General features: G+C 42.5%; 103 protein-coding genes, 1 tRNA gene and 1 pseudogene (2 of these 105 cut by a window edge). 63 read left to right on the forward strand and 42 right to left on the reverse strand.

Annotation, left to right across the window (positions count from 1 at the left end; translation table 11 throughout):
- Nucleotides 1–182, forward strand: partial view of an OB-fold nucleic acid binding domain-containing protein gene (locus tag V7K40_RS02615; RefSeq protein WP_334956441.1) — the final stretch only. It extends 1,168 nt beyond the left edge of the window; the window shows 182 of its 1,350 coding nt (coding positions 1,169–1,350); the start codon falls outside the window, past its left edge; it ends in the stop codon at nucleotides 180–182.
- A 202-nt stretch (nucleotides 183–384) separates the two neighbouring features.
- A complete protein-coding gene (locus tag V7K40_RS02620) occupies nucleotides 385–966 on the forward strand; it encodes a hypothetical protein (protein WP_298908071.1) in 582 nt (193 codons plus the stop codon).
- 856 nt (nucleotides 967–1,822) lie between these two features.
- Here the strand turns inward: V7K40_RS02620 and V7K40_RS02625 are convergent.
- Nucleotides 1,823–2,914, reverse strand: coding sequence for a 2OG-Fe(II) oxygenase (locus tag V7K40_RS02625; protein ID WP_334956443.1), 1,092 nt, complete (start codon nucleotides 2,912–2,914; stop codon nucleotides 1,823–1,825).
- Nucleotides 2,915–3,473: 559 nt separating this feature from the next.
- On the opposite strand from V7K40_RS02625, the gene V7K40_RS02630 reads away from it, so the two are divergent.
- The 3 genes from V7K40_RS02630 to V7K40_RS02640 all read left to right on the forward strand — a co-directional run bounded on the left by V7K40_RS02630 (nucleotide 3,474) and on the right by V7K40_RS02640 (nucleotide 4,880).
- Complete coding sequence (locus tag V7K40_RS02630) at nucleotides 3,474–4,004, forward strand: hypothetical protein (RefSeq protein WP_334956445.1); 531 nt, start codon at nucleotides 3,474–3,476, stop codon at nucleotides 4,002–4,004.
- A gap of 203 nt (nucleotides 4,005–4,207) precedes the next feature.
- Nucleotides 4,208–4,522: a hypothetical protein gene (locus V7K40_RS02635; protein ID WP_334956447.1), complete on the forward strand. Its 315-nt coding sequence runs from the start codon at nucleotides 4,208–4,210 to the stop codon at nucleotides 4,520–4,522.
- The gene (locus V7K40_RS02640; RefSeq protein ID WP_334956449.1) at nucleotides 4,512–4,880 is read left to right on the forward strand and encodes a pentapeptide repeat-containing protein; all 369 of its coding nucleotides are present in this window, start codon (nucleotides 4,512–4,514) and stop codon (nucleotides 4,878–4,880) included. The genes V7K40_RS02635 and V7K40_RS02640 overlap by 11 nt, the downstream gene beginning before the upstream one ends.
- A 183-nt stretch (nucleotides 4,881–5,063) precedes the next feature.
- On the opposite strand, the gene V7K40_RS02645 is transcribed toward V7K40_RS02640, so the two are convergent.
- The gene (locus V7K40_RS02645) at nucleotides 5,064–6,035 is read right to left on the reverse strand and encodes a LysR substrate-binding domain-containing protein (RefSeq protein ID WP_334956451.1); all 972 of its coding nucleotides are present in this window, start codon (nucleotides 6,033–6,035) and stop codon (nucleotides 5,064–5,066) included.
- Nucleotides 6,036–6,356: 321 nt separating this feature from the next.
- On the opposite strand from V7K40_RS02645, the gene V7K40_RS02650 reads away from it, so the two are divergent.
- The 3 genes from V7K40_RS02650 to V7K40_RS02660 all read left to right on the forward strand — a co-directional run bounded on the left by V7K40_RS02650 (nucleotide 6,357) and on the right by V7K40_RS02660 (nucleotide 8,825).
- Nucleotides 6,357–7,052, forward strand: a complete 696-nt coding sequence (locus V7K40_RS02650; RefSeq protein ID WP_334956453.1) for a cadmium resistance transporter — start codon at nucleotides 6,357–6,359, stop codon at nucleotides 7,050–7,052.
- A 271-nt stretch (nucleotides 7,053–7,323) separates the two neighbouring features.
- On the forward strand, nucleotides 7,324–7,986 hold the full coding sequence (locus V7K40_RS02655; RefSeq protein ID WP_334956455.1) for a hypothetical protein: 663 nt from the start codon (nucleotides 7,324–7,326) through the stop codon (nucleotides 7,984–7,986).
- Nucleotides 7,987–8,396: 410 nt separating this feature from the next.
- On the forward strand, nucleotides 8,397–8,825 hold the full coding sequence (locus V7K40_RS02660; RefSeq protein ID WP_334956457.1) for a DUF202 domain-containing protein: 429 nt from the start codon (nucleotides 8,397–8,399) through the stop codon (nucleotides 8,823–8,825).
- Between the two features lie 8 nt (nucleotides 8,826–8,833).
- On the opposite strand, the gene V7K40_RS02665 is transcribed toward V7K40_RS02660, so the two are convergent.
- The 4 genes from V7K40_RS02665 to V7K40_RS02680 form a co-directional block, all read right to left on the reverse strand.
- Nucleotides 8,834–9,556: a class I SAM-dependent methyltransferase gene (locus tag V7K40_RS02665; protein ID WP_334956459.1), complete on the reverse strand. Its 723-nt coding sequence runs from the start codon at nucleotides 9,554–9,556 to the stop codon at nucleotides 8,834–8,836.
- A 587-nt stretch (nucleotides 9,557–10,143) separates the two neighbouring features.
- Nucleotides 10,144–10,860 (reverse strand): pirin family protein, encoded by a 717-nt coding sequence (locus tag V7K40_RS02670; protein ID WP_334956461.1) that lies wholly within the window; start codon nucleotides 10,858–10,860, stop codon nucleotides 10,144–10,146.
- Between the two features lie 524 nt (nucleotides 10,861–11,384).
- Entirely contained in the window at nucleotides 11,385–11,957 is a 573-nt protein-coding gene (gene dps, locus V7K40_RS02675; RefSeq protein WP_334956463.1) for a DNA starvation/stationary phase protection protein Dps, read from the reverse strand.
- Nucleotides 11,958–12,071: 114 nt separating this feature from the next.
- Nucleotides 12,072–13,121 carry an aldo/keto reductase gene (locus V7K40_RS02680; RefSeq protein ID WP_334956465.1) on the reverse strand — a complete coding sequence of 350 codons (1,050 nt, stop codon included), beginning with the start codon at nucleotides 13,119–13,121 and terminating at the stop codon, nucleotides 12,072–12,074.
- Nucleotides 13,122–13,197: 76 nt separating this feature from the next.
- Here V7K40_RS02680 and V7K40_RS02685 point away from each other — a divergent pair, with 76 nt between their 5' ends.
- The 4 genes from V7K40_RS02685 (at nucleotide 13,198) to treZ (ending at nucleotide 17,004) form a co-directional block, all read left to right on the forward strand.
- Nucleotides 13,198–13,452: a hypothetical protein gene (locus tag V7K40_RS02685; protein ID WP_334956467.1), complete on the forward strand. Its 255-nt coding sequence runs from the start codon at nucleotides 13,198–13,200 to the stop codon at nucleotides 13,450–13,452.
- 95 nt (nucleotides 13,453–13,547) lie between these two features.
- Nucleotides 13,548–14,153, forward strand: a complete 606-nt coding sequence (locus V7K40_RS02690; RefSeq protein ID WP_334956469.1) for a Uma2 family endonuclease — start codon at nucleotides 13,548–13,550, stop codon at nucleotides 14,151–14,153.
- Nucleotides 14,154–14,303: 150 nt separating this feature from the next.
- Nucleotides 14,304–14,708 (forward strand): DCC1-like thiol-disulfide oxidoreductase family protein, encoded by a 405-nt coding sequence (locus V7K40_RS02695; protein ID WP_334956471.1) that lies wholly within the window; start codon nucleotides 14,304–14,306, stop codon nucleotides 14,706–14,708.
- Between the two features lie 448 nt (nucleotides 14,709–15,156).
- Nucleotides 15,157–17,004: a malto-oligosyltrehalose trehalohydrolase gene (gene treZ, locus V7K40_RS02700; protein ID WP_334956664.1), complete on the forward strand. Its 1,848-nt coding sequence runs from the start codon at nucleotides 15,157–15,159 to the stop codon at nucleotides 17,002–17,004.
- 365 nt (nucleotides 17,005–17,369) lie between these two features.
- Here the strand turns inward: treZ and V7K40_RS02705 are convergent, their stop codons facing one another.
- A complete protein-coding gene (locus V7K40_RS02705; RefSeq protein WP_334956473.1) occupies nucleotides 17,370–17,756 on the reverse strand; it encodes a hypothetical protein in 387 nt (128 codons plus the stop codon).
- A gap of 6 nt (nucleotides 17,757–17,762) precedes the next feature.
- On the opposite strand from V7K40_RS02705, the gene treY reads away from it, so the two are divergent.
- The 6 genes and pseudogenes from treY to V7K40_RS02735 form a co-directional block, all read left to right on the forward strand.
- The gene (gene treY, locus V7K40_RS02710) at nucleotides 17,763–20,585 is read left to right on the forward strand and encodes a malto-oligosyltrehalose synthase (RefSeq protein WP_334956475.1); all 2,823 of its coding nucleotides are present in this window, start codon (nucleotides 17,763–17,765) and stop codon (nucleotides 20,583–20,585) included.
- Between the two features lie 61 nt (nucleotides 20,586–20,646).
- On the forward strand, nucleotides 20,647–20,829 hold the full coding sequence (locus tag V7K40_RS02715) for a hypothetical protein (RefSeq protein ID WP_334956477.1): 183 nt from the start codon (nucleotides 20,647–20,649) through the stop codon (nucleotides 20,827–20,829).
- 465 nt (nucleotides 20,830–21,294) lie between these two features.
- Nucleotides 21,295–22,827, forward strand: a complete 1,533-nt coding sequence (locus V7K40_RS02720) for a trehalase family glycosidase (RefSeq protein ID WP_334956479.1) — start codon at nucleotides 21,295–21,297, stop codon at nucleotides 22,825–22,827.
- 78 nt (nucleotides 22,828–22,905) lie between these two features.
- A complete protein-coding gene (locus V7K40_RS02725; RefSeq protein ID WP_334956482.1) occupies nucleotides 22,906–23,190 on the forward strand; it encodes a BrnT family toxin in 285 nt (94 codons plus the stop codon).
- Entirely contained in the window at nucleotides 23,165–23,410 is a 246-nt protein-coding gene (locus V7K40_RS02730; RefSeq protein ID WP_334956484.1) for a BrnA antitoxin family protein, read from the forward strand. Before V7K40_RS02725 ends, V7K40_RS02730 begins: the two co-directional genes overlap by 26 nt.
- A gap of 782 nt (nucleotides 23,411–24,192) precedes the next feature.
- Nucleotides 24,193–24,693, forward strand: a pseudogene (locus V7K40_RS02735) (group II intron maturase-specific domain-containing protein); the annotation flags it as partial.
- 80 nt (nucleotides 24,694–24,773) lie between these two features.
- Here V7K40_RS02735 and V7K40_RS02740 read toward each other — a convergent pair.
- Entirely contained in the window at nucleotides 24,774–25,172 is a 399-nt protein-coding gene (locus V7K40_RS02740) for a hypothetical protein (protein ID WP_334956486.1), read from the reverse strand.
- A 32-nt stretch (nucleotides 25,173–25,204) separates the two neighbouring features.
- Entirely contained in the window at nucleotides 25,205–25,354 is a 150-nt protein-coding gene (locus V7K40_RS02745; protein WP_334721861.1) for a nicotinate phosphoribosyltransferase, read from the reverse strand.
- Between the two features lie 453 nt (nucleotides 25,355–25,807).
- Between V7K40_RS02745 and V7K40_RS02750 the strand changes: the two genes are divergently transcribed.
- From V7K40_RS02750 to V7K40_RS02785, 8 genes are all read left to right on the forward strand, one after another.
- Nucleotides 25,808–27,244, forward strand: a complete 1,437-nt coding sequence (locus V7K40_RS02750) for a nicotinate phosphoribosyltransferase (RefSeq protein WP_334956488.1) — start codon at nucleotides 25,808–25,810, stop codon at nucleotides 27,242–27,244.
- A 4-nt stretch (nucleotides 27,245–27,248) separates the two neighbouring features.
- Nucleotides 27,249–27,848: a nicotinate-nucleotide adenylyltransferase gene (locus tag V7K40_RS02755; protein ID WP_334956666.1), complete on the forward strand. Its 600-nt coding sequence runs from the start codon at nucleotides 27,249–27,251 to the stop codon at nucleotides 27,846–27,848.
- Entirely contained in the window at nucleotides 27,809–28,555 is a 747-nt protein-coding gene (locus tag V7K40_RS02760; RefSeq protein WP_334956490.1) for an NUDIX domain-containing protein, read from the forward strand. Before V7K40_RS02755 ends, V7K40_RS02760 begins: the two co-directional genes overlap by 40 nt.
- Nucleotides 28,556–28,659: 104 nt before the next feature.
- Nucleotides 28,660–28,809 (forward strand): hypothetical protein, encoded by a 150-nt coding sequence (locus tag V7K40_RS02765; protein WP_334956491.1) that lies wholly within the window; start codon nucleotides 28,660–28,662, stop codon nucleotides 28,807–28,809.
- A complete protein-coding gene (locus V7K40_RS02770) occupies nucleotides 28,806–30,524 on the forward strand; it encodes an NAD+ synthase (RefSeq protein ID WP_334956493.1) in 1,719 nt (572 codons plus the stop codon). Before V7K40_RS02765 ends, V7K40_RS02770 begins: the two co-directional genes overlap by 4 nt.
- A gap of 8 nt (nucleotides 30,525–30,532) precedes the next feature.
- On the forward strand, nucleotides 30,533–30,817 hold the full coding sequence (locus tag V7K40_RS02775; protein ID WP_334956495.1) for a transferase hexapeptide repeat containing protein: 285 nt from the start codon (nucleotides 30,533–30,535) through the stop codon (nucleotides 30,815–30,817).
- Complete coding sequence (locus V7K40_RS02780) at nucleotides 30,814–30,987, forward strand: hypothetical protein (protein ID WP_334956497.1); 174 nt, start codon at nucleotides 30,814–30,816, stop codon at nucleotides 30,985–30,987. Before V7K40_RS02775 ends, V7K40_RS02780 begins: the two co-directional genes overlap by 4 nt.
- Before the next feature lie 36 nt (nucleotides 30,988–31,023).
- On the forward strand, nucleotides 31,024–31,242 hold the full coding sequence (locus tag V7K40_RS02785) for a type II toxin-antitoxin system VapC family toxin (protein WP_334956499.1): 219 nt from the start codon (nucleotides 31,024–31,026) through the stop codon (nucleotides 31,240–31,242).
- A 96-nt stretch (nucleotides 31,243–31,338) separates the two neighbouring features.
- Here the strand turns inward: V7K40_RS02785 and V7K40_RS02790 are convergent, their stop codons facing one another.
- Nucleotides 31,339–31,557, reverse strand: coding sequence for a hypothetical protein (locus V7K40_RS02790; RefSeq protein ID WP_334956501.1), 219 nt, complete (start codon nucleotides 31,555–31,557; stop codon nucleotides 31,339–31,341).
- Nucleotides 31,558–31,864: 307 nt separating this feature from the next.
- Between V7K40_RS02790 and V7K40_RS02795 the strand changes: the two genes are divergently transcribed.
- A complete protein-coding gene (locus V7K40_RS02795) occupies nucleotides 31,865–32,083 on the forward strand; it encodes a hypothetical protein (RefSeq protein ID WP_334956503.1) in 219 nt (72 codons plus the stop codon).
- Nucleotides 32,076–32,492 (forward strand): retroviral-like aspartic protease, encoded by a 417-nt coding sequence (locus tag V7K40_RS02800; protein ID WP_334956505.1) that lies wholly within the window; start codon nucleotides 32,076–32,078, stop codon nucleotides 32,490–32,492. Before V7K40_RS02795 ends, V7K40_RS02800 begins: the two co-directional genes overlap by 8 nt.
- A gap of 398 nt (nucleotides 32,493–32,890) precedes the next feature.
- Here the strand turns inward: V7K40_RS02800 and V7K40_RS02805 are convergent, their stop codons facing one another.
- Nucleotides 32,891–33,964 carry a TIR domain-containing protein gene (locus V7K40_RS02805; RefSeq protein WP_334956507.1) on the reverse strand — a complete coding sequence of 358 codons (1,074 nt, stop codon included), beginning with the start codon at nucleotides 33,962–33,964 and terminating at the stop codon, nucleotides 32,891–32,893.
- Nucleotides 33,912–36,080 (reverse strand): COR domain-containing protein, encoded by a 2,169-nt coding sequence (locus V7K40_RS02810; protein WP_334956509.1) that lies wholly within the window; start codon nucleotides 36,078–36,080, stop codon nucleotides 33,912–33,914. The genes V7K40_RS02805 and V7K40_RS02810 overlap by 53 nt, the downstream gene beginning before the upstream one ends.
- Nucleotides 36,081–36,209: 129 nt before the next feature.
- Here V7K40_RS02810 and V7K40_RS02815 point away from each other — a divergent pair, with 129 nt between their 5' ends.
- Entirely contained in the window at nucleotides 36,210–37,118 is a 909-nt protein-coding gene (locus V7K40_RS02815) for a peptidoglycan-binding protein (protein WP_334956511.1), read from the forward strand.
- A gap of 182 nt (nucleotides 37,119–37,300) precedes the next feature.
- Here V7K40_RS02815 and hemJ read toward each other — a convergent pair whose 3' ends face one another.
- The 7 genes from hemJ to V7K40_RS02850 form a co-directional block, all read right to left on the reverse strand.
- Nucleotides 37,301–37,882: a protoporphyrinogen oxidase HemJ gene (gene hemJ / locus V7K40_RS02820; RefSeq protein WP_334956513.1), complete on the reverse strand. Its 582-nt coding sequence runs from the start codon at nucleotides 37,880–37,882 to the stop codon at nucleotides 37,301–37,303.
- A 198-nt stretch (nucleotides 37,883–38,080) separates the two neighbouring features.
- Nucleotides 38,081–38,932 (reverse strand): alpha/beta fold hydrolase, encoded by an 852-nt coding sequence (locus V7K40_RS02825; protein WP_334956515.1) that lies wholly within the window; start codon nucleotides 38,930–38,932, stop codon nucleotides 38,081–38,083.
- A gap of 346 nt (nucleotides 38,933–39,278) precedes the next feature.
- Nucleotides 39,279–40,412, reverse strand: a complete 1,134-nt coding sequence (locus tag V7K40_RS02830) for an FAD-dependent oxidoreductase (protein ID WP_334956517.1) — start codon at nucleotides 40,410–40,412, stop codon at nucleotides 39,279–39,281.
- Between the two features lie 74 nt (nucleotides 40,413–40,486).
- Entirely contained in the window at nucleotides 40,487–40,942 is a 456-nt protein-coding gene (psbQ, locus tag V7K40_RS02835) for a photosystem II protein PsbQ (protein ID WP_334956519.1), read from the reverse strand.
- A gap of 80 nt (nucleotides 40,943–41,022) precedes the next feature.
- Nucleotides 41,023–41,268, reverse strand: a complete 246-nt coding sequence (locus V7K40_RS02840) for a hypothetical protein (RefSeq protein WP_334956521.1) — start codon at nucleotides 41,266–41,268, stop codon at nucleotides 41,023–41,025.
- A gap of 299 nt (nucleotides 41,269–41,567) precedes the next feature.
- Entirely contained in the window at nucleotides 41,568–41,771 is a 204-nt protein-coding gene (locus V7K40_RS02845; protein ID WP_334956523.1) for a hypothetical protein, read from the reverse strand.
- Nucleotides 41,772–41,796: 25 nt separating this feature from the next.
- Nucleotides 41,797–41,970, reverse strand: coding sequence for a hypothetical protein (locus V7K40_RS02850; protein ID WP_334956525.1), 174 nt, complete (start codon nucleotides 41,968–41,970; stop codon nucleotides 41,797–41,799).
- Between the two features lie 349 nt (nucleotides 41,971–42,319).
- Between V7K40_RS02850 and V7K40_RS02855 the strand changes: the two genes are divergently transcribed.
- Complete coding sequence (locus V7K40_RS02855; RefSeq protein ID WP_334956527.1) at nucleotides 42,320–42,763, forward strand: hypothetical protein; 444 nt, start codon at nucleotides 42,320–42,322, stop codon at nucleotides 42,761–42,763.
- 104 nt (nucleotides 42,764–42,867) lie between these two features.
- Here the strand turns inward: V7K40_RS02855 and V7K40_RS02860 are convergent, their stop codons facing one another.
- Together V7K40_RS02860 and V7K40_RS02865 are read right to left on the reverse strand one after the other, a co-directional pair.
- A complete protein-coding gene (locus V7K40_RS02860) occupies nucleotides 42,868–44,559 on the reverse strand; it encodes an NAD-binding protein (protein WP_334956529.1) in 1,692 nt (563 codons plus the stop codon).
- A gap of 384 nt (nucleotides 44,560–44,943) precedes the next feature.
- Nucleotides 44,944–45,165 (reverse strand): hypothetical protein, encoded by a 222-nt coding sequence (locus V7K40_RS02865; protein ID WP_334956531.1) that lies wholly within the window; start codon nucleotides 45,163–45,165, stop codon nucleotides 44,944–44,946.
- A 121-nt stretch (nucleotides 45,166–45,286) separates the two neighbouring features.
- Here V7K40_RS02865 and V7K40_RS02870 point away from each other — a divergent pair, with 121 nt between their 5' ends.
- The 3 genes from V7K40_RS02870 to V7K40_RS02880 all read left to right on the forward strand — a co-directional run bounded on the left by V7K40_RS02870 (nucleotide 45,287) and on the right by V7K40_RS02880 (nucleotide 47,782).
- Complete coding sequence (locus tag V7K40_RS02870) at nucleotides 45,287–46,387, forward strand: D-alanine--D-alanine ligase family protein (RefSeq protein ID WP_334956533.1); 1,101 nt, start codon at nucleotides 45,287–45,289, stop codon at nucleotides 46,385–46,387.
- Between the two features lie 201 nt (nucleotides 46,388–46,588).
- Nucleotides 46,589–47,239 (forward strand): hypothetical protein, encoded by a 651-nt coding sequence (locus V7K40_RS02875; protein WP_334956535.1) that lies wholly within the window; start codon nucleotides 46,589–46,591, stop codon nucleotides 47,237–47,239.
- A 135-nt stretch (nucleotides 47,240–47,374) separates the two neighbouring features.
- On the forward strand, nucleotides 47,375–47,782 hold the full coding sequence (locus V7K40_RS02880) for a hypothetical protein (RefSeq protein ID WP_334956668.1): 408 nt from the start codon (nucleotides 47,375–47,377) through the stop codon (nucleotides 47,780–47,782).
- Between the two features lie 40 nt (nucleotides 47,783–47,822).
- Here V7K40_RS02880 and V7K40_RS02885 read toward each other — a convergent pair whose 3' ends face one another.
- Nucleotides 47,823–48,170 (reverse strand): hypothetical protein, encoded by a 348-nt coding sequence (locus V7K40_RS02885; RefSeq protein WP_334956537.1) that lies wholly within the window; start codon nucleotides 48,168–48,170, stop codon nucleotides 47,823–47,825.
- Nucleotides 48,171–48,536: 366 nt separating this feature from the next.
- On the opposite strand from V7K40_RS02885, the gene V7K40_RS02890 reads away from it, so the two are divergent.
- Nucleotides 48,537–49,310: a hypothetical protein gene (locus V7K40_RS02890; RefSeq protein WP_334956538.1), complete on the forward strand. Its 774-nt coding sequence runs from the start codon at nucleotides 48,537–48,539 to the stop codon at nucleotides 49,308–49,310.
- A gap of 1,230 nt (nucleotides 49,311–50,540) precedes the next feature.
- Here the strand turns inward: V7K40_RS02890 and V7K40_RS02895 are convergent.
- The 3 genes from V7K40_RS02895 to V7K40_RS02905 all read right to left on the reverse strand — a co-directional run bounded on the left by V7K40_RS02895 (nucleotide 50,541) and on the right by V7K40_RS02905 (nucleotide 53,917).
- Nucleotides 50,541–51,425, reverse strand: coding sequence for a hypothetical protein (locus V7K40_RS02895; RefSeq protein WP_334956541.1), 885 nt, complete (start codon nucleotides 51,423–51,425; stop codon nucleotides 50,541–50,543).
- 70 nt (nucleotides 51,426–51,495) lie between these two features.
- Nucleotides 51,496–52,089, reverse strand: coding sequence for a DUF1517 domain-containing protein (locus V7K40_RS02900; protein ID WP_334956543.1), 594 nt, complete (start codon nucleotides 52,087–52,089; stop codon nucleotides 51,496–51,498).
- A 280-nt stretch (nucleotides 52,090–52,369) separates the two neighbouring features.
- Nucleotides 52,370–53,917 (reverse strand): pentapeptide repeat-containing protein, encoded by a 1,548-nt coding sequence (locus tag V7K40_RS02905; RefSeq protein ID WP_334956670.1) that lies wholly within the window; start codon nucleotides 53,915–53,917, stop codon nucleotides 52,370–52,372.
- Nucleotides 53,918–53,984: 67 nt separating this feature from the next.
- Between V7K40_RS02905 and V7K40_RS02910 the strand changes: the two genes are divergently transcribed.
- Entirely contained in the window at nucleotides 53,985–54,824 is an 840-nt protein-coding gene (locus tag V7K40_RS02910; protein ID WP_334956672.1) for a prephenate/arogenate dehydrogenase, read from the forward strand.
- 238 nt (nucleotides 54,825–55,062) lie between these two features.
- Nucleotides 55,063–55,356: a hypothetical protein gene (locus tag V7K40_RS02915; protein WP_334956545.1), complete on the forward strand. Its 294-nt coding sequence runs from the start codon at nucleotides 55,063–55,065 to the stop codon at nucleotides 55,354–55,356.
- 150 nt (nucleotides 55,357–55,506) lie between these two features.
- On the opposite strand, the gene V7K40_RS02920 is transcribed toward V7K40_RS02915, so the two are convergent.
- The 5 genes from V7K40_RS02920 to V7K40_RS02940 all read right to left on the reverse strand — a co-directional run bounded on the left by V7K40_RS02920 (nucleotide 55,507) and on the right by V7K40_RS02940 (nucleotide 63,227).
- Nucleotides 55,507–56,019, reverse strand: a complete 513-nt coding sequence (locus V7K40_RS02920) for a DUF3122 domain-containing protein (protein WP_334956547.1) — start codon at nucleotides 56,017–56,019, stop codon at nucleotides 55,507–55,509.
- A gap of 47 nt (nucleotides 56,020–56,066) precedes the next feature.
- A complete protein-coding gene (locus tag V7K40_RS02925) occupies nucleotides 56,067–56,231 on the reverse strand; it encodes a hypothetical protein (RefSeq protein WP_334956549.1) in 165 nt (54 codons plus the stop codon).
- Between the two features lie 150 nt (nucleotides 56,232–56,381).
- A complete protein-coding gene (locus tag V7K40_RS02930) occupies nucleotides 56,382–62,000 on the reverse strand; it encodes a translocation/assembly module TamB domain-containing protein (RefSeq protein ID WP_334956551.1) in 5,619 nt (1,872 codons plus the stop codon).
- Nucleotides 62,001–62,593: 593 nt separating this feature from the next.
- Nucleotides 62,594–62,812, reverse strand: a complete 219-nt coding sequence (locus tag V7K40_RS02935) for a hypothetical protein (protein WP_334956553.1) — start codon at nucleotides 62,810–62,812, stop codon at nucleotides 62,594–62,596.
- A 271-nt stretch (nucleotides 62,813–63,083) separates the two neighbouring features.
- On the reverse strand, nucleotides 63,084–63,227 hold the full coding sequence (locus V7K40_RS02940) for a hypothetical protein (RefSeq protein ID WP_334956554.1): 144 nt from the start codon (nucleotides 63,225–63,227) through the stop codon (nucleotides 63,084–63,086).
- Between the two features lie 103 nt (nucleotides 63,228–63,330).
- Here V7K40_RS02940 and cobN point away from each other — a divergent pair, with 103 nt between their 5' ends.
- Both cobN and V7K40_RS02950 read left to right on the forward strand, forming a co-directional pair.
- Entirely contained in the window at nucleotides 63,331–67,698 is a 4,368-nt protein-coding gene (gene cobN, locus V7K40_RS02945) for a cobaltochelatase subunit CobN (RefSeq protein ID WP_334956556.1), read from the forward strand.
- A gap of 9 nt (nucleotides 67,699–67,707) precedes the next feature.
- Complete coding sequence (locus V7K40_RS02950) at nucleotides 67,708–68,820, forward strand: peptidoglycan-binding protein (RefSeq protein ID WP_334956558.1); 1,113 nt, start codon at nucleotides 67,708–67,710, stop codon at nucleotides 68,818–68,820.
- A 132-nt stretch (nucleotides 68,821–68,952) separates the two neighbouring features.
- Here the strand turns inward: V7K40_RS02950 and V7K40_RS02955 are convergent, their stop codons facing one another.
- The 4 genes from V7K40_RS02955 to lipA all read right to left on the reverse strand — a co-directional run bounded on the left by V7K40_RS02955 (nucleotide 68,953) and on the right by lipA (nucleotide 74,112).
- A complete protein-coding gene (locus V7K40_RS02955; RefSeq protein ID WP_104906331.1) occupies nucleotides 68,953–69,408 on the reverse strand; it encodes a transcriptional repressor in 456 nt (151 codons plus the stop codon).
- 900 nt (nucleotides 69,409–70,308) lie between these two features.
- Nucleotides 70,309–71,559, reverse strand: a complete 1,251-nt coding sequence (sigC, locus tag V7K40_RS02960) for an RNA polymerase sigma factor SigC (protein WP_334956560.1) — start codon at nucleotides 71,557–71,559, stop codon at nucleotides 70,309–70,311.
- A gap of 689 nt (nucleotides 71,560–72,248) precedes the next feature.
- Nucleotides 72,249–73,175 carry an NAD(P)H-dependent glycerol-3-phosphate dehydrogenase gene (locus tag V7K40_RS02965; protein WP_334956562.1) on the reverse strand — a complete coding sequence of 309 codons (927 nt, stop codon included), beginning with the start codon at nucleotides 73,173–73,175 and terminating at the stop codon, nucleotides 72,249–72,251.
- 58 nt (nucleotides 73,176–73,233) lie between these two features.
- Nucleotides 73,234–74,112 (reverse strand): lipoyl synthase, encoded by an 879-nt coding sequence (gene lipA, locus V7K40_RS02970; protein ID WP_334956564.1) that lies wholly within the window; start codon nucleotides 74,110–74,112, stop codon nucleotides 73,234–73,236.
- A gap of 136 nt (nucleotides 74,113–74,248) precedes the next feature.
- Here lipA and V7K40_RS02975 point away from each other — a divergent pair.
- Nucleotides 74,249–74,322: transfer RNA gene (locus V7K40_RS02975), tRNA-Pro, on the forward strand.
- A 578-nt stretch (nucleotides 74,323–74,900) separates the two neighbouring features.
- Here V7K40_RS02975 and cas12k (V7K40_RS02980) read toward each other — a convergent pair.
- Nucleotides 74,901–75,611: a type V CRISPR-associated protein Cas12k gene (cas12k, locus tag V7K40_RS02980; protein WP_334956566.1), complete on the reverse strand. Its 711-nt coding sequence runs from the start codon at nucleotides 75,609–75,611 to the stop codon at nucleotides 74,901–74,903.
- A 221-nt stretch (nucleotides 75,612–75,832) separates the two neighbouring features.
- A complete protein-coding gene (gene cas12k, locus V7K40_RS02985) occupies nucleotides 75,833–76,900 on the reverse strand; it encodes a type V CRISPR-associated protein Cas12k (RefSeq protein ID WP_334956568.1) in 1,068 nt (355 codons plus the stop codon).
- A gap of 120 nt (nucleotides 76,901–77,020) precedes the next feature.
- Between cas12k (V7K40_RS02985) and V7K40_RS02990 the strand changes: the two genes are divergently transcribed.
- From V7K40_RS02990 to V7K40_RS03030, 9 genes are all read left to right on the forward strand, one after another.
- Nucleotides 77,021–77,182 carry a hypothetical protein gene (locus V7K40_RS02990; RefSeq protein WP_298907570.1) on the forward strand — a complete coding sequence of 54 codons (162 nt, stop codon included), beginning with the start codon at nucleotides 77,021–77,023 and terminating at the stop codon, nucleotides 77,180–77,182.
- A gap of 570 nt (nucleotides 77,183–77,752) precedes the next feature.
- Nucleotides 77,753–81,007, forward strand: coding sequence for a DISARM system SNF2-like helicase DrmD (drmD, locus tag V7K40_RS02995; RefSeq protein ID WP_334956571.1), 3,255 nt, complete (start codon nucleotides 77,753–77,755; stop codon nucleotides 81,005–81,007).
- Between the two features lie 5 nt (nucleotides 81,008–81,012).
- Nucleotides 81,013–81,414, forward strand: coding sequence for a hypothetical protein (locus tag V7K40_RS03000; protein ID WP_334956573.1), 402 nt, complete (start codon nucleotides 81,013–81,015; stop codon nucleotides 81,412–81,414).
- The gene (locus V7K40_RS03005; RefSeq protein WP_334956575.1) at nucleotides 81,392–81,634 is read left to right on the forward strand and encodes a hypothetical protein; all 243 of its coding nucleotides are present in this window, start codon (nucleotides 81,392–81,394) and stop codon (nucleotides 81,632–81,634) included. Before V7K40_RS03000 ends, V7K40_RS03005 begins: the two co-directional genes overlap by 23 nt.
- 71 nt (nucleotides 81,635–81,705) lie before the next feature.
- Nucleotides 81,706–82,110, forward strand: a complete 405-nt coding sequence (tnpA, locus tag V7K40_RS03010; RefSeq protein ID WP_334956577.1) for an IS200/IS605 family transposase — start codon at nucleotides 81,706–81,708, stop codon at nucleotides 82,108–82,110.
- A gap of 179 nt (nucleotides 82,111–82,289) precedes the next feature.
- Nucleotides 82,290–85,829 carry a DISARM system helicase DrmA gene (drmA, locus tag V7K40_RS03015; RefSeq protein ID WP_334956578.1) on the forward strand — a complete coding sequence of 1,180 codons (3,540 nt, stop codon included), beginning with the start codon at nucleotides 82,290–82,292 and terminating at the stop codon, nucleotides 85,827–85,829.
- Nucleotides 85,826–87,688, forward strand: coding sequence for a DUF1998 domain-containing protein (locus V7K40_RS03020; RefSeq protein WP_334956581.1), 1,863 nt, complete (start codon nucleotides 85,826–85,828; stop codon nucleotides 87,686–87,688). The genes drmA and V7K40_RS03020 overlap by 4 nt, the downstream gene beginning before the upstream one ends.
- A 175-nt stretch (nucleotides 87,689–87,863) precedes the next feature.
- Entirely contained in the window at nucleotides 87,864–88,316 is a 453-nt protein-coding gene (locus V7K40_RS03025) for a hypothetical protein (RefSeq protein WP_334956583.1), read from the forward strand.
- A gap of 45 nt (nucleotides 88,317–88,361) precedes the next feature.
- Complete coding sequence (locus V7K40_RS03030; protein WP_334956674.1) at nucleotides 88,362–88,517, forward strand: hypothetical protein; 156 nt, start codon at nucleotides 88,362–88,364, stop codon at nucleotides 88,515–88,517.
- A 246-nt stretch (nucleotides 88,518–88,763) separates the two neighbouring features.
- Here V7K40_RS03030 and V7K40_RS03035 read toward each other — a convergent pair whose 3' ends face one another.
- Entirely contained in the window at nucleotides 88,764–89,591 is an 828-nt protein-coding gene (locus V7K40_RS03035) for a YheC/YheD family protein (protein ID WP_334956585.1), read from the reverse strand.
- A 50-nt stretch (nucleotides 89,592–89,641) separates the two neighbouring features.
- Nucleotides 89,642–90,520, reverse strand: a complete 879-nt coding sequence (locus tag V7K40_RS03040) for a hypothetical protein (RefSeq protein WP_334956587.1) — start codon at nucleotides 90,518–90,520, stop codon at nucleotides 89,642–89,644.
- 135 nt (nucleotides 90,521–90,655) lie between these two features.
- Here V7K40_RS03040 and V7K40_RS03045 point away from each other — a divergent pair, with 135 nt between their 5' ends.
- The 11 genes from V7K40_RS03045 (at nucleotide 90,656) to V7K40_RS03095 (ending at nucleotide 104,804) form a co-directional block, all read left to right on the forward strand.
- A complete protein-coding gene (locus V7K40_RS03045) occupies nucleotides 90,656–91,573 on the forward strand; it encodes a metallophosphoesterase (RefSeq protein ID WP_334956589.1) in 918 nt (305 codons plus the stop codon).
- Nucleotides 91,574–91,810: 237 nt separating this feature from the next.
- Nucleotides 91,811–91,960, forward strand: a complete 150-nt coding sequence (locus V7K40_RS03050) for a helix-turn-helix domain-containing protein (protein ID WP_334956591.1) — start codon at nucleotides 91,811–91,813, stop codon at nucleotides 91,958–91,960.
- Between the two features lie 69 nt (nucleotides 91,961–92,029).
- Entirely contained in the window at nucleotides 92,030–94,861 is a 2,832-nt protein-coding gene (locus tag V7K40_RS03055) for a TonB-dependent siderophore receptor (RefSeq protein WP_334956593.1), read from the forward strand.
- A gap of 279 nt (nucleotides 94,862–95,140) precedes the next feature.
- The gene (locus tag V7K40_RS03060) at nucleotides 95,141–95,824 is read left to right on the forward strand and encodes a 2OG-Fe(II) oxygenase (protein ID WP_334956595.1); all 684 of its coding nucleotides are present in this window, start codon (nucleotides 95,141–95,143) and stop codon (nucleotides 95,822–95,824) included.
- A 128-nt stretch (nucleotides 95,825–95,952) separates the two neighbouring features.
- A complete protein-coding gene (locus V7K40_RS03065) occupies nucleotides 95,953–96,942 on the forward strand; it encodes an iron-siderophore ABC transporter substrate-binding protein (protein ID WP_334956597.1) in 990 nt (329 codons plus the stop codon).
- A 32-nt stretch (nucleotides 96,943–96,974) separates the two neighbouring features.
- Nucleotides 96,975–97,676, forward strand: a complete 702-nt coding sequence (locus V7K40_RS03070) for a 2OG-Fe(II) oxygenase family protein (protein WP_334956599.1) — start codon at nucleotides 96,975–96,977, stop codon at nucleotides 97,674–97,676.
- A 669-nt stretch (nucleotides 97,677–98,345) separates the two neighbouring features.
- Nucleotides 98,346–99,020, forward strand: a complete 675-nt coding sequence (locus V7K40_RS03075; RefSeq protein WP_334956601.1) for an AraC family transcriptional regulator — start codon at nucleotides 98,346–98,348, stop codon at nucleotides 99,018–99,020.
- A gap of 365 nt (nucleotides 99,021–99,385) precedes the next feature.
- The gene (locus V7K40_RS03080) at nucleotides 99,386–100,354 is read left to right on the forward strand and encodes an AraC family transcriptional regulator (protein WP_334956603.1); all 969 of its coding nucleotides are present in this window, start codon (nucleotides 99,386–99,388) and stop codon (nucleotides 100,352–100,354) included.
- 150 nt (nucleotides 100,355–100,504) lie between these two features.
- Nucleotides 100,505–103,102, forward strand: a complete 2,598-nt coding sequence (locus tag V7K40_RS03085; protein WP_334956605.1) for a TonB-dependent siderophore receptor — start codon at nucleotides 100,505–100,507, stop codon at nucleotides 103,100–103,102.
- 77 nt (nucleotides 103,103–103,179) lie between these two features.
- Complete coding sequence (locus V7K40_RS03090; RefSeq protein ID WP_334956607.1) at nucleotides 103,180–104,124, forward strand: iron-siderophore ABC transporter substrate-binding protein; 945 nt, start codon at nucleotides 103,180–103,182, stop codon at nucleotides 104,122–104,124.
- 35 nt (nucleotides 104,125–104,159) lie between these two features.
- Nucleotides 104,160–104,804: a 2OG-Fe(II) oxygenase family protein gene (locus tag V7K40_RS03095; RefSeq protein ID WP_334956609.1), complete on the forward strand. Its 645-nt coding sequence runs from the start codon at nucleotides 104,160–104,162 to the stop codon at nucleotides 104,802–104,804.
- Between the two features lie 156 nt (nucleotides 104,805–104,960).
- Here the strand turns inward: V7K40_RS03095 and pcrA are convergent, their stop codons facing one another.
- Nucleotides 104,961–107,285: a DNA helicase PcrA gene (gene pcrA, locus V7K40_RS03100; protein WP_334956611.1), complete on the reverse strand. Its 2,325-nt coding sequence runs from the start codon at nucleotides 107,283–107,285 to the stop codon at nucleotides 104,961–104,963.
- Nucleotides 107,286–107,556: 271 nt separating this feature from the next.
- Nucleotides 107,557–108,561, reverse strand: a complete 1,005-nt coding sequence (locus tag V7K40_RS03105) for a zinc-binding alcohol dehydrogenase family protein (protein ID WP_334956613.1) — start codon at nucleotides 108,559–108,561, stop codon at nucleotides 107,557–107,559.
- A gap of 731 nt (nucleotides 108,562–109,292) precedes the next feature.
- Between V7K40_RS03105 and V7K40_RS03110 the strand changes: the two genes are divergently transcribed.
- Genes V7K40_RS03110 through V7K40_RS03120 form a run of 3 tightly spaced genes read left to right on the forward strand, consistent with a single transcriptional unit; the run spans nucleotide 109,293 to nucleotide 111,307 of the window.
- Nucleotides 109,293–110,261, forward strand: a complete 969-nt coding sequence (locus tag V7K40_RS03110; protein ID WP_334956615.1) for a sodium-dependent bicarbonate transport family permease — start codon at nucleotides 109,293–109,295, stop codon at nucleotides 110,259–110,261.
- A gap of 4 nt (nucleotides 110,262–110,265) precedes the next feature.
- A complete protein-coding gene (locus V7K40_RS03115; protein ID WP_334852028.1) occupies nucleotides 110,266–110,577 on the forward strand; it encodes a P-II family nitrogen regulator in 312 nt (103 codons plus the stop codon).
- 28 nt (nucleotides 110,578–110,605) lie between these two features.
- Nucleotides 110,606–111,307 (forward strand): carbonic anhydrase, encoded by a 702-nt coding sequence (locus V7K40_RS03120; RefSeq protein WP_334956676.1) that lies wholly within the window; start codon nucleotides 110,606–110,608, stop codon nucleotides 111,305–111,307.
- Nucleotides 111,308–111,445: 138 nt separating this feature from the next.
- On the opposite strand, the gene V7K40_RS03125 is transcribed toward V7K40_RS03120, so the two are convergent.
- On the reverse strand, nucleotides 111,446–113,119 hold the full coding sequence (locus tag V7K40_RS03125) for an ATP-binding protein (RefSeq protein ID WP_334956618.1): 1,674 nt from the start codon (nucleotides 113,117–113,119) through the stop codon (nucleotides 111,446–111,448).
- Between the two features lie 1,119 nt (nucleotides 113,120–114,238).
- On the opposite strand from V7K40_RS03125, the gene V7K40_RS03130 reads away from it, so the two are divergent.
- Nucleotides 114,239–114,676: a CAAD domain-containing protein gene (locus V7K40_RS03130; RefSeq protein WP_334956620.1), complete on the forward strand. Its 438-nt coding sequence runs from the start codon at nucleotides 114,239–114,241 to the stop codon at nucleotides 114,674–114,676.
- 316 nt (nucleotides 114,677–114,992) lie between these two features.
- Here V7K40_RS03130 and V7K40_RS03135 read toward each other — a convergent pair whose 3' ends face one another.
- Nucleotides 114,993–115,343, reverse strand: the 3' end of a protein-coding gene (locus V7K40_RS03135) for an S-layer homology domain-containing protein (RefSeq protein WP_334956622.1). Its footprint extends 822 nt past the window's final position; the window shows 351 of its 1,173 coding nt (coding positions 823–1,173); the start codon falls outside the window, past its right edge — the gene reads right to left on this strand; its stop codon occupies nucleotides 114,993–114,995.

A 115,343-nucleotide genomic window follows, 5' to 3' on the forward strand; every position in this document is an offset into this window, starting at 1 on the left:
AAGAACAGTCAGGAGACAAAGAAAAGGCAAAAATGCCAGTGATTGGAATTATCCAAACTGAAAATTCTCGTAAACTTGTTCGCTTGGGTTGGCAATTTTGCGTACAAGATTCTAGAATAACTGTTCAAGCTTTGCAAAACGCCAGTTTTCCTGCTCATATAAAATCGTTAACTGGTAGCTGACGCCAAAAGTGAAAAGTTCACTAATACTGAAAAGCAGCTAAAAAATCAGTTTTACTGAACTGTCAACAGTAAATAAACTTAAATACATAGGATTCTGAGCAGTTTTTTAGTTACTTCTGCGGATGATGATTTCCGGCAGAAAATAGTATCTTTTTATGCCAAGGGACTTGAGGCTGCGATCGGGGGAAGGAGTTAGAACTTGATGATTGTCAACGAGCTAGATAAATTTGTTTCATACTGTAAAAGAATTCAACCCCAAACTCAGGAGGACATTCAAAAGTTTTTTGAAGGAGTGATCTTGTTTCCTTATGATAAGGAACTTCTATTGCAAGCTTATTTATTTCTGAATATCAAAGACTTGTTTCCTTCATGCGCCCAATTGCTGTTATTTGAAAAATCTCCAATTTCAGATTATACAGATTTAGGGAAGTGTGATTTTGTCTACCTGACCTTTAAGGGTAGTCTGTTTTTAATTGAAACTAAGTTTATTGATACAGAAGCAACAGGAGCGACAGAAAGAAAAAGAAGAAATAAGCATAGAAACAAGGTATTTGAGCAAGTTATTACTTTAAAAGGTCGATTTAGTGAATATTGGAATATGAGGCTAGATCAATTAGAGTGCGGGGTTTTCACAACAGATGCAGAAGTTGCTTGGCGAGGAAATGGTGTAAATGTTGTGTCTAAATCAATATCTATAGATCATCTCGAAAAATGGCGAAGAAGTTATCACACTAGTGAAAAAGGTTATCAGGTAAGCAAAATGGGAGTACAAAAACCGAATTAGTCTTCGTAATGCAAGTCAGTTAGTTACAGTTTCTGTTTTTAATTTTTGCTAAAACTGAATCCCTATCACTTTAGTCTAATTTTTAGCAATTTTTAATTTGACAAGCATAATTCTACCTGACCATGCTTTCATCTTCGGAGATAGTATGATGTATGTAAATAATTGTTACGATATTACAATACGGTTCAGTTAGTCCTAAAAATCTTAAGCTGCGTAGGTTGGGTTGTAGCAAGATACCCGTAGGGTATGAAGTAAAACCCAACAATTAACGTTTAATATTGAGTTTCGTTCTTCAATGCAACCTATGATTATCTTTAACTGAGCCGTATTGTACGATATTATTAATATTAATGTCAAACTTTTAAGAACAAGCTAATCTTAAAACTTTAGTGGTATATTCTTAACCTTAACTTAATTTTATTAGCGTAATTTTCCTATTATCAATCACAAAATTGGTAGCAATCAAGCTGAACTTCAAATAGCAAATTTCCAAGATAAATAATTCCTTAAACACGGATAAGTCTGATAAAGTAATTTCAACTTTAACGATTTAGTAACCAAATACCTTTGTCACCAAGTATCTATATAGTTTGAGCTTCGTTGGTTCAGTTCTCCAACTATTAATTCTATTGAATCATAATGACAAACATCCTGCCTATGACCTTGCCTATGGGTCTTCAGGTAAGGGAATTGATAAGTTTTACGCTCCAGAAATGAATGCTAAAGTTGCCTTGAAAATGGCAAATTAGTGGATCAATCAACTGCAATAGAGAGGAGTATTCAGCGATCGCTCGTTTTTTGCCAATCTCACAAAATCGCATTGCTCCTATCTATCAGTAACACTGGAATTTTTGCGCTATTCCTTGGTTGACTCTTCCTTTAAAGCAGACCCAAGAAGATGCTGATTTGCCTGCCGAACCTTAGCTCTTGCCTCATCATAGAGGAAGGGTAAATAGGCATACCGCCGTCCTTGAGTTATAGGTGTCGCTTCGTGCAACAGGGAGCAGGAAAAGACGATAGCTCCACCCAAAGGCGGTTGATAGGTTTGCTGACCAAATTCTGGAAATCGCAAACATCCACCTTCGTATTCACTCGTATTCAGATTCAATGACACCGCAAAGCAGCGATGAGCAGTCCCTTTCGTGGTATTGTCCCGGTGGGGTCTAAAGTGTCCACCGATTTGGCTGTCATAGCAAGCAACAATGTGACGCTCCATTCGGCTTGCTTGAAACTGAAAGGCTTTGAAAATTTCGGGAACAAGGCGATCATGAATTCGATGCATCGCCGCATTCCGCAGTTCCTCGTCGGTAATCTCCTGATCCCGTCGCCGTTTATGACCGTAATCGTAGACTGGGACTGTACGGCCATCGATTTCTCGCATAAAGCCGGAGTCTCCACCACCATGCAATTCATAGAACTGAATCAGCGCCTGACACAGTTTTAGTTCAAATACCCTGGGTACAATCAAGACAGGTGCCTGAACTGCCGCCGGTGCTTCTGACGGAATGGGTGGCAATTGAGCGAGGAATGCCATCAACTGCGGCACATGGGTTTCGGGTGACTCATTAAACGGCAGCACCGCCAGCACCCGCAGACTATAATCGAGTACCAGCGTAAATTGTCTGTAATCCCCTGTGGCGGTAACGGCACCGTATTTTTGGCTAATGGCTTGATCAAAATCCCAGAAGAACCGGATGCCCGGAAGATGCTGTTGAACTCGGTGCTGCTTCTCATCCTCTGGATCGACGCTCACGCCAAAGAAACAGAAGTTTTGGTCATCAAAGACTGCCCGTTGGCTCCAGATGTCTTCAAGAATGCGCTGGCTAGTTTTCATTCCCGCTGAACTGAAGAAGCAGAGTACAATGTAACGACCCGCGATTGTCTCGAAGTGAAAATTAGCACTGTTTGTAGAACGGGCTGTGAACCAGGGGGCTGGCTCACCGATCATCAGGAGTCTCTGGCGCACGGGCATAGGCTTCTTCCAATTCCTACTCAGCCTGGTTTTCGGATGCAGCGTTTTTTGAAGAAAGTGGCATTACTAAAATATTATCGGGGTATAACAACGATTCATAAAAAATTTCGCCATTTGGTGTGAAATGCTTTACTTAGACAAAAACAAATGAGAGATGTTTTCTGTACTTAAACCCTTGACTATCTTATTGGTATCTAATAACGAATTTGAAAGCTTGAACCCCACCATAATCGTTAAGGAATAGACGCAAATATACTGATTAGACAGTCAGGGACTCCAACTCCAAATGAACTGATAGCAAACAATTTCGCTGATAGACAAAATCCAAATAGGTATATCAGGAGCCACATAGCCAACCAAAAACGCACTTTTAATAATTGGTACTCGTGATCAAGCCTTATTTAGAGCCGCTGTCATCAGAAAGTGCTTTTTCTTCTTCAGTAAAAATCGCGTCCAACCATAAGCAACCTTTACCCGAAAAACATGTCAGATTAGTTGAACAAGTAACCAAAAGTCTGACAGGAAAACCATACTAATGAGAATTTGGGCTACTATTGCTGTGCTAGCTTCTTCTTGGCTAATATTTGGGATCATAGCTTCTGAGCCGATCGCCGCTAATTCTATTGTAGTACAAAATGTAATACCTTTTCCTTTGCCAACAAATGCTAAACAGATTACTGTCAGTAGCGCTCTGTTTGGGTTGAAGAGAGTTGACACCAAAGGTAATGTTACCATTTTCCAGACAACAAGAGTGCCACTTCAGGAAGGAAACGCCTACGGATGGCGAATTAAACTCAAAGATTATCAAGGTGAAGTGAAATGGCGCGAAGTTTTGCATTTACCGAAACCTCCAGAAAGTTGGGGTACAGATAATGGTGAAGACTTCTCAATATCAGCAGACGGCACTACATCTGTGACACGGCGCACACAGTCGGCTCCAGAGGGTGTGATTGAGAATTTTTGGACGATCGCTCCTGGGGATCCAGTTGGTAAGCATAGAATAGAGGTCTATATTGATGACCGTTTGATCAGTACTTTCGAGTTTGAAATTATTCCAGTCAAGTAGATATGAGAGGATGTTTAGAAAGTGAGGGATATTGTAAGAAAGGTCACAAAGCTTAGAGGATGTTTGGAAAGTTATAAAAAGCTTTAGTCTTTGCCCCCCTGCAACGCCAGCTCCCTCATCCTCCCCTGCAACGCCAGCTCCCCTTAACCTTAAGTTGAGGAGTATCTTAGATATAGAAGTCTAATTCTTGTTGGGTGGCGATCATGAATACAGAGGAATTCCTGCGATTAATCGAAAAGCAGCCCCTATGTCCTCAGACACTGCCAATAGGGCTGCAAGCAATGTGGTATGACAAAAAAGGTGATTGGAGCAAAGCTCATGAAATACTTGGAAATGCCAGCGATGCCGATAGTGCTTGGGTTCATGCTTACCTGCACCGCAAAGAAGGCGATTTGAACAATGCCCATTACTGGTATCAGCGCAGTGGTCAGCCAGAGTTTCCAGGAGAACTAAGCCAGGAATGGGAACAAATAACTTCTGTATTGCTAAGGAAGGTCAACGTGACGCATGAATGTTGAAGAATTAAAACGGCGTTTTGCCGCAGGAGAAAGATATTTTCCAGCCGTCAACTTGAGTCGGGACAAGCTGATTGGAGCCTATTTGCCTGGAATCAATTTATGGGGATCTGACTTGAGTGGAGCTAACCTAGCTAAAGCTAAACTCTGGGGAGCAGATTTGAGTAGAGCTAACTTAGCCAAAGCGAACTTGACCAGAGCTAATTTGAGCGGTGTCAAACTGAATGAAGCAAATCTCCGGGGAGCCAAACTCAGCTATGCCAAGTTGTATGGAGCGAATCTGACTGGCGCTTACTACGATGAAAGCACGCGGTTTTCTAGAGGTTTTGACCCCATCAGTAGAAATATGCAGAAGGTGTGAAGGGGATTGGGGAACTCGGAGTCCCCTCTAGGGATAAGGGGCAATGGGGACTGGGGACTTGCCTGCAAGCGGATTTAAGATTACAGCATTTTTCAATTCATCCGCTAGTCGTAGAGAATTCAGCATGAGTTCTCTATGATTAACTCCTTGATTATTTCTAATTAAATTGGCGAAAATGTTGCTTTAAATAACTGATTTTGATCCGTGTTGATGTGAGCCATCTAACATAGACGATATCAACATTTGTTCAAAGACTTTAGAAAGAGCAGTTTGAAAACGTTGACGATGTTTGAGTTTGAAAAAAGGTCGAACTATTTCTGCGATCGCACCCTTGCCCTCTCTGTTATCAATAACTCGAATTGTCCGCAGAGTTCCCAACTGTATTTCTTTTTTTACCATCAACTCAGAAATTCCAATTGCACCGACACCATCTTCGATTGCTGCTTTTGTCATCTCTCCACTGTTGAACACTAAAATTACATTCAGTTCACTGAGATTGATTCCCCAATTTTGTAAGGCTTCCTCAAACCTTTGCTGGGTTCCAGAACCTGTTTCTCGCATCACCCAAAGGGTTTTAGTCAATTGGGTTAAATCAATTTCTCCCCACTCAAACCAAGGGTGTTTTTGACCTACCACAATTTGCAAGCGATCGCTCCCCACTATTTCATACTCTAGAGTACTCTGGAGCGCTGGCTTCACATCTCCTTCCACCAAACCCAAATCAAACTGTCCTGTCGCTGTTCCGACACAAATCTCTTCTGTATTGGCAAGGCTACAGTCAATCTGGATACCGGGATATCGGCTCTTAAACTCACTAATCTTGCTTGGTAGCCAGTAGTTACCAATTGTCAGACTCGACCCTAATTTCAATTCACCCCGTTGCAGATTGTTCAATTCTCGCAATCCCCTTTCAGTCAAGGAAACTTGATCGAGAATTTTCTGCGCTTCCACTTGCAGCAATTTACCAGCCTCAGCAATCTCGATATGGCGACCAATCCGATGGAACAGTTTCACTCCGTATTCTTGCTCTAAGTTGTGGATCGCTGCACTGACGGCAGGTTGTGTAATATAAAGCTCCTCAGCTGCGCGAGTAAAGTGTAACTGCTGCGCCACAGCCAGAAAGATTTTTAGCTGCTCAAGCGTCATTCCTGCCATTTATGGTATCCCTACAACTTGGTGTCAAATTTTTAATCACTTTCATTTATCATTTTGACAAACAAAAGCATTTGATTCTATCGGTTAGTTTGACTAAAGTATAAATCAAGGCTTCGGCACAGACCCAAACAGCCAAAGTACAGTTTAAAAATTTCAGCAGAGCGAAACACATGACGCATCAGTGACAACGACACAGATCATAATTTAGTATTCCTACTCAATATAAGATTTTTGATACCAGTATTTTGGATATCGTAAATCCAATCCAAAATCTAAAATCCAAAATTGAATGACCAAGTATGAAAATAAGGACTTCCACAAATGAGCGGTTTAGTAACTGCAATTACCACAGGGATCACAGCATTTAGTGCCACCAACATCGATGATATTGTCATTCTGACGTTGCTTTTTTCACAAATAAATAAAACGTTCCGCAGTCGTCACATCCTTGCTGGTCAGTATCTCGGTTTTGCTGCATTGATCATTGCTAGCCTTCCTGGTTTTTTCGGTGGACTAATCATACCGCAGGACTGGATTAGACTACTTGGTTTAATGCCAATAATCATTGGTATGAGTAGTTTACTAAAACGCGAAGAGGATTCATCAGAGGAAGCCGAAGAAGAAACCGAGCCGTATTGTCCCTCTATAATTGCCAGTTTTTTCTCTCCGCAAACATGCAATGTAGCTGCGATCGCCTTTGCAAATGGTAGTGATAATATTAGCGTCTATGTACCTCTGTTTGCCAATTCTGAATTAGAGAGTCTACTGGTAATACTAAGTGTATTCTTTTCATTAGTAGGTGTGTGGTGTTATACCGCTTATAAGTTAACCTACTTACCTGCGATTGCACAATTTTTAACTGAGAATGGCAATACTTTTGTGCCTTCTATATTGATTGGACTGGGTATATTTATTGTTACAGAAAATGTTACTTTGACTCTTGTATCTGTAGTTTCTAGTTATATATTTTCATTGATTTTAAGTTTCAATACTCAGCCGTCGAGTGAAGAACATTGAAGAAAGAGACTTGGGGACAAGGGGAGTCTTGCAGATGCGGATTGGAACACCACCTGAAGATCAGCCACCAAAAAGTGGTGCTTTTGTATTAAATCCAAGGGTGTAGCCTTACTTGAGGACTCTTAGATAATTTCCCCAAGTCTCCAAATCTGGCCATACCTTGAGTCCTCTTGACAAAAATTTACTATCTAAAAATAGGTACATCATCAATTTTCTACTCAAAATGAATTCTAAACTGCAAATTATATTATCCATCACCAGGAGTCAAAACATGAAAATCTGGAAATTTCTGCTAATTGTCTTGATGATTTTCGCAAATCTCGCCTTTGCTCAACCTTCTTTTGCTGATAGACCAAAATTTAGCAAAAACCCTGACTATATCGAAGTCACTAAAACTCTTAACGAACTCTCTCAGACAAAAGATGCCCAAACTGACGTTGAAGGTCTCACACCAAAAGAAATTCAGAAGAGAATCGAGGAATTAACACTGCAAAAATATGCTTTAGAGACGGGAATCAACTGGGGTCAATGTAACAACCAAACAGGTAATACTATAGCAGTATACGGCAAAAGACCAAATGATGAAGATAATGAAGATGCTGTATATGACAATAATCTGTATTTTCTAGCTAATGGTCAGTCCACTAAAAAGAACTGGGATTGCGATGGGATCTATCTAGGGAATGATATCAAGGTAGCAAATTTTACTTCTAGTTTTAATGGGCAAGGTCAAAAATTAACAGGCCCGGCTGCTCTCAAGATCCTTGATGGAACTCAGTTAGTGATTAAGACAGATCCAGATACTGCTGCGATTGAATTAAATGTTCCGACTGTGAAAGTTCTTAACAGCAATGAGGCTAACTGGTTTATCCCAGATATATCGCAGGCTCTCATAAATACACGAGTTCCTAATGCGCCTAGCAATCAGTCTTGAAATAGAACTGCATAGTCTATTTTGAACGATTGTTCTCAATTTAAATAGAGTAATACCGATTAGCTGTGAGGTTGCATAGTCAGAAGGGGCTTAAGCCCCTTCTGACTATGCCTGATTTTGTGCAGCCTTTTAGAGAATTGGTATAACAGCCAAAATCAGAGAAAAACCTGACTTGCACTAGTGAAAAATCTCTCTGATCTGGGCTGTTCTCTTGAATTTATCTATCCTCAATCTCAGGCTTGTTTTATTTATATATCCGCATTAAAATAAATTTTGAAAAAATGTACAATCACAAGAGGTATATTTCATTAGCGCAAGTATTGTGCTGGGTGCAAGTCATCTGGAAGGAGATTTGCTATTACCTCGGCATTTTTTTAATAAGAGCCGCTTTGGGGATAAGGGTGTTATTCATGCAGTTAAAATTGGAATCTACAGAAGAAGATAAAGATAAAAAAAAGCCAGGACGACTAAATCCGTCCCGAATCCGAGATCACTTGGCAAATGAGCGTACCTACCTCGCTTGGATGCGGACAGGGATCGCTCTTTTAGGTTTTGGTGTCGTCATCGTGCGTTTGCGTGCTTTCCAAGTACCTTTGATACCCCGTCCCGGCAATGGCTGGAAGTTAGGTTTAGTCTTCTCGCTGGTGGGTTTAATCACAGTGTGGCTCTCAACAGGACACTATTTCGCAGTCCGTCGTGATATCGAAGAAGATACTTATGAACCAACAGACCGTTGGGTGCTGCTGTTTAGTCTCGCCGTGATGATTCTCGGAACTGGGGTAATCTATTTTGTTTTTACAACTTCTTTAGATCCATCAAGTCCACTTATGCCTGAGTAACAGTATTTTTAAAACCGTACCTTATACAACTCGAATAATTCCCCTGATTTGTGCGTTGCTATTTTACCACCAGCCGCCTTAATCGTTTTTTCCCACTTAGCCAAAGGTTCTAAAAACACCTCAGCCCCCAAATAGGTTTCCAGAACTGCCCAATCTTCCGCCAAAGGCTGTTCTGGATTGAGAACGTCAAACACAAAATGTCCACCTGGTTTTAACACCCGCTTGACTTCTATCAGTACAGCATCCCAGTATTCGAGTGTAAAATAGCAGCTGAATCCTGTTGCGATCGCTAGGTCAAACTGCTCTGATGAGTAGCTTAACTGATGAGCTGCTCCCAACTCAACACCTTTGAATAGCTTGGAATTCAACTGCGGCCCACGGGAATTAAGGGTATCACGCGCCACATTACTAATTTCTTGCCCATGAAAATATGCTTGCCAATCCCGCCAAGGATAGATTAAAAAGCTGATACCACAGCCGATATCTAAACAGTGCTGGTTTTTTTGAGGTTTAGCAATTTCCCAAAAAGGAGAAGCAATTCTTCCTGAGAAACTACCTGCAATCCACTCGCCAAATATCGGCATCGCCTGGACTTCGGTTGGGAGTTCAAAGGTTTCACCTTGATACTCTCGGTTAAAGCGATAGGCGATTTGGGCTAATCTTTCGTCCCAATTAGTTGATTTGGGTGAAGCAAAGAGATTTTGGAACTGCGAATCGGACTTTTTGGACATTATATTTCTGCTGCTCTTTCTAAGGATTGTATTCAAATTCGCTTTGCGATGGCGTAACCGCCCGCCAGAGGCGATCGCACCCCTATCTAATCATCTGCTGAGGTTTGTCCGACTTTGTAGGTATAGCCAACATCCGAAAAACTGATACTGTAGTAAGTGCGCTTATCCAAACACTGGTTGATAAACTGGCTGAGTTTACGGCTATTGTAGCGACCATCAGCATATTTAATTGTTCGCTTCTGGAATCAAACCATAGTTGCTGCTTACAGTACCAGTTGAATTGCAGTTGTTTTAGTTTTGACTAATGCACCCACAATTTGATGTTGATAAGTGTAATTGTATCCACCGTGCTAATAGCCGTAGTTGGTAATTGGGGTGAGATTGTCAAGCAGAATTTGAATTTCAGTTATCAGAGTTTGAGTTGCTTCCCTTGGTGATTCTTTGTAGACAATTTGTGTTTTTTCAATTTGTTGCTATGCTTAAAAACCGACTAGCAATTCTAAATCAAACGCGCAGAAACAAGATCCCCGACTTCTCAAAGAAGTCGGGGATCTGGGGCTTACAATGCTCACCTTACAGACTTAAGATTAACCCAAATCGAAAAGCAAGATTTCACCGCCGATGTTGGTGCTAATTTCTAGCTGTTCTTCGCCATTTATTTGCACACCATCGCCTGCTCTAAGTTCCTCACCATTCAAGTTAACTATGCCTTGGGCTATTTGTAACCAAGCATAACGGCCAGGTTTGACTTGATAATTAACAACATCACCATCCTCTAAAACAGATGTGTATAAATCAACATCTTGGTAAATTGTCACAGCACCATCGCGCCCATCCCTAGCAGCAATTAAGCGGAGTTTGCCACGCTTTTCTTCTAGAGGAAAAGTTTTTTGTTCATATCTTGGTGTCAATCCTTGTTGCTCAGGAAGAATCCAGATTTGCAGCAAGTGTAGTGGTTCAGTTGGCGAAGGATTAAATTCGCTGTGGCTGATTCCAGTACCAGCACTCATAATCTGTACATCACCGGGATGAATTATCGAGCCAGTACCCAAGCTGTCTTTATGCTCTACTGCACCTTCTAAGACGTATGTGAGGATTTCCATGTCGCGATGACCGTGGGTAGGGAATCCAGCACCAGGGGCCCCACGATCGTCGTTAATCACCCGCAGAGAGCGAAATCCCATACGGTTAGGATCGTAAAAACTACCGAAGGAAAATGTGTGATAACTATCGAGCCAGCCTGTTTGAACGTGACCACGGGCATTGCGATCGTGAATTAAGTGGGTAATTGTATTTTGAGACATAAATTTACCTCGTTGTTAATGAATATTTAGTTAGGAGTCAGTCAATTTTTGATTTTAGATTTTTCCTTCAATTGCCGAAGATATTTTTTAATTCTTCAACCTTGTTTTGAACTATTTCAATAGTAAAGCATGTATATATAAAATGAAAAGTACGCACTTAAAAGTGGCGTACTTACCAAAAAGATACTGTGAGATTTTGATTTAAATCAGTCGTGCTAGTAGGGTGTGTTATGCCGTAGGCTAAGGCATTTTTAATGGTCGCTCGTGCTGTACTTTTAGCAATCACACATTATATATAGCAATCCTATCTGAGTTGTGGAAAATTATTTTATTTAATGAACCAGGACGCATTCGCGCAGCGTCTCGTAGAGAAGGACGCAAAGTGTAGAAAGAGAAAATTTTACAAATGATTTGGGACTGCTATATCAATTCTCGATCAAGATGTCCTATGAAATGGTGCGTTAGGCTAAAGCCGTAACGCACCTTACTACTAATGAGTTAGAAAGCGTATCTCTCAGAAGTGCTTATATTACACCAGCAGGTATCTTTTGAGTTGTAGTAGTATCCGCTTTGCCATTCTCTGCCTTAATTTCTGCTACTTGCAGATGAGCTTCTAAGAACCAGAGTCGTTTGTCAATGGTGCGGGAAATTTCAGTGTAAAGGTCGGCGGTATCAGCATCACCTAAGTCATTAGTTTTAGCGATCGCCTCTCTAATATGTTTAGCATAGGGTGCAAAGCGATCTGCTAAGGCTGTCACATGGTCTTTACCATCCAAAATATCAAAGGGATATTCTGGCAAAATTGAATCACTAGCAGCAGAACGGACTGTTCCTAAGGCATATCCGCCTAAAGCAGTGACGCGTTCCGCAACTAGATCGATGTACTCTTCCAATTCACCAGCAAGTTCATCAAATAATTCATGTAGCTGGTAGAAGTCAGTTCCTTTAACATTCCAGTGCGCTTGCTTTGTCTGGGTTTTCAGATCCAAAGTAGCTGCCAAAGTTTGGTTGAGAATTACTACGATTTGCACTCGCGCTTCCGCGGGAATGTCAATGCGGGTGGGGTACAAACGTGATGAAAGGGTGTTGTCGCTCATGATTCTACTTAATGCCTTTTATATCTAACTTTACAGATAGTGGTTGGCTGTGCAAAACTCTCTGACGATAGATTGAATTAATGCCTGAATGTATCAAGATTTATGACTATTGCCTTAACTGCGATGGTTTTCTATGCTGTGGAATGTACCACCGAAAAGGCGCTCGCGAATTATATCACTCTGCAAAAAGTCATGGGGAAAACCCAGTTCAATTTGACTCACTTCATCTAACCGTTGCAAATGTTCTGGTGAGAGGCTGACATCTAAAGAAGCTAAGTTATCTTGAAACTGAGTTAACTTACGTGCGCCAATAATCGGAATAATCACACCACTTTGAGCGCGTAACCAGGCTAATGCTACCTGTGAGGGTGTGTGTCCAATTTTTTCTGCAACTTCACTGACAACTTGAGCGATCGCTAAATTCTTTTCAGAAACCTCTCCCCCCAAACTCGCAACTCGCCCCTGTTCGTCGCCTTCTTGACTGGGTTTATTGTACTTCCCTGTTAGCACACCACCACCCAAGGGCGACCACGGCGTTACTGCCAAATCAAAGGCTTTAGCCATCGGTAGTAAGTCACGTTCTGGTGTTCGCTGAATTAAACTATACTCAATTTGCAGGGCGACAAACTGCGTCCATCCTTGATATTGGGCGATGGTATTTGCTTGGGAAATGATCCAAGCAGGGGCGTCAGAAATGCCGATGTAATGTACCTTACCTTGACGGACTACATCATCAAGCGATCGCAAAACTTCCTGAATGGGCGTTGTGAAATCCCAAGCGTGCAACCAGAATAAGTCAATGTAATCAGTATTCAGCCGTTTTAGGCTAGCTTCTAGAGACTGGATTAAGTTCTTGCGATGGTTTCCACTGGCGTTAGGGTCGCCCTTGTTGTCACCCATCTGCAAGGGAAAGGAATATTTTGTAGCAACTACAAAGCGTTCCCGTTCTTTAGCAATTAACTCACCGACAATTTTTTCACTGCTACCATCGGTATAACCGTTGGCGGTGTCAATGAAATTACCTCCTGCTTCTACATAGGCATCAAAGATTTTACGACTTTCGTCAGCAGATGCACCCCAACCCCAATCTTCACCAAAGGTCATGGTTCCCAAGGAGAGTTCAGATACTCTTAACCCGCTTTTGCCCAAGAGTTTGTATTTCATGAATATTTTCTCATTAATGAAAAAAACTATCGAATACCATCCCAAAAGCATGATAACTGCAAACCGGGGGTGATGTTTGAGGACAAGTTTTTTAATCTATCTAAATGCAACCTCTTACATTGTGAATGCGACGACTTACATTGTGAATGTGACGCCTTACATTGTGAATGTGATGGCTTACATTGTAAATGCGATGGCTTACATTGTGAATGCGACGACTTACATTGTGAATGTGACGATTTACATTGTGAATGTGACGACTTACATTATGAATGCGACAACCGCCTTGTTAAAAGTAGGCAAACTTTCGCCGTGCTGTACTAATGTATGAGACTGACGCACTAATTCTCTGAAACTCTTATTCCTTGCTGTACTTTGCAACGGCAGTCGCTAGAATAAGCCAAAGTCCAAGTCAAAACAAGACCTATGACCTATACCTCACCTAAACTACTTACCTTTGAGGAATTTATAGCCCAATATGGTGATAATACACGCTACGAACTAATAGACGGACAACTAAGAGACATGGAACCTACAGGGCCACACGAAGCTGTTGCTGGTAGTATTGCTGGTAGAATCTATGTGGAAATTTTTAGTTCTAATTTCAACTGGCTAATACCAAAAACTTGTCTGATAAAATTACCTGCTGCTGAAGCCACAGCGCTGCGTACTGATGTAATTGTTTTAGATAAAGCCGAACTTAGTAAAGAACCGCTCTGGCAAAAAGAACCTATTATTTGTAACGGCAGTACAGTCAAGCTTGTTGCTGAAGTTGTAAGCACAAATTGGCAAGATGATTATGCAATAAAAGTGGAAGAATACGCTTTTCTTAATATTCCAGAATATTGGATTGTGGACTTTCGTGGCTTGGGTGGTTTGCAATTTATCGGTAATCCCAAACAACCCACATTCACCGTTTGTCAGTTAGTTAACGGTGTGTACCAGCAGGAACAATATCGCTTAGGGGATACTATTTCTTCTGATATCTTGCCAAATTTACAACTGAAACTCGACGATATTATGCATATTTAACAAATCAAATTTTGTTTTGGCTGAGGTGAATCGGATTACTTAGCACTGCTTCGGTGAGGACAGAGCGATCGCCACGGTTTTCTAAGCTAGAATACCAAAGTTGTATTGAAATACATTTGACAAGTCAATTGCCAAAGACCCGTTATTTTTATGAATTACTACGTAATCTACGACGGAAATTGTAATCTCTGCGTTACCTTAGTGCGATCGCTAGAATCTTTAGACCAAGGAAAGCTGTTTCGCTACGCTCCTATGCAAGATGAGCAGACACTTTTACGATGGGGAATAACAGCCCAAGACTGTGAACAGGGGATGATTTTAATTGATGCCAATGAACCTCAAAGACGTTGGCAAGGTAGTAACGCCGCAGAAGAAATTGGGCGGTTATTGCCAGCAGGAAGTATATTTGTAGACGCTTATCGAGCATTACCGGGGATAAAGTGGGCAGGCGATCGCTTTTACGAACAAATCCGCGATAACCGCTATGCACTCTTCGGTAAGCGTTCTAATACCTATGAATCGTCATACTGTGTTGATGGTAGCTGCAAGCCGTAAGGACGTATAGGTGTCATTGGTGTCAATCAACTTAAGCCAAAACCCCTTTAAAACCTCGTTTCTAGCTTCTAGCTAGAAATGCTATTCATTGCAGTGCCGCGAATTTGGGAGGCAGCAGCCCCATGAAAAGCATTCCCAGTCGGAGACTCTTAACGAGGGGGCTTCTAACTAAATTTGTCATTAGACAGAATTCGTTTTGGTAAAAAATCCGCCTTCAGGTGCTAGCAAAAAGTCTGCAAGACCAACCATTATGCTATCTGGCGTGTTTGTAAACATTGTACAATCAATGACATTTGCGATAGCCGTTCGCGCTAGCGTCTCCATTGGCCTAGCCTCTCCCTTTGGGAGAAGGAGAAGGCTTAAGCTTCGCTTATCGCTACCGGAAAGGGCGGGTACGCCATCGCGCCACAATTCGGCACAACAAACTGAACTGATGGGAGGATACTGCGTGAGAATTGGTGCTAACTACTTGGGTAACGGAGAGTGTGAGTTTACAGTTTGGTCTCCGCTACTAGATAGCGTCACTGTAAAAATTTTGACGCCAGAACCGCAGTTAATTCCTCTCAAGCCTCAGTCTGAGGGATACTGGCAGATAAAAGTCAACGATGTCTATCCAGGCACGCTTTATCAGTATGTCTTGAATGGTCAAGATACCTTTGCTGATCCAGCGTCGCAGTATCAACCTGAAGGGGTACATGGACCGTCTCAAATTGTCGATCAACACTTTGAGTGGACTGATGAAGGGTGGACTGGCATTCCTGTGGAGTCGCTGATTTTTTATGAACTTCACGTTGGGACATTCACGCCTGAAGGAACTTTCACCGCCATCATTTCCCGCTTACCGGAACTGAGGGAACTGGGAATTAACGCCATTGAAATCATGCCCATCTCCCAGTTTCCGGGAGATACCCATATTGAAGCTTCTTTGACATATCGCAACTGGGGCTATGATGGCGTTTACCCTTATGCTGTCCAAAATTCCTACGGTAGCCCAGCTGACCTGAAGCAACTGGTAAATGCTTGCCACCAACACGATATCGCCGTAGTGCTGGATGTCGTGTATAACCACTTTGGCCCAGAAGGTAATTATATGGCGCAGTTCGCGCCCTACTTTACTAAAACCTATAAAACGCCGTGGGGCGATGCGCTAAATTTTGACGATGCCTATAGTCAGGGTGTGCGAAACTATTTTATTCAAAATGCGCTGTACTGGTTGCGCGAGTTTCACATTGATGCATTGCGGCTAGATGCCGTTCAAGCAATTTACGACTTAGGGGCAAAGCATTTTTTATGGGAACTGGGAGAAGCAATTCATCATTTCTCACAACAAGGGCAAAAATGGAAACGCCATTTAATTGCTGAAAGTGACCAGAATAATCCGCAAATAATTCGTCCGGCAGAATTGGGGGGATATGGAATTGACGCCCAGTGGAGTGATGATTTCCACCATGCATTACACACACTGTTGACAGGCGATCGCCAAGGATATTATGAAGATTTTGGGCAAACTGCTCAGTTGGCGAAAGCTTATGAAGATACTTTTGTCTACGATTGGAAGTACGCACCACATCGTAAGCGGTTTCATGGCGTATCTTGCCGCGATCGCCCTTTATCACAGTTTACAATCTGCATTCAGAATCACGATCAAATCGGCAATCAAATGAAAGGAGAACGCCTTACCCAGCGGATCTCTTTTGAAGGATTAAAGTTAGCCGCCGCCGCTGTGCTGCTGTCGCCCAACTTACCCCTATTGTTCATGGGAGAGGAATACGGAGAAACAGCACCCTTCATTTACTTTGTCAGTCACTCCGATCCTGATTTAATTCAATTAGTTCGAGCCGGACGCAAAGAAGAATTTGAAGCATTTCACTACGCAGATGATCCCCCAGATCCGGAATCGGCAGAAACTTTCCTAAAGTCTAAACTCAATTGGCAGTTACGCAATGAAGGTAAGCACAAAGTTCTGTGGGATTGGTATCGCCAGTTAATTAATTTACGCAAGACGCATCCAGCCCTTTTGAATCAAGACCGCAATTTCATCCAAGCGACTAGCGATAAAGAGAAGGAGTTGGTCATTGTGCGTCGTTGGTGCGAATCAACTGAACTAATATTTGTGATGAATTTCAATTCGTCTCCAATGACAGTGAATTTGCCAATTGGGCATAATGCTCATAAGCTATTAGACTCAGCAGATACCTCATGGTCTGGGCCAGGTTCTGAAGCCGCTGAACATCTGTCTGTGGGCCAAGAAGTGAAAATAAAAGCTACCAGTATAGTCCTGTATGAAAGGGAATGAAGGGAAAAGTTAGAACTTGAACTTTCAAGCCTTACAGAAGTTTTCAGCTAAATGAAGCACAAAAGCTAAATATAACCCCCCACCCCCTTCCCTAGTAGGGAAGGGGAGATTCAAAGCCTATCTCCTTGTAGCAGCTACCGTGTACACACAAGTCATCGAATTACCCAAAACAAAAGAAAAACCTCACCCTGTCTTATCGGACATCCCTCTCCTTAGTAAGGAGAGGGAAGGTTTTGCGTAGCAAGACCAGGGTGAGGTTTCTCAGGAGTGTATGAGACTTAACCAAAAATTGCGTTCAGAAAGGACTTGTGTGTACACCGTAGCCTTGTAGCAGAGAAGAATAGAAGTGAGGTTATCTTATTGGTCTATTCATTTTTAAATCGCTGTAAAGGCTCAACTTCCGACCTCAAAGGCTCAACTGTCAGCTTCAAAGGCTCGACTTCCAGCTTCAAAGGCTTAACTTCCGACCTCAAAGGCTCAACTGTCAGCCTCAAAGGCTCAACTTCCGACCTCAAAGGCTCAACTTCCGACCTCAAAGGCTCAACTTCCGACCTCAAAGGCTCAACTTCCGACCTCAAAGGCTCAACTGTCAGCCTCAAAGGCTCAACTTCCGACCTCAAAGGCTCAACTGTCAGCCTCAAAGGCTCAACTGTCAGCCTCAAAGGCTCAACTTCCAACCTCAAAGGCTCGACTTCCGACCTCAAAGGCTCAAACTCTCCACTTGCTACTTCCCTACCTCTCACTAGAAACAAAAAAATATGCGAATTCCTACCGCAACTTATCGAATTCAGTTTACACCTGAGTTTGGCTTTGACAACGCTAAAGCGATCGCAGCTTATCTAGCAGATTTAGGCATTTCCGATTTATATGCCTCTCCCATTTTCAAGGCACGATCCGGGAGTACGCATGGCTACGATATAGTAGATGCCAATCAACTTAATCCAGAACTGGGAACTAATGAGTCCTTTGATGCATTAGTTGGCGAAGTCCAATCCCTTGGTATGGGCTGGTTACAAGATATTGTGCCAAACCACATGGCCTATACCAGCGAAAACCCTTACTTGATAGATATTTTAGAATACGGGCCAGATTCCAGCTATACCGACTACTTCGACCTTTCTTGGAATGCTCCCTTTGGCGATCGCCAAGAGCGAATCCTAGCACCGCTACTGGGAGATTTCTACGGTGTGTCCTTGGAAAATGGAGATATTCAACTGCAATATGAACAAAACGGTTTAACTGTAAACTATTACAGCTTGAAACTGCCGTTGCGGTTAGAGTCTTACACAAAAGTTATCACTCAGAATCTGGGTAAACTCACGCGCACACTGGGACGCAATCACCCCGATTTTATTAAGCTATTGGGGATTCTATATATTCTCAAAAGTGTGCCCTCAGAGGTTGGGGGAAAACAGCGACAAGACCAAATTGCATTTATTAAAGGATTGGTTTGGGAACTCTACACCACAAACGATGTTATCCGTGAGTTCATTGACGAAAATATCCAAACTTTCAACGGAGAACCAGGCAATTCAGAAAGCTTTAACCTCCTAGATGATTTACTGAATGACCAGTTTTACCGTCTTTCCTATTGGAAAGTTGGGGCGGAGGAAATGAATTACCGCCGTTTCTTTACTGTCAATGAACTGATTTCCGTTAAAGTTGAAGAAGTGCGAGTTTTTAATAACACCCATAACTTAATTCAAAAGCTGGTTGAAGAAGGCACATTTACAGGTTTAAGAGTTGACCATATTGATGGACTTTATAACCCAATCCAGTACCTCGAAAGGCTGCGGGAAAAGACAGGTGATGTTTATATCACGGTGGAGAAGATTTTAGAACTCACCGAAGATTTACCGGAAAATTGGGCAATTGAAGGGACATCTGGATATGACTTTTTGAACTATGTAAATGGCATATTTTGTCAAACAGAAAATAAATCGAAGTTCGATAAAATATACCAGAACTTTATCGGTTCCAGAGTAGATTATGCATCGGTGGTGAAAGATAAAAAGTACCTGATACTGGAAAAGAATTTAGCAGGAGATATCGACAATCTGGCTCTTTTGTTAAAGAATATTTCCAGCAAATATCGCTATGGCAATGATTTTACACTGAATGGACTCAAAAGAGCGATCGCTGAAGTTTTAACACAGTTCCCGATTTATCGGACATACATTACGCCCGATGGAATTGGAGATAGCGATCGCGCTACTATTCAAGAAGTAATTGACCAAGCCAAAGAACAAACGCCCCTGTTATATCATGAATTGAACTTTATTGAAAAGTTAATGCTGCTAGAGTTTGATAATTCTCTTACTCAAACAGAACGCGAACAATGGGTATATTTTGTCTTGCGGATGCAACAATACAGCGGGCCTTTGATGGCAAAAGGCGTAGAAGACACCACATTATATGTTTACAATCGCTTGCTTTCGCTGAATGAAGTTGGAGGTAATCCTGGTCATTTTGGGATTTCAGCAGCCAAATTTCATGCCTTTAACCAACAGCACCAAGCAACCTGGCCTCATACAATGAACACCACAGCCACCCACGACACCAAACGCGGCGAAGATGTGCGCGCCAGGTTGAATGTCCTGTCAGAAATCCCCGATGAGTGGGAACAGCAGGTAAATACTTGGAGCGCCATGAATCAAGGATATCGTAGCGAGGGCTTCACCAACCCCTACGGTGTACGCCACGGGTTTGCTATGCCGGATCGCAACGATGAGTATTTTATCTATCAAACTCTAGTAGGGGCATTTCCCTTTGCAGAAGATGAATATGCATCCTTCATGGAACGGGTGAAAGATTATATAATTAAGGCAATTAGAGAAGCGAAAGTCCACACAGCTTGGTTGCGACCTGATAGCAGGTATGAAGAGGCTTGTACCTCCTTTATTGACAAGGTACTCGACCCTTCGATCTCCGGGGAATTTCTAGAAGCCTTTCGTCCCTTTCAACAGCGAATTGCAGACTATGGTATATTCAATTCCCTTTCCCAAACTCTGCTGAAGATTACCGTACCCGGCGTACCCGACTTTTACCAGGGAACGGAACTTTGGGAACTAAGCCTAGTCGATCCAGACAATCGCCGTCCCGTGGATTTTGAACAGCGACGTACTTACTTAAGCGCCATCCGCGAACAAGTAAAAACAGACATTATCGGACTAATTCAGGAGTTGCTGAACGACAAAACAGACGGCAGAATCAAACTATTTTTAACGGCTCAATTACTCCAAGCCAGAACAAACTATGTCTCATTATTCCAGGACGGTGACTATCTGCCACTAGAAGTTCAGGGAACCTACGCCAATCATATTATCGCCTTTGCGCGGCGGGAAGGGAATCAAACAGCGATCGCGATCGCGCCTCGCTTTTTAACTAGCCTCATCCAGCCTGGAGACAACCCCTTGGGCGAATCAGTTTGGCAAGATACGCACCTGCAATTACCCCCTGGAACTCCCTTCACCTTGAAAAACGTCCTAACTCAGCAACCTTTGGAGGTTACAGAAACATTATCTATCGCAGCAGCCCTCACCCATTTTCCAGTTGCTCTGTTAGTTAGTAGTGCCGAGTAAAACAGGACTTACGCACTGAAAACCTGAAGCCTCGATTCCTCACTCCCCACGCCAGTCGCTCATGGGGAGTCACTGCGTTGGGGAGTGGGCGCGGTCTTCTCCCTACAGCCCTTCCCTAGCGGGACGCCTTGCGGCGAACAGGCATCCTACGGCAGGCGCTAGCCTAGAAGAGGAAACGCCACTCTTGTTAGCAACTGGCATGGAAACCCTCAGACCGCGAACTCGTTGGCAAAGCCTCTGGTAGAGTTGAGGCTGCGCTATGGCGGTATCGTCTCACGCCACTTGACGCTAGTTCGCTCAAGTCGCCACCACCTATACGGCTAGCTCCTCTACTTGGGGAAACCCCAGTTAAGGCAGAGTGGCTCCCCTTCTCACATTAGCCACAGCCTAACGCCTGCCGTAGGATGCCCGAACGCGAACAGCGTCTCCTGTCTTGAGTAAGGGCTGTAGGGAGAAGACTGCGCCCGCTCCCCTTAAAAGGCGGGGATCTATTCTGCCTAAGTCCGATAAAAAAAGAAATCTGTCTCGCCCAGAGAAAACGCCGTAAAACCTCTGCGTTACAACCATTCGCGCAGTGTGTCGCTTAGGATAAGTTCAGATGTCTGACGAGAAACCGCTTCGCATCAACGGCAAAAGCCGCCGTTCATACTTCTCTCTGCGTTAAAAAAATCCGAACTCTTCAACACCCTGTCAAATTGAAAATGATACTATGACCACTCCATCTTCTATCCAAACTCCAGCGTTTACCACCACGCAGATTGATACCCTGCGGGCCCATATCAAAAAAACGTGGAAAACCTTAACGCGATCGCATGAACACTTATTACAATCTGCAAGGGATACCAAACTAGAGCACAAAAAAGATACTTGTTGGATTGTCTACATTTCCCCCTTAGAAGATTCTCCCAAGGTTCAAAGTGTGTTGGAGCGATCGCTATCTCCCAAGGATATGGAATGCCTGGAAATTCGCACTTTGCCACCTGAAGTAGAGGCGATTAAAGATCACGGATTGTTGTACCTACCAGGGTCTTATGTCGTACCAGGTGGTCGCTTTAATGAAATGTATGGCTGGGACAGCTACTTTATATTACTGGGACTTCTGCACGATGGGGAATTAGAGTTAGCGCAAAGCCAAGTAGACCAACTGCTGTACCAGGTGCAGAATTACGGGATCATCCTCAATTCCAACCGGACCTACATGCTGTCGCGATCGCAGCCTCCTGTCCTCAGCATGATGGTTTTGGCATTATTCGAGCACACCCAGGATGAAGAGTGGTTAAAGTCAATTGTACCGCTGCTAGAGCAATTTTACTATTACTGGGTAGTACCGCCCCACCTAAATTCCGCAACAGGCTTATCTAGATTCTATGCTCTTGGGGAAGGACCCGCGCCAGAAGTTGTGTTCTCCGAGCGGGATGAGCAGGGGAAAAGCCACTATGATCGCGTCAAGGAGTACTTTAAAACTTTTGAAGTTGAGGATTATGACGTTAGTCTTTATTACAACCAGGAAACTGACGAACTGACCAGACTATTTTATAAGAGCGATCGCACCATGCGCGAGTCTGGTTTTGATATCACCAACCGATTTGGCCCTTTCAGTGCTGATATCCTCCACTACGCTCCTGTGTGCCTCAACAGTTTGCTGTATCAGGTTGAACAAGACATGGCGCAAATTAAGCATATTCTGGGGAACGAACAATTGGAACAAAAATGGAGCGATCGCGCAGATATCCGCCGCGATCGCATCGATCAATTTCTCTGGGATGAAGAACAGGGACTTTATCTGGACTATCACTTCCAGAGTGGAAAACGCCGCCGCTACGAATTTGCTACCACGTTCTATCCTCTCTGGTTGGGAATTGCTTCTCCAACTCAAGCCAAACGCGTCGTGGGAAATCTCTCTTTGTTTGAAGCCCCAGGTGGAATTTTTACCAGTACTCGTGTCACTGGCAACCAGTGGGATGCTCCCTTTGGCTGGGCACCATTGACGTTAATTGCCGTCCAGGGACTTCACCGCTATGGGTATCATACAGAAGGCGATCGCATTGCCAATAAATTCCTAGCTATGGTAATTAAAGAATTCGGGCGTCACAACACCCTAGTCGAGAAATATGATGTTGAACGCTGTTCTGCCAACGTTTCCGACGAAATCTGCTTTGGATATAGTTCTAACGAAGTTGGCTTCGGCTGGACAAATGGAGTCATTCTAGAACTTTTAGCAGCCTGTGGTAAAAAGGTTTAAATAAAAAAGCGTGAGGAAAAAACTCACGCCCTTATCTTATTTATTACACTTGACTCTATATGGATTATGTATAGTTGAATGAAATTTGAATGGGACAAAAATAAAAACCAACAAAATATCCAGAAACATGGCATTAGTTTTGAAGAAGCTACACAAATATTTGACGGTGTTGTTTTCACCTCAATTGATGAACGCTACGACTATGAAGAAATTCGAGAAATTAGTATTGGCTCAATCCAAGGTGTTGTAATTATTACCGTTGCTCATACAGACAGAAACGGCAAAATTCGATTAATCTCTGCCCGAAAAGCCACCCCCAAAGAAAGGAGAACCTACTATGAGTATCTCGCCCAATCGACTTAAAGAACTCCAAAATATCGCTGATACAGCGATTGATACTTCAGATATTCCTGAATTAGATCAGCAATTTTGGGAAACAGCCAAAATAGTAAAACCTGTTAGCCAAGAAGCCACATTCATTCAACTAGATCAAGATATTTTGGATTGGTTTAAAAGCAAAGGAAAAAGCTACGAATCTCTAATCAACTCTGCTCTCCGCTCTTATATTGAGCATAATTCATAGGCGGTTAGGGGGTTAGGTTTTTCCTGGGCTTTCAGATGAGGTAAGAAGTCACAAAATTGCTGGGTTTGGGCTGGTGAAATATTAAAGGGGAAAGGATAAAACACCTTTCCCCGCATTCCTTCTTTTGGCAAACTACTGGCCTAAATAACTATTCACGCCATCAATTTTATCTTGACAGATGTTAATCCGCTGTTGAAATGCTCAAAGCCTGTATTTGGTTTCAACTGTGAAAACATTGAGTGCGATTCGTTGATTAGTGAATCTCGGTAGCCAGTCCGTAAATAACTAATCCAGCCCGACAGCAGATTACTGTCACCAAGGCTGAACTCTCGGTCAGATGCAGGTGAAAGCCCTGCCAATCAGACTCAGATTTGACTCCTTATCTGCGGACACCGAACAAGCTTGGTTTCTTGTAGAGTGAAGCTGGGAACAGGGGCAACCAGATGACCGTTGCGGGTTGACACTGGCGCTAACAGGGAGTTCCTACGGTGAAATCGAGCCTAGAAAAGCAACCTATTTCAGAGCAGGACGCAACGTCTAAAAACCTGACTCCACAGGAGCTAATTCCCGCGGCGTTTTTTTAATGGACAGCGGTAAGAGTCCAAGGAATCCAGTGGTTGAATTGGCTACACCTAACGGAACAACGCCACATGCTACAACGGGGGGAACCCCCGCAACGCAGTGGCTCATCAATCTCTCCGAGGGAACGAATAAAAACGAACTGTGGGTCTTGGGGCAGTCGAACCCCAGGTAGGCTAGACAAGCAGCGGAAATCCCTCAGTGTCAACAACTCGAATTATGGTACTACCACAAAGGCTATGAAACTAGCTCCGGTAGTCAGAGGATGGAGAAATTACCATAAGTTCTGCAAAATGGACGGTTCCAGGAACTCCCTGCATCACATCCAAAAAAGAGCCTATAAGGTATTTAACAAGGAAAGCAAACAGAACCGCTATTCTACCAAACAATTGGTAGATAAAGCGTTTCCAGCAGTTCCTTACTCCGAAAATAAACACGTCCTTGTCAAAGGAGAAAAATCACCTTTCAACGGAGACATCACTTACTGGAGCGAACGTAACAGCAAGCTCTATGGCGGCAAAACCTCTAAAGCTCTTAAGAAGCAAAACCATAAATGTGCATCCTGCGGCTTAAAGTTCATCGATGAAGAACGAGTTCACTTGCATCACATCGACGGAAATCACGCCAACTGGGAGAAAAATAATCTTGAAGCAATTCATGAGAGTTGCCACCATTACAAGCACATCAGCAAAAGCGCAAGCTAAGAACATCGGGAGCCGGATGCACAGAAATGGGCACGTCCGGATCTAATTGAGAGGTGCGGGAGATAATACTCCCCATCAACTCAACCATTGTAGCAGGTTACATAATCAATAGCTGCCAGACCCTCGCGATAAGTAGTCCAACTAACCAAACACGTTTTTCTTGACGAATAACCCTCAAGAAGTAAATCAGTAACTTCTTTGTACAAAGCATTATCCTTCCACAAACATATCGTAGCTTCAACAGTTGGTAATCCAGGGTTCATTTGAATACATACACCCCTTCCTACTACCACAGGATTTAGATGATATTCCCTAATTGTACCAGTTGCACCTTCCGTTCCGTACCCTGCGGTAACGCTGCGGGAATAGAATGACATTCCTGATTTTTTGACTTTTGCAAAAGGTTTATTAATGAACAACGAGATCCCCGACTTCTCTAAGAAGTCGGGGATCTTAATCTTACGATTTTCAAAAATCATTATTCAAGTTTGATTCCTATATTCAGCACCTATTAAGTATCATCTGTCCGCTTATCGTAAGGCTCACCTGTAAAAGGTTGTACGCCAATAGAAGGATAAGCATCATCTGTAGGGCCAAAAATCCGCATTGCAGCTTCAGAAATATACTGGGTTATGTTCGCAATTATTTTGGAAATAGCCATAATATTGGACTCCTTTTTTCGAGTCGCTTTAATTGTGATACCTATACTCTAATGCTGATATTTTCGACTGGCTCCAATTCTCAATATATTGAGAATATATGCAATGTTTATTCAGATAACTTCGCAATACTTTAGTTAGTCAAAAAGTTTAACTTTTCTTTTTCATTCTAATTGAAACTTATCTATTTCTCCAAATCCTGTCTGGGAAGGAGGCTGGCAAACTTGCCTTGCCTTGGCAAGATATTATTTTCTTTCATTAGCCGGCCGTTAAGATAACATTATTGCTAGCTTTTACTATTAAGAAGGATTAAATATTGTATGAAGCTAGGATTAATGTTACCTATAAACCTACCGTTACACAGCAATCTCTGAAATATACCTGCTAGGAGTTGACATTATTTATGGTAAATATTACCATAATATAGAAGAAGCATCTTGTAAGGAAACTCTTGCATGACAACTTTCTTAGATTTGGACTATGTACATAAACAGCAAAGCCAGCAGAACCAGGAACTAAACTTCTGTGCGGATGACTACAGCTTGCTGACCGATCTTTATCAGTTGACGATGGCAGCTTGTTACACAGGCGAAGGTATAGAACAACAACGGGCAAGCTTTGAATTGTCTGTAAGACGTTTGCCAGAGGGTTTTGGTTATTTAATTGCAATGGGGCTGACGCAGGCATTGGAATATTTAGCCAAATTCCGCTTTAATCCGTCGCAAATTGTGGCATTACAGGCGACGGAAATTTTTGCTCATGCTAGCGATCGCTTTTGGTCACTTTTAGCTGAGGGAAAGTTTACGGGTGATGTTTGGGCAGTACCGGAAGGGACAGCCGTCTTTGCCAATCAGCCACTGTTGCGGGTGGAAGCACCCCTTTGGCAAGCGCAACTAGTGGAAACTTACCTCCTGAATACGATTAATTACCAGACTTTGATTGCCACAAAGGCAGCACGGGTGCGGGATGTAGCGGGGGAGTCAGCAACACTTTTAGAATTTGGGACAAGACGAGCATTTAGTCCGCAAGGGTCTTTGTGGGCGGCGCGGGCGGCGTTGGCAGGTGGCTTAGATTCCACTTCCAATGTGTTAGCAGCGCTACAACTGGGACAACAGCCAAGTGGTACGATGGCACACGCCCTGGTGATGGCGTTGTCAGCAATAGAAGGCACTGAAGAACAAGCTTTTAGTGCATTTCATCGATATTTTCCGGGTGCGCCATTGCTGATTGATACCTACGATACCGTTGCTGCTGCCCAGCGCTTGGCCCAAAAAGTAAATTCTGGGGAAATGCAATTAACAGGAGTGAGATTGGACTCAGGAGATTTAGTTACCTTATCAAAAGAGGTGCGATCGCTCCTTCCTGGTGTGCCAATTTTTGCTAGTGGTGACTTGGACGAGTGGGAAATTGCCAGGTTAAAAGCCGCTGGGACCCAAATTGATGGTTACGGACTGGGAACGCGACTAGTTACAGGTTCGCCTGTAAATGGAGTCTATAAACTTGTAGACATTGATGGTATCCCAGTGATGAAGCAGTCGAGTGGTAAGGTTACTTATCCAGGGCGCAAGCAGATTTTTCGCTCGTTTACGGGAGGTAAGGTAAAAGCAGATAGGTTGGGACTCTTAGGTGAAAGTCCTCTGGACGAAGAATCTTTGTTGCAGTTGGTAGTGCAAGAAGGTGAACGGGTGCAACCACTGGAATCTTTGGCAACAATTCGTCAGCGTACCGCCGCCTCAGTTGCTAGTTTGCCACAACAGACACGGCGTTTGGATCATCCTATGGCGGTGCAGGTGGAGATTTCTGAAGGGTTACGGGTGTTGACTGAAGAAACTAAGAAACGAACCGCCAAGGACGCATTCGCGCAGCGTCTCGTAGAGAAGGACGCAAAGTAAGATGATGAGAATTGCTTTGTTTGGAACGAGTGCCGATCCACCAACTGCTGGACATGAAGAAATTCTAAGTTGGTTGTCTAAGCGTTATGATTGGGTAGCGGTTTGGGCAGCAGATAATCCATTTAAGTCCCATCAAACACCCTTAGAACATCGGGCGGCAATGCTGCAATTGTTGATTGCGAATATAGACGCACCACGGCACAATATTGCTTTGGAACAAGAATTGAGTAGCTTCAGAACACTGGAAACAGTGGAAAAAGCAAAGGTCACTTGGGGTGAAGACGTTGAATTGACGTTGATCATTGGTTCAGATTTACTCAGTCAGCTACCACGTTGGTATCGGGTTGAAGATTTGTTACAGGAAGTGCAACTACTGATCGTGCCGCGACCGGGATATGCAATAGATGAGTCTAGTTCAGAGGTAGTGCAAAAGCTGGGAGGGAAAATTGCGATCGCTAGTCTGACCGGTCTAGATGTTTCCTCAACAGCGTACCGCGAACATGGAGATTCTAAAGCCCTCACAGCCCCTGTAGTTGCCTATATTAATCGAGAGCATTTGTACGAATGCCAGGACGTTCCCAAAAAAAGATACCAACTCCGCTAAACCAACAACCTTTGGCCGATTTCAAGGTTGGTGTTGATAATGTAATTTTTTCTGTAGATACTGTACAAAATCGGCTGTTAGTTTTACTAGTAATGCGACAGCAAGAACCATTTTTAAATCATTGGAGTCTTCCCGGTACTTTAGTACGTCGAGGAGAGTCTTTAGAAGATGCCGCCTATCGCATTATGGCGGAGAAAATTAAGGTAAACAATCTCTACTTAGAACAACTGTATACATTTGGAGGCCCAAATCGCGATCCACGGGAAGCAACCGATAGTTATGATGTGCGTTATCTATCAGTTAGTTACTTTGCCCTAGTGCGATTTGAGGAAGCCGAATTGATTGCCGATCGCGTAACTGGCATAGCTTGGTATCCAGTAAAACAAGTGCCGCAATTAGCTTTTGACCATAATGAAATTCTGGCCTATGGGCATGGGCGGTTGCGTAATAAATTAGAGTATAGCCCGGTGGCTTTTGAAGTCTTGCCAGAAATGTTCACCTTGAATGATTTATATCAGTTATACGCCACAGTTTTAGGTGACAACTTTTCCGATTATTCTAATTTTCGGGCGCGTCTACTCAAATTAGGTTTTTTATGTGATACCGGAATTAAGGTATCACGAGGTGCTGGTCGTCCAGCTAGTTTGTATAAGTTTGACGCCGAAGCTTTTGCTCCCTTAAAAGATAAACCTCTGGTGTTTATTTAACCAATCTCTACCCAAAGTCCAAAGTAATTAATTTTGACTCTGCCTATTTTGGATTTTAGATTTTAAATTTCTCCTTCAATCCCTTCGCTTTGGTGCAGTCGCTCATGGGGGAAACCCCCTACAGCCCTTCCCTAACGGGACGCCTTACGGCGAACGGGCATCCTACGGCAGGCGCTAGCCTCTCACGAATGGGAGAAGAACGCGCTGCTTCACCAAAATCCAAAATTGAACAACTCTTAACTAACCAAAAATGAAGATTGCGATCGCTCAAATTAATCCGACAATTGGTGATTTGCTTTTGAATGCCCAAAAAATCCTGGAGGCGGCACAACGAGCAGCATCTAGCGGTGTGCGTTTGTTGTTGACACCAGAACTTTCTTTGTGTGGCTATCCACCAAGGGATTTATTGCTAAATCCTAGTTTTGTGGAAGCGATGGGCATCACTTTGCAAAACTTGGCCCAGGATTTACCACCAAATTTAGCTGTATTGGTAGGAACTGTTGAACAGAACCTAAAAGCGTCTATTACTGGCGGTAAAACTTTATTTAACAGCATGGCTTTGTTAGAGAATGGCAAGGTCAAGCAAGTTTTTCACAAGCGACTTTTGCCTACTTACGATGTATTTGACGAACGTCGCTATTTTGAAGCAGGGTTGCAAGCTAATTATTTCACTCTAGATAATATCCATATTGGCGTAACTATTTGCGAAGATTTATGGAACGATGAAGAATTTTGGGGTAAACGGAGTTATGCAGTAAATCCAATTGCTGACTTAGCAATTCTGGGTGTAGATTTGATTGTAAATTTATCTGCTTCCCCCTACACTGTCGGCAAGCAGCAGTTTCGCGAAACAATGCTTAGGTATAGTGCAGTCCGTTTTCAACAACCGATTATTTATGCTAATCAGGTTGGGGGAAATGATGACCTAATTTTTGATGGGCGCAGTTTTGCCTTGAATCGTCAAGGTGAAATTATGTGTCGCACCCGTGGCTTTGACACTGATTTAGTGGTAGTCGAATTTGACGAGGCGCAACGGGATTTGCAGTTGGGTTCTGTAGCACCTGCATATGAATCGGAAGATGAAGAAATTTGGCAAGCTTTGGTTTTGGGAGTGCGAGATTATGCTCGCAAGTGTCGCTTTTCTAAAGTAGTGTTGGGTTTAAGTGGCGGGATTGACTCTGCAATAGTAGCAGCGCTCGCAACTGCTGCACTTGGTAAAGAAAATGTCCTTGGTGTTCTCATGCCTTCCCCTTATAGTTCGGAGCATTCCATTAGTGATGCTGTGGCATTAGCCGAAAATTTGGGGATTAAGACTAATCTTTTACCAATTGGGGAGTTAATGCAAGGCTTTGATCAAACATTAGGTGATTTGTTTGCAGGTACTGAGTTTGGACTGGCAGAAGAGAATATACAGTCCCGAATTCGGGGTAATTTATTAATGGCGATCGCTAACAAATTTGGCTATCTCCTCCTATCTACCGGTAACAAGTCAGAAATGGCAGTCGGTTACTGTACCCTCTACGGCGATATGAATGGCGGGTTAGCAGTAATTGCAGATGTTCCTAAAACCCGTGTATATTCACTTTGCAATTGGTTAAATCGCAATAATGAAATCATCCCGCAAAACGTGTTGACTAAACCACCCAGCGCTGAACTCAAACCAGGTCAAGTGGATCAAGACTCTCTACCGTCCTACGAAATTTTGGACGATATTTTGCAACGCCTGATTCACAACCACCAATCAGCAGCGCAAATTGTTACAGCAGGTCACGATCCGGTAATTGTAGACCGAGTAATCCAAATGGTGGCGCGGGCTGAATTTAAACGGCGACAAGCACCCCCCGGATTGAAAATCACCGATCGCGCTTTTGGAACCGGTTGGCGAATGCCAATTGCTAGTAACTGGGTTGGTGTCAAAAATGCTTACCAGACTAAAACCACAGCTACACCTAACCTTAGTTTGTTGTGATGGACAAAATGCTCATCCGCGTTGTCCAGGCGCGGATAAGCATTACCATTGAAACTAAAGTCTCAAAGAAAATTATGTTAGATGAAGCAAATTTTGAACAACGTTTAGCGACTCTTGAACAAACAGTTGCAGATATCAAACATCGAGTCATTGATGCGCCTACGTCTAATAATTGGCTGGAAAAGGTTATTGGCTCAATCTCTGATGAACCAGCATTTTTGGAAGCTTTAGAGTATGGTCGGTCATTACGCCACGCTGACATATTTACAGAAGAGACTGGCGAGCAACTGTGAGATATCTACTGGACACAGACCATATCAGTTTTCTTCAAAGACGTTCAGGAACAGAGTTTTTAGTATTAGCTGCTCATATTGCCCAGCATCAGGCTACAGATTTCGCTTTTTCTATTGTTAGTTTCCATGAGCAAGTAATTGGTGCTCATACCTTTATTACTCGTTCCTAAACACCTGGTGATGTAGTTCGGGGATATACTCTGCTAATGGAAATAATTCGGGGGTTTTCGGCAGCACCAATTTTACCATTTGATGCTGGAGCAGTAGCCATATTTGAAGGGTTACGATCGCAAAGAGTTCGCATCGCCACGATGGATTTAAGAATAGCTTCGATTGCACTTTCACGGAGCTTAGTATTATTGACTTGCAATACTAGCGACTTTAGCAAAGTTCCAAACTTAATAACACAGGATTGGACTGTGTAAGCTCCAAAGTGAATTAAAGAGCCAAAGATTTACTTTCAACCTTCACCATTCCACCTCTGAACTCGGAGATTGCACCTTTTAACACCAATTGTCGAGTTAAAAGAGCGTTGGCGCAGCCCGCCGCAGGCATCGCTCGACCTCAAAACCTGATTGTTCCACCTCTGAACACGAAGCTTCCACTTTGGAACAAGAATTGTCGAGTAAAAAGGGCGATCGCTTCACCTGTGAACACGAATTGTCGAGTAAAAAGGGCGATCGCTTCACCTGTGAACACGAATTGTCGAGTAAAAAGGCGATCGCTTTACTTGTGAACATGAATTGTCGAGTAAAAAGAGCGACCGCTTAACCTTTTATCCTCGAAATTGCGGCTTTAATCCTCACGATTCGAGTTCTAAACTCGGAAGTTGCACCTTTGAACATCTAATTGTCGAGTTCAAAACGCAAAGGCGTGTCCCGTCACAGACATCGCTTTGTTTGTTTTGATAATTGGTTAATAGCGATGCCTGCGGCGAGCTGCGTGCGCCAACGCCTTTTGTTGATGATGCGATGCCACAAACTTTGTAACCACCTTATAGTAGTTGTAAAAATATAAAAAGTATTTAGTCGTTATCTTCAACTTGATATGAACGCAGCAGATTTATTCCCAACCTTGCACAAGCTATCTCGTGCAGATAAACTCAAGGTCATGCAGTTTTTAGTTCAAGAACTAGCGACTGAAGAAGAAACATTGTCGTTACAGCCAGGAGTCACTTATCATGTGTGGTCTCCCTATAATTCCCATGAAGCTGCTAATAAACTAGGCGCACTCCTAGAAGAAGACAGACAGGTAAACGATGCTTAATTCACAAAGATTTCCCTTTGTTGAAAGTCGTGATTTGTTCGGGGATATCGATGCAGTACCAATATTACCTTTGACGTTAAGCTATAAAAATTCTGTCGTCAACGTTTCAGGTTTATTGGATACTGGAGCTAGTATTAATGTTTTACCTTACAGTCTAGGTATTGAGTTAGGGGTGTCTTGGGAAGAATTAACAACCTCAGTGCAACTGGCTGGAAACCTTGCACCAGTTGAAGCAAAAGGGTTAATTCTATCTGCTCAAATAGCCAGCTTTGCACCAGTTCGATTGGTATTTGCTTGGAGTCTCACGGATGATGTGCCGTTACTTTTAGGACGCATGAATTTTTTCTTAGAATTTGATGTCTGTTTTTATCGTTCGCAGATGGCGTTTGAACTGTCTTCTAAGTCGTAAATCCGATCACTCGACCTCAAAGCTTCACCATTCCACCTCTGAACTCGAAGATTGCACCTTTTAACACCAATTGTCGAGTTAAAAGAGCGTTGGCGCAGCCCGCCGCAGGCATCGCTTAACCTTTAAGCCTCGAAATTGCACCTTTTATCCTCGAAGTTGCACCTTTTATCCTCGAAGTTGCACCTTTAAGCCTCGAAGTTGCGCCTTTTATCCTCGAAGTTGCGCCTTTAAGCCTCGAAGTTGCGCCTTTTATCCTCGAAGTTGCGCCTTTAACCCCGATTATTCTACTTTTGAACTTAAAGCTTGCACCTCACAACACAAATTGTCGAGTTAAAAGGGTCTAAGTCTAGATTGTCAGAGACATTGCTCAACCTCTGAGCTTAATCAATAGGTTATTTTTACTCATCTAAACGGTGTGCAATCGCGTTCACCAATCTCTCAAATTCTGATTCGCTGTGAATATCTTCAGTCTGAGTATTCATGTCTCTCAGCAGGTCGGTAAGTTTGGCGATCGTGCTACGTATCTCTCTGTATTGGTCAATATCTTCTCGAAATCCTTGCAAATTATCTGCATCTACTTTTTTCAACGCTGCGTTTAACTCTTTGATTTTCTCTTCCCAGTACTCAATATATTTAATTCTTTCAATAGGGTTAAAAATATTGGCATCTGTTAAAAGAATAGGAAAGATTCGCTGATATAAATTCCCATTTTTAGAAATTTCAACCAGTTCATACATACAATTTTCGGACTTCAAATACTGGTCGCTGATTACTAAAATTACGCATCTGCCACGGCTCAAACGCTGCATGAATTCTTTAAATCTTTCTTTATAGCCAATTGCATTGGTATCACGAATAATTTTGATATCTTTGGCTTCAAATGCTTGCTCTATCTTTGCTACAAGTTGTTTGCTTTCTTTATCCCGCCAAGTGTAGGAGATAAATACTTGCTTTTGATTGCTATCTTGTAATCGATGCGTCAATGATTCATCTCGCTTTCGTTCCAGTTCGTTTTGCAACTGTGCAACCTGGGGGTTGAGTTCCCTATCTGGTCTATCGAGTTGGAGCATGACATCATCAATTAACCTACGGACATTTACCATTTGAAAGCTTTTCCTGCATTGAATCAGGTAAGCACTATGATCTAGGAAATCACGCAGTTCGTTCAGAGGATAACTATAAGGAGTTTGGCTTCCTTCACATTTTTCGCAGTTACAAGGAACTAGGGTTTGATATTGCAAACGTTCATAAGAGTTGTGGATTTTTTCGAGTTCATGGGTGATCACAGCCATCAATTCTTTTGTACGGTTTCCGGCTACACGGATTTTAATTTCCCGTTGATTGTAGTTTTCAATGATTTCAGCACGAGTTTGGTCTTTGTTGAGAACAACACCGTTTTTCCAAACGAGTTTTTGCTGTTCAATCCAAGGATGCGTCTCGACAATAAAGCGGGTGAGGATGCCTTTGGGCATGAATGTATAGGTGTAGCGCAGGATTATTGCGATCGTCCCAGGTATAATCAGCTTTTTCAATGGAAAGTAATTGAGGCGCAATATAAATGTCATGGCGACCCGGAATTTCGTAGCAAAGCTTGAACCGCATCATTAATTGCAGGAGTTCATCTCGCATATCAGCATATTCGCCGCTTTTCCAAATATCTTTGAGGTTTTCCTTGGTAAAACAACCTAGCTCTTGCTTGACAGTTTGACTGTCCAAAACTCTGTAAACGGCAGTTGTCCCCCATTCCGGTTTGAGAATGACATAGTGTTTGAGTGTAGAATCGTCTTGAAAGTGCAGGCAAACGCCGAGGTCGTGGAGATAGCTGCTCAAGCGCAGCATGTCTTTCTTGTCAATTAAATTATTGACTCGGCAAAGGGTAAAGTATTCTTCAACGCTGATGTAATTTCGGGAATCGTTCTCTAAGGCTGCTCTGACTCTTACCCAGAGTTTTGGTAAAGGTGTACCAACATGGTCAAGATTACTGATGTAAAGCTGAATAGCTTTTTTAATCTCTGCTAAACCTCGATTAGTATTTAAATTGGTTGCCAGAATTTCCTTGAGGTTGTCAAATTCTCCTCGTAACTGCCCACCATCGACTTCGCACTGACGGTCTTGTTTTTCGTTTTTGATGATGAAAACTGGGCTTTTGTCGCTCAAGAGTTCAACAACCTTCAACCACCAGTAAAAACCAGTGTTTTCTTTGCGAGTGTCGGCAACTAAAGCATAGAGAGAACGCTTGCTAAGGAAAAACTGATGGGTTTGATGGTAGATTTCCTGACCGCCAAAATCCCAGATGTTAACGCGAAAATCTTTGCCATTGGGCAGTGTAAAGTGCCACCGGATCACCTCAATGCCTTCAGTTGATTTTTCATTCGCCTGGAGTTTATAGTTTTCGTCTTTTATTTTCTTGGCTAAAGAGGTTTTACCGGCTTCTCCTTCGCCAATAATCAAGAGTTTTGCTTCGTAGAAAGGTTCGGTTTCGGCTGGATCTTGCACCCGAAAATAGAAATTGAGAATTTTATTTACATCACCTGGATCTTCGGATAAATCTTTTGTCCCCAAAATTTCTGGTGGAATGGGGAGTGGATTTCTACGAAGATCCAGCTTTTTTAGGTTTGCCAGTTCCCTGATTTCCTTTGGCAGACTGCTCAGTTGATTACTGCTGAGGTAGAGGGATTGCAGGTTGGTGAGTTGGACTATTTCGGGTGGCAGACTGCTCAGTTGATTACTGCGGAGGTCGAGGGTTTGCAGGTTGGTGAGTTGGCCAAATTCCGGTGGCAGACTGCTCAGTTGATTACTGCGGAGGTCGAGGGTTTGCAGGTTGGTGAGTTGGACAATTTCCGGTGGCAGACTGCTCAGTTGATTAAAGCTGAGGTCGAGGGATTGCAGGTTGGTGAGTTGGCCAATTTCCGGTGACAGACTGCTCAATTGATTAAACCAGAGGTTGAGGGATTGCAGGTTGGTGAGTTGGCCAATTTCCGGTGACAGACTGCTCAATTGATTAAACCAGAGGTTAAGGGATTGCAGGTTGGTGAGTTGGACAATTTCCGGTGGCAGACTGCTCAATTGATTAAAGCTGAGGTCGAGGATTTGCAAGTTGGTGAGTTGGACAATTTCCGGTGGCAGACTGCTCAGTTGATTACTGCTGAGATTGAGCGTTTGCAAGTTGGTGAGTTGGACAATTTCCGGTGGCAGACTGCTCAGTTGATTACTGATGAGATTGAGCGTTTGCAGGTTGGTGAGTTGGACAATTTCCGGTGGCAGACTGCTCAGTTGATTACTGCTGAGGTCGAGGATTTGCAGGTTGGTGAGTTGGACAATTTCCGGTGGCAGACTGCTCAGTTGATTACTGATGAGATTGAGCGATCGCAGGTTAGTGAGTTGCCCAATTTCCGATGGCAGCGTTGTTAAGTCTTTGTTAGAAAGGTCTAATTTTGTCACATTGTCTCTGACAGCTTGTTCAATAATTTCCAGCAGTTCTTCGTTAGTCATTTGGTACAGAGGCGATGCCTGATGACAAGTTGCTGCTTGAACGAGCAGCAGAGAAATTGAGCTAATTAACAATGTAGCTTGTATCAACGATCGCATTCAGGCAATGTGCGTGCGATCGCAGACTCCAGATGACATCATATTTGAGCTTAGAGTATAGTTTTAGACGACATCAGTTTTAAAAATGATGTTTATACTTAGAAATCAGTAAATGAAAGCAGGTGCATAATGAAACTACAAGATTTCTTGGGAAAAGATGAGAAATGGTCATTTGATGCGATCGCTGAAGATGCAGAGTTGGCTCGTCAGATTCAGATATTGTTAATCGGCTTAGGTTTGCTAGAACCTCCAGCTGATGGGAAATTTGGCCCTGTTTCTGTGATATCTCTCAAAAAATTTCAAGAATTAACAAAGACTGAAGAGAGTGGCTTTTTAGGAGCAGTCACAGCCAAAAAACTAATTGAAACCAAAATAGATGATCTTCCTAAACCCCCGTTAAAACTAGGCAATGACATCGCTAGTAAGATTGTGAAATATATGCTATCCAAAGGTTATCAGGTATTTACCAATCCAAAAGAATACAACATTGTTTATGTAGAGGGTATAGATGCAAACTGGACTCTTAACAGTGATACACCCAATCAATTTAATGATCGGCGGATTGTGATTGAAGTAGTAAATGGCGTTCCCAAAATCGTAGATAACTGGGAAGCTACTACAGAACCAGGGAAGTACTACACTTATAATCCGATGAATCCCAAAGGAGCAGCTAGGATTCAGTTTGGACAATATAAAGCTTGGGCCGTTGGTACCCACGGCACAGCAGAGCCTCATGAAGCATTAGTGCAAGTTGGAGATATAACTGTTTGTAGAGATTTTAATAAAGATTTTAAACGGACTAGCGACAAACTTGATACAGGTGATGATTTTTATGTGAATCAACACTACGGCTTTGATTTCCCCCGGAATGATATTCGCCTTGCTAGTGCGGGTTGTTTAGTGGGACGTACTCGTGAGGGACATAGAGAGTTTATGGGGATTATTAAACAAGACCGACGTTATGTCGCTAATCGTAAATATACTTTTTACACTACCGTGATTCCTGGGGATGATTTACTCAAAAAGTTTCCAAAATGAGGTAAGCTGTTCCACATTTAATTTACACAATTTAGAGGCTGAAACTCATACCCAGAGGACGTCCAGTTAGAAAACTAGATATGCATTAGCTTAATAGGTAATTGGTAGTAGTTGTTGTGATGCAACGTTTGGTAGGGATACACAGATGTGCATCCCTACTTTATGTGAGGCAGCAACTTTGTCTAACCTTGTTCTTGTGGTTGCCCTATCTGTGCCGTCAGTTTCTCTTTATCTTGCCTGCGTTTTTTGGCGTAAAGCTGAATAGTGACTGCCATCAAAATAATCATGGCAAAAATAGCCCAGGCAGCGATATCTGTAGGTAGATTATTCTTAAATACAGCCAGTAGGACGATCGCTACTAACATAACTGTAGGTGCTTCATTTAAAGCACGTAATTGCTGACTATTCCAACCACATTCATCTACTGCTAATTTCTTCATCAGCCGAGCGCAGTAATGATGATAGCCAATTAAAATGGCAACAAACAACAGTTTTATATGCAACCAGCCCTCTTTTAAAACGTCTGGTTCAGTGGTTAGTAAACCGATGGCCATTGCGATCGTCACGAACATTCCTGGGTTAGTAATAATAGAGTAGAGGCGCTTTTCCATAATTTGATACTGATTTTTCAGTATCGTTCGTGCTGGTTCAGGTTCTTGATTAGCTTCAACGTGATAGATAAAAAGACGTACTAGGTAGAACAAACCAGCGAACCAGACTACAAATCCGACAATATGAAAGGCTTTAAACCATGAATAAGCCATGACTCTTAATCTCCTTTATTTGTAGTTGTGATGTATTTTTAATGGTAATAAAAAGTTCACAAATGCAGGCGGGATAACATTTATAAATCTAGCAAAGATCCAGAACTTATTTCTTTACCACAGATAAATCCCGATGAATTATCTGTGTTTATCTGTGGTTTCATTTTTATAATATCGATTTTTGCCAAAGAGATATTGTCAATGTGTATCTTTACGACGCACAAAGGGTAAAAGGTCTTCCAAAATCGCCTCATGGTAGTGTTCTTGAGGATAATGTCCGACGTTATTAAGTTTTATTAATTCGGCATTTGGTGCAGAATCTGTAAAATTTTGGGCAATGTCTACAGATAACCAAGGGTCAATCATCCCCCATTGAATCAGAATTGGCTGTTGCCATTCTTTAAAGCCAGATTCGATTTCTGTCATTGCTGAATCAAGTTGTAAATTGCGAATACTTGATAAGAGACTTCGACCAGATGCAGAAGCTTTCAAAAATGGTTTGCGATAAATATCTAAATCCTTATCTCCGATGCGATAACGGCTACCACCTTCTAGCGTCCGGTCAACTAATAGGGGGTCTTGGGTCATGACTTCACCTACCAAAGGTAAACCCATTTGTTTAATTTTCCAGGGTAATTTAGCAGCAGTTGAAATTGGTGTATTTAAGATAGCTAAATTAGCAATTTGTTCTGGGTGACGCAAGGCATATTGTAGTCCTACAGAACCTAAAAAGCCTTGTACAACTAAAGAAAAATGTTCAATTTCTAAAGCTTTGATAAATCCTTCTAAAGCTGTGATGAAAGCATCGGGAGTGTAAGCAAAATCTCGTTTTTCTGGTTTTAAAGAATTGCCATAACCAATCCAATCTGGAGCGATCGCTCTTGTACCCTGATTCGCTAAAGCAGGTATAATATTACGCCAACTATAACTTTGTGAAACTAAGCCGTGTAGCAACAACACAGGCGCTAAGTCAGTTCTACCGATTGGTAAAGATTCGCGATAAAACCATTCCAGTGAATCTACATTGATTTTATGTTCTGTTATTGACACGCTATTTTCCTATGGATTGGGCATTAGGCACTTGTACTGAGCGAAGTCGAAGTATTGGGCATGGGGCATCGGGCATTGGCCAAACAGGGCACTTGTACTGAGCTTGTCCTAAGCGGACCTGTACTGAGCGCAGCCGAAGTATTGCCTTGAGCGAACGCAAGAGCGTCTCTAAGAGTTGGCGAAAGGAGCCGACTTGTGCCGAGTGTTCGCGCTGCGTCTCTAAGAGTTGCCCAGGTAAGGGCGGCGTCGTAAAGCCTGCGGCATAGCTACGCTTAAGGCGCAGCCTTTCGTAGAGAAGTTATTGGGTATTAGTTATTTTCTTTCTTCCCCTGCTCCCCCTGCTCCCTCATCCCCCTGCTCCCACTCCCTGAGGAATAATCATCTCACGAATTGCATAAGCTGTGGCGGGTGCAAGTAAAACGCCGTTGCGGTAGTGTCCGGTAGCTAGGAGGACATTATTAAACCCTGATAACTTACCAATAACTGGGGCTGGGCGTCCTTCAGGACGAGGACGTAACCCCGACCAAGTGCGGATAATAGTTGCTGTGGCTAACTCTGGGCAAAATGCGATCGCTTGTTCTCTAGCAGATTCCAGCAGTTCTTGATTTGGCGGTATTTCATTTTCATTGCTGGGAAATTCCACTGTTGCACCCACCCAATAATCTTCACCCCCCACAGGAATAATATGGACATCGTTACCTGTAATCGCTGGCTGGAAGTCAGGATTGCCTAATGGATGCCTTACACGTACTTGCAATGCTTGCCCAAGCACAGGACGGATATCAATTATCTGATTTAATTTTGCTGTCAATGGTGTTGAACCTAGCCCTGCTGCGACTACAAACCAATCAGCGACTATTTTTCCCTCTGTAGTCTCAAGTTGAACGCAAAATTGGGGGGAAGACTCAGGTGGTGAGGTTTGGGCATCCAAAACAGTCACGCCAAATTTGAAAGTTACACCATTTTGCTGGGCAGCCTCAACTAAAGCTAATGTGAGGGCAGTTGGATCAAGTTGACGGTCTTGAGGAGAATAGACAGCGTTAGTAATTTTTTCGTGATCAACTTGAGGACACATATTCTGGAGTTTAGCAGTGTCCCAAATTTCTAAATGCCAGCCTTGAGAGTGGCGAATTTCTACTAGTTTTTTCCATGCTGAGATTCCCTCAACCCCCGTATTCAAGGGGGGAGCAGACAAAAGCATGAGAATTCCCTGGCGATTAAAAGGGATTTTGCGACCTGTTAAAGCTTCTAGTTCAGGAATCAAAGTTTCATAGCGTTGGATGCTAGTTTGTCGCATCTGCCAAGCTTTGCCCTTAATTTTTTGACTGATTGCGCCCATCAAAACGCCAAGTGCAGCGCCCGTGGAAGCTTGTGCTGGTGGTTGTTGATCGCAAACCGTGATTTTTAGCCCTTTTACTTGACTTAGTTCATAGGCGATCAGAGCCCCAACTACACCACAACCGATAATAACTACATTCATGACTTGTGCTTAGAGTTAGAAGTGAGAAGTTAGGAGTTAAAAATTTAAAATTCCTAACTCCTAACTCTTAACTTCTAACTCTCTTCTGCTTTAGGAAGCAGATCAAGGAATTTGTCAATATCTGCAAAAGCAGCTTGGGAGTTACTTGAGGCAGTTTGAGGATTGCCAGCACTAGTAGCTTTATCAAGTTTAACCAGGTCGTTAAACAAATCTCGCGTTATTTGACGTGCTGTGGGTTGGTCTTTAGGTAGAAGGTTGGAAGTGACATAAGTCAGGTTCAGCCTTGCTTCTGTTATCGGGCCATGTATAAAGTTACGCACGTTGATCCAATCACCTCTTTGGATCAGGGTTTTCAACTCTTGTGAGCGATCGCGCACAGCCTGAATTTCAGGAACATATGCCTGAATTCTTTCAAGTTGTGTTGCCGTGTAAGTTGGAGGTGCCACCGCGACACCAGGACCGCCACAACTAATGAGGAATGTGGCCAATAATACTAGAACAAATGAAAAAATCGAGCGTTGACGCGCCATACACTGAATTTAATTGCTTTTATGTTTACCGATTAACAGTGTCATTTTAGATCGCTAGCGCAATTTATCGTTCACTCTAGTCAACTTTTAACCAAACCGCGCTGCCTGGCTGCAACTTTCATCCTCACCAATTTAAGCAGGCGGCCGGAGCCTTTCTCAGTATCTAGCAGTTCGCCCAACTCGTGTACTATGTAATCACTAAGGCGTAATTGTTTGGGTTCAATTATAGTAAAAACCCATTGCCACAAGGCTTTACGACATAAGTCGCTACCTCCAATTACCTTATTTTTATGTTTATCGCCCGATGATTCCAGTGACCAAACCATAGCCAAAGCTTTCTGAAACTTCCTCAACGAAAGGTGTCGCTTAGTACAGTTTTGTGTAAAAACGTAGCGTTTTTAATGCAGGAGAACGCATTGACATTCCTTTGGAATGCATTGGCATTGCGTCGGGATGCATTAACAATGCGACCGAAGCATTAACAATGCAAGCCGGTGCATTAACAAGGCGGCTGATGCATTAACAATGCAAGCCGATGTATTAACAAGGCGGCTGATGCATTGGCATTGCAGAATATTGCCAAATTAAATTCGCTACGAATATAACGTGCGAATACAGCGCGGTATTATTGAAAGCGTGAATCATTGAGCAGTTGGTGTAACTCCTCCTCGATGCTGAATTCCTCCCACTGGAGATTGCACAAGCGCTCGGCATGGTGGCAAACAGTGGCTCTCAAGCCCAATCCAATGGTCAGCTTGTACAGTAAATCGTATTTCTTGCTTTGGCGATCGCAAATCGCAGTTACGGATAGTAAGACGCGAAAAGTCAATTAGCAGAAAGTTTAAAAACAGAACCTAACGTGCAACTGAGTCCCGACAGATTAAGACGGGTACTGCTGTGACTTCTAATCTTGATAAAGCCAGAGTCCGAACTGGGAAACCATCACCTTCGGTGGCAGCGATTTCGGCAGGTTTTTCCCGGCTGGTAAGCAGCACACAGCTTTGATGTCCAGTTTTCCCAATCACCACAAAAGTTCGCCGGAAGATTCATTGCCTTCAGTTTTCTGAAGTAGAACTCATTGGGGATTCTTGTCAGCCAAGGATTTTGCAGAAAATTTTGATATTTTTTACAAAGGGCAGAGTTTCATCTGCTTTTAAGGAATTTTTAAGTATAATTACTTAATAGGTGTTAGCCAGTCCCAACAAGAAGCGATTTTTGGCATCTGTTAGTAACAATGATTGTTAGAGAAGTATGATTTAGAGTTGCTAAATTTCAAAGGTCTTGATAAGCTGAAACACCTAATAATATAAGCCTTCTGGCGGTTTTTATGTCTTCACATCCCTGAAGATGCCGATGTCAATATAGGAGTGTTTTTTAGTGAATGCAGCTGAACAGGCAACGAACCTTGAACTCGCCAGCAACATTGCTACAGTGGTTAATTTGTTCAAATTCGAGTTTCCTGATGCCAAATCTGATCTCAAACCCTGGAAAAATGACCCGGAAACCAGGCAGTTAGTCGATCCAGACTCTATAGACATTGGCTTTCACTTTCCTGGTATTAGCAAATCTTGGCGAAGTCGCAGTATTTTAATTCAAATTCGATTTTATCAAGATCCGATCAATAACTCATACCGGGCGATCGGCGTGCAGGTAGCTGGATTTGATCATCGCGGCGAGGCGTGGCGACTTTCTACGGTAGAAAATTGGAGTATTGTCGGCGCGTCTTTGCCTTCTGGTGAAATTGGGGATAAGCTCAAACAGATTTGCCGACAGATTTTAGAAGTTTTTAATAAACCAACTGATTTAACTAACACATTATAGGGGCACAGCATTGCTCATCGGTGTCAAGTCGCTTCGCAAAATTCAAAAGCTGTACCCCTACTCTCAAAGCGTCTTGTAGAAAAGATGTTGGCGCTGCGATCACCTTAAGTGTGTGATTCGCAAACTCGCTCGTCCCGCCACAATTGATATAGCCGCGTCGCTGGCATCGTCATATACAAAACATCCCCAACACCGAGATTATTTTCTAATAAATCCCAGCCATGATGGATTTGGTGATTTTTTTCTAAGTATAAAGGTACACAATCAGTAGACATGGCTACATCTTTCACCCACCGACCATAAAAGATGTGTGAAGGTGTAATCACAGTCGCAAAAGCCACCCAAAGACTATCGGCTGTGATGCCATTACCGAGGATGCGTCCTCCTAGTGCAGCAGCGGCAAAAGCTGGGGCCGCTAGTTCAGCCGGACTCAGTACAGCCTCGAAGCCAAATAGCTGTTGCGCTATGCCGGCAAAATCGGGATCGGCATAATTAACAATCACCGGAATCTTGGGTGTCAAGCCTTTGGCTTTGAGGGCAATTTCCAGATTGGTAGCATCATTGTTAGTGACAGCAAGCACTGCGGCGGCAGACTCTATATTGCTGGCTTTGAGTATTGTGCGAAAGCTGGCATCACCCTGAATGACGGGGATACCGAGTTCGCGGGCGGTGTTGATATATTTGTTGTTGGAGTCGGGTTCAACTACTACAACTTCATATCCGCTGGCGTGGAGTTGCTGGACAATTCTCACCCCAATACCACTCAAGCCACAGACAATGTAGTGATATCGCTGGGGAATTCGGGCTGCATCCCAAAATTGCTTAAAGCGGCTTCCCAAGACAAAATCGGTGAGCATTGCATACCAAATACCAATTACCACTGCTCCAACCATCATCATCACAACGGTAAATAGCTTAATACTGTTAGGAGCATTTTCTACTACTTTGTCATTACCACCGGCTCCGGTAATCATGCCTACAGAAAAATATAGAGCATCGACAGGAGACAAACTCAACTCAGCCGACATATAGGTGAATGTAGCAATCGCAATAACTGCCAATAATGCAATAGCACCCAGTAGTACTGATCGCCCATGTTGCTGAAACAGCCTAATATTAGTCAAGACTTTCAGCAGTTTTTTAATCAATGATCTCCGAGGAGAACGGATACGGGGTTGAGTGCCAATAATTAAGCGATCGCCTACTTGTATCTCTTGTCCAGATATTACAGCTGATACCAAATCCATCTCACCTTTTACTGGCAAGTAATAAATCAGCATCCGCGATCGGTCTTCCCACAATTCACTCAGCTTTCGACCCTTCCATAAGTGGTTTTCATCAATGTATTCTTCGTGAATCGGCCAAGTTTGCTGAAATAATTTGATTTGTCCGATCGCTTGGCTTCCCAGTGCTGCAAACGTGAATACGGGTGCTACTAATCCCACAACACTCATACTCAAGTGGTCTGGCAAACTTTGATCTAGGCGCTCCCCCAAATTTGTATTATAAAAACGGTTGATAATCCGAATTTGGGGATTCAGCACTCGCGCTTGCATCATAATAGACAAATTCAGAGCATCTTTAGATCCAGTGATTATTAAAGTGTCTGCCTGTTGAATTCCGGCTGCTGTTAGGGTAGAAGCTGCTTGTAAATCACCAACAATCACATCTGGTGCTGTTTCGCCAGGGATGGATTGGTGATGAATACCAACAACGAAGGCTCCCTGCTGTCTCAGCAACCGAAAGGTTTTATATCCGGTAAGTCCTAAGCCACAAACAATAATTCGAGGTTTCATGAAACGGCAGCATCTTTTATAGGTAGGGCTGCATTTCTAGTTATTTATCAATATTGTTGCCCACTTTCCTGGAATATAACTGTAGCTGACAACACGATTGTTTCAATTGGAGGCAAGAGGCAGGAGGCAGGAGGCAGAGACACCAATAGGACTTACGCAAAAACCCTCTCAAACTCTCATTCCTCCGTGACCTCTGTGCCCTCTGTGGTTCGTTTTCCGTTACGCGTGCGTAAGTCCTAACCAAGTAGAAAGAGAATTATAAATTTGATGATTGAGGGTAAAAGGTTTTATAACACTTCTCGTGTTGAGTTTAATAGAGACCTAACAATAACAGCCCCTTCCCTGCAACGAAAGGGCAGTAAGATTTCATTCCTCTCTCCTCTTTTAAGCTAAGGTGTACACACAAGTATTTTGTACCTGCAATGCGATTGTATCGGCTGACAATGCGATTGTATCGACAGACAATGCGATTGTATCGGCTGACAATACGATTGTATCGACTGACAATGTGATTGTATCAACAGACAATGTGATTGTATCAACAGACAATGCCAATGCACACCCTACGTTACCTAGCAACTTTAAAAGCTGACTATAATTTGACACCTCAAATAGGAGAGTTTTTTCTAGCCAGGGTTTGAACAGGCAATAAAATAATATAGAAAAATATGGCAACTTTTGTAGGTTGTGATACGCTATCTGCTTGAGGAGTGTCGAGGAACCGAAAATGACTAAGCTGCGCGTGGGGTTACTATTTGGCGGTCGTTCGGGAGAACATGAAGTTTCGATCAAATCAGCACGGGCGATCGCTAATGCTTTGAGTGCAGAGCAAAATGCTAATAAGTACGAAATACTGCCTTTTTACATCCAAAAAGATGGACGTTGGCTAGCAGGAGAAACACCCCAAAAGGTTTTAGCAACCGGCAGTCCGCTACTGGAATCTGAAGAATCAACATCTGTTGGACATTTGACATCTAACCCTCAAGCCCAAACCCTCAACAAGTGGCAATCTCCCTCTCAAGTTGCCCAAGTAGATGTTTGGTTTCCTATTCTCCACGGCCCCAACGGTGAAGACGGGACAATTCAAGGGTTACTCACCTTGATGCAAGTCCCCTTTGTTGGTTCTGGGGTGTTAGGTTCGGCAATGGGGATGGATAAAATTGCCATGAAAATGGCCTTTGAGCAAGCGGGACTAGCACAGGTAAAATACAAGGCGATAACTAGAACGCAGGTTTGGTCTAATCCTTGCGTATTTCCGAAATTGTGTGATGAAATTGAGGCAGCATTAGGTTATCCCGCTTTTGTCAAGCCTGCTAATTTAGGTTCATCAGTGGGTATCGCCAAAGTGCGATCGCGCCAAGAATTAGAAGCCGCCTTAGATAATGCTGCTAGTTATGACCGAAGGCTGGTTGTGGAAGCTGGTGTCGTCGCGAGAGAAGTCGAGTGTGCCGTTTTAGGTAATGATCAACCCCAAGCCTCTGTCATTGGAGAGATTACATATGACAGCGATTTTTATGATTATGAAACTAAATATACTGAAGGTAGAGCATATTTACTGATACCTGCACAGATTCCAGATGCGATCGCTCGTCAAATCCAGGATATGGCTTTGCAAGCTTTTGCCGCTGTTGACGCTGCGGGGTTAGCAAGGGTAGATTTTTTCTATGTGGAAGCGACACAAGAAGTTTTGATTAACGAAATCAACACCTTGCCAGGCTTCACTGCAACGAGTATGTATCCCCAACTCTGGGCCCATAGTGGAGTCTCCTTTCCAGAATTAGTTGATCGGTTAATTCAACTTGCGATCGCTAGGCATTCTCCTAGCTGAGGGAGAAAATAAGCAAACTGATTTCAGATTATTACGGCAAAAAGTCATAAGAAATACAGAATTTTGGCAAAAGTTAGCCGGATTTGGTAGCGTATGTTTTACAAAAAAGCTACTTGAATCTAAAATTTTGTTACGGATACCTGATGCTTGACTCCTCCAGTACAATTTATTGACTAGAGGGGTACAAATCTGAAAGTAATCATGGAAAAAAGTCAGAGTGTACAGCGCGAGCGAACCCAACGAAGAGGGGCTACTCCAGAGCTGACAAAAAGGAAATCGAGACTAAAACAAAGCTCGAATGTTCTGATATATCTGGTTGCACATCATCCTTGGCTATTGTTTACTGGGTTTTTAGCCATGTTTATCGGAGGTGGTGGCTTTGCCCTGTATAGCTTAGGTAATGCTGGACAGGTAGCACAAGAAGAACCAGAAAAAATCCCAGTTATAGTTGAACAACCAATCAATGCGCCCTCTGAGAATAGTAATCCTACACCTTTATGGATGGTGGCTGCGATCGCCCTCAGTTGTGGTAGTGGTTGCTTGCTCATTTTCCGAATGCTCAACCGGAAAGCACAACCGCAAAAAGTTCAAAAACAGATTAACCGCCATCAGGCACGCTTGGCACAAAGCCATTACCAAAGATTGGAACCACGCCTTCCCAAAAACCAGCCAATTTTTGTGCCACAGCCACGACTGATGCCCGTTATGCAGATGCAACCTAAACCAAAACACCTGGTGACGGTTCTGCCAGCAGAACACAAGCACCACTTGGATACGCGTACAGAATCTTTGGCAGACTTGATGGATCTTCGTAAAGATAGTTCATTATCTGCAATTTTACGCCAGTCTTAATAGTACTGTAAAGCAAAAACTTGTCAAAATAATACTTTTTGCGAATTAAGGCACGGTTATACCGTGTCTTTACTAGTTTTTACACGTCCGGTTAAACTGATAAGGAAGAAAATAGCAGATCAAGCAGTGAATAACATAGTGCGGTTAGTTTTGACAGCAATATTGCTGGTGCTAGTGACAGCTTGTGGCAGTATTGGACTGCTACCGACTAGCGAGTTAGTGCAAAAAGCGATCGCACTTGGACTAGAACAAACTCAACAAAAACTTAGCCAACAGTTGGATCTAGATTTTCAAGGATTTGAAATCAAGCGGCTATCAATTACCCAGGAACAACCCCTGACGATTGAAAATTTACCAGCTTTCCGCGTTCGGGGAACCTATGACTTGATTATTAAGTTACCAAAACGACGCTTGACCCAACAACAACAACCCTTTGAGGTTTACCTGCAAATTCAGCAAGAAGGTAAAACTTGGCGATCGCTAATTCCAGAAAAAGGTAGTAAAAGTACTCAATCAACTTGGCGCAGTTATCTCATCCAATAGGGACGGGGAAAGGTTTGAATTGCCTCACTGTTTTCCCAAACTACAGGTTAAATTTTGTGTATCCTGTACCGTCATCTTCTGCAAGAATTACAAAATCGAAGGATTCAACTAACGCCTGTATTGCACCAGTTCCGCCATAAGGATAGCTAAAGGGTTCAAACTCCAGTCTAGCTCTGTCGGCAGAAACCATGCTACAAGCAACTAATTGATATTCACCATTTTGAAAAGCATCAAACATAGACTCAAAGCCCCAAGGAGTTTCAAGGCTAGGATCTGTCCACCTTTGTTCCACAGGTGTTGCAAACCAGCGACGCAAATGTTCAGTCTCTTCCTCTTCACTAGGCCACCAAAAATGTGATAGTGCTTTGTGATCAAAAAAATTAGCCAATCTTCTTCATTACGCCAATAATTATTGTCTTTATCTTTTTTAATTTCGTTGAAAACTTCACAAAGAGCATTGAATCTTGTGGAATCATCTACTTGAAACTCTACAAAGCAGTATTTCATTATTTCTCCCTTCTTTGTTTCTAAACAGTGATTCATTTTATTTATATATGTGCAACTATAAAAACCATCACAATCATGTCTGTTGGTACTTTCCACAAAAGGGTAGCAAAGATACTCAACCTAATTGGCGTAGCTATCTCATTAAAAAGCTGGTGTGTGCAAATAGAAAAACCATCACAATGATTTACGTATAACTGCTAGGGTACAGTCATGATCGAGGTAATAGTTTCACCAAAGACAGGGCAAGATGTATATTAACTTTTTTATCAGTTCCATTGCTGGAATTGTGGTTGTGGTGCTAACGGCTTTTGGCTTACTGCAATGGTTGCACATCCCTACTGGTAACTTTCTTGATTGGGTGATTGGTGGTGCAAGTTTTTGGTGGCTGTTGGTAATTGTTACCGTACCGTGGAATGTGCATTTTCAAGCCAAAGAAGTCTTAGCAGAAGCAGCACAATCCAAGGAGAAAGGAATTCCAGTCGATGAGAAACAAGTAAAATATGTCACAGTGTTGGCAAAGCGATCGCTCTGGGTTGCCATTGCTTTACACTTATTCTCAGCTGTTGGTCTTTATACTCTTGCTGCCACTGGTATTAGTACGGTGGGATATATCAGTTCTGGTGCAGCTTTGTTATTAACAATTCTGCGTCCAGCTATTCGAGCTTACGAGTATTTATATGCACGGTTAGCGATGATTCGCCAAGAATGGAAGTATCCGCGCGAAGATATTTTTGAACTGCGCGATCGCTTCTCTATATTGGAACAAAAAATCCAGTCATTCGAGGAGCAACTTAACCCAGAACAATCTTATTCATTACCAGCAACTCAACAGCGCTTCGCCGAAGAAACTCGCAGAGATTTAGCCCGGATTGCTGCTAATTTAGAGGAATTGCGAGCGACAAATCAAACAGAACATGAGCGTTTGGGGAGAGAAGCAAGAAATGCGATCGCGCAACTTTCCACTGACGGACAATTTCTCGATCATGTCCGTGAAATTATTCGATTTTTTAAGACTGCTTAATTATTACTCTCATAGCTAACCAAATTTGAAATTTTGGATAATGTAATTAAATATTCATCATCCAAAATTTCAAAAGTTTCTCCAAAGAGGGTTAACTAGACTCTATAAACAGTAAGATAAGTTTGACATAAATGGCACAAAGTTGGTAGATAAAGACATTGGAATTTAGCAGGGCAAGGGAGAAAACCAAATATGTTATAACTTTGTACGGATGATGTTTGGTGAAGCTCATATAACTTCAGGAGTACTCACGGTGAATCAGATACAACTGACTTTAACTATTGGTTACCTGTTTATGACATGCTATTTTTTAAGTAATTGGTTAATATTTTCCCTACGTCATCCTGCTTCTACTCCAGAAGATAAATTTTTATCAGTTGTGATGTTTTTGGTCACAACTATCTTCTGGCCTCTGATGATTCCGATATCTTGTTTAGAAATAGTTCAAAAAAAGCAAATAGACTTTAATAAAATGATTCCTGTTATTTTAGCAATATTTGTATTTAGTATTTCATATTATTTGACCGAATAATTCATAATTAATTGTTGCCAATTGCATAGATATAAAGTAATACACTTTCTGTTTGTGATACTTTGTCCCGGAAGATCCCCCCAAGCCCTTTAAAGAGGGGCTTAATTCAATACGCTTGGATTAATGGGACTTTTGCTATATGCTCGGATCATACCAAGCAAAATAGACCTCTTGCAAAAATCCTTGAATCACCCCTCCCCAACCCTCCCCGATGTGTTGGGGAGGGGGCAAGATTTCAAGTTTCCCCCCTTTATAAGGGGGGATAAAGGGGGGTCTATTCGACTTATGCAAGAGGTCTAATATCCAATCCGTCACAAGCAGATAAAAAACCCTACATCCGCGTGTGATAGCGATTGTAGGGCTGGTGTGTAATGAGGTGTCGGATTCTGAAATCTTTTAAATTATATAAAAGGATTTGAAACGGATTAAACAACTGCGGGGGGATATCTGGGTAATGCTAGGGTTATAGTTTGTTGAATTTACTGAGGGTTGACTATATTTACTGAAAAAATTGCTAATCGAATGCTGGTAGCTTTTTCCTAGTTCTTTTTGGAGAGATATCGTCAAATATTTCTATGACGACATCTCCCAACAGCCTACTAACAAAAAGCATTCAGCCCGTTAATTAGCTTTAGTTTCTCCCCACCTTGAAACCTCCCCCGCTCAAGAATTCTTCATTGACCAGCAACAAAATTTTATTAACGGCGTCTGCTGCCAAAACCACTTGAACGGCGGGGTGCTGTACTACGCCCACTACCAAAACCACTGCCAGAATTGCGTCTGATAGTGCTGGAGTTACCAGAGGGTCGCAACGTACTACCACCAAAACCAGAACCCGAAGGACGGTTATTACCTGTAGTGCTACGCGGTGTATTGCGTATAGTTGAATTTCCAGGATATGACCTTCTAATTGTCCCTGTATTGCGGAACGCAGTGCGATTTGTCACGGCTGCGGGTGGAGCATTGTAGCGAGTTTGGTAGTGTTGAACTGCTTGTCCATAGCTTGTGCCATATCCACCGAAGCCACTTAATCCTTGTCCTGATTGATAGACAGGGGGTACATAATACTGGGGTCTAAACAACATACTACCAATTGCCTGACCCGCCAAGCTACCAGCCACAGACCCGGCAAACGGTGCCCAGAAGCTATTTTCTCGACGGACTACAACCGTCTCTTGTTGTCCTGTTTGGGGATTGGTTTTATTCTCGGTAACGTTATGGACGTACTCAATTTTAAAGTCTTCCGTCAGATATAAAATCGGTTGTCCTTTTTCTACCTTTAGATAAGTTTTTTTGCCCTGCTTGATTTCATCATCAGTTAACCGTGCCATTTGCAAATTTTCGGTTGCAAAGGTTGGGGGATTATTATTAAGTAAAAACAGGCTGTACTCACCACTTGCATCGTCATAAGTAGCTTGTTGTATTTGATACTCACCGTCACTCAGCTTTGTGTTAGTAGAAGTTTGGCTAACGTTCTTAGTCGGAGAAGTAGTTTGGTTTCCCCCACCACAAGCGACAGTTGTCATACACAAACTCAGAGCTAAAAAAACGGCAGTAAATTTACGTACTATAGTCATGATCATTGGATTATTGTCCTATCTCTGAGCTTAACAATTTATTGATGTGAGCAGTAAGTACGGACTACCCAACAGATTACAAAGGAATCAATTCTGGGTAATATTGCAACAGTTGATCGCTAGTGAGTTCATCACCTAACTGTGCTGGCGAGAAATGCACTTGGATTGCCTTCAATCTATGTTTATAATGCAAATTTATCAATGCTTTCAATCCTTCCTTAAGTGCCTGAACGTTAGAAAGATCAGTTTCTAATTCTGGTACTTCTCCTTCATAAGCTACTGTAATCATCACAATGACATTGCGCGTTACAGATATAGATAAAGGTTCATTCAATCCAGAGTTAGGACTGTAATCTGGTTCACTGAGATATCTTTCGGCAGAGTCAGTAAATAATTCATTCACGTAATCTCCTGCCTCGCCTTCATTCCAAAATACGTCACCTTCGTTGGCAGCAGAAAGCCAATACTCATCGTATTGCAGCAGGGTTTGGCTAATTTCTACCAATCCTTCTCCCAAAACTTCTAAATCGCCATCAACATCGATCGCATCTCGTCCAGCACTATTTAATACTCCTAAAATTGGTGCTACCTCACCTCCCCCTAAGTGCAGAAATAGGCGAAAGACTACATAGCGAGTTCGACCGATCATTTTATTAAAGGTATCGCGCATTTTTGTCCTCCAAAATTTTGTTTTTTCTTATTTCTCATTTGCCCAATGACGCCAGTTGCTTGTTCCTACAGCCCTTCCCTAACGGGACGCCTTGCGGCGAACGGGCATCCTACAGCAGGCTAGCGCCAAGGGGGTTTCCCCCAGGAGGAACTGCCGTGCATGGTCTTTCGACTTGAGCGGACTGGCGTCAAGTGGCGTGAGACGCTCTTGCTAGCAAGATCCCCGTAGGGGTACAACGCTGGGAACCTCCGCAACGCACTGGCTCCCCAATGCCCCATGATTAATGACTAATATAGTGAAATCCTTGGACAAAATCTATAACCATATTTAACGGAGGCAATATATCATATTTTATTGATTCATTAGATATATCATCATAAGCTGAAGCATTGAGAGCAGAGCGATTAATAAATCTTTTCCCAAAGTTGGGATGGTCATGGACAATCAAAGTGTGGGCGCTAGAATTCGTTAAAATTATTTGGGTTGAGGCTTTACAAAAATTTAACTTTGCAGCTACTTCGATATTTTTTTTCATCTGTTTAATTGTTGTAGCCTGACTCATCGCTTGCTCTACAAGAAGATTTAATTGTTTCACCAGATGGGGAGATTTTAGCGATTTTAAATATTGGTTCGCAACAACTTCACTGTTAATCATTTCCACCATACTCAAAATATTTTTTTGGGTAGATGCTGCATCTAGAAAGGGAAGAATCACAATGTAAGCAGTGGCAAATAATGCTTCGTCGCTATCTACATGAAATGTGAAAACAGTTCGGCGACGCCCATTTTCCACGCTTGGGGGTTGTTTCAGCTCACGGTATTCCTGAGCAATTTGGTAGTAAGCGCCAGCAAGAGCAAAATTGGCTTCGTATTCTAGGGCTGCATCAACAATAATCCGGATTGTTGGCGGTGTTTCGTTAAAAAAATCTCGTGAGTCTTCGGAATGAAAGTTTTGGATAATGGAGCGATCGCCTCTGGGGCTAAGATCAACCCATTCACAAATCATGCCTTCGGTTTTTAAACCAAACCTAGAGGTGGCATAAAGCTTTGCCCCAGTTAAAGTTGCTCCTGTTAAGTCAGCACCGATCCATTCCGCCTTAATTAATTTTGCCTGAGTTAAATTGGCGTAGATTAAAATTGTATTCGTTAAATTGGCATTGCTTAAATCTGCGCCAATTAAAGTAGCCCCGCTCAATTTTGCGCCACTCAAATCTGCCCACCGGAGATTCGCCCCGCTCAAATCTGCCCCGCTCAGGTTAGCATGGCTGAGATTCGCTTGTCTGAGTTCGGCATCTCGCAAATTTGCACCGCTAATGTCAGAACGACTCAGGTCAGTGGCGTTTAAGTTAGCCATTTCCAAGTTGGCTCCGGTCAAGGAAGCGCCTTTCAAGAGGGCCTCACTCAAATTAGCGTGACGGAGATTCGCTTGGCGGAGTGTGGCCTCTCGCAGATCGGCACTGGTAAGATCAGCCTCCAGCAGGTCAGCGCGACTCAGGTCAGCACGAATTAACTCGGCGCGGATCAACGAGGCTCCTCTAAGTTGAGCGCGACCCAGATCCGCTCGAATTAAATTAGCGACGTTAAAACTAGCGTTGTTCAAGATGGCGTTAGATAGATTCGCACCACTCAGTCTGGCTACATTCAGCTTGGCATTGCTCAAGTTAGCTTCACTCAGATTCGCGCCACTCAGGTTGACTATACTCAAATTAGCATCGCTAAGATTCACACCACTGAGTTTGGCCCCACTCAGGTTCGCTTCTGCGAGGTCAACACCACTAAAGTTTAAGACTCCTGCTGCGTATTGTTCCAGTAATTCCTCTATAGTCATCGATGCTACCCCTTGGATGCCAACTTTAATAGTTGGTATCATAAAAAACGGAATGTCAAAATCAAAAATGAATATTGGGATTTTAGGACTGGGACTGATAGGCGGATCTTTGGGTTTTGATTTGCGATCGCAAGGACATCATATCTTAGGAGTTAGTCGCCGTGAAGCCACGTGTCAAAAGGCAGTTGCCCTCGGCACTGTTGATCAAGCATCAGTTGATCTGAGCCTGTTAGCAGCTGCAGAGGTTGTATTTATTTGTACACCCTTAGCGCTTATTGTGCCCCAATTAGAACAGTTGAGCGCTCATTTGTCTAGCGCTACCGTCGTGACTGATGTGGGTTCGGCGAAAGCACAGATAGTCAAGGCGATTTCTCCCCTTTGGAATAATTTTATCGGCGGTCACCCAATGGCGGGAAAAACAGACAGTGGAATAGAAGCTGCACAGCGGTATTTATTTGTTGATAAACCTTATGTATTAACACCAATAACTACAACACCAACTAGTGCAATTACGGTGGTGGAAGAAATTGTGCGATCGCTTGGAGCGAATATCCACTATTGTCAACCAGAGCAACATGACCGAGCTGTTAGTTGGATTTCCCATTTACCTGTAATGGTCAGTTCCTCGTTGATTGCTGCTTGTTTGAGTGAAACTGACCCTGATGTTTTGCAATTAGCCCAAAAATTTGCTAGTTCAGGTTTTCGGGATACCAGTCGTGTGGGTGGTGGGAATCCAGAGTTGGGTGTAATGATGGCACGGTATAATCGTCAAGCATTGCTGCGATCGCTGCAACAATATCGTCACAATCTCGATGAGTTGACTAACTTAATTGAGCAGGAAAATTGGGCTGTTTTAGAGCAAAAGTTGAAATCAACGGGGAAGGCACGACCTAATTTTGTTGAATAGTTGTCGGGTGCGTTAGGTTATTGATAACGCACCTATTTCAACATTTAGTGAGTTAATTGCTTAATTGATTTTGAATGCTTTTTAAGGTAATTGATCAAGTCGGGTGGCTACTTTGTTGTCAAATCAATAAAGATAGCTATTTAGTAATTCTAACAATAAAATCTTTAAAAAATGCTACTTGACAGTTTGATAGTAACCGAACTGATATACTATACAGATAAATTTACAAAAATCAACAATGGTAGAACGCCCAATCAAGAAATCGGAACGTCAGTCTCAAAAAAGTACTGACAACAATACCGAAAATTCGGATTCTATACCTCCTATTGAATCCAACCCCAAAAGCTCGAAACCAAGCCGTAATCGCTCGTCTGATACAGGAAAAAAAGCATCCTCTGGGAATGAAAATAGGCAGCAGGGTAATCCTGCTCTAGCGCGTGGTCCAAAACCCGTTAAACCTCCAGCCCCGAAAGTCAAAACAGAAGAACTTGAAACCGAGTCAGAATCTATCTCTGAGGAGTCTCAAGACTAACATTACAAGTGCTGCGTGTGATGTGGGAGGCTATAAGCATATGAAGACTGGGATTTCTGGCTCCGAAGGCAGCGATCGTGCCCCACATCACCATTAGGTTATTCTTATGTTGAATGCTTTTATATTAAACTTTACTATTGGTGCATAAAATCAATCAATGTCTGTAACTAGCCATTGCCACTCAGTGACTACAGTGTTGGATATGTTGAGAACCAATTGCTGTCCACTAGAGACTGGCACATAGAGTTTGAGCGCATCAGTTGTTGGCAATTTCCGTAAGATATCAGTTAAGTTATATTCACCGACATTAGGGACAGGTGCAATTAGAGCGTATGCATCCGATGCACTCAGCAATTTTCCGGCTGCTGTCTCAATCAACAATGGTTGGGGGTGAGCAATTTCAATGACACCCGGAAAAGCAACCAAGCGTAACCGTAAGTCTTTGAGTGGACTGTTGTAATTCTGTTTGAACAGCAGCACTTGCCAAGCGTATCCTTTTTCATCTTTGATAGATATTTGTGAATGGTAGCGTAAGACACCAGGAGAATCATGGTGTTGACGCAGCAATGCTTGTGCTGATTGTATATTCCATTCACATACAGTTAATGTTAGAAACACTATTAGGGCACAACGCCAGAAATATCGTTGAAATTTTCGCTTCATGCAACACTATAACAATTTGTAATTCTGAATTCTGGATTGGAGCATTTTTATTCAATTATTGTTAATGCATCGGCTGACAATGCGATTGCATCGGCTGACAATGCCATTGCATCGATTGACAATGCGATTGCATCGGCTGACAATGCGATTGCATCGGCTGACAATGCGATTGCATCGATTGACAATGCCATTGCATCGATTGACAATACCATTTCTCTAGAAATTAATTATGCGTCGCTAACCGCAGGGAACGGAAGTCTCCAGGTTTGCGCTACGCGTTGAGATCGACTAAAGCCGCTGCTCAAACTTCTCTGTGCGTCAGATAAAAAAATCTGCTTTATCTACCTGAAAATAGCTGTAATCTAAAATCGGCTTTCATACTCAACTTGGAATTGATTTTCATCCCCCAAATTAGTTGAGCCTCGCATCAAAATTTCGTCATTGAGTCGATAGAGCACATTGTAACGGAAAGACTCATCATTGTTAGAAAGAGCATGTGATAAAGAAACAGATGCGTTTTTATTGATGTCAAACACACCTTCTGCTGATAAATTAAGAACTGAACCGTTCGCTGCTTTATTAGTATTAGTAGTAGGGGTAGGAAATACCCGAAACTCACTGAAACCAATAGCCTGTCCGATCGCAGTGATAGTTCCTTGTAAACCACCTAAAATGGTCGAACTAGCGAAACCAGTCAGCCCTTGTCCTGCATTTGTTTGACCGAAAGAACCCAGAATCGAGCCACCCAGCAGAGCAACTATTTCTCCCTTACTACGGCTAGGTTCACTCGTCAGTTCTAGATTCTCGCTCAATTCACTAGCTGGCCCGTTTACGCTGGCTTGAACGGTAACGGTATTTAAAGTCCCAAAATTGTTTGCAGAAATATCGCTGACTTCAGAAGACAATGGTGATTCCAAAGTTTGACTGTTCCTTGTTGATGCTTCCGGTACAATTGCGGTAAGTCGAACATCAAGAGTAGGGTCAAGTCCAAGACTAGGAGTAAAGCTCGCAGTTTGTTCATAGCCACGCGCCAAGGTGAACTGAGTGGAAAATACGCTCAGTCGTCCTCCTGTCAAACGAATGACTCCTTCAGGAAGCGGCTTGGCTAATGTACCATTAATAGTCAAGTCGCCTTTGGCGTCAAACCTCAATAGGGGCTGACTCAATGCCGCTCCTCCTGGTACAAAGCTCAGTAAAGACTGAGTGGTAACACGAATACCTTTGTCTAAAGTCAACTTTAAATCTGCAAACTCTATAGGTAAATTGGGTGGAGTGACTGCGCTAGTGCTACTCTTTGCTGTAATCACTGGGTTAGAGCTATTCTCTGGTGTAGTAGTTACTGGGTTAGTGCTATTCTCTGGTGTAGGTGTGACGTTAGCATTAACCTCTTCTCTATTTATGACGTTAGCGTTAGCCTCTGCTGTCGCTGCTAATTTTTTCTTCGCAGCAGCCGAGTTTCCAATAATCACCTGACCATTACTCAGTTTAATCTCTCCACCAATTACAGGTTTTAGGGCTGTTCCGCGAATTACGACATCGCCGCCAACACCGCCTTCATACAGTCCTGCAAGCTTAAAATTGAGTTTGTCTGCTATTGATACTGTTAGGGGATTCGCTGCGGCTTGCTGCGGATCAAAAATTGGCAGGATGCCTGATGCTGTTACTTGCCCTTTATTGTACGTGCCTTGGATACCTTCAACACTCACCGTATTACCATTAAATCGCGCTATCCCTGTGACATTTGTTAGGGGATCAGATAAGGCTTGAGTGCGAAAAGTTGCATTATTAAGTGTGGCATTTCCGTTGATAATTGGTTCCTTTAAAGTACCCTGAACGTTTAAATCTACTTTTCCTTGACCGTCTACCCAAGCGACTTGATTGTTGGTAAACACGTTTAACAGTGCCAATCCTTCATTTTGCAGATTAGCGTTGATGCTAATTTGATTGCTATCTGGCTGCACTGCGGCAGAAGGTAATGGAGCAGGTACACTACCTGTAATTGCAAGTGGCTGCGTTCCTGTGACTAGCAAGGTACTGTCAAAATTCAAGCGAGCTTTGTTGTAGTCAAAGTTCACTTGTCCTGTTTGCACAGGTTGCTTGTTGAGAGTTGCATTCGCCAGCGCCACTTGTCCTTGAACTCTGGGGTCTTTTAAACTACCTCCCAAGGTGGCATCAGCATTTACATTACCAGTGATATCTATGGGGTATTTTGCGATAAAAGGCTCTAAAAGTGATAGAGGTAGACTTGCTACATTCAACTTTCCAGATAGTTGCTCAGTTCCTAACTGTCCCGAAAAAGCCACCAGTCCTTGATTGATTCCAACACTCAACGGCGAAAGTGTGACGATCCCATCAGCAAAAGTACCTTGAGCAACGACTTGATTAATCGAGTATTCACCCCATTGCCAATTAGCACCTTGAAAATTAAAGCCGACATTTAACCCAGACTTCAACGAGCCATTAGCTGTAATTCCTCCACTCAAAGCACCCGTTAATTCTGCAAGGGTGGGCAAAGATAAAGATGCGGCTTTTTTTCTTTCTACCTGCTGTTGTTTTGCTACCGATGTTGCAATATTCGAGAAATATGCTAATTGTGTTTTCAAATCTGCATTGGGCAAACTGACAGGCTCAGTATTAAGTACCTCTGCTCCAGCCAACTTCGGAGGCTGTAACCCGGTACCAAAGTCTTTAAAGTCAAAGATATTAAACGCTTGTAAGAGTTTCTCAATTCTGGTTTGGTCTAAATTAGCTTGAACTTGAAATTGCGGGTCATTCCCTGTTTGCACATTTCCACTCAGGGCGATATTGCTATCTGCAATCCGCAACTGACCATTAGCCAAGCTAGCAGTACCATCAGCATAATTGATGGTGCCGCGAAATTCATCTGCTGCGACTCTAGCAACGCGAGGCCTTGCGATCGCAACATCTCCCGCAACTGCATAATTATTCAGATTGACAACTAAATTTCCCGATAATTGCCCCGCAAGTGGTTTCAATTGATTGTTAGGTAAAAAGCCGCTAACAAGAGCTATGGGAAACTGTTGGGCGTTGATGAGTAAGTTATCTCCCTCGGTTCTACCTGTGGTAACTGCCCCATCCCGTTGGACTAAAAATGAAGTTGGGCGATAATCTGCACCCAGGTTAAGCGCAATCCTATCTTGCTTTCCAGCTAGTTGCAGACTTGCTCCCTGTCCCCCTTGAAAATTCACATTTCCAGTTAAAACTGGGTCAAACGCCAAGTTACTGACCTGGAAATTCCGCAGTCGGATATTGCCATTAGCTTGCGGAACATCTGGAGTACCTATGACTTTTCCCTTAAAATCAAGTAGCCCTGCTACCGCCACGTCACCAGGAACTTTAAAGCCAGTATTTTTGAGGTTGAAATTCTGCGCCAGTACATTCAAATTAAATCCCGTAATTTCGGGTGCGCCAGTTGGTGGAGTTTGAACAGCGATCGCCCCATTAGCACTCAATCCTGAGGTAGTTGCGTTTTCAACGATAATCTGCTGTCCATTCCACTGCACTTGCGCTGTCAGCGGTTGTGCTAGCAGTGCTAACCCTTGGGAAACCCGGATTTGTCCGGCGGCTCGAATATCTGCAAGCTGGAAAGATTTTGCTGTGCCTGCGAATTGGATATTACTATTGAGCCGTCCTCCCAATTGTGGTGAGAAACGGTTGAGTTGAATTTGGGAAGTGTTAGCAAGCACTTGCCAGCGACCACGATTAAAGCTAACATTCCTGAGATTAACCGTACCTCCTGCTACATTCAGCCTTGCCTGTCCTGTGGCTTGAATGGTTGAGGGTTGGAAAGAAGCAGTGCTTCCTGACAAATTCAAGGCGACATTGCTTAAAACTCCCTGGAACTGGGGTGGTATCTCTCCAAAACGGCTCAATTGCAGTTGTTGGGTATTCACAAAAGCCTGCCAGCGTTGTTGTACAACTTGACCCCTAGCCCTGATTACACCGCCTGCCACGTTCAACACAGCATTTGGCAAGAGGATATTCTGCCCTTGTTGAGTAACAACAGCTTCACCTCTAATGGGATAGGTGGCTGTGGGCGCTTGCACTAGCGTTACTGCTTGCAGGTTGCCAAGTGAGCCGGAAATCCTGCTATTTGCCGATACATTCCCAATGGTGATGGAGGATGAGGAGTTGTATGCTTTAGCGATCGCATCCCCTGGTAAATTTTTTGCTTGTACATTCAACGCCACCCTGCCTTTGGGTGCAAGCTGAAGTTGACCGTTGGCTGTGACTTGCCCTCCCACCTCTGGATTTGCTTGAACGCGAACAACATTGACGTTTAATGGTGTGCCCAGAGAACCAGAAATTTTGGCGTTTGCAGATATACCACCAATATTAATTGGAGTTGAAATACCGTAACCTTGAGCGATCGCATTTCCTGGTAAACCTTGAGCTTGAATACCTATATTTACTTGACCTCGGGGAGCCAGTTGAATTTGACCACTGGCTGTAATTTGCCCCCCTGTTGGCGGCGTCACTTTAACACTAGTAATATCAAGTTTCAAGGGCTTGCCAAGTGAACTAGAAATTTGTGCTTTTGCTGAAACATTTCCAACTGCGATCGGTAGAGTAACGCCATAACCGCGTGCTAGTATATCCCCTGATACACCATCAACTTGAGCATTAAATCTTGCCTCATTTTTAACTCCCAGTTGAGCTTGACCACCGCCTGTGATTTCACCACCAGCTGCGGGGACTATTTTCAGATTGGAAACGGCAAGTTGAGATGCAGTTTTAGATACATTCAAGCGGAAGTCAGTATTGACGGCTTGAATTTGAACACGGTCAACTTGAATAGGTTTTGTATTACTTACTGTACCGCTAAGGACTGGTTGCTCAAGTGCGCCTAGTACCTGAATATTTGCTTGAATTTCGCCAGTAGCTGGGACTGACGAATTCACTTTCAATGTGTCTAAGATATTTTTTGCACTAACTGGTTTTATCTGAGCAGAGACATTAAAACCTGTTTGGCTATTAATTGTTCCATTTGCCTGAATGGGAACTTTGCCAAAGTTCGTATTCAGATTCTCTAAAGCAACTGTCTGACCTTGAAATAGAAATCTCCCATTAAAATTAGAAACCTGCTGAGGAATATTTTGAATTTTAGCAGTGATTTGATTAGCTGTAGCTGTTCCTGTAATCGCTATTTCTGACAGTTTGGGTGGAATCTGAACCCCTAAGTCAGCATCTAAACGCCCTGCTTGCAAGGCAATTGGCAATTGAATTAATCGACTGACCTCTGATACTTGTAAATTTTGTGCTTGCAGCTTGAGGTTAGTTTGTTGAGCTTTTACTTGTGTTTCGCCAACAATTTTAACAGCGCCTCCCCTAGTGAGTTGAGCGTTGATGTCATAACCGATCCTTTGATTTCGATCTGAAAATCGGGCAACACCACCAACTTGATCTAATATTACTGAGCCTTTCGGTTTAGTTGGTGCGGCGAATGGCATCAACTCTACATCACCATCTTGAATTTGAAGTGTCTGCAACTCAGTTTGGATGAAGCCTTGTCCCTCCCCAGCCTTAACTTGCGCTGTAACCCAACGACCATCCTGATCCTGTTGAATGTATACATTGGGCTGAACTAATATCACATTTAATCCCAGTTTTCGGGTGAGGAGAAGTTGCAACGGCGAGAACTGCACCTCCAAAGCTTTTGCTACGACCTGATCTTGATCATTGGGAGTTGCTGGTATCGAAAGAGAGCTAAATCTTAGACTAGAGAGTGAAAAACGTTCAACATTCCCTACTTTTACTGGACGCCCAAGCAATTGCTGAAGATTTTGCTCCACTAATGGTGCTAAATCTTTATATATATAGCTTCTTGCCCACCAAGCACCAACTCCAATTCCAACCAGTAAAACTCCACCCATAGCCAAACTGGTACGTCCTAAGATGAGGAGCCATAAACGACGGTTAGATGGTTTCTGATTATTTTCTGAATTTGGAGAGTGCTTCATTATCGTTATCGTTACCAGTACTTTTTTCTGGAGTCAGCCTAGAGACAGACTAATCGCAGCTGTATCAGCAAGTTACAAGCTATCGTTTCACAATATTAGCCCTTACGCAAGAACTTTCCGGCAAGGCAGTTCTCAATTCTTGGAGAGGCTGCGCCCTAAGCGTTCGCGCAGCGTCTCGAAGAGAAGCTATGCCGCAGGCTTTACGAGACGCTCCCTAAATGCGTCTATGTTATTTTATAATTTTGCGTAATTCCTGAATTTATTTCGAGTCATATAGCAATCCTAAATCATTCGTAAAAAGTTAGATCCCCGACTTCTATGAGAAGTCGGGGATCTAGACACCGTGAATTTTCATAAATCATTTAGGACTGCTATAGATGAACGCTATATTCGCTGATCTGTGATTAGTGAAGTGGATAAAAATTAGTTAGCTTTATCCTGTAATGGATTTACCTATAGTTGAACACCCGATGAACACATAGAACAACGTACTCAATTTACTTTCTGAAATCATATTCCTGGATTTTTTAATGATTCATGAATAATAAGATTCCCAATTTTTTTTATAAAAGTCGGGAATCTGAGCCTTTCGATTACTCTTGGGTGAATCCGTTCAATTCATCATTTGGTTCATCAATCGTTTCCGGTACTAAAGCTGGGTTACTCCTACGTTCTTGTGGTGATTGCTCCCGGATAACATCGTCTATTCTCGCAGGGTGTTTGATTTTGTCTAGTACCTCTGGACTTAATTGCGATGGATCGCCTTCTGGATTCGACTTTTCTGCTTGACTAGGAACTGTTTCCTTATTCATCACTATTTCCCCAAACTTATACACCAAGCTTAAGTTCTTTTGTGGTAAAGTACACACTATCTTGAGACCTATTTCACACAGTGGTAGGTAAAAAGGCGACGTCGAATAGCCTGCCTTTAGACATTGCGCCTTGTAGACCAAAGCTGATTCACTAAACTAAATAGCCTTTACCATAAAAAACGTAAATATTGAATTGAGCGGAGGCGGAGCGTCTTTGGCTTTGCGGTAGACTGGTGGCAGAGATTGCCATAACTGTTTTGCCGATTGACGCTTAGCGATCGCCAATATATACTCCAACAATTTCTCCTGTTGTTGCGTTGGACTTTCGACAAATTGTCATCCACAATTTTGACATTTGAACCGTTGTTTTTCGTAGTGAATGCGTCCATTTTTGACTATATTGTTCGAGTTGCATTTAGGACAGTGCATAGCTTCCGTATTGAACAATACTATGCACTACTACCAAAGTTTGTTTTGATTGTGTACTAACCAACAGTTTAAAACGGTAATACAGCATTATGCATCGGATAAGTAGCACATCAGGTGGATGGAATCAGTCAGAGGGTTTAATTTTTCTAGAACAAACTCCAGCGCCTTTGGTGTTGATTACAGCCGCTGATACCGACATTCAAACTTTAGCAGCTGCGGTTTTGAAATTACCTGCAAGCTTTCCGGCATTAAGAGTCGCCAACCTGTTACAGTTGCAGCAACAATTAAGTGTAGATACTTATGGAGAGCAAGTTTTAGAACTTGCCCAAGTAATTATTTTGCGTCTGTTAGGAGGACGTTCCTACTGGGATTATGGCTTAGAAGTAGTGCAGGAAATTGTACAACGTAATGGTAAAACCCTGATTGTAATGCCAGGGGATGACGCTTTTGATCCCGATTTAATCTCCCTGTCTACCGTGCCTTTGGGTGTTGTTAACCAGGTATGGCAGTATTTTAGCGAAGGCGGCGTAGAAAATTTCGTTAATGCTCTCCAATTTATCTCTGACACTTGCCTGTTAACTGCATACAATCCCCCACTACCCCGGCCAATTCCGCGTGTGGGATTGTATGAATGGGAAGTAAGTAATGGGGAGTGGGGAGCAGGGAGCAGGGAGCAGGGAGCAGGGGAGCAGGGGAGCATGAGAGCAGGGGAGCATGAGAGCAGGGGAGTGTTAGAACTTGATTCATCCACCTCGGAACTGGATGAATCCACCTTTGATACTCGTTCATCCACCTCGGAACTGGATGAATCCACCTTTGATACTCGTTCATCCACCTCGGAACTGGATGAATCCACCTTTGATACTCGTTCATCCACCTCAGAACTGGATGAATCCACCTTTGATACTCGTTCATCCACCTCGGAACTGGATGAATCCACCTTTGATACTCGTTCATCCACCTCAGAATTGGATGAATCCACCTTTGATACTCGTTCATCCACCTCGGAACTGGATGAATCCACCTTTGATACTCGTTCATCCACCTCAGAACTGGATGAATCCACCTTAGAACATCAAAGCTTCCAATGCCCTATCCCCAAAGTCGGCATTCTTTTCTACCGTGCCCATTATTTAGCGGGAAATACTAAGGTAATCGATGCTTTATGCAAAGCCTTGGTACAGAAAAATTTACAACCAGTGCCAGTGTTTGTTTCCTCGTTGCGTGAACCAGATGTTCAGGCTGAGTTGAGTGAATTTTTCCAACCCAAAGAAGCCGAATCAATAGCTGTGCTGCTAAATACCACCAGTTTTTCTCTAGCACGCTTGGAAACCGAAACACCCCAAATCGACCTGTGGCAAAAATTAGATGTGCCTGTGTTGCAGGTAATCCTCAGTGGCGGGTCAATTGAGCAGTGGGAGTCACAGTTTCAAGGGCTTTCTCCCCGCGATATTGGGATGAATGTAGCCCTACCAGAAGTAGATGGGCGGATTATTACTCGTGCTGTGTCTTTTAAAGAAGTGCAAACTCGTAATCCCCATCTAGAGACAGATGTGGTAATTTATGAACCAGTGAGCGATCGCATCGAGTTCGTTGCTAAACTAGCAGCAAATTGGGCGCGTCTGCGTGACAAACCACCCCAAGAACGGCGAATTGCCCTAATTCTGGCAAACTACCCCAACCGGAATGGACGCCTCGCTAATGGTGTGGGACTGGACACCCCAGCTAGTTGTGTAGAAATCCTACAAGCTCTACATCTGGCTGGGTATGAAGTAGAAAATTCACCTGCTCAAGGAGATGAGTTGATTCAACGGCTGACAGATGGTGTAACAAATGATCCGGAAGGTCGAGAATGGCTTCCGGTACACCAAAGTGTCTCTTGGGAAGAGTATCAAAAGTATTTCGCTTCTTTACCGCTAGCAGTGCAGCAGGGTATTAGTGAGCGTTGGGAAATGGGAGAGCAGGGGAGCAATCAAGAATTCTTCCCCTCTGCCCCTGTGCCCCCCTGCCCCTCTGCCTCTTTCCCCGTTCCCGGAATTCAACTCGGCAACGTTTTCGTGGGAATTCAGCCAGCAAGGGGTTATGATAATGACCCCAGTTTGAATTATCATGCGCCGGATTTAGAACCAACCCATGCTTATTTAGCTTTCTATTATTGGGTTAGAGAATGTTTTGGTGCTGATGCTGTGGTTCATGTGGGCAAACACGGAAATCTAGAATGGCTACCCGGTAAAAGTGTGGCTTTATCCAGTAATTGTTATCCAGAAGTAGCTTTCGGCGCACTTCCCCACCTGTACCCGTTTATTGTGAATGACCCTGGTGAAGGTTCCCAAGCCAAACGTCGCGCTCAAGCGGTGATTATAGATCATCTAACGCCGCCGATGACTCGTGCGGAACTCTACGGTTCTTTGCAACAGTTAGAAAATTTAATTGATGAATATTATGAAGCGGAAAGTTTAGATCCTTCTCGTTTGCCAGTGATTCGCGATCGCATCCGCGAACTGGTGATCAAAGAAAATCTCCATCTAGATTTAGGAATCCAAAATGAAACAGAAATTTTTAATTCTGTTAGCGCAGCGTTAGCGAGTCCGCGAGCGTCATCCTTAATTTTGAATTCTATCGGTGGCTATCTTTGTGAATTGAAAGAAGCCCAAATCCGCGATGGGTTGCACATTTTTGGGCAATGTCCCGAAGGACGCCAGCTACGAGATTTAATAGTAGCGATCGCTCGTATACCCAATCGCTATTCTTCAGGTATTACCCGTGCCATAGCCCAAAATTGGGGTCTAGACTTCGATCCCCTCACAGCAGATTTGTCAATGACTAGTGGTGAATACTCAATAGTCAATGGCACAGAATGCCGTACCCTTGGTGATATCGTCGAAGTCCTAGAAGAACACGCTGCCCTTCTAGTAGAAAAACTAATAAATCAGGACTCTTGTACAGACGCGATGAATCGCGTCTCCTCCCCCAGCACAGACGCGATGAATCGCGTCTCCTCCCCCAGCACAGACGCGATGAATCGCGTCTCTACCTGGATACGCGATCGCCTACTTCCGGCTTTACAACAAACCCACCAAGAAATTACCCACTTATTACACGGACTTGATGGCGGTTACGTCCCAAGTGCCCCAGCCGGCGCACCCACGCGCGGTCGCCCAGAAGTTCTACCAACTGGGAGAAACTTTTATTCTGTGGATATTCGCGCCATTCCCACAGAAACAGCTTGGGATATCGGTAGGAAAGCCGCTGAAACCCTGGTTGAATATTACACTCAAGAACATGGTGAATATCCCAAAACACTAGGCTTATCAATGTGGGGAACTGCCACCATGAGGACTGGGGGTGATGATATTGCCGAAGCGTTGGCTTTACTTGGAGTCCAACCTGTGTGGGATGGTGCAGCGCGGCGAGTAGTGGATTTTGAAATTTTGCCCTTGGCGATTTTGGGGCGTCCCCGGGTAGATGTCACCTTGCGAATTTCCGGATTCTTCCGGGATGCTTTTCCCAACTTAATTGATTTATTCGCTCAAGCAGTGTCAGCAGTTGCAGACTTAGATGAACCGCCAGAACAAAATCCCCTCGCGGATGCAGTTCGCCAAGAAACTGATTTGTGGACAAAACAAGGATTAACTTTAGAAGCAGCAGTGGTACGATCGCGCTATCGCATCTTTGGTTCTCGTCCAGGTGCTTACGGCGCCGGACTCCAAGGTTTAATCGAATCGCAAAACTGGACAGATGACCAAGATTTAGCTCGCGCCTACATCAACTGGAGTTCTTACGCCTACTCTTCAGGAAGCGGAGCAGAGGAGCAGGGAAGCAGGGGAGCAGGGGGAGCAGAAGAGGATAAAATCTCCAATCCCGAATCCCCAATACCTAATCCCGAAGCCTTCAAGCAACGCTTGGGGCAAATGCAAGTTGTGCTGCACAATCAAGACAACCGTGAACACGACCTACTCGATTCTGATGATTATTACCAATTTCAGGGTGGCTTAACAGCGGCAGTGCGTTCTCTACAGGGAAAAAATCCCCAAACTTATTTTGGTGATAATTCCATACCCGCCCAACCACGCGTTCGCCAACTGAAAGAAGAAATCGCACGGGTGTATCGTTCTCGCGTAGTTAATCCCAAGTGGATTGCGGGAGTCATGCGCCACGGTTACAAAGGTGCTTTTGAAATGGCAGCGACTGTGGATTATCTATTTGCCTACGATGCAACAGCTAAATGTGTAGAAGATTATATGTATCAAGGCATAGTACAAGCTTACTTGCTCGATCCAGTTGTCTCGGAATTTATTCAGCAAAAGAACCCTTATGCACTACGTGATATTGCTGAAAGATTATTAGAAGCACACAAGCGCAATTTGTGGGAAAATGTAAATATAGGAACATTAGAAGCTTTGAGGAACCTAGTACATCAAGCTGAAGCACTGATCGAAGAAAAATCAATGGTGTAGGAAATAAATATGGAGAATCTTGCGTATTTGCACTTAGCTTTCGCCTATGAAGACAGCACACCCAGTGAATTGGTCTTCCTCAGCTCTTTGTTTAACAAAGCAGCTGCACCAGATTGGAAACGGCTTTCTGGTAGGGCTTGGAAGTATATGTTGCCCCTTGCTCTGTCTTTGTCCATTCTTGGCGCTCTCAGCAGCGTCATGGCACTGGAAAGAGGCGATCAAGGCCCTTCTGTCAGAAATATACAACAACAGTTGAAACGAGCAGGCTTTTATCAAGCTCCAGTTACTAAAGTATATGACGTATCCACAGAAGAATCTGTGCGGCGCTTCCAAAAGGCCGCTGGTTTACCAGTGGACGGCATTGTTGGAGGAAGTACCCTCCAAAAATTAGAAAACTGGCAAGCCAAAAAATCCAGTTCTACGATTACACTAGCCAAAAAGCCCAGCACTAATAATAGTTCAACTAGTTCAGCAACTAGCCAGCGTCGTAATCCCAATTACCTTGCCAAGGGGGATGAAGGTGAAGATGTCAGGGTTTTGCAAGAACGCTTAAGAATTGCAGGCTTTTATTACGGAAACGCCACAGGGATATTTGGTCCAATTACCGAAGAAGCTGTCCAGCGCTTCCAAGACTCTTACAAATTAAGCGTTGATGGGATTGTTGGCCCAGCAACATTACGTAAATTGCCGGGAATTGGCATTGGTGATGGAGAAGAGGCTCCTACAAAGGTAGTCAATCGAGATAAACTCCGTGTAGGCGATCGCGGTGAGCCAGTTAGAATTGTTCAAGAACAATTGATCCAGGCAGGATATTTAGAGGGAGAGCCAAATGGCTATTATGGCCCCTACACTGCAAATGCTGTAAAGAGATTTCAGACAGCTAATCACTTGGCAGCAAGTGGCGTTGCTGGGCCAACTACCCGATCTAAGTTATATAGCTCAGTTAATACTGCTAGCAAAAGCGAGTTTAATACCCTGGAAATCCAAACGCGACTACGGGAGCGGGGTTTTTATAAAGGCAAGCTGAACGGTGTGATGGCAGATGACACCAAAAAAGCGATTAAACAAGCCCAAGAGTTCTATGGCATCAGTCTCAAGGATGTTAAGAGCGGACGCTTTTAGCATCCGCTTTGGCGTTGTTAGTATCAGTCCTCAACTGGTTGCTTGCCTCCAGTAATACCAAATTACGAACTGCTCAAAATTCCACTTATTTGGTTAATTTGAGTAGTTTCGTCTTGTTATCCACCTAAGTAGCTAAAGCGGCATCAGTGCCCGTTGGCACTTAGGACACACTGCATGGATGGTCATTTGACAGTCAAGCAGGTGAAAACCTTCTTTTTGAGCGGTTTTCGCCCCAATTTTTAAAATTGAGTCGTTTTTAAACTCAATAGTTGAGTTGCACCGGACACAGATTAGGTGATGGTGGTGATGGGGATAGGGCTGGTTGATCTCATAATGCTTATGTCCCTCGCCCAGTTCTAGTTCCCGTAAAATTCCCATCCTTGCCATCAACTTCAAAGTCCGATAAATAGTTGACAGACTGATCCCTTCACCATCAGTTTCTAGCCGATGATAAAGATCCTCCGCACTCAGATGTTCACCTTGCGGAAGTTCTTGAAAAATGTGTAAAATTGTTTCGCGCTGGGGAGTTAAACGCCAACCTCGGTCGTTCAATTCTGCCTTAAGTGAAGTAGTCGTGTAGACAGTCATACTAATATTTCTCAACAAAGCCTGTTAGTTGAGAATATAACAAATATTTGGAGTGATTTGCAACAATCATTCTCTATTGATAATTATTACTAAATATTTAAGAAATATTCATTAAATCTTGATCAAAATTCAAGTAATAAACTGTAGTGCATTTAATTTGCATACAGTTAATAGTTAGGATACTTGTAACGATTGTATCCCTTGACTTTGAATTTTGAATGAGTGAGTTTTGAATTGCTTAGTTGATCCCCACCTTCAAGATATCTGAGCAAAGGCCTGGGGAAACTCTTGTACTATTAAATGCAAATTATTTGCTACAAGTCTCTAAGCTCGACTTTATCGATTTTTTGACAACGCTCAAGCTGAGGCTGAAACCTTTGTGGGACGGTAGTTTTACTTTTTCGATTTCAGCGATAATCAGTGACATGGAAAAAGTTTTTGCCGGATAAAAAGAACCAAGTTCTTAATTTTGGATAAAGTTGAGCTTAAAGGATGTTTGAAAAGTATCGTTATTAACATCAAAACTCTCGAAACCTAACCCCTCTACCCCCCTTCCCTATTGTTAGCGTTGGCGAATGCAAGAGCGTCTTTAAAAGTTGCCTCTGGTACAGAAGCGGCCGAAGTGCGGGAATGGGGGTTTCAAAGCCTCTCAAGAGCAGGAAAAAAATGGAAGTAAGGTTGACTTTCCAAACATCCTCTAAGCGGCTTTTGATCTAGGATCAAATCAGTCCTTTATCCCTAGTACAGCGGGCGCATAAATCCACCTACCATCTCAATTAACAAGACTTGGGGCTTAACAAGGGGCAAAATTCCTTATTAAAGGTAGGCAAACTGACGCCACAGTGTACTAGTCATTTGTCAAGTGCAGTTTTTTAATGACAAATGACTAATCACAAATGACTAAGTTAGAGACTCCAAATAGTCGCGGATGAGGTTGCGTCGCTTGGGTTGACGTAGCTTTTGCAAAGCCTTGGATTCTATTTGTCGGACTCGTTCCCGCGATAAGTCAAGAGCGCGGCCAATTTCTGCTAAAGAATAAGGATGACCATCTGCTAAACCAAACCGCATCAAAATTACATCGCGCTCCCGGCTAGTCAAATCTGACAGAAGATGATGCAAGTCTCTTTGTAAAGATTCTCGCATTAACATTTCTTCTGGGGTTACACTGTCAGTTTCGAGTAATTCTCCTAACTCAGTGTCTTTATCCTTGCCTACTTTGGTTTCTAAAGAAACGGAGCGAGGCACCCGCAACAAAACTTCTCGGACTTGGGTTGGTGTCATCTCTAACTCAGTAGCTAAATCTTCTAGAGTTGGGGTGCGACCTTTTTCTTGAGCAATTTTGCGTTGGGCCTTTTTGATTTTATTTAACTTTTCGGTAATATGGACAGGGAGGCGGATGGTGCGACTAGAAGTTGCGATCGCCCGGGTAATTCCCTGACGAATCCACCAGTAGGCATAGGTACTGAAGCGGTAACCCTTAGTTGGGTCAAATTTTTCTACAGCCCGCTCTAAACCCAGTGTGCCTTCTTGGACTAAATCCAACAATTCCAAACCGCGATTTTGATACTTCTTAGCAACAGACACAACTAGGCGAAGATTAGCCTTAATCATGTGTTCTTTTGCTTGGAGTCCTTGGGACTGAATTTGCTCCAATTCTTCTACTGTCAACTTGGCAATTTCCGCCCAGCGACGTTTGCCATCTGCCAAAGTCGGTCTGAGATCTGATAGAATTATGCCAGCAGTGGCAGCCCACCTTTCTAAAGATGGGCGATGTCCTAGTTCCGAGGTCAGACGCTCCTGAACTTCAACTAACTTCTGATAGGGCGTAATAACTTCATCCCCTTGCTTGGCGGCGTTAGCAAGCACTATCCGCATCCGCAAGTAGCGCTGGACTTTTTGAGCTTCTGAAACCTCTTCATCGCGCCCTAACAACCGAACCCGACCAATTTCCTGAAGATATAGACGTACTAGGTCTGTACTCCGACGGTTAGTGTTAGTAGCAAAGTTAGCATGCTCAACAGAAGCTATCTCTAGTTCCTGTAAATCATCTACCGATAACTCACTCTCATCAACCGTGAGATCCGAGTCCAAAGTCTGGGGGGACTTTTTGGTATTGTAGGGGGCATCTGCATAAAAAGATGTTGCTGGCATAAAGATTGTCTCAATGGCTCCAGGTAACAATAGAGTACGGTCAGCTTAGATTACGGTCAGCTATTCAACTGTTGCTATTGTTCCCGTGATTTACGATGAACTAACACGGTTGAAGGTTCCATTACAATTTTTTTAGAAATTAACTGGAATGGTTTTATTGGATACAGTATTACTGAACTTAATCGGCTGCTAAACTTTTGATTGAACCAATAGCTATTCAAATCCGCAGCTAGGTTTTCAATATTTAAACTACTTAGTTAACATTTCAACCTTGAAGATTACTGATAGTAATTTTTATAATAGGGTATAAAATACTTCAGTAAATATCATGTTTATAATTGGCATAGTCACATTTACATGGCTATAAAAGTAATATCCTGACGATTTACCAATTTTTTCTCAGGATAATTGAGGTATAAGTATAACTAATAGATATCAGCGAAGTGATTAGTATTAACGGCAAAAATTATATTGACACAGAGAGAGTGAGACACAGAGAAAATTCCAGCGCTCGGAACTTTGAAAGGCGCGGAGAATGAAAATTTCACCATGTCAGTTTTAACCCATGAATTTCAACTTGACAGACTACTAGTACAGTGGGCGCATAAATCCAGCTACCATCTCAATTAACTAGACAACAAAGGGCAAAATCCCTTGTTAAAGGTAGACAGACTTCCGCGCCCGCTACACTAGTAGTTGTACTCTGGCTTTATATCTCGCAGCATCAGTTCATCAAGCGCTTGTCTGGGTGTAACTTCATCCTGAAGTAACCGATAAACTTGCTCGGTAATCGGGACAGGAATGTTTTGTTGCTTGGCTCGTTGCATTAAAACCCGACAAGTGTTCACTCCTTCAGCAGTTCCTTGTAAATTTGCAAGAATTTCAGTGAGTGTCTTACCACCAGCTAGCTGGTAGCCGACTTGGTAATTACGACTTAAGGGACTATTGCAAGTTGCTAACAAATCTCCTAGACCCGATAAACCATAAAATGTTTCCGTCTTTGCACCCCAGTTGTTACCGATGCGAACCATTTCTGTAAGTCCACGAGTGACTAAAGCAGCTTTGGCATTGGTTCCTAGTTGTAAACCATCGCACACACCAGCTGCGATCGCAATGACATTTTTCAGTGTTCCCCCCAGTTCCACGCCCAAGGGGTCGGGATTGGTATATACCCGAAAACGTTGAGAAGAAAATACTAACTGCACTACTTGAGCAGCCGTGGGAATGTTACTGGCTACCACCGTTGCTGCTGGTAATTCTAGTTGAATTTCTTTAGATAAATTAGGCCCAGACAGGACAACCACTGCATGGTTAGGGAATACTGTTTGCCAAATTTGCGACGGCGTACAGGTGGTTTGAGGGTCCAAACCTTTCGTCGCTGTGACAAAAATTGTCTCTGGAGAAAGGGGGAAAGACTGAACTTGGGAAGCAACATCCCTCACACCAATCATCGAGATCGCGGACAGGACTATTTGGACATCTTTTAAAACTGCTTGGATTTGAGAACCTTGACGCGACCAGACGCGCACCCTATGACCATTCGCTGCGGCGAGATTTGCTAGAGATGCACCCCAAGCACCCGCACCAAGAATTGCTACAGATTTTGGATTAGTCATTAATCAAGAGTCTCCCCATCACCGCATCCTCTTAGCTCACCAATCTAAAATCTAAAATCTAAAATTGGCTGCGGGGATAACGTTCCATTAATTCCCTAACTTTTTCTGCATGATATGAGCTTCTTGTCAATGGAGAAGAAACAACTTGTAAAAATCCGATTTCTTCGCCGAATGCCTTCCAAGCAGCAAATTGTTCTGGGTGGATAAATTCATTTACAAGTAAATGTTTTTGACTCGGTTGGAGGTATTGCCCGATTGTCAAAATGTCGCAATCTACAGTTCGCAAGTCTTGCATGACTTGGCGGATTTCGGCATCAGTTTCACCGAGTCCAACCATGATCCCGGATTTAGTGTATGTGCTCTTGAGAACTTGACCAGAGCGCTGCAATAATTCTAATGTGCGATCGTAGTTTCCTTGGGGACGCACCCGGCGATACAGGCGTGGAACAGTTTCCGTATTGTGGTTTAATACCTCTGGCGCAGCTTGTAGAATCAACTCTAGAGAATTCCAATTACCGCACAAGTCAGGAATTAGCACCTCAATTGTGGTGTTGGGTGAAACAGAGCGAACCGCATTAATACAGGCCACAAACTGAGATGCACCACCATCAAGCAAGTCATCTCGATTTACAGAAGTGATTACCACATGATTAAGTTTCATGCGGTGAACAGCTGACGCTAGTCGTGCAGGTTCCGTGGGGTCTAGTGGTTTGGGTTTTTTCTCAAAATCAATATCGCAGTAGGGACAAGCGCGTGTACAAGCTGGACCCATAATCAAAAACGTGGCAGTTCCGGCGTTGAAGCATTCACCAATATTCGGACAGGACGCTTCCTCACAAACTGTATTGAGGGCTAAATCCCGCAAAATGTCTTTAACGTTACCGATGCGCTCACGCCCAGGTGCTTTCACCCGCAACCAGTCTGGTTTTACAGTCACAATCCGCTTTTACCACTAGAGTTATACAAATTTAATCGTAGCAAGCAAAGCCTTAGATAAAGTGATCATATATAGATGTAATTCTGTCATTTGGCACGGGTTGTGATATTCTTAAGTGATAATGCCATTTTTCTGGCGGGATGTGGCGCAGCTTGGTAGCGCACTTCGTTCGGGACGAAGGGGCCGCTGGTTCGAATCCAGTCATCCCGATTCTGTTGAAACGCAAGATATTGCTCTTGATACGTTTTACGCCGATACTTTCAACCCACCCCTAGCCGGAATGGTTGTTGAAACCCCGCCGCCTAGACCCCTTGCAAATAAAGCTTTCCAGATACAAATTTGGCATATCTCTGAAAAAGCTTCCTTTGTCGCATATCAAAAAACTAAATCAACTGACATACTTGTTTCTGAAGTTAAGACATTACAAGGGTTTTAAGATTTTGGCAGGACTCCAGGGATTTTGCCCCCGCTTCGACATGCCAAAAAAATATTTGAGAGGGTTCCCCCGACGAAGGGGGTGATTCAGTAGTCACCACTGTAGTAATCTACACCGTCATGAATAACGGCTACAGCTAAAAGCCTTACTCCTTATTGCTGGGAGCGCACCTATTCCATCTATAGAATTCTACAGATGGCAGCATCAGAAGCGGGCAGCTACCAGGTCAGAAAGCATGACAGTCTGACAACCGCCAAACTAACCCAGATTTATCACAGTACAGCGGCTCAAAAGAGCATGAACTGCGGCGCTGTTATAACAATATTATATTTTCAAGGTTCGGATCAGTGAGTTAAATTAAAGTGGCTTGACGTTCTTGGTATGCAAAGACGGCTAAATCTCGCGCTTTTTCTTGTGGACTGCCTCTGATTGACTGTGTACCAATTTCAGTAGAAATTCCGGCTTTTGAAGCTTGGGATTTAATACTCTCAATTAATCGACCGTAACTCCAGCGATGAACGCTCATACGATATTCTTTGGCGTATTTTTGTTGAGCTTCCTTGTAACCAGGACATTTCTTCTCTGCTCTGGATTGGATTTCACTACTGATTTGCTCACGCATATCGCGGAGTTTTGGGATAACTATGCTGCCAGCTTGATAGGTTTTAGCGATCGCAATTATCGCATCAGCCAATAATCTATCTATATATTGCCCTAACTCTGATTCACCAAAGGAGTTGGGTGCATTCTGTTTCTGAGCTTTGTGGCGTTCGTGCGAAAGACGTTGCTGTTGTTGTCGCTGGCGGTTGAGAAGATTGTAGCGTTTGCCCAGTAGTTGTTTAACACTGCGATAAGTTAGAACTTTATTGTTGGCAGCATCTATCACAGCAACGGTTGCTGGTTTATCTAGTTCCAAGCTGACACCAACCAGAATATTAGATTTTCCTTGATACAAGGGTTTAGTGGGAAGATTAGGGAAGGGGTTGTTAAGTTTTTGCCTCGTAGTTAATTCTTTTGTTAGCCGAGTTACCTGATTCTTATTTAAACAACCTTTTTGTTCCATTTTGCTGATGTTTTTTCAGCCTGGTTGATTTTTTCAAGAGGAACCAGTTCTGATTCTTCTTGTGTCCACAACCGTGTTTATACACAGCACTGAAGAATCAATTGGTAGGTTTTCCACGGCTCTTGTGTACCTTTTTGTTCCTGCCAGAGCAAACACCCAGAACGTAGAAGAAATAGCCCAGAAGAATATATTTTTTCGTCATCATGCCAAATTTGCCAGTCTTAACAAAAGCGTTGAAAATAGTGAAGCTGGCGAGAATCACAATAAACCTCAAATAATCGTTCATTCATTCGTCTATTTATACCATTAAATTTGAAAAAGATACGACATTTATCATTTGTCAACCAAGTTAGGTCTGTATTGGTTTCATAATCAACAGGATATGGCATATAGCTATTTCCTTTCAGGAGTCTAGCTTGCCAAGATTTAGCTTCATCTTCATTCTCAGGGACTTTATTAACCACTTCTGACAAAGTTTCTAGCCATTTTTCTCCTGTTAAATCTCGTCCTTTGGGTTTCCGACTTTTGATTTGATTTTTTAAGCGTTCAAGTTCTATTTCTTTTTTACGCCTACTCTTAGCATATTGGTCGGGATCTTCATCAATCTCACTGACCTGACAGTTATTTTTGAGTAGATAGGCAAGAGCGCACCGAGATAAACAGTCTTCTGTTTTATCGTAAATATCAAATAATCCATTGAAAACTGTCGTGTTTGAAGAGTCTTTTTTATTATTTTTAGTATTTTTGCCTTTTTTTGTTTTGGATTGCTTATTTTTATTCTGAGTGAACTTAGCAACAAATGAAGTCAAAATTTCAGTAGCTTTGACCTTAATAACATCTAAGCTACATTGACTTTCTTGCTGTAATTCCATATCACTCTTGAGCATCTTTAGCCAACGCTCTTTTCCTTCTATTTGGCGCTGTCGTCGCTTTTGTAAGGCGAACCAAGACTTGTAAACTTCCTTGACTAGAGTAACTGCTGATGTGTAAAAACGACCTTGCTGGTCAGCAAAGCGCTCTTGCTTTTTGAGAGAGTCGCATATTATTTCGATAGTGTCTTTAGGCATTTCACCTTTTTGTAACCAAGTCTCGAAATCAGGATGTTTGGCTAGCTGTTCCAATAATTCGTTAATCAGTGGTGTGTTTTTCTCAGCCATTAGTTCCCACAGGAGGCGGAGGCTGTTTTCATCACCAATAAGACGACATTGAATAGTGATAACGCTCATGGTGTGTTTAACTGTGTGGCGTTGATGAAAGTTGCTCTTAAAGTCTTTGACTTGTTTAGTCACCTACTTTAATCATAAGCGCAATAGCTTAAAAGCGCAATAGCTTAAAAGCTTTGTAGCTCAAATGTATTTTTATTAAAATGCTGTGCCAAAATTAAGCCCGAACAAAGACTTGGTATTGGGATGACTGAAGAAACACGAGAGGTTCGGGGAAGAATCCCTAAAAGTTTAAAAATTGCATTCGAGATTGCCTGCGCCCGTCTGGAAATAACTCAGACAGCAGCATTGGAGGAGGCTATTAAGGAATGGTTGAAAAAATATGAGTCTACGTCTAGTGACAAATAGAGTCAGTTAGAAGCAATAGACGTTTTATTTGGATTAACTAATTCTTCGTAATGGCCGCTATATTCTGGAACCATTTTGGTTCCGGTAATTCCTATCAAAATCCTCAATAGACTGTGCAATGCGATCGCAATTTCTCATCACATCTGACTACCACAATCACATATAAGTCTGACTAACTGGGCTGAAATTTATAGTAATACTCAGTATTAATACTAATGCAATTCCAAAAATGTATTGCTACATTTTGAACATATAAATTGGTATACTTGCTCATGCATATAGCCATAATTATGTATGACTTTGATGGGCGAAATATATCGATATTTTCATTAAATAGACTCAAATGCTTTAAATAATCTAAATTAATTGACTTTCAAAGAAAGTATTAAAACATACATTACTATTTTGATAATTAAATTTATAAGTATTTTTAAATACTAAATTTTTATACCCAATTAAAATCTGCGGATTTGCAACTGTGAGCGATCGCTTAACAGGTAATTTTTCATGCAAAAAATAGCTTCTCTGTGATTGGTGTAGGGGTTCCAACAGGGCAAAGGGGTGTAGGGGATGAGTGTTGTTACTGGTCAAATTGTGCGGGTGCGATCGCGGCAGTATCTTGTAGAAGATGTAGTGGCTAAACCTTTGGTGAAGGAAGACACTTTAGTTTGCCTTTCGTGTTTGGAAGATGATGCGTTAGGAGAACAGTTAGAAGTTCTTTGGGAAAGAGAAGTTGATGCCAAAGTCATAAGTAAAACTTCGTGGGAGTCCATAGCAAACCGAGGTTTTGACAATCCCCGTCTATTTTCGGCTTATCTCCATACTCTGCGCTGGAACTGTGTTACCTCAACTGACCCAAAACTGTTTCAAGCACCATACCGTGCAGGTATTGAAGTCAAAGCTTACCAACTTGAACCGCTACGCAAGGCTTTATTAATGCCTAGAGTTGCTTTGTTTATTGCTGACGATGTTGGTTTAGGGAAAACCATAGAAGCAGGTCTGATTTTAAGAGAGATGTTGATGCGGCAAAAAGTTCGCCGTGTTTTGATTTCCTGTCCACCATCGGTTGTACGGCAATGGCAAGAAGAAATGGAAAGCCGCTTCGGGCTAACTTTTGTAATTTTTGACCGTGAGTTTGTAGCTAGTCGTCGTCAAGAACGGGGTTATGGGATTAACCCTTGGACAACTCACAGCCGCTTCATTATTTCTCATGCTTTGTTACGCGATGAAACCTATGCTGCACCTTTGCGTGATTGGTTGGGAGATTTTGCAGGTGCATCAATGTTGATTCTCGATGAAGCACACAACGCAGCCCCAGCTAGTGGTGCGAAGTATGCTGTAGATTCTCAATTAACACGCACTGTCCGTGATATAGCCCCCAGGTTTGAACATAAGTTATTCCTTTCTGCTACGCCCCATAATGGACATTCCAATAGCTTTGCAGCATTACTGGAAATCCTCGACCCGCAACGATTTTGTCGAGGTGTACCTGTGCGCGATGCCTATGGCGGGCAGAGCCAACGCAAGCTTTTAGATACGGTGATGGTGCGGCGGTTAAAGCAAGATTTACGGGAGATTGGCGAAGAGTTTCCTGAACGGCGGGTTATTCCTATCGTTATCGATAATCTGCCAGAAGATGCACCGGAATTGAAACTGTCACGATTGCTGCAAGAATATCGCAGTCTGCGGGAAGAACGGCTGAAGGAAGCATCGAAGTCAACCCAAAATGCGGCGATGCTGGTAATCACTTCGCTGCAAAAGCGTCTGCTGTCTTCTATCGAAGCTTTTGCACGTACTTTGAAAGTTCATCGTGCAGCGATTGAAAAGCAATCTACTAACCGTTCTGTAAATGGCATCGAGAATTTACCATTGCTTTTAGAATCTCCTGGCGCTGATGATGAACGGGCTGAACTAGCGGAAGAAGAAGTACAAGCAGAAGAAGATACTCAGGTAACGGTGGCGACTGGACAGGCTGCAAGCTTTGGGTTAAGCAGTCGAGAATTGGAAATTTTAGAAGAGATGACCGATGTAGCCAACCAAGCTAGATATCAAGCAGACCCACGAGTTGAAAAGTTGGTGGCTTGGATTAAACAAAATCTCTGTCCTGATTTGGGTAAACCTAATGCTGCTTGGTTAGATAAGCGAGTCATTATATTTACTGAATACACAGATACAAAACGCTACTTGCAGCAAAAACTCCAAGAAGCGATCGCCGGCTCAGATAGCGAAGCGCTACGGCGAAACGCCGAACGCATTGATGTATTTCATGGTGGTATTGGCGAAGAACGCCGAGAAGCTATCAAAAATGCTTTTAACTCCGACCCATCGCGTCACCCCCTCCGCATTCTTATAGCCACGGATGCAGCACGGGAAGGGGTCAACCTGCAAAACAATTGTGCTGACCTATTCCATTTTGATGTGCCTTGGAACCCGTCGCGGATGGAACAGCGCAACGGCCGTATTGACAGAAAATTACAGCGATCGCCTGTTGTTCACTGCTACTACTTTGTTTTAGCGCAACGGACAGAGGACAAAGTATTAAAAGTGCTGGTGAAAAAGACCGAAACAATTCAAAAAGAATTGGGAACACTTTCACCAGTTGTGCAAAAGAATTTATCGCGGTTGTTGTCAGATGGTATTCGCCACAATCAGGTAACTAATATTACTGCTTCTATAGAACAAGCTGATTTACCTAACTTACAGATAGTAAACGAGGAATTGGAAGAAAATCGACTGCAAAGAGAAGAATTAACCAAGCAATTATCACAGTTACAAGAGATGCTGAAAACGTCGCGGGATTGGTTGGGACTGAGTGATGAACACTTCCGCAATGCTATTTCCGCTTCATTGGAAATTCTCGGTGCGACTCCTCTGGCCCCAGTCGATAGTAATGAAGCTTACCAAGACTCCGCAACTGCACGTTGGGCGCTTCCACCCCTTGACCAACGTGCAGACCCCACATGGGCGACTACTCTTGATACCTTAAGACCGCCACGTAAGAAAGGACAAAAGCCTTGGGAATGGCGACGGGAAGCACCGATTCGTCCGGTGGTATTTCGTGACCCTTGTTCCTTAGATGGGGATGTGGTTCACCTGCATTTAGAACATCGGGTTGTACAGCGCCTTTTAGGGAGATTTTTAGCCCAAGGGTTTTTACATGATGAGTTAACCCGCGCTTGCATTTGTCTGACTGATGACCCAATTCCGAAAGTTATCGCCTTGGGACGCTTATCGGTTTACGGACAGGGTGCTTCGCGGTTACATGACGAAGTAATTGCGATCGCTGCGGAATGGTCTGAAGCAGCTAGGGGAGGCAAGAAACTACAACCGTTAAACGAAGGAGAGAAAGACAACGTACTGGCTTTATTGGAAGATTCTTTAGCTTCTCCTCGTTTGCAAAAAGTATCTCAGACGGTTAAAGAACTGTTGAAACAGAATGCTACCCAAGATATTGCTGATTTGATTCCCCATTTGGAACGCCGTGCCAATATCTTGGCTCAAAGAGCTGAGAAAAAGTTAACCGAACGGGGCAAAAAAGAAGCTGTGGAGATGAAAAAAATTCTCGAACAGCAGCAGCAGCGTATTAGCCAACGCAAGCAGGAAATTGAAAATACCAAAGCTATTCAGCTATCGATTCCGTTTGAAGAGTTCCCAGTCGAGGAAAAACGGCAGTTAGAAGCAGACCGCCGCCACTGGGAGAAGCGATTGAAAGCACTTGCTGAAGAAATTAATACTGAACCTGCCCGAATTGAGGCTTCCTACGAAGTTAGGGCGGTGCGAGTTGAACCTATGGGATTGATTTATTTGTGGCCAGTTTCGGGTTGAGGAGTATGGTAAAGGATAGAGAAATTCAAGCGCATAAGGAATGGTTGGGCTTCCTTCAGCCAGTGGGGTTGGTAGTGTCGCCAACGGCGTTAAATAATGCCCAAATGTCGGTAAATCGCAACGTTGTTGAGTTACAGCAACGGTTAAGCGAAATAGTTAGCCGAGATTCCTCTGATGACAGCACCAATTACACCTGCGTAATTTCTGACTTTCTCACCTTCACAGTAGAAATTCTTGGTTGGCAACCGACAGATTTAGTCGAGAGTCCAGAGGATTTGGAGGTATCGCTACCAGAATACGGTGAAACTTTACAACCGACCTATGCCGTACCTGACCCAGATAAAGGTGGTTGGCTGATGCTAGTACAGGTCAGGACTAAAAAACTTGGCTGGGTTTTTATATTTTGAAGGAGTCGGATTCATCCGACTTCACCAGATTCGCCAGGGGTTCAAAACCCCTGGCGAATCTGGTGAATCTGGCAAATCTGGCGAATCTGGTGAATCTGGCGAATCTGGCAAATCTGGCGAATCTGGCGAATCTGGTGAATCTGGTGAATCTGGTGAATCTGGCGAATCTGGCAAATCTGGCAAATCTGGCGAATCTGGCGAATCTAACAAATCTGGTTGAAATACATTTATTGTTTTTAACCAAAAATGGGCAATCTAGTAAAGGTAGATAAATGCTAATTAGCAAAAAATATGTCATTATGGCGACTTTACTATCATATTATTTGGACAACAAAACAACGCCTACCTCTAATTATGTCCAATAAAGAATCTGAACTTCATAATTATATTATTGGTAAATCAGATGCTCTAAATTGTATTGTTCATGGAATAGGTGGTATGGAAGACCATATTCATTTAGTTGTGTCTATTCCTCCGACAATAGCTATTGCAGATTTTGTTAAAAAAATTAAAGGTAGTAGTTCTTATTATTTCAATCAAAATATTCCTGCTACGTCAGATAAATTCTCTTGGCAAGAAGGGTATGGGGTTTTCTCTTTAGGTAGTAAGCAACTTGAGCAAGCTGTTACTTATGTTAAAAATCAAAAAATACATCATTCACAAGGAACAACAAATTCTCATTTAGAAAATATGTAAATTGATGGACAGCCAGATAGCCAGATAGCCAGGGGTTCAAAACCCCTGTCTGATAGCTAAAGTCCTCTGGAAGAGGACTAGCAAATTAATTTAAATAATCGTCTAAAGACGATTTGAGCTATTAGACGGGGGTTTTAACCTCCGCAATTAAATTAAGTCATCCAAAAGCCAAATATTAAATGATAAATAATGCGAAATCTCTAACCTCTGCCGAAGTGCGATCGCGCCTCATCGAAGCCCTACAACTCGACCTCATAGGCCCCATCCCCGATGATATCGACCACGCAGAAGAAATTCTCGACCAAGCACCATCAAAATGGTATCTTACAGGTTTCCTTGTTCCGCATGGCGCACCTATCGAACAGCGTGGAGATGATACTGGCGATGATGATTTAGATGTAGTGCAAGGCGGTAGTGCAGCTGAAGATGAAAGTGTTCCAGATAAACCATTCGCCAAAAAAGCTTTTTTCCCTTCATCGATGGGTTTAAGTTTCCTAGTTGCTAAAAACGCCAGTCAACTTAATCTCACAGTGCAATGGGGTGATTATTTCCCAATAAAAGACAATACTGTTGCACAATCTCAAGATGATTCTGGTGCTCAAGAAATTCTCTCACCCCTAGAAATAGATACGACAATCCCGCAAGAGGAATCAAATAACAGTCTATCGGGATGCTGGAAACGGATTCCATACCAAGCCCAAATCATTGTTCCTCTAATGGGCGATCGCAATCCCGAACAATTACAATTGGGTTTAGGTTTAAGTAGTCCTAAACAATTAAAATTACCGCTTCATCAAAACCAATCTACAAAAACTATTCCCATAGCTGATAGCAACGGTTTACAACTCGTCGTCTCCATCCGTCCTGTCACATCCAAGGAACTTGTCCCGGCTGGAACTCGTTCTGTCTCTGTATTTCTCGTCAATAATCGCCTCCCCACCTCAGATAAACAGCGCGATATTAGCTATATTTTTCAAACCAGTTTAATCATCCATACCCCAGAACCATTAGTAGCCCGTCCCAATTTACGCGGACGAGATAATCATGATTGGGATGAAAACGTCGCTGATTTACAATACCGCGATGATTATGAATATGCGGTAGGTCATAACGTTTCTGCGATTGCATTAACTAATCCTGATGGTAGCTGTCAGGAAGTACGTACTGCTTGGATACCAACGGCTGATGTGGAAAAGGTCATAGCCACTCAAGTAAAAAACGTTGAATTGGAAATGGAAGCCTTAGCTGGCGCATCCACACCAGAAGCTTTGCAAAATATGCTGAGTCCAATGGTGGATGCTTACGCTGATTGGATTAAAGAACAATGCACCAAATGTCCCAACGAACCAAAACGGTTAAATGTAGCCCTAGATTTACTCCGCCGTGCGGAAATTGCCAACAAGCGCATCGACGCTGGTATCAAAGCATTAAATGACCCACAAATATTTGAAGCATTTCAAATAGGAAATCGGGCTATTGCTACGTATATGCGTCAACGTGCTACTCACGGCAAAAATATCACTCCTGAAAGTCTTGCGCCACCTGAATGGCGACCCTTCCAGCTAGCGTTTTTACTGATGAACTTGGCAGGAATAGCTTACCCCGAAAATGGCGATCGTGAATTAGTCGATTTGCTATTCTTTCCTACAGGTGGCGGTAAAACCGAAGCTTACTTAGGACTTGCAGCCTTTACTATTGTCCTGCGGCGACTGCGTTATCCCGGTATCAAATCGGCTGGTTTAAGCGTCCTCATGCGCTATACCCTGCGTCTTTTGACTCTTGACCAACTCGGACGGGCGACGACGATGATTTGCGCCTTAGAATTAGAACGCCAAAAAAACCCGCAGAAGTTAGGAACTTGGCCCTTTGAAATTGGACTGTGGGTAGGACAAGCTGCAACACCCAACCGCATGGGTAAAAAAGGAGATAACGACGATAACAGTGCTAGAAAACGGACTCTTGATTTCCAAAACAATGATCGTAACAACCCATCGCCCATCCCGTTAGAAAAGTGTCCTTGGTGCGATACAGAATTTCAACGCAACTCATTCCAACTACTACCAAATACTGACCAACCAACGAACTTACGCGTAGTTTGTGCTAATCGTCGCTGTCATTTTCGCGGTGATAATCCTTTACCAATAGTCGCCGTAGACGAGCCAATATACCGCCGCCTACCTTGTTTTATTATCTCTACAGTAGATAAATTTGCCAGCCTGCCTTGGGTGGGAGAAACTGGTGCATTATTTGGACGAGTAGACCGCTACGACAACGATGGTTTTTACGGCCCTACTCAACCAGGTCGCGGTAAACCCCTTGGCGGTTATTTACCACCACCAGACTTAATTATCCAGGACGAATTACATTTAATTTCCGGCCCCTTGGGAACAATGGTAGGACTATACGAAACCGCCATTGATGCCTTGTGCAGCCAAGAGATAGACGGTAAAAAAATTCGTCCGAAAATAGTTGCTTCAACTGCAACAGTCCGCCGCGCCAGCAAGCAAATTCAAGCTTTATTCGGTCGCAGCGAAGTTGATATATTTCCGCCACCAGGGCCAGACCGACGCGATTCATTCTTTGCCAAAACCGTCCCTGCTACAGTAAAAAATGCCCGCACTTATGTAGGAATTGCTGCTCAAGGACGCAGTTTAAAAGTAGTTTTATTACGTACTTATTTGGCATTATTAGGCGCAGCCCAAAAACACTGGCTAGAACAAGGAGGGAAGAAAAATTCTGATAACTCAGCAGATTCCTACATGACGCTGTTAGGTTACTTTAACTCTCTACGTGAACTCGGTGGTAGTCGGCGGATTGTGGAAGATGAAGTAAATTCTGGTCTAGTGCGTTATAGCCAGCGTAAACGAGTAGATGAAATATCAGGGTTATTTGCTGGTCGTAAAATTGATGATGAACCAGAAGAATTGACCTCCCGTGTCAGCACTAGCGACGTTGCAGAGACTAAGCGGCGAATGGAATCAACCTTTGATAAAGATGAAAAGGTTGATGTTGTTTTAGCGACAAACATGATTTCCGTAGGTTTGGATATTACCCGCTTGGGTTTAATGGTAGTTCTCGGTCAACCCAAGACAGCCGCCGAATATATCCAGGCTACTAGCCGTGTAGGACGGGATGAGGAAAGACCGGGTTTAGTAGTGACATTACTAAACATTCATCGTCCACGCGATCGCTCTCATTATGAACGCTTTTTTGCTTGGCATTCAACATTTTACCGTGCTGTAGAAGCTACCAGCGTAACTCCCTTTTCTCCTCGTGCTATTGACCGAGGTATTGCAGCTATTACCGTTGCTTTAACACGTCTAGGACATCCTGGGATGACAGCACCAACTCGCGCTTTCGATATTACTCAACATCGCCAAGATTTAGAGTTTGTTGTTGAAACTATTGCACAACGGGCCGAGGTTTGTAGAAACAACGAGGATGACGCAGAGGAAACACGTTACAAAGTTAAAGGACGAGTAAAAAATTTACTAGATACATGGCAAAGCATTGCTAATGGAAAAATTAGCCTCCAATATCAGCGTGAAGTAGGCGAAGCACCACCACTGATATTTGACCCCCTCGACCCCGAATTAGAGAATCAACCACTAGAAGCACGAAGGTTTAAAGCCCAGCGAAGTTTGCGCGATGTCGAACCAACAGTCAATCTGTGGGTGATTAACCCTTACGGAAATGAGGTAGAGGAGAAAGGAAAATGAGTAAATCTAACAGAAGAATTCCCCCAGCAGGACAAGTACGGCAAAGTCAAATTCTCTCTACCTTTGGGCCTGGGGCGATGGTAGACTTACCAGAACATTCCGTGTTAGTTGCTGGTTTAAATCAGTGGCGTGGCGACAGAAAACGCATTTTTGAAGATCGGTTAGCGATTAGAGTTGCTGAAATTTTACAAATCAATCATGTCAACTTGTATGCGCCACCGGTTGATGAACAAGACCCCAGAGCTACCCGCACCGGAATTAATGTTTTCATGTTTCCCACTTGGTTTTTAGCTCAAGTCAAGGAAACTTGGTACGACACTAAAACCAAAAAAACATTCCGCACTCGTCCTCTGTTACCGTGGGGTAATTTAGTCAGTGGTCAATATCTTAATTCTGAAAAAAAGAAAGTACCAGTCGTACCTGTCCGCTTCGTGCAAGCCTGCGTTAAAGGTCATATTAGTGATATTGATTGGTATCGTTTTGTACATAATGACCCTGAAAATAAGTGTCGAGGTCAGTTATGGTTAGACGAAGGTGGTTCAGGTAACGACTTCGCTGAAATTTACGTGCGCTGCGAAGCCTGTAAAAAACGCCGTCCCCTTGCTGATGCTACAGTCCGCAACGGTAAAGTCTTAGGCCCATGTCAAGGACATCGCCCTTGGCTTGGCTCATTTGCCCAAGAACCTTACTGTATTCGTGAATCCACTGGTTTACCAGAATACAACCGCTTATTAGTTAGGTCTGCCAGTAACGCTTATTTTTCACAAATTCTTAGCGTTATTTCCCTACCTGACTTAGATGCGGGTTTACGAGATGCAGTGAATTTAGTTTACGAAGATTTTCTCCAATATGCAGAAAGCGTCAGCGAAATTAAAAAAGAACGCAAAAAACAAAAGGTAGCTGTAGCTTTAGAAAAATTTAGTGATGAAGCAGTCTGGGAAGAAGTACAACGGCGACAAAGCGGTGCTTCAACTGGAGATAAAAAAATTAAACAAGTAGAAATTGAGACATTACTTGCTAGTTCTGTCGAAGTTGGGGAAGATGTCCCAGACGGTGATTTTTACGCTCGTTCTCGCCAGCTAAATAACTTAAAGCCTACGTTTTCTTCCCGTATTGAACGAATCGTTTTAGTACATCGCTTACGTGAAGTAATTGCTCAGGTAGGCTTTACTCGCTTTGAAGCGGAAATGCCAGATATCGATGGCGAACTTGATATCAGCGTCAGGCGTGCTGCTTTAGATATTGAGCCTACTTGGGTTCCTGCAATTGAGAATAAAGGCGAGGGCGTATTTATTGCTTTCCGTAAGGAAGCGATCGAAGATTGGTTAAAGCGAGAAGCCGTCAAAAAACGTGGACGAGAATTATCAAGAGGATTTGATATCTGGTGTGCGCGTAAAGGTATAGACCAAGAAAAAGAAAAAATTAAGTTTCCTGGCTTGCCATATACTATGCTGCATTCTCTATCACATTTATTAATTGTGGCTGTATCGTTAGAATGCGGCTATGCTGCCAGTTCCATCCGCGAACGCATCTACGCTGGTGATGCAGGATATGGAATTCTTTTATACACAGGTTCGTCTGGGTCAGAAGGGACTTTAGGCGGATTGGTAGAAGTTGGTAAACGCATTGAATACCACTTGGAAGTAGCACTAGAGCAAGGAAAATTATGCTCCAATGACCCAGTATGCGCTCAACATCGACCAGATAATGAGCAAGAGGAGCGTTTTCTGCACGGTTCCGCTTGTCACGGATGTTTGCTGATTGCCGAAACATCCTGCGAACGCCGCAACGAATTTCTTGACCGCGCCTTAGTTGTCTCTACAGTTGAAGGTTTAGGAGCAGAATTCTTCCCAGAATAAACACAATGGCTTTTTTACAACTGAGCCGCCCAACTTTGCTGAAACTAACAATAGCATTAGAAAACGGTAGGCTATCCCCTCCTTTTCTCGTATCGACCATTGTTAACTACGTACCTGCAACTTTAAGTCAAACAGTAGTTGATGAACTTAATCATCTAACTTCTGAAGGCGTAAAATGCAGCCATATTGCTTATACCTTGCGCTTGCTAGCAGCAGAACGAAGTACATCTCAACAAATACGCGTAGACGCAAAGCGGCTTGTCGCAGACATCGCATTGAGTTAGTATGGACTGGCCCAGAGGTAACTGGTTCTCAAAGCCGTGATACTAGCGTTGTTGTCCGTGAACTGTTTAGCAACGCGAAAAAAAGTGTTCTCATCTCCAGCTTTGCTATTGATAAAGGCGAGAAAGCGCGGAAATTATTCCAGGTACTTGCAGAACGTATGGATGCTAACCCGGAACTATATGTACAAATGTTTCTTAACATCCAACGTCCACATTACAGTGAAGTAGCAGAGTCAGTTTTATTGAGAGAATTTGCACACACCTTTTGCCGCGATATCTGGACAGGGGAGAGATTACCAGAAGTTTTTTATGATTCGCGATCGCTAGCAGTGGATGTTAAGTAAAAGTCATCTTTGCACGCCAAGTGCATTGTTGTAGATGAGGAATTTGTGCTAATTACATCAGCTAATTTTACAGAAGCCGCCCACGAACGCAATATTGAAGCAGGTGTGTTGCTCACTGACTCAGCAACAGCCCAAGCTTTGCGCTTGCAGTTTGACAGTTTGGTATCTCACAAAATCCTGCGTCCTATTCCTGGGATTTGATTGTTGCAGCGATGGCACTCAAACTATATCAACCTAAGAAACCACATTCTCTTCACCTTCATCTGATACATAATTCCAACAGTTCCCCTGGTTGACAATTCAACGCTTTACAAATGCCATGTTTAAGTGCGATTCCTTCACTCACCAAAATCTCGAACGCGATCGCCAAATTATATGTTTCGGAGAGTTTTTGTGTAAGTCCTGAGAATAATGAATTAGCTAACCAAAGTACTAAACTTTTTATTTTTATGCTAGGCTAATAAGCATTTTTTCAAAAATTTTAAACACATGTTCCTCTCCATTGTCTCTAGTGAAAATACTATAATTTGGGTGAGAATTGATTTCAATTAACCAATATTGGTTATCTTGGTCTAATACGATATCTAAACCACCATAATCAAGGTCTAATTCTTCAAAAACTGGTTTAGCAAAATTAGCAATCTCTGACAATATTTTTGGCTCGTTGATATACTTTGCTTTTGCACCATTCCAGTGCAGAGGACTAAGGTTACCTACAAATTTTGCATTACTTATATCTTTTTCATAGAGCAAAACTAACTCTTTATTTAAGAAAACCGCTCTATATTCAGATTTAATGTCAATAAATTCTTGAGCAATAGCAACGTAATCATACTTTTTAAAATTGACATTAAAAATTTCTTTTAAAGCAGTTTCAATTTCATGTTGATTCTGACATAAAAAAACGTTATGCCCCCTCGCACCAGAATTTCTTTTAACAATCACAGGTGTTTCAAACTTTTCCTTGATTTCTAATACAATATCCGGAATAGTTGAGAATTTTAAGTAAATCTTATACTCGATGTCACAGAAAGGAGAAAGAAAACCTACTGTCCGAGGAAGTTTAACTTTTTTATTTAAAAGATGGTAAGTGTATTCTTTGTCTTTTATAAGGTGTGCTACTGCTTGATTAATTAACGGAGTGCTATAGTTACAAAAATAATGCGATTTATTATTCAGTTTTATTTTGATTAAGTTTTCAGCAGGATGAAGAATTTCATAGCTGATGTTTAAGTTTTCACAAGCTTGGAGCAATAGCGAAATGTTGTCTAACATATATACTTGAAGTTAAACATCCTAATAAAGTGTTTACATTACGAATTATTTTAACTTGCTGTTTGCCGTTTAAAAATCACAATTTCAGTACCGACAACTGGGTTACGCGCTACCAGCCTATTTTGGGAGTCGATAATTTCTAAATGAGTAAAATCAAGTTCTTGAGAGCGTTGTAATATCTTTGCAGCTAGTTTGTCCTGCTGAGATTCTTTGAGAGTGTACCAATCGTCACTAATTTTGACAGTTAGATTGCTGGTGCGGAAGTTGGCTTGAATTGACTTTATCAGACCAGAGGCAATGCGATCGCTAGTTTCGGCTACCTGATTTTCAATAGCCGCAATCAAGGCTTGTTCTGGTGTCAATTCTATGGTTGGTGTCGGAGTTGGTGTGGGAATTGGTTCTGGTTCTGGTTCCGGCGTTGGTGGTGGCGGAATTTGTACTTCTGGCGGCGTAATTTCCTCTCGTGGCTGTGGCGGCTGTGGTTCTGGTGCGACTGACTCTGGTGGAGTAGTTATTATTGGTGTGGGTACAGGAACCTCCTTAATCGGTGGAACTGTTGCTACTTCAGTAGATTTACCAGTAAAGACAATCGCCGTTGTCCAAACGAGAATTACAGCAATTGCAGTAACAATTCCCGTCAAAGCTGTATCTGATAACTTTGTTGACAAATTTGATGGTAAAAACAAGCGGATTGTCCTTAACAGTCCACCCCATCGCAACTGAAGCTGCTGGAAAAAACTGGGTTTTTCTTCAGTACCAGGTGGGGGTGCAGTCTCCAGTTTCTCAACCGTTACTTCTAAAACCCCAATCGTCCCTTGGAGAAGTTGGATAATTTTAGCCTTCCAAAATGGCTGAACTCTCTGGTAAGGTTTTTGGGGAGGTTGAGTTACCTGCTCATTCGTCGGTTTTGACTGATTGTCTTGTGACATGGAACTTTCACCAAAAGCAGCGAATCAAAGACAAACAACGTACATTATTACTGGTGCTGCCTTCTTTTGCCTTAATGTATCACTTCATTGCTCATTGTTTCCGCTGAACTGACTATTTACTAAATTTGGTGAATTATGAACCTGAAACGCCGTCAATTTTTATTTTTAAGTAGCTTCAGCGCCATTAGTACAGGATTTTTAAGCTGGATGTTAGCCAATCAAAATAATCAAAGTGCTGATATTAGCGATTCAACAACAGCTATAGCCGCCAACCCACCCAAAAAAGACTTGTTATTACGTTTTGTGTCTGTAGCAGATACGGGGACTGGGGCTAAAGGACAGTATGCTGTGGCTGGGGCAATGAATGCGTATCACAAGGAAAATCCTTATGATTTAGTAGTTTTAGCTGGAGACAACATTTACAATAACGGCGAAATTGAAAAAATCGGCGAAGTTTTTGAGCGTCCATACCAAGCTTTGCTGAAGCAAGATGTAAAATTTCAGGCTTGTTTAGGTAATCACGATATTCGTACTGCCAATGGTGATCCACAAGTCAAATATGTCGGCTTTAATATGAAGGGACGTTACTATACATTTAAACGTAATCAAGTACAATTTTTCGCTTTAGATACTAACAGTAATGCTGATTGGAAAAACCAGCTAATTTGGTTAGAAAAAGAATTAAGTCTTAGTAATGCTCCTTGGAAAGTGGTGTTTGGACATCATCCGATTTATTCATCGGGTCAGTATGGGAATAATCCAGGTTTTATTAAAACTTTTACTCCTCTATTTCAAAAATACGGCGTTCAACTTTATATCAATGGGCACGAACATAGTTATGAACGTACTCGTGCTATTGATGGTACAACTTATTTAATTTGTGGCGCAGGTGCAGGCAATCGTCCTGTAGGGCGTTCTGAGTGGACAGAGTATTCCACTAGTGATTTAAGTTTTGCCTCTTATGAGGTGTATAAAGATAGAATAGAAATAAGTGCGATCGCTACTAATAATCGTGTTTTTGATAAAGGCATTATTAAACTAAAATCAGCGTAATTATGGTGAAAGTCAAGCGCTTGAAAATACAATCCTTCCGTGGAATCGGTGATTTGACGCTGGAGTTCGATGTAAGTGAACCTAAAGAATTACAACATCTGATCGGACGACCGGATCAATTAACATATGAATGCTATAGAACTCAAACTCCAGGAATGCTCTTAGCACTACAGCAAATTCTTCTTTCTTAATATCTTGTGGGGTGGGCATCTTGCCCGCCCTGATTATGTAAATTCAATGCCGATTAGCTTAACACACAATTTGCTCATCCAAGGCCAGATGAATGTTACAGAGGTGGCACATCAAGTAGGCTACGCTAGTCCAACCTCATTTTACAACGCCTTTCGCAAGAAGTTTGGCGTAAGTCCTAAGTCTTGTCACGGCTAAAAAGTCCGGCTCGAAGAGAAAAGGTCCGGCTCGAAGAGGACGCCCTCGCACCAACAATTGTATTCTTTAGTGAATAGTCGTGGTTGGTATAACTTGGGTACTTTACCAACTTTTTTTCTCGTCTGGTTTACTGGTCTGGAGCGGATAAAAATGCTTGTGAAATTGCTTTGTGCTGTTATTAACATTTTAATATCAATCTCTTATATAACTGTAGCTAATTCTGCTTATGGTAAACAACCGTTAGGTTCGGTTCGCTTTGCCAGTGAAGTGCAGTCAGCTAAAACTAGTGCAATATATTTGATAAGGGCACTTAGAGATCCGAACAAAGTTCCACAACTGAACGGCAGTCGCTACAACGGGGGGAACCCCACGCCAGTCCCCTCAACGGAGGGAACCTCCGCACCGGGCTGGCTTTGCAACGCGCTGCCTCGTCAAGCGATATTAGATGTGGTGTCAGTTACGGATGTGAAAGTGAATCCCACAGATAAAGGGATAGAGTTAATTTTAGTCACACCGAATTCTCAGAAATTACAAGTAAGAGGCACAACAGAGGGTAATTCTTACATTGCAGACATCCCTAATGCAAAGTTGCAGCTTGTCAGTGGCGAGAGTTTTCGCCAACAGAAGCCAGCAGTAGGAATTGCTGAAGTGACGGTTGTAAGTTTAGATGCAAATACTCTGCGAGTGACGGTTACGGGTGAAACAGGTGCGCCAACAGTCGAGTTGTTTGATAGTACACAACAAGGGTTGGTATTTGGAGTAACTGCTGCTACACGGCAGTCGCTACAACGGGGGGAACCCCCGCAAAGCGCTGCCTCATCCACTGCACAGCAGCCAACACAGACAATTCCAAAACCCGCAAATTCAGAAGAGCAAAAGCCCATTGAGTTAGAAGTTATTGGCACTCCTGAAGCAAGTTATCGAGTTCCCAGGACGAGTGTGGGGACAAAGACACCAACAGACTTACGGGATATTCCTGGCACAGTTCAGGTGATTCCAAGGGCAGTCATTGATGATTTAGGAGCGCGCAACCTTTCTGATGTAGTCCAAGCTTATGGTCTAACACCATCATTCAACTCGTCCAAAATAACTGATAATTTTACTATTCGTGGTTTTCTCGGCTTTGGCAATACCTTGCGGAATGGTCTGAGGGATGAAGCTAACCGTTCAATTCTGGGAACTGACTTGAGCAATGTAGAACGCGTTGAGATTCTGAGAGGCCCAGCCTCTGTACTCTACGGTCAACTAGAAGCGGGTGGTGTAGTTAATATTGTTACAAAACAACCACTTGACACACCTTATTACGCTTTAGATTTTGGTGTTGGCAGTTTTAACTATTATCAGCCTTCCATTGACTTTTCTGGCCCCTTGACCTCAGACAAAAAGCTTTTGTATCGATTAAATGCCGACTTCGAGAACAGAGATTCCTTTACTGATTTTAGCTATTCAAGGCGCTTTCAGATTACACCTGTCATCACTTGGCGCATTGGCGACAACACAACCTTAACAGTTGAGGGAGAGTACTATACCAGAAATACAACCCTTGGTTACACTCTTCCTGCTGAGGGAACCATACTTCCTAACCCAAATGGGAATATACCTCTTAGTCGTTTTGTAGGAGAGCCTGATGATGAGTTGGCAGAGCGGACAACATATCGCATCGGCTATGACTTTAAGCACCGCTTCAATGACAACTGGTCATTGCAGAACACTCTCCATACTCTATTTCTGCGAGCCGATCAAACAGCTGCATTTATTAGCGCTTTAAACCCAGACAAACGCATAGCCACGCGCTCGGTTCAGTATTATCGGAATAATATTTGGGATAATTACATTATGGACACAAATGTTGTCGGTAAGTTCAACACTGGCAGCATTAGCCATCAACTACTGCTCGGCTTCGATTTATACCGAAACTACATTATAAATGATGATACTGGTAATACATTTTATTCTCTGGCTCCATTAGATTTATTTAACCCAGTGTATGGAAGTGACAGAGGTTCACTAACTTCGGGAAATCGCACTTTTAATAAAAATGATGCTGTGGGTGTTTATGCTCAAGACCAGATTTCACTAACTGATAATCTCAAGTTAGTTTTAGGTGGACGCTTTGACTATGTGGATAGTAAAGCTATATCTACAAATATTCTCACGAACTTAACTACGACCACCTATCAATCCGACACCGCATTTACTCCCAGAGTCGGTATCGTTTATCAACCAATTAAACCAATTTCTCTCTACGCCAGCTACAGCCAATCTTTTACACAAAATGTTGGAACTGACATTAATGGCAGTGCATTCAAGCCAAGTCACGGTACTCAATATGAAGTTGGTGTCAAAGCTGATTTATTATCAGATAAACTGTCTGCTACCTTAGCGCTGTTTGATTTGACTAAAGACAATGTTTTGACACCGAACCTCCAAAATACTCGGTTTAATATTCAATCAGGAGAGCAAAGAGGTCGAGGTGTAGAATTCACTCTCACAGGGGAAGTTTTACCTGGGTGGAATGTAATTGCTTCCTATGCTTATTTGGATGGGCGAGTTACCGAAGACAACCGATACCCTGTTGGTAATCGCTTACAGAATGCACCCGAACATACCGCCAGTTTGTGGACAAGCTACTTCGTTCCGAAAGGAAGCTTAAAGGGATGGGGAGTTGGTTTAGGTTTATTCTACGTTAGTGAAAAAGAAGGCGATTTATTTAATACATTTCAGTTGCCATCTTATTTTTTGACGAATGCAGCTCTCTACTATCGTAAAGACAATCTGGACTTAAGTCTCAATTTCAAAAACCTATTTGATGTCGAATATTTTGAATCATCTAGAGGTATTTTAGATAACGTTCCTGGCGACCCGTTCACAGTTGAGTTGAGAGCAAGATGGAAGTTTTAACAGCTATGGCGCTTGACTGGGAAAGTCGTAAAATAAAGCGATCGCTATCTAAAGAACTACTCAATTAAGCAGATGAATATTTTATGTTTGTGGTTACCACTGGTTTTAAGAACAATAAAGTTAAATTGCAAAAAAAACTTCAATAACTGGAAGCAGAACCTTTGTAGTTGAAATTAAAAGTTTGTATAGCTGGGGAACATTGGACTTCTGGCAGCTATTTATCAGCAAATCTCGTGCTTGATGATTTATTTAGATGTTTGGTGCAAAAGCAGAACTAAGATGGTATTAAATTGGTCAGCTTTACAAACGGCAGTGCTTCATGAAACTCCTTATCCCTGGATATTGTTTGAGGATATCATAGCTGCTAATTATCAGTCTGAGTTAATCAAAACCTACCCAACGATTGAAAATTTTGAAGAAATTGGGGAGGGGTATCTCAGTTTAGCTACAAAGTTAATTGCAAAAGAAGAAATTATTCCTCAGTTACGCGAGAAGAACGCTCACTGGCAAAAGCTAGTTGATGATGGTTGGATTGTTTCTAATATTCAAGATTTCAGCGAAATTTGGCAGAGGTTTATCTTAGAGTTATCGACACCTGCTTATAGAGAAATTTTAGGAAAGCTATCGGGGTTGAAGTTAGAAAACTATCTCATGACTATAGGTTTTCGTCGATTTCACTCCGAACACGTTAAATTTTGGATTCCCCACACTGATGGCCCCCACAGAGTCCTAACTCATTTGTTCTACTTCAATGAACAATGGTCTAGTGACTGGGGAGGTTGCTTGCAAATTCTCTCACAAAAAGACACATCCAGTGTTGTTTACAATATTCCTCCACTGATTGGTTCTTCAGTAGCTTTGGTAGAAACTGGCTCGTCCTGGCACGTAATTACTCCAATTTCACCCCTAGCACCGCAGCATCGATTAACGATGCAGACAGTCTTTTGGCTTCCCTTGTCGTAGTTATTCAACTTTGCTAATAGTGAACTAAACAACTCAAACAGCGATACCGAAGGTAAGCTACGAAGGGTACATTGTAGAGGCGTTGTTAATTTGAGGCACGATTAAATATAAATTGGGAGTTTAAAATTGTGACTGTTGCTTTGCGATTGTTTCTAATTGGATTGCTAGCACTTTTGAGTTTAAGTAGTTGCAGTGCAAAGATTCATAAGCCGACTGATAAGAGTTGGAATCACTCCTCGACTGCATCGCATTCACAAGCCGCCGTCCATTTAGTCAAACACGCAATGGGTAAAACTCTAGTTCCCCTTCACCCCAAACGAGTCGTAGCACTGCATTGGTATGCTACGGAAGTTGCTGGTATATTTGGTATTAAACTTTTAGGCGCTCCTGTACCAATACTACACCCGGAGTTGAGACGAGATGATTTTGTGGATTTGGGCTGGTTTCCACCCAACATGGAGAAAGTCGTAGCTCTCAAACCTGATTTGCTATTAGGTAGTGCTGGCTGGTTCAAGGATACTTACAACTTGTGGTCGCAAATTGCACCTACTGTTTTAGACAGTATGAAATACAACGGGCAATGGAAAGAACCATTTATGCAGATTGTAGAAGCACTGGGTCAAACTGAGTCAGCTAAACAGGTTGTGGCACAATATAATGCACGGGTAGCAGAGTTTAAACACTTGATGGGAGAACGACTTAAAACCCTAAAAGTATCTGTAGTGCAGATTATGCCTGGGTCGATTAATTTGTTGAAAAAAAGTGCATTTTCTGGCACGATATTATCTGACTTGGGTATTGCACGTCCTCCGTTTCAGGATATGGATGCAAAAACGTCTCTACAATTAGGGGAAAACCCCGTTAACTATCCCATATCTGAAGAACTTCTCCCCTTGATAGACGCAGATATTCTATTTGTTATTCCTTTTAGTTTCAATAAAAAAAACAGTTATCAAAAAATGATTGAGCAATTGATGGCACAACCTTTATGGAGAAAATTGAAAGTTGTGCAGCAAGGTAAAGTTTATGTGATGGGTGAGTACTGGCTTGCTGGTAGTTATATATCAGCCAATAAAGTGCTGGATGATTTGTTTCGTTACTTGGTAAAGGAACAATAATTTTTTTATGTTGTGTAAAGGAAGAGGATGAAATGATATTGAAATGGAATACCATTCAAAATGGTATTTTACACTCAGTTCCTTGTCGCTGGGCATTTATTCAGAATCCATTGACAGAAGAATATAGTTTAGAGCTAGCTAAAACCTATCCACAAGACAAATTTGAGGAATTAACTTGGGAAGAGAATGGCTTTTTTTGGCGCAAGCCAATCATTGTAACACCTGAAGATATTTCCAAGATACGAGATTTGAGAAAAGACTTACATCAGAAAATTGAGCAAGGATACTTCTGTTGTGTTGTTCAAAACTTAAGTGAGTCTTGGCAAAAATTTATCAAAGAATTGCAGTCTCTCGCTTATCGTGAAGCGATGGGAGAGTTGTTAGACTTGAATTTGAAAGACCATATGATAGGAATTAGTTTCCGTCGTTACCATCCTGGACACTTCGGCCGCTCTCCACACACCGATTTCCAAGGTGGTACCACTGTCACTCAACTATACTTCTTTAATCAGGAATGGCATCTGGATTGGGGAGGTTATTTCCAAATTCTGAGTGACAGCAAGAATGAAAGTGTTGTCTATAAAATTCCTCCAAGGCTGAACACCTCAGTTGCAATTGTGTTTTCTAAAAATTCCTGGCATATGGTAACTCCGGTTGTACCATATGCACCCTATCCTCGATTAACTTTAGCGATTACTTATTGGAAACCAAAATGGAATCCAATTCCATCTTGACAGAATTTTATGACTAGCATTTAAAGGAGATGTACTAAATAAATGCGATCGCTCTTATTTATCTAATATGTACGATCGCTTCAAGATCACGCAATGCACTAATTGTAGGCGATTACATATTCATCATACATCCTGAAGTTAGTATGCACTCGTGCGATCGCTTGTTTGTCATAATTATTTACCAGTAAAGTTGGTAAAAGGTTATAGATGATACTATTTATCTTATACAAGTAGTGATAAATATAAGGTTATACCAAATAATTAATAATTCGTACAACACGGTGTAAGCGTAAATAAACCACCGATTCTAAATCAATGAAACGCTTATGCTGTATTAATTTTGAATTTTGAATTTTGAATTCGGAGCGAAGCGACGTGACACTCATTCTTTCACTAGCAGATTACTGGAAACTATTAAATCAAGCAGAGTCAGTTCCGTACAATAGCTGCTTTGGTAAGTTTGATATTACACGAAAGTATGCATTTGGAGAAGGATATCACAGACAAATTCAATTACGAGATTGCGTACGCTTAGACATATACAACTGTCAAGATAATAAGTCAGTGATTGTAGAATGTCCTTATCGAAAACATCCAATAGAATTTCAATTTTTTGTTCCAGTAGCCTCAAAGTCCCAAGAAATACACTTTAGGAGCGGAGAATACTTCTTGAGCGGAAGTGGTATTGCTGCTAAAAGTAAGGATATTCTGCAAGAATCATTCTCTATCATAACAGTAGCTATTAATATAAATCCAAAAGTGTTTCGCTCATTTGCCGCAGATTCCTCTGGAAAACTGCCTAAGAATTTACAACATTTAATCAGACCCTTCGAGCAAGCAACTTATGAGCGCTATGGAACTATAACTCCAGCAATGCTAGGAGTGTTGCAGCAAATTCTTCAATGTCCTTACCAAGATATGACTAAGCGATTATATCTTGAAGGTAAAGTTTGGGAATTAGCAGCATTGATGGTTGAGCAAGAAATACAAATTAATCAAGGTTGCCTTGAGATTAAAAAACTAAAACCATCAGAAATTGAACGTATTTATTATGCTAAGGAAATTTTGTTGAAACATCTAGATAATCCACCTTCTCTAATACAACTAGCACAACAAGTTGGATTAAACGATCGCAAACTTAAAGAAGGCTTCCGTTCCGTTTTTGGAACTACAGTATTTGGCTATCTCCACAATTATCGTCTGGAAGTAGCACAAAATTTGCTTATGCAAGGCCAGATGAATGTCACAGAGGTAGCATATCAAGTAGGCTACGCTAGCCCAACATCATTTTACAACGCCTTTCGCAAGAAGTTTGGCGTCAGTCCTAAGTCTTGTCACGGATAAAAAAGTCCGGCTCGAAGAGGACGCGATCTCACAATGCACTGATTGTAGGCGATCGCACTCCTTGGATACATCCTGAAGTTAGTATGCAAGGAGTGCGATCGCTTGTTTGTCATAATTTTTTACCAGCAAAGTTGGTAAATATGTGATATATGATACTTTTATCTTATACAAACAATGATATGTATAAACTTATACTATTTAAAAACCACTGATTCAGGATTCAAAATCATGACTAAAAACCCGATTTTTTGATGCTCTAACAAGGAGTTTTTGGTTGTATAAGCCGTTAAAACAGGGTTTCTCAGTCTCGTATTTTATTAATGAATCGGTGTTCTAGTTAACTATGCGATGTCTATCAAGTAGCTATGACACTTATTCTTCCACTAGCAGATTACTTAAAACAATTATATCAAGCAGAGCCTGTTCAGCAGGATAGCTGCTTTGATAAGTTTGACATTACGCGAAAATATGCCTTTGGAGAAGGATATCTCCGACAAATTCAACTACGAGATTGCGTATTCTTAGACATCTACAACTGTCAAGATAATAAATTAGGGCTTGTAGAAAGTCCTTACCGAAAACATCCAGTAGAATTGCAATTTTTTATTCCAGTAGCTTCAAAATCCCAAGATATTCACTTTAGGAGTGGAGAATACTTCTTAAGCGGGAGTGGTATGGCTCCTGAAAGTTCAAGTTTCCTGAGTGAGTCATTCTCGATTATCACAGTAGCAATTTATATAAATTACGAAAAATTTCGTTCATTTATCGCAGATCCCTCTGGAGAATTGCTAAAAAATTTACAACATTTAATCAGACCTTTCGATCGACCAACTTATGAGCGCTATGGAACTATAACTCCAGCAATGCTGTTAGCGTTGCAGCAAATTCTTCAATGTCCTTACCAAGATATAACTAAGCGATTATATCTTGAAAGCAAGGTTTGGGAATTAGCAGCATTAATGGTTGAGCAAGAAATACAAATTAATCAAGGTAGCTTTGAAAGTATTAAGCTAAAGCCATCGGAGGTTGAGCGTATTCATTATGCTAAGGAAATTTTGTTGAAACATCTAGATAATCCACCATCTCTGATACAGCTAGCACAGCAAGTTGGATTAAACGATCGCAAACTTAATGAAGGCTTTCGTGCTGTCTTTGGAACCACAGTATTTGGTTATCTGCACAATTATCGTATGGAAGTGGCACACAACTTGCTCATCCAAGGCCAAATGAATGTTACACAAGTGGCACATCAAGTCGGCTACGCTAGCCCAACCTCATTTTACAACGCCTTTCGCAAGAAGTTTGGCGTGAATCCTAAGTCCTGTCACGGATAAAAAAGTCTGGCTCGAAGAGAAAAAGTCTGGCTCGAAGAGGACGCGATCACACCAAAAATTGTATTCTTTGTAAATAATCGTGGTTGGTATAACCTTGGTTACTTTACCAACTTTTTTCTCGTGTGGTGTGTTGCTCTGGAGCGGATAAAAATGCCTGTGAAATTATTTTATGCTGTTATTAACATTTTAATATCAATCCTTTGTATAACTGTAGCTAATTCTGCCTATAGCGAACAACCATCGGCTAAGGTTCGCTCTGCTACTGAGGTGCAGTCTGCTAAAACTAGTGCAATATATTTGTTAAGGATACCCAGACAGCAGAACAAGGTTACTCAACTGAGTCAAACAATATCAGATGTGGTATCAGTTACAGATGTGAAAGTGAACCCCACAGATAAAGGTATAGAGTTAATTTTAGTCACCCATAATTCACAAAAATTACAAGTTAAAGGCAGAATAGAGGGTAATTCCTACATTGCAGACATCTCTAATGCTCAGTTGCAGCTTGCGAGTAGAGAGAGTTTTCAACAATTAAAGCCAGCTGTAGGAATTGCTGAGGTAACGGTTGCAAATGTAGATACAAGTACTCTACGGGTAACGGTTGCGGGTGAAACGGGTGTGCCAATAGTCCAGTTGTTTGATAGTACGCAGGAGGGGTTGGTTTTTGGAGTGAGTGCTGCTGCAACGACTGCACAACAACCAACAATTAAGCCACAGCAACAACCCCAAACAGAACAAAACCAACCACCAATTGAGTTGGAGGTAACAGCTCCACCAGATACATATCGGGTTCCTGATACCAATGTAGGAACAAAAACAGACACACCACTGAGAGACATTCCCCAATCGATACAGGTGATTCCTCGGCAAGTCTTAAACGATCAAAAAGCACAAAATTTTAGCGATGCGCTTAGAAATACAGGTATAATTGGGGCGCTAGTTCCAGGCAGTACTAATGCTGATATATTTACAATTCGAGGTTTTCAACAATCTAGAGTTATTCTTCGCAATGGTCTAAGAGATCCGTCTCGCATTGATTCTGGTCGCACTCAGTTAACTAATGTAGAACGGATAGAGGTTTTTAAGGGACCGGGTTCGGTACTCTATGGTCAACAGTCTCCAGGAGGCACTGTTAATTATATTACAAAACAGCCACTTTCCGATCCTTATTTTGCTGCCAACATGAGCGTTGGTAACTATGACTTTTATCAACCCTCCCTTGATATTTCTGGCCCTTTAAACTCTGATAAAACTGCTTTATATCGCTTAAACTTTTCTTACAATAATTCAGGAAGTTTTATTGATTTTCTCAGTAGTCGAAACTTGCTGATTGCACCAGTATTCGCTTTTCGTCTGGGCAAGAACACAACATTTAAGCTTGAAGGAGAGTTTTTAGACCAAGAACAAGACAGTGTTAATAATGGTCTGCCAGCAGTGGGAACTGTACTACCCAATCCTAATGGCAAGATTCCCCTAAATCGTAATGTTTCAGAACCAACAGATTCCAACTTTCGTTATTCAACTTTGCTTAATTATAACCTAGAGCATAAGTTTAATGATAATTGGGCGTTGCGAAATGCTTTTCATGTCAGGTTTGTACGCAACAATCAAGATATTTTCTTTCCCACAGGTTTACTATCAGATGGTCGGACTTTAAATCGGATAAAAAGCAGTTTTAATGGGCCAGCCTTGGAAAATACTTATGTGATGGATACTAACGTTGTCGGCAAGTTTAAAACAGGCAACGTTGAACATGAACTATTAATCGGTTTTGACTTATTCAGAGATTTTTTTGCTTCAGAAAATATCGTTAGAGAAGCAGGTTCACTCGATTTATTTAATCCTATATATGGTCAACCTTTAGGTTCTATTACATCCACAAGTAACACCAAAACAAGAAATGATGCATTAGGGCTTTATGTTCAAGATCAAGTAAAGTTATTCAACAACCTGAAATTAATATTGGGCGGACGCTTAGACTTTGCGGAAAATGAAGTTACAAATTTTATAACTTCCCAAACCACCAGTCAAAGTGATTCTGTCTTTAGTCCTCGTGTAGGTATTGTTTACCAACCTATCGAACCTGTTTCGCTCTATGCAAGCTACAGTCAATCATTTACACAGAATGTTGGTGCTACCTTTGATGGTAGTCTCTTTGAACCTAGTCGAGGAACTCAATATGAAGTTGGGGTCAAAACTGATTTACTCAATAATAAATTATCCGCAACACTCGCTTTGTATCAACTTACCTTATCCAATGTTCTTACACAAGACCTTGCTCATCCATCATTTAATATTCAAACTGGGGAGCAAGAAAGTCGAGGCGTTGAGTTGAATGTGATTGGTGAAATTCTACCGGGTTGGAACGTGATTGCATCCTACAACTATACTTATGCAGAAATTACCAATGACAACAGGTATAAAGTAGGCAATTTATTGGTGAATGTACCTGAAAATAGTGCTAGTTTGTGGACTACTTATACTATTCCTAAAGGTTCACTCCAAGGTCTAGGAGGTGGCTTTGGTATGTTCTATGTTGGCGATCGGCAGGGCGACTTAAATAACTCGTTCAGCGTGCCAAGCTATTTACAACTAGATGCTGCACTTTACTATCGCAGAAATAACTTTCGCCTTGCACTTAATCTGAAAAACCTATCTGATGTTAGGTATTTTACTCCTCGAAGTGCTACACAGGTATATCCCAGCGATCCCTTTACAGTAGTGTTAACAGCAGGGTGGGAGTTTTGATGAGGAGCGGTAAAATCTCGCTGCGGATAAAAATGTATCGTGTTTTTCGGCTATCTTTCATCAGTCTACTAACTCTAATGTTAGTTTCTTCTTGCACTTACTCGTTTCGTAAAGCAGCAACTCCTCACCGAGGTTTTTTGGAGAAACCAATATCAGCTACTGTTCGGCTGGTAAAACACGCAATGGGTGAAACTCTAGTTCCTGTTAACGCACAAAGGGTAGTTGCATTAGATCCATTCCTAGCTGAAGATGCTTTGGCTTTGGGAGTCAAGTTAGTAGGCGCTCCTCAAAAGAACTTATCAGAATTTCAACTATGCTATGACCAATGTTTGAATATAAAAGATATTGGATGGAGACCCACCAATATAGAAAAAATTGCTGCTCTTAAACCTGACTTGATCTTGGGTAGCACTATCGATAACAAAGAAACCTATACATTGTTATCGCATATAGCACCTACTGTTTTATACAAATACAGTTTTGAGGAATGGAAAGACACATTTATACAAGCAGCTAATGCTTTAAATAAGACCGAGTCAGCCCAGATGGTCTTGGCAAAATATAATGCACGTTTAGCCCAATTCAAAACTAAGATGGGCAACCGACTCCAAAAAACTGTTGTGTCGTTTCTAAGTCCTAGACCTGATGTTATGGTTGTATTCGCCAAATGGTCCTTTTCTGGACTTATCTTAAAGGAAGCTGGTGTGGCTCGCCCAACTTCACAAATGTTAGATAAAAAGGCAACCCTTGGCAAAGGAGGGAATATTGCTTATAATCTATCACCGGAACTTCTAGAAGACGTTGATGGAAATGTTCTGTTTGTCAGCCCAACATCTACTGCCAACACAACTGATTCTCAAAAGGTACTCCAGAAACTCCGTAAAGAACCACTATGGTCAAAGTTAAAAGTTGTCCAGCAGGGCAAAGTTTATTTGGTTAGAGACCACTGGATCTGCTGTGGTTCAATTGCAGCTAATCGCGTGCTTGATGATTTATTTAAGTATCTCCTCAACGAGTCATAGGGTTTGAAATTGTTTTGTGTGACACGGAGTCTATCATGTTAGATTTAAATGTCATTCGCACGGGAATAATGCAAGAAGCACCCTATCGCTGGGCATTTTTGCAAAATCTGTTCCCACAAAAAGAGAGTTTAGAGCTATCCAATAACTATCCTCAAGAGGGTTTTTATAAAGATGGCAAAGGGTTTCCAATGCGAATGCTATTTGATGAGATTCAGGATATTACTAAGCCACAAATTACCGATTTACCCAAGCTGAACAATTTCTGGCAGCAACTGGTTAATGACCTGCACACCACTGCTTATCGAGCCGCTGTTGGGGAATTGACAGGTTTGAACTTAATGGACGATTTAATGTACATCTACTTGTTTCGTTATGACGTAGAAAACTCTTTTCCTCCTCACCCCGATTCTCCCATTATCCGCATGGTGCAAATGTTTTATTTCAATCAAGAATGGAACTCTAACTGGGGTGGTTGTTTACGTATTCTAAAAGACGATAATCCTGACTCGGTTTTTCAGGAAATTCCACCATTGCTGAATACTTCAGTTCTTTTGGTGCGTTCAGATAATTCCTGGCATACTGTGACCCCAGTATCAAAAGAAGCTGCTCAGTCTAGACTGACGCTAAAAGTTGCCTTTATAAACCGAGAAAAATATTTTGCCTACAAGAACAATACTTAATTGAGTTCAATGATGAATTATGGTATTTAGAATATTAAAAGCGTATCCAGTGGCACTGGAGTACACAAATCTCATTCTGTTGAACACTTTGAAGAAATTGAAATATAAAAAACAAGAACCCCGCTTTATTTGATAAGTCGGAGTTCTGCGATTTTATCACTCTACTCGTTGCAACTGTGCTACTCTTGGGTCAACAATTTTTTGTCCCAAGCTAGAAAATTTAATAGCCACAGACATCTTATTACCCGTTCCGAAAACATGGGTGATTTCACCAAGCCCAAAAGTTTTATGTAATACTCTATCGCCTACTTGCCAATTCTGGGTTGCGTCTTGTTTACCACTAGGAGTAGAAGCACTTTTAGTATAAGTTTGACGACTCAGGCGTTGAGTGGATAATAATTCTTCTGGTAATTCGTCGAGAAATTGCGATCGCATCGCGGGTTCACGAGAGCCATACAAACGGCGTTCCCGCGCGTGTGATAAATACAACCTTTCTTGGGCGCGAGTAATCCCCACATAACACAAGCGACGTTCTTCTTCCAAAGATGCGGGATCACTCAGCGATCGGTAGCCGGGAAACAGTCCTTGTTCTAATCCCACCAAAAATACTACGGGAAATTCCAAACCCTTGGAAGCGTGCAAAGTCATCAAAGAAACGGCTGTCTGTCCTTCTTTTAAATTATCCAAATCAGAACTGAGGGCGGCACTATTGAGAAAGTCTTGAAGAAAAACCTCTTCGTTTTCTTCTTGAAATTGCAGTGCAGCGTTGTAAAGTTCTTGGACGTTTTGTACCCGATCTGTGGCTTCATCTGTGCCTTGATTCATCAAGTCTTGGACGTAACCAGAGTCTTCTAGTATTCCTTGCAAAACCTCAGTTACGGGAAGCGTGCTGACTTGTCCTTGCCAACGGCTAATCATTGCGGCAAAATTATTTACAGCTTTTGTCGCCCGTCCAGCTAATGTATTAACTGATGTTTCATCGCTGAGTATTTCCCACAAAGTTGTCCCTAATTGTTGGGAGGCGTTCACCAAAGCATCAATAGTGCTTTTGCCAACTCCCCGCCGGGGAGTATTGATAACTCGTAATAAACTGACTGTATCAGATGGGTTAGCGATCACTCTTAAATAAGCAATGACATCTTTAATTTCTTTGCGATCATAAAATCTCGTTCCCCCCACAACTGTATAAGGAATTCGATATTTTACCAACAATTCTTCAAAGGGGCGAGATTGGGCGTTTGTCCGATAAAGTATGGCAAAACTACCCCAATTCAACTCTGGATTTTGCTGTTCTAAAGTACGAATTTGATTAATCACAAATGCGGCTTCTGCAAGTTCTTCATCGGCTTTGTGATAAGTAATCTGCTCACCCGGCCCCCGTGTCGGTTTGAGGATTTTATCAATCCGTTGGGTGTTATTTTCAATCAGTTCATTAGCTGCTTGCAGAATGTTTTCACAAGAACGATAGTTTTCCTCCAGCTTAACCATCGTTCGGGTGTCATCATCTACCAAACCATCGCCAAAGTCTTCCTGAAATCCCAGCAAGATGGTAAAATCTGCCATCCGAAAGCTGTAAATTGATTGATCCGCATCCCCGACAACGAAAACTGAGCGATTTTGCCATTCCCATTCGCTCTTTCTGGTTTCGCCATTAGTAACTAATAAGTGGATGAGTTGATACTGAGTGCGGTTGGTATCTTGATATTCATCTACGAGGATATGGCGAAACTTCCGATGCCAGTAACCCAATACTTGCTCATTTTGCTTAAATAATCTAGTAGGTACAAGAATTAAATCATCAAAGTCGAGAGCGTTGTTTTCTGCTAACTTATCTTGATATAAATTGTAGACTTGGGCAATCACTCGTCCGCGATAATTTGGTTGCTCTTGCTCAAATTCTTGGGGTGATAAACCTTGGTTTTTAGCGTTACTAATAGCGTAGCGGACAGAGCGGGCGTCAAATTTCTTATCGTCTAAATTTAGCTGTTTATTTACGATTTCTTTGATCAGAGTCATCACATCTGATTCATCAAAAATAGAAAAATTGCGATTCCAACGGCGTCCTTTCTCGTCTACATATTTTTCAATATCAAAGCGGAGAATGCGAGAAAATAGACTGTGGAAAGTACCACACCATAAGTCTTTGATCGTATTTTTGTAAACTTGTGATCGCAATTGCGTCTGTTGGTATTCTGTCAACAAATCAAGACGCTTACCGTGTTGTTTCATTGCCAGCTGTTCCGCAAACAGCCGTTGAATCCGGTCTTTCATCTCTCGTGCAGCTTTGTTGGTAAAAGTAACCGCCAGGATATTTTCTGGATCAACGCGGTGTTTCAGAATCAGATTCGCAATCCGATAAGTCAGCGCTCGTGTTTTACCGGAACCTGCGCCAGCAACAACTAGCAACGGCCCGCAATAATGTTCGACAGCTTGACGTTGGCTAGGGTTAAGGTGACTGAGAAAGTCGATGGTTGTTGTCATGGATGTGAAAAAGCGATGTCTAAGGGCGGGCTACGCCTACGCCTGGCGTCACATCAATAGAGAGTTGCTATTGCCCAGGTTACAATATCCTAACGAAACTTGGTCAATAAAGATTGTGTGGCAGTATTCTTAACCAGAATGGTACTCTATCATTGGCACATCAGTATAACCATTATCTCTATGGAATGGCAAAGCGGCTGTGCAAAAGCGTACCCATTGATGAAAAAACCCGGACACGAATGGGAACAAGCAATTGCAAACTGCTAACAATTCAAGTGTTTCGCCTTTTCTTAATGCCATTCGACTCATTTACTAATACCACTAATTTTCCTGTTGTTTGATTAGACTCCATATATTGGTGTGCTTCAACAATCTCGTCCAGATGAAAAACACGGTCTATATTGACCCGGTTTTGCCCCACTTCTACACCATCAATAAATCGTTGTAAATGTTCAATAGATAAATCTTCAGTACCTCCGGTATAAACGGTCAATTTTACCGTGTGAGGAATATCATCCATTGGTGAAAAGTTATTTAATGTCCAGGCATTGCCCAAAATACCGGTCATGCAGACAATGCCACCAGGGGCAACACATTGTAGTGAATCCAGCAGGGTAGAGGTTCCTACCAGTTCTAAAACCCGATCAACCCCCTTGGGAAAATTCTGACGGATAGAGATTGCGATTGCTCCTGTATCTATTACAACGCTATCAACCCCATTTGCTTGCAAAGCGTCTACTTTAGAAGAATTGCGAGTAGTCGCCACAACGGTTAGCCCCAGTTCTTTGGCAAGGTGTGTCGCGGCCATACCAACTGATGAAGTACCCCCCCGAATCAATAGCGTCTGCCCAGCCTGCACGCCCAAACCGGATATAAGAGAACCATAAGCCGTCTGAAACATTTCTGGAATGGCTCCTAAGACTGACCAGTCGAGGTTACTGTTAATCGGAAATACGCAGGTTTGCGGGACACAGGTGTATTCGGCATAGCTGCCATCAAATGCTCGTCCCATGCCTCCCATAATCGCTGCTACCTTCTGACCGGGCTGAAATGGGGTGTCAGGGGCGGCTTCGACAACACCAACGCACTCAATCCCCAAAATTCTGGGAAGTTGAACGCTGGGAGAATGCCCTTGACGTGTGAACATCTCAGAACGGTTCAGACCAAAGGCTTTGATCTCGATTAGCACCCATCCAGGCTGAGGAGATGGTTTTGTAATCTCTTGTAATTTAAGGGCTGTTGGATCACCGGGAGATTCCAAAAGAATTGCTTTCATAACGTTAATCATCGGCTGAATTAACTTGTTCTATGGTGTCAAACCTAATTTTTGTACGAGTACCATCACAAAATGGTTTGTTGGCTGTAAGCCGGAGTATTCATTGGGAGCCAACCGCTACAGCTAATTGGATAAGTTAATTGGATGCCTGTGAAGAGGCAAACAAATTTTGATGGGTAGTCGGTATTGAGAAACATTTTCTCAAATAAGGAAGAGATAACGGGCTAAGACTCTACATCTGACCATCATTTTCAGCAAATGGGGTTTACCAAACTGTTGTAAATCAAAAAATACTGGGATTTTAACAACGTTTGTGTTGTAGCAATTTATGAATTGTCCCTGCAATACGTTAACTTTTTTACGTAGATAAGTTAGCGACCAATTATTCCTGCGCGTTCTGTCGTAAAATCAGCGACGGGGAATAAAACATCATAAAAATACTGGGCAAGCTCTGACTTGTTCTCTTGTCAACAGAGCCTACAGCTGTTTTCAGTTAATTGAACTACGGATGTTCTTAGGGACACCGCAATGTTGCCTAGCCCGTGGTTTATATGCTTGAAAAACGCTGTAATACCTAACCAAGAGTGTTGTCACCAATAGAACTATTCACTCCTTGAGTACCTAATTGACATTGGGTAGCAACACACGATACATCATGATTCAACCGTTAAATTTTTAAAGATGAAAAATTTCTTTAATTTTAGGTTCAACCAATACAAGGAGAGGTGGATATGGATCTGAGCTTAATTGTATCCAATATTTTGAATCCACCAATCCTGTTTTTCTTTTTAGGCATGACTGCTGTTTTTGTCAAGTCTGATCTAGAAATTCCCGCACCAGTGCCCAAACTCTTTTCGTTGTATCTGCTGCTTGCCATTGGTTTTAAAGGAGGGGTAGAACTAATCAAAAGCGGTATAACTCAGGAAGTAGTTCTCACACTCGCGGCAGCGATGATGATGGCTTGTGTTGTTCCAATTTACACCTTTTTTATCCTGAAGTTGAAATTGGATACTTACGATGCGGCTGCGATCGCAGCCACCTACGGCTCTATCAGTGCCGTCACCTTCATCACAGCTAGCGCTTTTTTAACTGAGCTTGGCATTACTTTTGATGGTTACATGGTGGCAGCCCTTGCCCTGATGGAATCTCCAGCGATTATAGTTGGTCTAATTTTGGTGAATATATTCACCGCCGATGGCAAGCGGGAGTTTTCGTGGCCGGAAGTTTTGCAAGAAGCATTTCTTAATAGTTCAGTTTTTCTATTAGTCGGTAGTCTATTAATAGGTGTCTTGACAGGAGAACACGGTTGGCATGTATTAGAACCCTTTACTCAAGGGTTATTTTATGGCGTTCTCACTTTCTTCTTACTGGACATGGGATTGGTCGCTGCTAGAAGAATTAAAGACTTGCAAAAAACCGGAGTTTTCCTGATTTTATTTGCGATACTAATTCCAATACTCAATGCAGGCATTGGGTTAGCGATCGCCAAATTCATCGGTATGCCTCGCGGAGATTCACTGTTGTTCGCTGTATTGTGTGCCAGTGCTTCTTACATTGCTGTCCCAGCAGCTATGCGGATGACTGTTCCAGAAGCAAATCCCAGCCTGTATGTTTCTACCGCTCTAGCGGTGACTTTCCCGTTCAATATTATTGTGGGAATTCCGTTGTATCTCTACGGAATTAACCTATTTTGGAGGTAATAATATGCACGTAGTTAAAAAGATAGAAATTATCGCCAACTCCTTTGAGCTTGCCAAAATTTTAGATAAATTAGACAAGTCGGGTGTACATAACCATGCCATAATCCGAAATGTTGCTGGTAAAGGATTACGAGGAACGACAGAAGATTTAGACATGACCATGCTTGATAATGTTTACATCCTCGCGTTTTGCATGCCAGAAGAACTCAAGCGTGTTGTCGAAAATATCAAACCACTCCTGAATAAGTTCGGTGGTACTTGCTACGTTTCCGATGTGATGGAAATTCGCTCTGTCAGATGTGTAGCGTCGATGTAAGAGAGTTATAAATTCAATGAAGCATTTCATGGAACGTCGTGACTTTTTGAAGTTGGGAATTACCGGGGCGTTTGGGATGATGCTATCTACCAGCGATTTACTCTGGCGGGTGGAACAGGCTAAAGCTGCCGAAATACCCTCAACCTCCCCTGAATCCCTCAGTCCCGATGCAGCATTGCAAAAGCTGATGGAGGGAAATCAGCGGTTTGTTCAGCATCAACCCCAATACCCCGATCAATCTGCGCTGCGGTTGCAGGAAGTTGCTCAAGCTCAACATCCATTTGCAACTATTCTCAGTTGTGCGGATTCACGAGTCCCCGCAGAAATTGTTTTCGATCAGGGCATTGGGGACATCTTTGATGTTCGGATTGCCGGAAATATTGCCACGTCTGAAGCGATCGGCAGTATTGAATATGCGGTTGTCTTGTTAGGTTCTCCGCTGCTGATGGTAATGGGTCATGAGCGTTGTGGGGCAGTAACGGCCGCTGTACAAAACCAATCGTTACTCGGTGATATTGGTAGTTTTGTGAAGGCAATTAAACCAGCAGTGGAAAAGGTCAAGGATCAGTCGGGTGACGCGGTTGAAAATGCTGTGGTTGCAAATGTACAATATCAACTTCAACGTTTGAAGCGATCACAGCTTTTAACTGAGCAGGTGCGAGCGGGCAAATTGAAAATCGTCGGAGGTCGTTACGATTTGGATACAGGGAGGGTGAGTATCATTACTTAATTTGGTAGAGGATTCCCAACAATTAAACAATTTAGGACTTACGCACAAGAGATCCCCTAACCCCCTTATAAAAGTTGGCTGTTTAGGGTTCCCCCCTTTTTAAGGGGGGATCTAGGTTTCAGGTTTTCAGTAACTACTTCAATCCTGCACAGTCATTGGTAGACGAATAATGAAAGTAGAGCCAACTCCCGGCTCACTTTTGACAATAATCTCACCACCCATCATCTGGCAAAAGTGGCGGCTAATTGCCAACCCCAGTCCCGTACCTCCATACTTTTTCGTAGTCGAGGTATCTCCTTGTGTAAAAGGTTGAAATAACTGTTGCTGTTGACGGTGAGACATACCTATGCCTGTGTCGGTAACGGTGAAAGTAATGATGCCCAAAGGAGCCTCCAGTCGGAATTCATCCTTTTCTCTGTTGACTGTCAGTATCACCTTGCCGTTTGTAGTGAACTTGCCGGCGTTACTTAGTAAGTTTAACAACACCTGCCGCATCCTGGTTTGATCGGCGTACATGATGCCAAGTTGCTGATCAATATGTACTTCTAAGACATTGGCATTTTTTTCTATTGTCGGTTTGACTGTGAGGACAACGTTATGAATTAGGGTTGCAATCTCGAATGTCTCTGGATAGAGGGTCATTTTCCCCGCTTCAATTTTTGACAAGTCGAGGATTTCGTTAATTAAGTGCAGTAGATGCTTACCAGCAGAGTTAATAGTTTCTAAGTCTGTGATAAAGTCTCCTGATAAACCAAGATCGGTGGCGTCGTCTTCTAGAAGTTGGCTTAAGCCAATGACAGCATTTAATGGCGTGCGTAATTCGTGGCTGACATTGGCCAAAAACACGCTTTTTGCTTTGCTAGCAGCTTCGGCTAATTCTTTAGCTTGTTGTAGTTCTTTTGTTCGCTCAGATACTCGCTCAATCAGACGATTTAGAGATTTGGCGAGTAGGCCAATTTCATCTTCAGTGGTGACTGGAGCTCGCAAATCGAAATTAGATTTTCTTGCAACTTGCTCCGCTACTTGGGTGACAGTGATAACTGGTTCAGCGATCGCCCGACTGGTACGCCATGCTACAATGGCTGCGATCGCCACCGAAACCAGCATACTCATAATCACGATGAATCGCTCTACTACTTTTGCCTCTTCAACAGCTTTTTGCTTTTCTTGCTCTTGAAATTCAGCATTTTGCAGGATGTTAGTCAAGCTTTCAGAAAGCTGGTCTAGCCGGATGGCTGTTTCACCACGCATAATTGTCAATAACTGCGATCGGGCAGAGGAAATCTGCTGAGGCTGCACTTGCTGGGAGTCAACTTCCTTTAAAACGACCTCGATTTGGTCAACGTAAGCTTTTAAATTAGTCTTGTAATCCAGCAATAACGTCTGTAAAATCGAACTTGTTGCTGCTAGTCTTTTAGGTTTACTATCGATGAATCCGGCAATTTTTGACTCTAGTTGCTTGGCTTTTTCAACATTTTTCAGAAAATCGGCTTTTTTGCTTTGCAGCTGTTGTGAATTTTCCAATACAGCAACTAGGTTAGAGCTATGCAATTGCGCCCCTACTACTGCATCTTTATAATTACTCAGTAGTTGTCCTTGTTCATAGGCTTGATTAAATTGCCTGACTTCTCTTCCCCGGTAGTAGTTGGCAATCACTAACCCAGTCAATGAGCCAAAAAAGCCAATTCCGATAGCTACAAAGTACCCATAGCCAATCTTTTGATGGATGCGCCAAGAACTGGCTTTGAGTTTCCCTCGTGAGGGAAATTCTATAGTCGGGAGTTCGTCTGTCGATGGCTCTTCGGCTGACACTTTTTTGCTTTCTGAACTGCTGTCGATAGGGGTTGGCTTTTGAGGAAAGCATTTCTCAAATCTTCTTGCCTTCCCGCAAAAATCACTAAATCAGTCTAGCTTGTGCAAACACTTTCATTGATGATTAATATCTAGATTATCTTCTTTTATAGCAATAGCAAATCATTGCTTACTAGATAATTAGCATAACCTTATATAGTATAAGTGGTTTTGATATAGCAATTTTAAATCATTCGTGAGAGATAAAATTGCTGAAACGCCTATAAATAGGTACTTTTAATCTCCGTATTTTCTCACATTTCAATTTTGATTGCTATAGCAATGAGTTCTTGGCATCAGGTACGCCACTACTCTACCTTACTGCTTCTTTAGAAAATTAATACAATCAGGAAAAAACAAAAGCTTTGACATTCGTTGGGCAGTTGAACTGAGCGACTTGTACCGAGTGAAGTCGAGGTAAGCCGTAAAACCTACGGCATAGCTACGCTTAGGGCGCAGCCTCTCCAAGAGTTGTATTGGGCATTGGGAGGAGACAAGTTAGAGACTTCCTCCTTGTCTGGCCAGGCCACATTGACCCTTATCCCCAGAGAGCGCCCCGAGTTACCCAGTCCTCAGACACGCATATCATAAAATAGTTCTAAAATCTAGTCTATATGAACACACAAAAACTGTTATTACGTATTAATATCAATACGAATGCGTTAATTGACGAATGCGGCTTAAGATAGCTTTAATATCAGATAAAATCGGCTTTTAGGCTTATATAAATGAGAGGTGGACTGATTTTTGCATAATTTGTACTTAGATTTAGTACGATTATGAGCAAATGACACGGAATGGGATAATCACAACCGGAGGATTCCAGTTGATTCAAAAAAAAAGAACTCAGAAAGCCGATTATAATACAACATCCTTCTGAGTTCTATCCTCCTACTGAACTTTCTACCTTGTAGTTGATGCAGTAGATATTACGGGGCAATTATGGTTATAGGATACTAAAACCCTTTTCTGCCCTTGACCTAATTCTATTGATGCACTTGTGCATTACCTAATCAACAGCCTTTTGGTTGTAATTATCCAGATCAGAAAAACTCAACTGTCAAATTTATAGGAGCGAAAATGCCAGAACAAGAATTCACAGAAAGCACATCAAAAGAGGGTACAGTGACAGATATCAACAGCCAAACGGGAACTATCACCAAACTCCAGCCCCCCGCACAATCTCAAGACGAATGGCTAAAATACGGGGAGCAAATTTCTAGCTTTTTAGCAACATTACCAGAATATCTGGGAAGCTTCTTTAATCAATATAGGCAACCCCTGGTGACTGTTGGTTTAATTGTGGGATCAATTGTTGGGGTTAAAGTACTCTTGGCAATATTAGATGCTTTGAATGATATCCCCTTGGTAGCACCTACTTTTGAGTTGATCGGTATTGGTTATTCTGCCTGGTTTGTTTACCGCTATTTACTCAAAGCCTCAACTAGGAAAGAGTTAACTAGTGAAATCACCACTCTGAAATCACAAGTAGTTGGTAAAGAAATTCCAGAAGCTTAATATCTAACTATGGCTTCTCCTGCAAAGACGCTACGCTAATGCTTTAATTCAAAATCACGGTCTGTTCTGATCTGAGGAAGCCTTAGATCAGACTTTTCTCAAAATTAAGAATTTTTTTTGAATTTCTAATTTTGAATTTTGAATTCTCTGCAATGGGTTGGCCAACAAGCAAGGGAGCATACAACTCTTGGAGAGGCTGCGCCCTAAGCGTAGCTATGCCGCAGGCTTTACGACTGCGCTCAGTAACCAGGGGAGCAATAAAGAATCTTTCTCCTCAGTTCCTCTACCTGTTTGTTGAACACTTTCCCTACCAAGCTCACTGAGACGAGCTTCCTGCGGACAAGTTACCTTTTAGGTTGTGCTTTGGAGTGCGCGAAAGTCTTGGAGACACGCTGCGTGATGCCTGCGGCAGGCGTAGCTGCGGTACAATGTTTTGAGATGGAATTGCCTCCAACTTGCCACGTTTTACTAAAGCTTGATGAATCATCGCTGCCACTTCAGTCCGACTAGCTACTTTGTTAGGAGCGATAATTTGTTGATTTGGATAGTTAACTACCAGACCATTAGTTGTAGCAGCGGCTATTTTGCTAATAGCATAGGTTGGAATATCTTTAGCATCTTTATAGACACTTAAAATCTGATTTGGGGAAGTGGGTGCTTTTAAATT

Origin of the sequence: Nostoc sp. (assembly GCF_036917195.1) — a bacterium.
Classification (GTDB): Bacteria; Cyanobacteriota; Cyanobacteriia; order Cyanobacteriales; family Nostocaceae; genus Nostoc.

What these genes read in the sequence shown, in the direction of transcription:
- V7K40_RS02895 (WP_334956541.1), bottom strand. Translation starts at nt 51,425, where the DNA reads ATGATCATGACTATAGTACGTAAATTTACTGCCGTTTTTTTAGCTCTG.
- V7K40_RS03130 (WP_334956620.1), top strand. Translation starts at nt 114,239, where the DNA reads ATGCCAGAACAAGAATTCACAGAAAGCACATCAAAAGAGGGTACAGTG.
- V7K40_RS02810 (WP_334956509.1), bottom strand. Translation starts at nt 36,080, where the DNA reads ATGCGATCGTTGATACAAGCTACATTGTTAATTAGCTCAATTTCTCTG.
- hemJ (WP_334956513.1), bottom strand. Translation starts at nt 37,882, where the DNA reads ATGGCTTATTCATGGTTTAAAGCCTTTCATATTGTCGGATTTGTAGTC.
- drmD (WP_334956571.1), top strand. Translation starts at nt 77,753, where the DNA reads ATGAGTGTTGTTACTGGTCAAATTGTGCGGGTGCGATCGCGGCAGTAT.
- V7K40_RS02730 (WP_334956484.1), top strand. Translation starts at nt 23,165, where the DNA reads ATGAGTATCTCGCCCAATCGACTTAAAGAACTCCAAAATATCGCTGAT.
- V7K40_RS02890 (WP_334956538.1), top strand. Translation starts at nt 48,537, where the DNA reads ATGTATATTAACTTTTTTATCAGTTCCATTGCTGGAATTGTGGTTGTG.
- V7K40_RS02695 (WP_334956471.1), top strand. Translation starts at nt 14,304, where the DNA reads ATGAATTACTACGTAATCTACGACGGAAATTGTAATCTCTGCGTTACC.
- V7K40_RS02905 (WP_334956670.1), bottom strand. Translation starts at nt 53,917, where the DNA reads ATGACTATAGAGGAATTACTGGAACAATACGCAGCAGGAGTCTTAAAC.
- V7K40_RS02930 (WP_334956551.1), bottom strand. Translation starts at nt 62,000, where the DNA reads ATGAAGCACTCTCCAAATTCAGAAAATAATCAGAAACCATCTAACCGT.
- V7K40_RS02860 (WP_334956529.1), bottom strand. Translation starts at nt 44,559, where the DNA reads ATGAAACCTCGAATTATTGTTTGTGGCTTAGGACTTACCGGATATAAA.
- V7K40_RS03115 (WP_334852028.1), top strand. Translation starts at nt 110,266, where the DNA reads ATGCACGTAGTTAAAAAGATAGAAATTATCGCCAACTCCTTTGAGCTT.
- V7K40_RS02715 (WP_334956477.1), top strand. Translation starts at nt 20,647, where the DNA reads ATGGGGAGTCACTGCGTTGGGGAGTGGGCGCGGTCTTCTCCCTACAGC.
- V7K40_RS02955 (WP_104906331.1), bottom strand. Translation starts at nt 69,408, where the DNA reads ATGACTGTCTACACGACTACTTCACTTAAGGCAGAATTGAACGACCGA.
- V7K40_RS02645 (WP_334956451.1), bottom strand. Translation starts at nt 6,035, where the DNA reads ATGGCAGGAATGACGCTTGAGCAGCTAAAAATCTTTCTGGCTGTGGCG.
- V7K40_RS02950 (WP_334956558.1), top strand. Translation starts at nt 67,708, where the DNA reads ATGGAGAATCTTGCGTATTTGCACTTAGCTTTCGCCTATGAAGACAGC.
- V7K40_RS02690 (WP_334956469.1), top strand. Translation starts at nt 13,548, where the DNA reads ATGACCTATACCTCACCTAAACTACTTACCTTTGAGGAATTTATAGCC.
- V7K40_RS02875 (WP_334956535.1), top strand. Translation starts at nt 46,589, where the DNA reads ATGGAAAAAAGTCAGAGTGTACAGCGCGAGCGAACCCAACGAAGAGGG.
- V7K40_RS02795 (WP_334956503.1), top strand. Translation starts at nt 31,865, where the DNA reads ATGAACGCAGCAGATTTATTCCCAACCTTGCACAAGCTATCTCGTGCA.
- V7K40_RS03070 (WP_334956599.1), top strand. Translation starts at nt 96,975, where the DNA reads ATGATATTGAAATGGAATACCATTCAAAATGGTATTTTACACTCAGTT.
- V7K40_RS03120 (WP_334956676.1), top strand. Translation starts at nt 110,606, where the DNA reads ATGGAACGTCGTGACTTTTTGAAGTTGGGAATTACCGGGGCGTTTGGG.
- V7K40_RS02935 (WP_334956553.1), bottom strand. Translation starts at nt 62,812, where the DNA reads ATGAATAAGGAAACAGTTCCTAGTCAAGCAGAAAAGTCGAATCCAGAA.
- V7K40_RS02990 (WP_298907570.1), top strand. Translation starts at nt 77,021, where the DNA reads ATGACTGAAGAAACACGAGAGGTTCGGGGAAGAATCCCTAAAAGTTTA.
- V7K40_RS02660 (WP_334956457.1), top strand. Translation starts at nt 8,397, where the DNA reads ATGCAGTTAAAATTGGAATCTACAGAAGAAGATAAAGATAAAAAAAAG.
- V7K40_RS03050 (WP_334956591.1), top strand. Translation starts at nt 91,811, where the DNA reads ATGCCGATTAGCTTAACACACAATTTGCTCATCCAAGGCCAGATGAAT.
- V7K40_RS02640 (WP_334956449.1), top strand. Translation starts at nt 4,512, where the DNA reads ATGAATGTTGAAGAATTAAAACGGCGTTTTGCCGCAGGAGAAAGATAT.
- V7K40_RS03045 (WP_334956589.1), top strand. Translation starts at nt 90,656, where the DNA reads ATGAACCTGAAACGCCGTCAATTTTTATTTTTAAGTAGCTTCAGCGCC.
- cas12k (WP_334956566.1), bottom strand. Translation starts at nt 75,611, where the DNA reads ATGGAACAAAAAGGTTGTTTAAATAAGAATCAGGTAACTCGGCTAACA.
- V7K40_RS02915 (WP_334956545.1), top strand. Translation starts at nt 55,063, where the DNA reads ATGGTAGAACGCCCAATCAAGAAATCGGAACGTCAGTCTCAAAAAAGT.
- V7K40_RS03080 (WP_334956603.1), top strand. Translation starts at nt 99,386, where the DNA reads ATGACACTTATTCTTCCACTAGCAGATTACTTAAAACAATTATATCAA.
- cobN (WP_334956556.1), top strand. Translation starts at nt 63,331, where the DNA reads ATGCATCGGATAAGTAGCACATCAGGTGGATGGAATCAGTCAGAGGGT.
- V7K40_RS03060 (WP_334956595.1), top strand. Translation starts at nt 95,141, where the DNA reads ATGGTATTAAATTGGTCAGCTTTACAAACGGCAGTGCTTCATGAAACT.
- V7K40_RS02725 (WP_334956482.1), top strand. Translation starts at nt 22,906, where the DNA reads ATGAAATTTGAATGGGACAAAAATAAAAACCAACAAAATATCCAGAAA.
- V7K40_RS02755 (WP_334956666.1), top strand. Translation starts at nt 27,249, where the DNA reads ATGAGAATTGCTTTGTTTGGAACGAGTGCCGATCCACCAACTGCTGGA.
- V7K40_RS02785 (WP_334956499.1), top strand. Translation starts at nt 31,024, where the DNA reads ATGGAAATAATTCGGGGGTTTTCGGCAGCACCAATTTTACCATTTGAT.
- V7K40_RS03000 (WP_334956573.1), top strand. Translation starts at nt 81,013, where the DNA reads ATGGTAAAGGATAGAGAAATTCAAGCGCATAAGGAATGGTTGGGCTTC.
- V7K40_RS02770 (WP_334956493.1), top strand. Translation starts at nt 28,806, where the DNA reads ATGAAGATTGCGATCGCTCAAATTAATCCGACAATTGGTGATTTGCTT.
- V7K40_RS02900 (WP_334956543.1), bottom strand. Translation starts at nt 52,089, where the DNA reads ATGCGCGATACCTTTAATAAAATGATCGGTCGAACTCGCTATGTAGTC.
- tnpA (WP_334956577.1), top strand. Translation starts at nt 81,706, where the DNA reads ATGTCATTATGGCGACTTTACTATCATATTATTTGGACAACAAAACAA.
- V7K40_RS02635 (WP_334956447.1), top strand. Translation starts at nt 4,208, where the DNA reads ATGAATACAGAGGAATTCCTGCGATTAATCGAAAAGCAGCCCCTATGT.
- V7K40_RS02815 (WP_334956511.1), top strand. Translation starts at nt 36,210, where the DNA reads ATGAAACTACAAGATTTCTTGGGAAAAGATGAGAAATGGTCATTTGAT.
- V7K40_RS02745 (WP_334721861.1), bottom strand. Translation starts at nt 25,354, where the DNA reads ATGGCTATTTCCAAAATAATTGCGAACATAACCCAGTATATTTCTGAA.
- V7K40_RS02925 (WP_334956549.1), bottom strand. Translation starts at nt 56,231, where the DNA reads ATGGTATTGTCAATCGATGCAATGGCATTGTCAATCGATGCAATCGCA.
- V7K40_RS02910 (WP_334956672.1), top strand. Translation starts at nt 53,985, where the DNA reads ATGAATATTGGGATTTTAGGACTGGGACTGATAGGCGGATCTTTGGGT.
- V7K40_RS03105 (WP_334956613.1), bottom strand. Translation starts at nt 108,561, where the DNA reads ATGAAAGCAATTCTTTTGGAATCTCCCGGTGATCCAACAGCCCTTAAA.
- V7K40_RS03110 (WP_334956615.1), top strand. Translation starts at nt 109,293, where the DNA reads ATGGATCTGAGCTTAATTGTATCCAATATTTTGAATCCACCAATCCTG.
- V7K40_RS02750 (WP_334956488.1), top strand. Translation starts at nt 25,808, where the DNA reads ATGACAACTTTCTTAGATTTGGACTATGTACATAAACAGCAAAGCCAG.
- drmA (WP_334956578.1), top strand. Translation starts at nt 82,290, where the DNA reads ATGATAAATAATGCGAAATCTCTAACCTCTGCCGAAGTGCGATCGCGC.
- V7K40_RS02920 (WP_334956547.1), bottom strand. Translation starts at nt 56,019, where the DNA reads ATGAAGCGAAAATTTCAACGATATTTCTGGCGTTGTGCCCTAATAGTG.
- V7K40_RS03085 (WP_334956605.1), top strand. Translation starts at nt 100,505, where the DNA reads ATGCCTGTGAAATTATTTTATGCTGTTATTAACATTTTAATATCAATC.
- V7K40_RS03035 (WP_334956585.1), bottom strand. Translation starts at nt 89,591, where the DNA reads ATGTTAGACAACATTTCGCTATTGCTCCAAGCTTGTGAAAACTTAAAC.
- V7K40_RS02650 (WP_334956453.1), top strand. Translation starts at nt 6,357, where the DNA reads ATGAGCGGTTTAGTAACTGCAATTACCACAGGGATCACAGCATTTAGT.
- V7K40_RS02740 (WP_334956486.1), bottom strand. Translation starts at nt 25,172, where the DNA reads ATGATTTTTGAAAATCGTAAGATTAAGATCCCCGACTTCTTAGAGAAG.
- pcrA (WP_334956611.1), bottom strand. Translation starts at nt 107,285, where the DNA reads ATGACAACAACCATCGACTTTCTCAGTCACCTTAACCCTAGCCAACGT.
- V7K40_RS02760 (WP_334956490.1), top strand. Translation starts at nt 27,809, where the DNA reads ATGCCAGGACGTTCCCAAAAAAAGATACCAACTCCGCTAAACCAACAA.
- V7K40_RS02790 (WP_334956501.1), bottom strand. Translation starts at nt 31,557, where the DNA reads ATGTTCACAAGTAAAGCGATCGCCTTTTTACTCGACAATTCGTGTTCA.
- sigC (WP_334956560.1), bottom strand. Translation starts at nt 71,559, where the DNA reads ATGCCAGCAACATCTTTTTATGCAGATGCCCCCTACAATACCAAAAAG.
- V7K40_RS02655 (WP_334956455.1), top strand. Translation starts at nt 7,324, where the DNA reads ATGAAAATCTGGAAATTTCTGCTAATTGTCTTGATGATTTTCGCAAAT.
- V7K40_RS02630 (WP_334956445.1), top strand. Translation starts at nt 3,474, where the DNA reads ATGAGAATTTGGGCTACTATTGCTGTGCTAGCTTCTTCTTGGCTAATA.
- V7K40_RS02665 (WP_334956459.1), bottom strand. Translation starts at nt 9,556, where the DNA reads ATGTCCAAAAAGTCCGATTCGCAGTTCCAAAATCTCTTTGCTTCACCC.
- dps (WP_334956463.1), bottom strand. Translation starts at nt 11,957, where the DNA reads ATGAGCGACAACACCCTTTCATCACGTTTGTACCCCACCCGCATTGAC.
- V7K40_RS02830 (WP_334956517.1), bottom strand. Translation starts at nt 40,412, where the DNA reads ATGAATGTAGTTATTATCGGTTGTGGTGTAGTTGGGGCTCTGATCGCC.
- treY (WP_334956475.1), top strand. Translation starts at nt 17,763, where the DNA reads ATGCGAATTCCTACCGCAACTTATCGAATTCAGTTTACACCTGAGTTT.
- V7K40_RS02840 (WP_334956521.1), bottom strand. Translation starts at nt 41,268, where the DNA reads ATGGTTTGGTCACTGGAATCATCGGGCGATAAACATAAAAATAAGGTA.
- V7K40_RS02775 (WP_334956495.1), top strand. Translation starts at nt 30,533, where the DNA reads ATGCTCATCCGCGTTGTCCAGGCGCGGATAAGCATTACCATTGAAACT.
- V7K40_RS03090 (WP_334956607.1), top strand. Translation starts at nt 103,180, where the DNA reads ATGTTAGTTTCTTCTTGCACTTACTCGTTTCGTAAAGCAGCAACTCCT.
- V7K40_RS02940 (WP_334956554.1), bottom strand. Translation starts at nt 63,227, where the DNA reads ATGCAACTCGAACAATATAGTCAAAAATGGACGCATTCACTACGAAAA.
- V7K40_RS02720 (WP_334956479.1), top strand. Translation starts at nt 21,295, where the DNA reads ATGACCACTCCATCTTCTATCCAAACTCCAGCGTTTACCACCACGCAG.
- V7K40_RS02805 (WP_334956507.1), bottom strand. Translation starts at nt 33,964, where the DNA reads ATGCCCAAAGGCATCCTCACCCGCTTTATTGTCGAGACGCATCCTTGG.
- V7K40_RS02620 (WP_298908071.1), top strand. Translation starts at nt 385, where the DNA reads ATGATTGTCAACGAGCTAGATAAATTTGTTTCATACTGTAAAAGAATT.
- psbQ (WP_334956519.1), bottom strand. Translation starts at nt 40,942, where the DNA reads ATGGCGCGTCAACGCTCGATTTTTTCATTTGTTCTAGTATTATTGGCC.
- V7K40_RS03040 (WP_334956587.1), bottom strand. Translation starts at nt 90,520, where the DNA reads ATGTCACAAGACAATCAGTCAAAACCGACGAATGAGCAGGTAACTCAA.
- V7K40_RS02765 (WP_334956491.1), top strand. Translation starts at nt 28,660, where the DNA reads ATGGGGGAAACCCCCTACAGCCCTTCCCTAACGGGACGCCTTACGGCG.
- V7K40_RS02965 (WP_334956562.1), bottom strand. Translation starts at nt 73,175, where the DNA reads ATGACTAATCCAAAATCTGTAGCAATTCTTGGTGCGGGTGCTTGGGGT.
- V7K40_RS03020 (WP_334956581.1), top strand. Translation starts at nt 85,826, where the DNA reads ATGAGTAAATCTAACAGAAGAATTCCCCCAGCAGGACAAGTACGGCAA.
- V7K40_RS03025 (WP_334956583.1), top strand. Translation starts at nt 87,864, where the DNA reads ATGCAGCCATATTGCTTATACCTTGCGCTTGCTAGCAGCAGAACGAAG.
- V7K40_RS02670 (WP_334956461.1), bottom strand. Translation starts at nt 10,860, where the DNA reads ATGTCTCAAAATACAATTACCCACTTAATTCACGATCGCAATGCCCGT.
- V7K40_RS02680 (WP_334956465.1), bottom strand. Translation starts at nt 13,121, where the DNA reads ATGAAATACAAACTCTTGGGCAAAAGCGGGTTAAGAGTATCTGAACTC.
- V7K40_RS02870 (WP_334956533.1), top strand. Translation starts at nt 45,287, where the DNA reads ATGACTAAGCTGCGCGTGGGGTTACTATTTGGCGGTCGTTCGGGAGAA.
- V7K40_RS02625 (WP_334956443.1), bottom strand. Translation starts at nt 2,914, where the DNA reads ATGATCGGTGAGCCAGCCCCCTGGTTCACAGCCCGTTCTACAAACAGT.
- V7K40_RS03095 (WP_334956609.1), top strand. Translation starts at nt 104,160, where the DNA reads ATGTTAGATTTAAATGTCATTCGCACGGGAATAATGCAAGAAGCACCC.
- V7K40_RS02800 (WP_334956505.1), top strand. Translation starts at nt 32,076, where the DNA reads ATGCTTAATTCACAAAGATTTCCCTTTGTTGAAAGTCGTGATTTGTTC.